111 protein-coding genes, 1 tRNA gene, 1 riboswitch and 2 other annotated features (1 of these 115 running past the window's edge) are annotated in these 115,343 nt (G+C 24.7%); of the genes, 35 read left to right on the forward strand and 77 right to left on the reverse strand.

The window, feature by feature from the left end; genetic code table 11:
* Positions 1 to 70: 70 nt before the first annotated feature.
* Positions 71 to 616 (reverse strand): NADH peroxidase, encoded by a 546-nt coding sequence (locus CHF27_RS00005; RefSeq protein WP_095405021.1) that lies wholly within the window; start codon positions 614 to 616, stop codon positions 71 to 73.
* 240 nt (positions 617 to 856) lie between these two features.
* On the opposite strand from CHF27_RS00005, the gene CHF27_RS00010 reads away from it, so the two are divergent.
* Positions 857 to 1,435, forward strand: a complete 579-nt coding sequence (locus CHF27_RS00010) for a manganese efflux pump MntP (RefSeq protein ID WP_095405020.1) — start codon at positions 857 to 859, stop codon at positions 1,433 to 1,435.
* Positions 1,436 to 1,488: 53 nt separating this feature from the next.
* Here CHF27_RS00010 and CHF27_RS00015 read toward each other — a convergent pair whose 3' ends face one another.
* Positions 1,489 to 5,031 (reverse strand): AAA family ATPase, encoded by a 3,543-nt coding sequence (locus tag CHF27_RS00015; protein WP_095405019.1) that lies wholly within the window; start codon positions 5,029 to 5,031, stop codon positions 1,489 to 1,491.
* A gap of 321 nt (positions 5,032 to 5,352) precedes the next feature.
* Between CHF27_RS00015 and CHF27_RS00020 the strand changes: the two genes are divergently transcribed.
* On the forward strand, positions 5,353 to 7,500 hold the full coding sequence (locus CHF27_RS00020) for a YhgE/Pip domain-containing protein (protein WP_095405018.1): 2,148 nt from the start codon (positions 5,353 to 5,355) through the stop codon (positions 7,498 to 7,500).
* A gap of 209 nt (positions 7,501 to 7,709) precedes the next feature.
* Here the strand turns inward: CHF27_RS00020 and CHF27_RS00025 are convergent, their stop codons facing one another.
* Complete coding sequence (locus tag CHF27_RS00025) at positions 7,710 to 8,138, reverse strand: hypothetical protein (protein WP_095405017.1); 429 nt, start codon at positions 8,136 to 8,138, stop codon at positions 7,710 to 7,712.
* A gap of 121 nt (positions 8,139 to 8,259) precedes the next feature.
* On the opposite strand from CHF27_RS00025, the gene CHF27_RS00030 reads away from it, so the two are divergent.
* The 3 genes from CHF27_RS00030 (at position 8,260) to CHF27_RS00040 (ending at position 10,266) form a co-directional block, all read left to right on the forward strand.
* On the forward strand, positions 8,260 to 8,574 hold the full coding sequence (locus tag CHF27_RS00030) for a phage holin (protein WP_095405016.1): 315 nt from the start codon (positions 8,260 to 8,262) through the stop codon (positions 8,572 to 8,574).
* A gap of 194 nt (positions 8,575 to 8,768) precedes the next feature.
* The gene (locus tag CHF27_RS00035; protein ID WP_095405015.1) at positions 8,769 to 9,158 is read left to right on the forward strand and encodes a GntR family transcriptional regulator; all 390 of its coding nucleotides are present in this window, start codon (positions 8,769 to 8,771) and stop codon (positions 9,156 to 9,158) included.
* Entirely contained in the window at positions 9,151 to 10,266 is a 1,116-nt protein-coding gene (locus CHF27_RS00040; RefSeq protein ID WP_095405014.1) for a DUF5808 domain-containing protein, read from the forward strand. Before CHF27_RS00035 ends, CHF27_RS00040 begins: the two co-directional genes overlap by 8 nt.
* Positions 10,267 to 10,438: 172 nt before the next feature.
* Here CHF27_RS00040 and CHF27_RS00045 read toward each other — a convergent pair whose 3' ends face one another.
* From CHF27_RS00045 to CHF27_RS00165, 25 genes are all read right to left on the reverse strand, one after another.
* Positions 10,439 to 10,993, reverse strand: coding sequence for a tryptophan transporter (locus CHF27_RS00045; protein ID WP_095405013.1), 555 nt, complete (start codon positions 10,991 to 10,993; stop codon positions 10,439 to 10,441).
* A gap of 169 nt (positions 10,994 to 11,162) precedes the next feature.
* Positions 11,163 to 11,431, reverse strand: a binding site (T-box leader).
* 109 nt (positions 11,432 to 11,540) lie between these two features.
* Positions 11,541 to 12,638, reverse strand: coding sequence for a Nif3-like dinuclear metal center hexameric protein (locus CHF27_RS00050; RefSeq protein WP_095405012.1), 1,098 nt, complete (start codon positions 12,636 to 12,638; stop codon positions 11,541 to 11,543).
* Positions 12,639 to 12,660: 22 nt separating this feature from the next.
* Positions 12,661 to 13,350, reverse strand: coding sequence for a tRNA (adenine(22)-N(1))-methyltransferase (locus CHF27_RS00055; protein ID WP_095405011.1), 690 nt, complete (start codon positions 13,348 to 13,350; stop codon positions 12,661 to 12,663).
* Positions 13,351 to 13,449: 99 nt separating this feature from the next.
* The gene (gene rpoD, locus CHF27_RS00060; protein ID WP_199533584.1) at positions 13,450 to 14,613 is read right to left on the reverse strand and encodes an RNA polymerase sigma factor RpoD; all 1,164 of its coding nucleotides are present in this window, start codon (positions 14,611 to 14,613) and stop codon (positions 13,450 to 13,452) included.
* 17 nt (positions 14,614 to 14,630) lie between these two features.
* Positions 14,631 to 16,436 carry a DNA primase gene (gene dnaG, locus CHF27_RS00065; RefSeq protein ID WP_095405009.1) on the reverse strand — a complete coding sequence of 602 codons (1,806 nt, stop codon included), beginning with the start codon at positions 16,434 to 16,436 and terminating at the stop codon, positions 14,631 to 14,633.
* A 387-nt stretch (positions 16,437 to 16,823) separates the two neighbouring features.
* Entirely contained in the window at positions 16,824 to 17,600 is a 777-nt protein-coding gene (aroF, locus tag CHF27_RS00070) for a 3-deoxy-7-phosphoheptulonate synthase (protein WP_095405008.1), read from the reverse strand.
* On the reverse strand, positions 17,581 to 18,087 hold the full coding sequence (folK, locus tag CHF27_RS00075; RefSeq protein WP_095405007.1) for a 2-amino-4-hydroxy-6-hydroxymethyldihydropteridine diphosphokinase: 507 nt from the start codon (positions 18,085 to 18,087) through the stop codon (positions 17,581 to 17,583). The genes aroF and folK overlap by 20 nt, the downstream gene beginning before the upstream one ends.
* Positions 18,080 to 18,448 carry a dihydroneopterin aldolase gene (gene folB / locus CHF27_RS00080; protein WP_095405006.1) on the reverse strand — a complete coding sequence of 123 codons (369 nt, stop codon included), beginning with the start codon at positions 18,446 to 18,448 and terminating at the stop codon, positions 18,080 to 18,082. Before folB ends, folK begins: the two co-directional genes overlap by 8 nt.
* A gap of 11 nt (positions 18,449 to 18,459) precedes the next feature.
* Positions 18,460 to 19,251 (reverse strand): dihydropteroate synthase, encoded by a 792-nt coding sequence (folP, locus tag CHF27_RS00085; protein WP_095405005.1) that lies wholly within the window; start codon positions 19,249 to 19,251, stop codon positions 18,460 to 18,462.
* A 22-nt stretch (positions 19,252 to 19,273) separates the two neighbouring features.
* Positions 19,274 to 19,846, reverse strand: coding sequence for a GTP cyclohydrolase I FolE (gene folE, locus CHF27_RS00090; protein WP_095405004.1), 573 nt, complete (start codon positions 19,844 to 19,846; stop codon positions 19,274 to 19,276).
* A gap of 17 nt (positions 19,847 to 19,863) precedes the next feature.
* The gene (locus CHF27_RS00095; protein WP_095405003.1) at positions 19,864 to 20,565 is read right to left on the reverse strand and encodes a hypothetical protein; all 702 of its coding nucleotides are present in this window, start codon (positions 20,563 to 20,565) and stop codon (positions 19,864 to 19,866) included.
* A gap of 30 nt (positions 20,566 to 20,595) precedes the next feature.
* Positions 20,596 to 21,333 carry an aminotransferase class IV gene (locus CHF27_RS00100; protein WP_095405002.1) on the reverse strand — a complete coding sequence of 246 codons (738 nt, stop codon included), beginning with the start codon at positions 21,331 to 21,333 and terminating at the stop codon, positions 20,596 to 20,598.
* Positions 21,323 to 22,672 carry an aminodeoxychorismate synthase component I gene (pabB, locus tag CHF27_RS00105; RefSeq protein WP_095405001.1) on the reverse strand — a complete coding sequence of 450 codons (1,350 nt, stop codon included), beginning with the start codon at positions 22,670 to 22,672 and terminating at the stop codon, positions 21,323 to 21,325. Before pabB ends, CHF27_RS00100 begins: the two co-directional genes overlap by 11 nt.
* Positions 22,673 to 22,680: 8 nt before the next feature.
* Entirely contained in the window at positions 22,681 to 23,259 is a 579-nt protein-coding gene (locus CHF27_RS00110; RefSeq protein ID WP_095405000.1) for an anthranilate synthase component II, read from the reverse strand.
* Between the two features lie 211 nt (positions 23,260 to 23,470).
* Positions 23,471 to 23,794, reverse strand: coding sequence for a hypothetical protein (locus tag CHF27_RS00115; RefSeq protein ID WP_095404999.1), 324 nt, complete (start codon positions 23,792 to 23,794; stop codon positions 23,471 to 23,473).
* A gap of 220 nt (positions 23,795 to 24,014) precedes the next feature.
* On the reverse strand, positions 24,015 to 24,710 hold the full coding sequence (locus CHF27_RS00120) for a polysaccharide deacetylase family protein (protein WP_095404998.1): 696 nt from the start codon (positions 24,708 to 24,710) through the stop codon (positions 24,015 to 24,017).
* 27 nt (positions 24,711 to 24,737) lie between these two features.
* Positions 24,738 to 25,733 carry a CAP domain-containing protein gene (locus CHF27_RS00125; RefSeq protein WP_095404997.1) on the reverse strand — a complete coding sequence of 332 codons (996 nt, stop codon included), beginning with the start codon at positions 25,731 to 25,733 and terminating at the stop codon, positions 24,738 to 24,740.
* Positions 25,734 to 25,844: 111 nt separating this feature from the next.
* Positions 25,845 to 26,654, reverse strand: a complete 810-nt coding sequence (locus tag CHF27_RS00130) for an MORN repeat-containing protein (RefSeq protein WP_095404996.1) — start codon at positions 26,652 to 26,654, stop codon at positions 25,845 to 25,847.
* Positions 26,655 to 27,070: 416 nt separating this feature from the next.
* On the reverse strand, positions 27,071 to 27,937 hold the full coding sequence (locus CHF27_RS00135; protein ID WP_095404995.1) for a YitT family protein: 867 nt from the start codon (positions 27,935 to 27,937) through the stop codon (positions 27,071 to 27,073).
* 122 nt (positions 27,938 to 28,059) lie between these two features.
* Entirely contained in the window at positions 28,060 to 28,749 is a 690-nt protein-coding gene (locus tag CHF27_RS00140) for an LrgB family protein (RefSeq protein WP_095404994.1), read from the reverse strand.
* Position 28,750: 1 nt separating this feature from the next.
* Complete coding sequence (locus CHF27_RS00145; RefSeq protein ID WP_095404993.1) at positions 28,751 to 29,119, reverse strand: CidA/LrgA family protein; 369 nt, start codon at positions 29,117 to 29,119, stop codon at positions 28,751 to 28,753.
* 122 nt (positions 29,120 to 29,241) lie between these two features.
* Positions 29,242 to 30,213 carry a WG repeat-containing protein gene (locus CHF27_RS00150; RefSeq protein WP_095404992.1) on the reverse strand — a complete coding sequence of 324 codons (972 nt, stop codon included), beginning with the start codon at positions 30,211 to 30,213 and terminating at the stop codon, positions 29,242 to 29,244.
* Positions 30,214 to 30,296: 83 nt separating this feature from the next.
* Positions 30,297 to 31,271 (reverse strand): dipeptidase, encoded by a 975-nt coding sequence (locus CHF27_RS00155; protein ID WP_095404991.1) that lies wholly within the window; start codon positions 31,269 to 31,271, stop codon positions 30,297 to 30,299.
* A 106-nt stretch (positions 31,272 to 31,377) separates the two neighbouring features.
* The gene (locus tag CHF27_RS00160) at positions 31,378 to 32,847 is read right to left on the reverse strand and encodes a tetratricopeptide repeat protein (RefSeq protein ID WP_243444911.1); all 1,470 of its coding nucleotides are present in this window, start codon (positions 32,845 to 32,847) and stop codon (positions 31,378 to 31,380) included.
* Positions 32,848 to 32,880: 33 nt separating this feature from the next.
* A complete protein-coding gene (locus CHF27_RS00165) occupies positions 32,881 to 34,263 on the reverse strand; it encodes an aldehyde dehydrogenase (RefSeq protein WP_095404990.1) in 1,383 nt (460 codons plus the stop codon).
* Positions 34,264 to 34,546: 283 nt separating this feature from the next.
* On the opposite strand from CHF27_RS00165, the gene CHF27_RS00170 reads away from it, so the two are divergent.
* Positions 34,547 to 35,311, forward strand: a complete 765-nt coding sequence (locus CHF27_RS00170; RefSeq protein WP_095404989.1) for a hypothetical protein — start codon at positions 34,547 to 34,549, stop codon at positions 35,309 to 35,311.
* Positions 35,312 to 35,491: 180 nt separating this feature from the next.
* Here the strand turns inward: CHF27_RS00170 and CHF27_RS00175 are convergent, their stop codons facing one another.
* The 5 genes from CHF27_RS00175 to CHF27_RS00195 all read right to left on the reverse strand — a co-directional run bounded on the left by CHF27_RS00175 (position 35,492) and on the right by CHF27_RS00195 (position 40,534).
* Positions 35,492 to 36,085 carry a GAF domain-containing protein gene (locus CHF27_RS00175; RefSeq protein ID WP_095404988.1) on the reverse strand — a complete coding sequence of 198 codons (594 nt, stop codon included), beginning with the start codon at positions 36,083 to 36,085 and terminating at the stop codon, positions 35,492 to 35,494.
* A gap of 38 nt (positions 36,086 to 36,123) precedes the next feature.
* On the reverse strand, positions 36,124 to 37,638 hold the full coding sequence (locus CHF27_RS00180) for a VanW family protein (protein WP_095404987.1): 1,515 nt from the start codon (positions 37,636 to 37,638) through the stop codon (positions 36,124 to 36,126).
* A 171-nt stretch (positions 37,639 to 37,809) separates the two neighbouring features.
* Positions 37,810 to 39,201 carry a UbiD family decarboxylase gene (locus CHF27_RS00185; RefSeq protein WP_095404986.1) on the reverse strand — a complete coding sequence of 464 codons (1,392 nt, stop codon included), beginning with the start codon at positions 39,199 to 39,201 and terminating at the stop codon, positions 37,810 to 37,812.
* A 131-nt stretch (positions 39,202 to 39,332) separates the two neighbouring features.
* Entirely contained in the window at positions 39,333 to 40,094 is a 762-nt protein-coding gene (locus CHF27_RS00190) for a protein phosphatase 2C domain-containing protein (protein ID WP_095404985.1), read from the reverse strand.
* Between the two features lie 146 nt (positions 40,095 to 40,240).
* A complete protein-coding gene (locus CHF27_RS00195) occupies positions 40,241 to 40,534 on the reverse strand; it encodes a hypothetical protein (protein WP_330409715.1) in 294 nt (97 codons plus the stop codon).
* Positions 40,535 to 40,740: 206 nt separating this feature from the next.
* Between CHF27_RS00195 and CHF27_RS00200 the strand changes: the two genes are divergently transcribed.
* The gene (locus tag CHF27_RS00200; RefSeq protein ID WP_095404984.1) at positions 40,741 to 42,528 is read left to right on the forward strand and encodes a peroxiredoxin; all 1,788 of its coding nucleotides are present in this window, start codon (positions 40,741 to 40,743) and stop codon (positions 42,526 to 42,528) included.
* A gap of 41 nt (positions 42,529 to 42,569) precedes the next feature.
* Here the strand turns inward: CHF27_RS00200 and CHF27_RS00205 are convergent, their stop codons facing one another.
* Positions 42,570 to 43,169 (reverse strand): ribonuclease H1 domain-containing protein, encoded by a 600-nt coding sequence (locus tag CHF27_RS00205; protein WP_095404983.1) that lies wholly within the window; start codon positions 43,167 to 43,169, stop codon positions 42,570 to 42,572.
* A 270-nt stretch (positions 43,170 to 43,439) separates the two neighbouring features.
* Positions 43,440 to 43,613, forward strand: a riboswitch (Lysine riboswitch).
* A 126-nt stretch (positions 43,614 to 43,739) separates the two neighbouring features.
* Between CHF27_RS00205 and nhaC the strand changes: the two genes are divergently transcribed.
* Entirely contained in the window at positions 43,740 to 45,185 is a 1,446-nt protein-coding gene (nhaC, locus tag CHF27_RS00210) for a Na+/H+ antiporter NhaC (protein ID WP_095404982.1), read from the forward strand.
* Positions 45,186 to 45,288: 103 nt separating this feature from the next.
* On the opposite strand, the gene CHF27_RS00215 is transcribed toward nhaC, so the two are convergent.
* The 3 genes from CHF27_RS00215 to CHF27_RS00225 all read right to left on the reverse strand — a co-directional run bounded on the left by CHF27_RS00215 (position 45,289) and on the right by CHF27_RS00225 (position 50,238).
* Positions 45,289 to 45,894 (reverse strand): hypothetical protein, encoded by a 606-nt coding sequence (locus tag CHF27_RS00215; protein ID WP_095404981.1) that lies wholly within the window; start codon positions 45,892 to 45,894, stop codon positions 45,289 to 45,291.
* A gap of 127 nt (positions 45,895 to 46,021) precedes the next feature.
* Positions 46,022 to 46,975: a calcium/sodium antiporter gene (locus tag CHF27_RS00220; RefSeq protein ID WP_095404980.1), complete on the reverse strand. Its 954-nt coding sequence runs from the start codon at positions 46,973 to 46,975 to the stop codon at positions 46,022 to 46,024.
* Between the two features lie 149 nt (positions 46,976 to 47,124).
* A complete protein-coding gene (locus CHF27_RS00225; RefSeq protein ID WP_095404979.1) occupies positions 47,125 to 50,238 on the reverse strand; it encodes a helicase C-terminal domain-containing protein in 3,114 nt (1,037 codons plus the stop codon).
* 215 nt (positions 50,239 to 50,453) lie between these two features.
* On the opposite strand from CHF27_RS00225, the gene pdaA reads away from it, so the two are divergent.
* Positions 50,454 to 51,278 carry a delta-lactam-biosynthetic de-N-acetylase gene (pdaA, locus tag CHF27_RS00230; RefSeq protein WP_095404978.1) on the forward strand — a complete coding sequence of 275 codons (825 nt, stop codon included), beginning with the start codon at positions 50,454 to 50,456 and terminating at the stop codon, positions 51,276 to 51,278.
* A 68-nt stretch (positions 51,279 to 51,346) separates the two neighbouring features.
* On the opposite strand, the gene CHF27_RS00235 is transcribed toward pdaA, so the two are convergent.
* Positions 51,347 to 51,850: a hypothetical protein gene (locus tag CHF27_RS00235; protein ID WP_095404977.1), complete on the reverse strand. Its 504-nt coding sequence runs from the start codon at positions 51,848 to 51,850 to the stop codon at positions 51,347 to 51,349.
* 124 nt (positions 51,851 to 51,974) lie between these two features.
* Between CHF27_RS00235 and CHF27_RS00240 the strand changes: the two genes are divergently transcribed.
* Together CHF27_RS00240 and CHF27_RS00245 are read left to right on the forward strand one after the other, a co-directional pair.
* Entirely contained in the window at positions 51,975 to 52,967 is a 993-nt protein-coding gene (locus CHF27_RS00240) for a zinc dependent phospholipase C family protein (protein ID WP_158534708.1), read from the forward strand.
* Positions 52,968 to 53,070: 103 nt separating this feature from the next.
* Positions 53,071 to 54,480: a hypothetical protein gene (locus CHF27_RS00245; protein WP_095404975.1), complete on the forward strand. Its 1,410-nt coding sequence runs from the start codon at positions 53,071 to 53,073 to the stop codon at positions 54,478 to 54,480.
* Between the two features lie 12 nt (positions 54,481 to 54,492).
* Here the strand turns inward: CHF27_RS00245 and CHF27_RS00250 are convergent, their stop codons facing one another.
* From CHF27_RS00250 to CHF27_RS00260, 3 genes are all read right to left on the reverse strand, one after another.
* A complete protein-coding gene (locus CHF27_RS00250) occupies positions 54,493 to 55,506 on the reverse strand; it encodes a SpoIVB peptidase S55 domain-containing protein (protein ID WP_095404974.1) in 1,014 nt (337 codons plus the stop codon).
* 162 nt (positions 55,507 to 55,668) lie between these two features.
* Positions 55,669 to 56,454, reverse strand: a complete 786-nt coding sequence (locus CHF27_RS00255; RefSeq protein WP_095404973.1) for a GNAT family N-acetyltransferase — start codon at positions 56,452 to 56,454, stop codon at positions 55,669 to 55,671.
* Between the two features lie 43 nt (positions 56,455 to 56,497).
* Entirely contained in the window at positions 56,498 to 57,307 is an 810-nt protein-coding gene (locus tag CHF27_RS00260; RefSeq protein WP_095404972.1) for a MerR family transcriptional regulator, read from the reverse strand.
* An 88-nt stretch (positions 57,308 to 57,395) separates the two neighbouring features.
* Here CHF27_RS00260 and CHF27_RS00265 point away from each other — a divergent pair, with 88 nt between their 5' ends.
* The gene (locus CHF27_RS00265) at positions 57,396 to 58,721 is read left to right on the forward strand and encodes an MATE family efflux transporter (protein WP_095404971.1); all 1,326 of its coding nucleotides are present in this window, start codon (positions 57,396 to 57,398) and stop codon (positions 58,719 to 58,721) included.
* Between the two features lie 70 nt (positions 58,722 to 58,791).
* Here CHF27_RS00265 and CHF27_RS00270 read toward each other — a convergent pair whose 3' ends face one another.
* From CHF27_RS00270 to CHF27_RS00280, 3 genes are all read right to left on the reverse strand, one after another.
* Positions 58,792 to 59,442: a Dph6-related ATP pyrophosphatase gene (locus CHF27_RS00270; RefSeq protein WP_095404970.1), complete on the reverse strand. Its 651-nt coding sequence runs from the start codon at positions 59,440 to 59,442 to the stop codon at positions 58,792 to 58,794.
* Positions 59,443 to 59,496: 54 nt separating this feature from the next.
* A complete protein-coding gene (locus tag CHF27_RS00275) occupies positions 59,497 to 59,925 on the reverse strand; it encodes a DMT family transporter (protein ID WP_095404969.1) in 429 nt (142 codons plus the stop codon).
* 192 nt (positions 59,926 to 60,117) lie between these two features.
* The gene (locus tag CHF27_RS00280; RefSeq protein WP_095404968.1) at positions 60,118 to 61,581 is read right to left on the reverse strand and encodes a VanW family protein; all 1,464 of its coding nucleotides are present in this window, start codon (positions 61,579 to 61,581) and stop codon (positions 60,118 to 60,120) included.
* 189 nt (positions 61,582 to 61,770) lie between these two features.
* On the opposite strand from CHF27_RS00280, the gene CHF27_RS00285 reads away from it, so the two are divergent.
* Positions 61,771 to 62,709: a TIGR01212 family radical SAM protein gene (locus CHF27_RS00285; protein WP_095404967.1), complete on the forward strand. Its 939-nt coding sequence runs from the start codon at positions 61,771 to 61,773 to the stop codon at positions 62,707 to 62,709.
* A 125-nt stretch (positions 62,710 to 62,834) separates the two neighbouring features.
* On the opposite strand, the gene CHF27_RS00290 is transcribed toward CHF27_RS00285, so the two are convergent.
* A complete protein-coding gene (locus CHF27_RS00290; RefSeq protein ID WP_095404966.1) occupies positions 62,835 to 63,413 on the reverse strand; it encodes a DJ-1 family glyoxalase III in 579 nt (192 codons plus the stop codon).
* Positions 63,414 to 63,599: 186 nt separating this feature from the next.
* Between CHF27_RS00290 and CHF27_RS00295 the strand changes: the two genes are divergently transcribed.
* Positions 63,600 to 64,187, forward strand: coding sequence for a zinc dependent phospholipase C family protein (locus tag CHF27_RS00295; protein ID WP_095404965.1), 588 nt, complete (start codon positions 63,600 to 63,602; stop codon positions 64,185 to 64,187).
* A 9-nt stretch (positions 64,188 to 64,196) separates the two neighbouring features.
* Here the strand turns inward: CHF27_RS00295 and CHF27_RS00300 are convergent, their stop codons facing one another.
* From CHF27_RS00300 to CHF27_RS00325, 6 genes are all read right to left on the reverse strand, one after another.
* Positions 64,197 to 64,982, reverse strand: coding sequence for a Cof-type HAD-IIB family hydrolase (locus CHF27_RS00300; RefSeq protein ID WP_095404964.1), 786 nt, complete (start codon positions 64,980 to 64,982; stop codon positions 64,197 to 64,199).
* Between the two features lie 27 nt (positions 64,983 to 65,009).
* Positions 65,010 to 66,245 (reverse strand): competence/damage-inducible protein A, encoded by a 1,236-nt coding sequence (locus CHF27_RS00305; protein ID WP_095404963.1) that lies wholly within the window; start codon positions 66,243 to 66,245, stop codon positions 65,010 to 65,012.
* 351 nt (positions 66,246 to 66,596) lie between these two features.
* Positions 66,597 to 69,203 carry an ABC transporter permease gene (locus CHF27_RS00310; RefSeq protein ID WP_095404962.1) on the reverse strand — a complete coding sequence of 869 codons (2,607 nt, stop codon included), beginning with the start codon at positions 69,201 to 69,203 and terminating at the stop codon, positions 66,597 to 66,599.
* Positions 69,204 to 69,881, reverse strand: a complete 678-nt coding sequence (locus tag CHF27_RS00315; protein WP_095404961.1) for an ABC transporter ATP-binding protein — start codon at positions 69,879 to 69,881, stop codon at positions 69,204 to 69,206. It lies immediately after the preceding gene.
* Between the two features lie 109 nt (positions 69,882 to 69,990).
* Positions 69,991 to 71,232 (reverse strand): sensor histidine kinase, encoded by a 1,242-nt coding sequence (locus CHF27_RS00320; RefSeq protein ID WP_095404960.1) that lies wholly within the window; start codon positions 71,230 to 71,232, stop codon positions 69,991 to 69,993.
* Positions 71,219 to 71,920, reverse strand: a complete 702-nt coding sequence (locus CHF27_RS00325) for a response regulator transcription factor (RefSeq protein ID WP_095404959.1) — start codon at positions 71,918 to 71,920, stop codon at positions 71,219 to 71,221. The genes CHF27_RS00320 and CHF27_RS00325 overlap by 14 nt, the downstream gene beginning before the upstream one ends.
* 273 nt (positions 71,921 to 72,193) lie before the next feature.
* Between CHF27_RS00325 and CHF27_RS14095 the strand changes: the two genes are divergently transcribed.
* Both CHF27_RS14095 and CHF27_RS14550 read left to right on the forward strand, forming a co-directional pair.
* The gene (locus CHF27_RS14095; protein ID WP_147294066.1) at positions 72,194 to 72,400 is read left to right on the forward strand and encodes a hypothetical protein; all 207 of its coding nucleotides are present in this window, start codon (positions 72,194 to 72,196) and stop codon (positions 72,398 to 72,400) included.
* A gap of 78 nt (positions 72,401 to 72,478) precedes the next feature.
* Positions 72,479 to 72,715, forward strand: a complete 237-nt coding sequence (locus CHF27_RS14550) for an IS3 family transposase (protein ID WP_115975844.1) — start codon at positions 72,479 to 72,481, stop codon at positions 72,713 to 72,715.
* On the opposite strand, the gene CHF27_RS14355 is transcribed toward CHF27_RS14550, so the two are convergent.
* Positions 72,705 to 72,848: a hypothetical protein gene (locus CHF27_RS14355; protein WP_199533595.1), complete on the reverse strand. Its 144-nt coding sequence runs from the start codon at positions 72,846 to 72,848 to the stop codon at positions 72,705 to 72,707. The genes CHF27_RS14550 and CHF27_RS14355 overlap by 11 nt on opposite strands.
* A 74-nt stretch (positions 72,849 to 72,922) precedes the next feature.
* Positions 72,923 to 72,996: transfer RNA gene (locus CHF27_RS00335), tRNA-Cys, on the reverse strand.
* 250 nt (positions 72,997 to 73,246) lie between these two features.
* Between CHF27_RS00335 and CHF27_RS00340 the strand changes: the two genes are divergently transcribed.
* Positions 73,247 to 74,143: a D-alanine--D-alanine ligase gene (locus CHF27_RS00340; protein ID WP_095404958.1), complete on the forward strand. Its 897-nt coding sequence runs from the start codon at positions 73,247 to 73,249 to the stop codon at positions 74,141 to 74,143.
* A gap of 29 nt (positions 74,144 to 74,172) precedes the next feature.
* Positions 74,173 to 75,624: an aminotransferase-like domain-containing protein gene (locus tag CHF27_RS00345; protein ID WP_095404957.1), complete on the forward strand. Its 1,452-nt coding sequence runs from the start codon at positions 74,173 to 74,175 to the stop codon at positions 75,622 to 75,624.
* A gap of 30 nt (positions 75,625 to 75,654) precedes the next feature.
* On the opposite strand, the gene CHF27_RS00350 is transcribed toward CHF27_RS00345, so the two are convergent.
* On the reverse strand, positions 75,655 to 76,428 hold the full coding sequence (locus CHF27_RS00350; protein ID WP_095404956.1) for a sugar phosphate isomerase/epimerase family protein: 774 nt from the start codon (positions 76,426 to 76,428) through the stop codon (positions 75,655 to 75,657).
* Between the two features lie 138 nt (positions 76,429 to 76,566).
* Between CHF27_RS00350 and CHF27_RS00355 the strand changes: the two genes are divergently transcribed.
* From CHF27_RS00355 to CHF27_RS00365, 3 genes are all read left to right on the forward strand, one after another.
* On the forward strand, positions 76,567 to 77,313 hold the full coding sequence (locus CHF27_RS00355; RefSeq protein ID WP_095404955.1) for a M15 family metallopeptidase: 747 nt from the start codon (positions 76,567 to 76,569) through the stop codon (positions 77,311 to 77,313).
* A gap of 65 nt (positions 77,314 to 77,378) precedes the next feature.
* The gene (locus tag CHF27_RS00360) at positions 77,379 to 79,292 is read left to right on the forward strand and encodes an ABC-F family ATP-binding cassette domain-containing protein (protein WP_095404954.1); all 1,914 of its coding nucleotides are present in this window, start codon (positions 77,379 to 77,381) and stop codon (positions 79,290 to 79,292) included.
* A 192-nt stretch (positions 79,293 to 79,484) separates the two neighbouring features.
* Positions 79,485 to 80,045: a GerMN domain-containing protein gene (locus CHF27_RS00365; RefSeq protein WP_095404953.1), complete on the forward strand. Its 561-nt coding sequence runs from the start codon at positions 79,485 to 79,487 to the stop codon at positions 80,043 to 80,045.
* Between the two features lie 89 nt (positions 80,046 to 80,134).
* Here CHF27_RS00365 and CHF27_RS00370 read toward each other — a convergent pair whose 3' ends face one another.
* Positions 80,135 to 80,947, reverse strand: coding sequence for a tetratricopeptide repeat protein (locus CHF27_RS00370; RefSeq protein WP_095404952.1), 813 nt, complete (start codon positions 80,945 to 80,947; stop codon positions 80,135 to 80,137).
* A gap of 131 nt (positions 80,948 to 81,078) precedes the next feature.
* Here CHF27_RS00370 and CHF27_RS00375 point away from each other — a divergent pair, with 131 nt between their 5' ends.
* From CHF27_RS00375 to CHF27_RS00385, 3 genes are all read left to right on the forward strand, one after another.
* Positions 81,079 to 81,801: a glycerophosphodiester phosphodiesterase gene (locus tag CHF27_RS00375; protein WP_095404951.1), complete on the forward strand. Its 723-nt coding sequence runs from the start codon at positions 81,079 to 81,081 to the stop codon at positions 81,799 to 81,801.
* Between the two features lie 75 nt (positions 81,802 to 81,876).
* Positions 81,877 to 82,089: a binding site (T-box leader), on the forward strand.
* A 54-nt stretch (positions 82,090 to 82,143) separates the two neighbouring features.
* Complete coding sequence (locus CHF27_RS00380; protein WP_243444912.1) at positions 82,144 to 83,523, forward strand: YjiH family protein; 1,380 nt, start codon at positions 82,144 to 82,146, stop codon at positions 83,521 to 83,523.
* A gap of 206 nt (positions 83,524 to 83,729) precedes the next feature.
* Positions 83,730 to 84,371, forward strand: coding sequence for an isochorismatase family protein (locus tag CHF27_RS00385; protein WP_095404950.1), 642 nt, complete (start codon positions 83,730 to 83,732; stop codon positions 84,369 to 84,371).
* Positions 84,372 to 84,435: 64 nt separating this feature from the next.
* Here the strand turns inward: CHF27_RS00385 and CHF27_RS00390 are convergent, their stop codons facing one another.
* Entirely contained in the window at positions 84,436 to 85,026 is a 591-nt protein-coding gene (locus CHF27_RS00390; protein WP_095404949.1) for a DUF3867 domain-containing protein, read from the reverse strand.
* A 114-nt stretch (positions 85,027 to 85,140) separates the two neighbouring features.
* On the reverse strand, positions 85,141 to 86,049 hold the full coding sequence (locus tag CHF27_RS00395; RefSeq protein WP_095404948.1) for a S66 peptidase family protein: 909 nt from the start codon (positions 86,047 to 86,049) through the stop codon (positions 85,141 to 85,143).
* 239 nt (positions 86,050 to 86,288) lie between these two features.
* On the opposite strand from CHF27_RS00395, the gene CHF27_RS14655 reads away from it, so the two are divergent.
* Complete coding sequence (locus CHF27_RS14655) at positions 86,289 to 86,738, forward strand: YrvL family regulatory protein (protein WP_095404947.1); 450 nt, start codon at positions 86,289 to 86,291, stop codon at positions 86,736 to 86,738.
* Between the two features lie 68 nt (positions 86,739 to 86,806).
* Here the strand turns inward: CHF27_RS14655 and CHF27_RS00405 are convergent, their stop codons facing one another.
* Positions 86,807 to 88,081, reverse strand: a complete 1,275-nt coding sequence (locus CHF27_RS00405; protein ID WP_095404946.1) for a Gfo/Idh/MocA family protein — start codon at positions 88,079 to 88,081, stop codon at positions 86,807 to 86,809.
* 82 nt (positions 88,082 to 88,163) lie between these two features.
* Positions 88,164 to 89,045, reverse strand: a complete 882-nt coding sequence (locus CHF27_RS00410; RefSeq protein ID WP_095404945.1) for a DMT family transporter — start codon at positions 89,043 to 89,045, stop codon at positions 88,164 to 88,166.
* 736 nt (positions 89,046 to 89,781) lie between these two features.
* On the opposite strand from CHF27_RS00410, the gene CHF27_RS00420 reads away from it, so the two are divergent.
* Together CHF27_RS00420 and CHF27_RS00425 are read left to right on the forward strand one after the other, a co-directional pair.
* Complete coding sequence (locus tag CHF27_RS00420; RefSeq protein ID WP_095404943.1) at positions 89,782 to 91,416, forward strand: carbon starvation CstA family protein; 1,635 nt, start codon at positions 89,782 to 89,784, stop codon at positions 91,414 to 91,416.
* A 377-nt stretch (positions 91,417 to 91,793) separates the two neighbouring features.
* Entirely contained in the window at positions 91,794 to 92,246 is a 453-nt protein-coding gene (locus CHF27_RS00425) for a hypothetical protein (RefSeq protein ID WP_095404942.1), read from the forward strand.
* 68 nt (positions 92,247 to 92,314) lie between these two features.
* Here the strand turns inward: CHF27_RS00425 and CHF27_RS00430 are convergent, their stop codons facing one another.
* Positions 92,315 to 92,563 (reverse strand): TIGR03905 family TSCPD domain-containing protein, encoded by a 249-nt coding sequence (locus tag CHF27_RS00430; protein ID WP_095404941.1) that lies wholly within the window; start codon positions 92,561 to 92,563, stop codon positions 92,315 to 92,317.
* A gap of 155 nt (positions 92,564 to 92,718) precedes the next feature.
* On the opposite strand from CHF27_RS00430, the gene CHF27_RS00435 reads away from it, so the two are divergent.
* Together CHF27_RS00435 and CHF27_RS00440 are read left to right on the forward strand one after the other, a co-directional pair.
* Positions 92,719 to 93,135 (forward strand): hypothetical protein, encoded by a 417-nt coding sequence (locus CHF27_RS00435; protein WP_243444913.1) that lies wholly within the window; start codon positions 92,719 to 92,721, stop codon positions 93,133 to 93,135.
* A 104-nt stretch (positions 93,136 to 93,239) separates the two neighbouring features.
* Positions 93,240 to 93,995: a peptidylprolyl isomerase gene (locus CHF27_RS00440; protein WP_095404939.1), complete on the forward strand. Its 756-nt coding sequence runs from the start codon at positions 93,240 to 93,242 to the stop codon at positions 93,993 to 93,995.
* Positions 93,996 to 94,060: 65 nt separating this feature from the next.
* Here the strand turns inward: CHF27_RS00440 and CHF27_RS00445 are convergent, their stop codons facing one another.
* A complete protein-coding gene (locus CHF27_RS00445; RefSeq protein WP_095404938.1) occupies positions 94,061 to 94,465 on the reverse strand; it encodes a CBS domain-containing protein in 405 nt (134 codons plus the stop codon).
* A gap of 171 nt (positions 94,466 to 94,636) precedes the next feature.
* On the opposite strand from CHF27_RS00445, the gene CHF27_RS00450 reads away from it, so the two are divergent.
* Entirely contained in the window at positions 94,637 to 95,413 is a 777-nt protein-coding gene (locus tag CHF27_RS00450; RefSeq protein ID WP_095404937.1) for a hypothetical protein, read from the forward strand.
* Between the two features lie 73 nt (positions 95,414 to 95,486).
* On the opposite strand, the gene CHF27_RS00455 is transcribed toward CHF27_RS00450, so the two are convergent.
* Together CHF27_RS00455 and CHF27_RS00460 are read right to left on the reverse strand one after the other, a co-directional pair.
* Positions 95,487 to 95,687, reverse strand: a complete 201-nt coding sequence (locus CHF27_RS00455) for a cold-shock protein (RefSeq protein WP_095404936.1) — start codon at positions 95,685 to 95,687, stop codon at positions 95,487 to 95,489.
* A gap of 181 nt (positions 95,688 to 95,868) precedes the next feature.
* Complete coding sequence (locus CHF27_RS00460; protein WP_095405113.1) at positions 95,869 to 97,014, reverse strand: amidase domain-containing protein; 1,146 nt, start codon at positions 97,012 to 97,014, stop codon at positions 95,869 to 95,871.
* Between the two features lie 249 nt (positions 97,015 to 97,263).
* Here CHF27_RS00460 and CHF27_RS00465 point away from each other — a divergent pair, with 249 nt between their 5' ends.
* Entirely contained in the window at positions 97,264 to 98,085 is an 822-nt protein-coding gene (locus CHF27_RS00465; protein WP_095404935.1) for a pyridoxamine kinase, read from the forward strand.
* 187 nt (positions 98,086 to 98,272) lie between these two features.
* Entirely contained in the window at positions 98,273 to 98,593 is a 321-nt protein-coding gene (locus CHF27_RS00470; protein WP_095404934.1) for a YlbF family regulator, read from the forward strand.
* 47 nt (positions 98,594 to 98,640) lie between these two features.
* On the opposite strand, the gene CHF27_RS00475 is transcribed toward CHF27_RS00470, so the two are convergent.
* On the reverse strand, positions 98,641 to 99,738 hold the full coding sequence (locus CHF27_RS00475; protein ID WP_095404933.1) for a hypothetical protein: 1,098 nt from the start codon (positions 99,736 to 99,738) through the stop codon (positions 98,641 to 98,643).
* A gap of 274 nt (positions 99,739 to 100,012) precedes the next feature.
* Between CHF27_RS00475 and CHF27_RS00480 the strand changes: the two genes are divergently transcribed.
* Entirely contained in the window at positions 100,013 to 100,297 is a 285-nt protein-coding gene (locus CHF27_RS00480) for a hypothetical protein (RefSeq protein ID WP_095404932.1), read from the forward strand.
* A gap of 59 nt (positions 100,298 to 100,356) precedes the next feature.
* On the opposite strand, the gene CHF27_RS00485 is transcribed toward CHF27_RS00480, so the two are convergent.
* The 6 genes from CHF27_RS00485 to CHF27_RS00510 form a co-directional block, all read right to left on the reverse strand.
* Positions 100,357 to 100,896, reverse strand: coding sequence for a hypothetical protein (locus CHF27_RS00485; RefSeq protein ID WP_095404931.1), 540 nt, complete (start codon positions 100,894 to 100,896; stop codon positions 100,357 to 100,359).
* Between the two features lie 140 nt (positions 100,897 to 101,036).
* Positions 101,037 to 102,080, reverse strand: coding sequence for a DUF4097 family beta strand repeat-containing protein (locus tag CHF27_RS00490; RefSeq protein WP_095404930.1), 1,044 nt, complete (start codon positions 102,078 to 102,080; stop codon positions 101,037 to 101,039).
* The gene (locus CHF27_RS00495; RefSeq protein WP_158534710.1) at positions 102,073 to 102,828 is read right to left on the reverse strand and encodes a DUF1700 domain-containing protein; all 756 of its coding nucleotides are present in this window, start codon (positions 102,826 to 102,828) and stop codon (positions 102,073 to 102,075) included. The genes CHF27_RS00490 and CHF27_RS00495 overlap by 8 nt, the downstream gene beginning before the upstream one ends.
* A complete protein-coding gene (locus CHF27_RS00500; protein ID WP_095404928.1) occupies positions 102,821 to 103,153 on the reverse strand; it encodes a PadR family transcriptional regulator in 333 nt (110 codons plus the stop codon). The genes CHF27_RS00495 and CHF27_RS00500 overlap by 8 nt, the downstream gene beginning before the upstream one ends.
* Before the next feature lie 173 nt (positions 103,154 to 103,326).
* A complete protein-coding gene (locus tag CHF27_RS00505) occupies positions 103,327 to 104,361 on the reverse strand; it encodes a M42 family metallopeptidase (protein ID WP_095405112.1) in 1,035 nt (344 codons plus the stop codon).
* Between the two features lie 32 nt (positions 104,362 to 104,393).
* A complete protein-coding gene (locus CHF27_RS00510; RefSeq protein WP_095404927.1) occupies positions 104,394 to 105,749 on the reverse strand; it encodes a hypothetical protein in 1,356 nt (451 codons plus the stop codon).
* A 113-nt stretch (positions 105,750 to 105,862) separates the two neighbouring features.
* Here CHF27_RS00510 and CHF27_RS00515 point away from each other — a divergent pair, with 113 nt between their 5' ends.
* Entirely contained in the window at positions 105,863 to 106,987 is a 1,125-nt protein-coding gene (locus CHF27_RS00515; protein WP_243444914.1) for an MGDG synthase family glycosyltransferase, read from the forward strand.
* A gap of 20 nt (positions 106,988 to 107,007) precedes the next feature.
* On the opposite strand, the gene CHF27_RS00520 is transcribed toward CHF27_RS00515, so the two are convergent.
* The 3 genes from CHF27_RS00520 to CHF27_RS00535 all read right to left on the reverse strand — a co-directional run bounded on the left by CHF27_RS00520 (position 107,008) and on the right by CHF27_RS00535 (position 111,182).
* On the reverse strand, positions 107,008 to 107,697 hold the full coding sequence (locus tag CHF27_RS00520; protein WP_115975847.1) for a hypothetical protein: 690 nt from the start codon (positions 107,695 to 107,697) through the stop codon (positions 107,008 to 107,010).
* A 190-nt stretch (positions 107,698 to 107,887) separates the two neighbouring features.
* Positions 107,888 to 108,679: a M23 family metallopeptidase gene (locus CHF27_RS00525; protein ID WP_095404924.1), complete on the reverse strand. Its 792-nt coding sequence runs from the start codon at positions 108,677 to 108,679 to the stop codon at positions 107,888 to 107,890.
* 607 nt (positions 108,680 to 109,286) lie between these two features.
* Positions 109,287 to 111,182, reverse strand: coding sequence for a type I glutamate--ammonia ligase (locus CHF27_RS00535; RefSeq protein WP_095404922.1), 1,896 nt, complete (start codon positions 111,180 to 111,182; stop codon positions 109,287 to 109,289).
* A 348-nt stretch (positions 111,183 to 111,530) separates the two neighbouring features.
* Here CHF27_RS00535 and CHF27_RS00540 point away from each other — a divergent pair, with 348 nt between their 5' ends.
* Complete coding sequence (locus tag CHF27_RS00540; RefSeq protein WP_095404921.1) at positions 111,531 to 112,304, forward strand: 3'-5' exonuclease; 774 nt, start codon at positions 111,531 to 111,533, stop codon at positions 112,302 to 112,304.
* A 146-nt stretch (positions 112,305 to 112,450) separates the two neighbouring features.
* Here the strand turns inward: CHF27_RS00540 and CHF27_RS00545 are convergent, their stop codons facing one another.
* The 4 genes from CHF27_RS00545 to CHF27_RS00560 all read right to left on the reverse strand — a co-directional run.
* A complete protein-coding gene (locus CHF27_RS00545) occupies positions 112,451 to 112,777 on the reverse strand; it encodes a hypothetical protein (protein WP_095404920.1) in 327 nt (108 codons plus the stop codon).
* 146 nt (positions 112,778 to 112,923) lie between these two features.
* The gene (locus CHF27_RS00550; protein WP_095404919.1) at positions 112,924 to 113,676 is read right to left on the reverse strand and encodes an exodeoxyribonuclease III; all 753 of its coding nucleotides are present in this window, start codon (positions 113,674 to 113,676) and stop codon (positions 112,924 to 112,926) included.
* A gap of 216 nt (positions 113,677 to 113,892) precedes the next feature.
* On the reverse strand, positions 113,893 to 114,843 hold the full coding sequence (locus CHF27_RS00555; protein WP_095404918.1) for a galactose-1-phosphate uridylyltransferase: 951 nt from the start codon (positions 114,841 to 114,843) through the stop codon (positions 113,893 to 113,895).
* A 94-nt stretch (positions 114,844 to 114,937) separates the two neighbouring features.
* On the reverse strand, positions 114,938 to 115,343 hold the 3' end of the coding sequence (locus tag CHF27_RS00560) for a sulfurtransferase (protein WP_158534711.1). The gene runs 437 nt beyond the window's last position; 406 of the gene's 843 nt are visible here — the last part of the coding sequence; its start codon lies off the right edge, out of view — the gene reads right to left on this strand; it ends in the stop codon at positions 114,938 to 114,940.

Raw genomic sequence — 115,343 nt, forward strand, 5'->3', positions numbered from 1 at the left:
AAAATATATGAAAACGATAAACTCGAATTCGAGTTTATCGTTTTCATATATTTTTATTAAATATTTTATTTTATTTTTTGAAGTATCTATTTAATAAACCTAAAAAAGCTTTTCCATGTCTAGCTTCATCTTTACACATTTCATGTACTGTATCATGAACTGCATCTAACCCTAATTCTTTTGCTTTTTTTGCTAACTTTAATTTTCCCTCAGCAGCTCCATACTCAGCTTCTACTCTTGCCTTTAAATTTTGTCTTGTGTCAGGTTCTACTACTTCTCCTAATATTTCTGCAAATTTAGATGCATGTTCTGCTTCTTCATATGCAATTCTCGTATACGCTTCAGCAACCTCTGGATATCCGTCTCTATCTGCTTGACGTGACATAGCTAAATACATTCCCACTTCTGTACATTCACCTATAAAATTAGCTCTTAATCCTTCTACAATCTCCTCATCTAAGCCTTTACCTATTCCTATTCTATGCTCATCTGCCCAAGTCATTTCCCCTTTGACTTCTTCAAATTTTTCAGGTCCAACTTTACAAACTGGGCATTGTTCAGGTGGCTCATCTCCTTCATAAATATATCCACACACTGTACATACAAATTTTTTCATACAAATTCCTCCTAAAATATTTTCATTTTATAATATGTAATATTATTTAATTTAACATATAATTTAAACCAAATATAAGAATACTATATACTAAAACTACATATTTATAGTATACCTGTGCTTATTTTATTTATTCGCACATACTTTTATTGTTTACTATTTTTTTTATTATGTATATTTTAGTATTTATTTTTAAACAATATATTTATCTAATCGTATTACAAAGGAGGATTTATAATAATGGGATTTATTAGTACTTTTTTTACTGCATTTGCACTTTCTATGGATGCTTTTGCTGTTTCTGTAACTAAAGGAATTACACTAAAAAAAATAAATTTAAATGTGTCTACTAAAATAGCTTTCTTTTTTGGATTATTTCAAGGAGTTATGCCTTTAATTGGTTGGGTTATTGGTATAAAATTTGAGTCCTACATAAAATCTGTTGATCATTGGATTGCATTTTTTCTTCTAAGCTTTATTGGTCTAAAAATGATATTTGAAGCCAAAGAAGAAGATAATAATGATGAACGTTCTACAAATCTTAGTAATAAGGAGTTATTTATTTTATCTATCGCTACTAGTATAGATGCTTTGGCAGTTGGCATTAGTTTTGCATTTTTAAATATAAATATTCTACCTGTATCTTTATCTATTGGAATAGTTACCTTTATTGTATGCTTTATTGGTGTTTTTATTGGTAAAAGTATAGGTCCTATTTTTAAAAATTATGCACAAATTATAGGAGGTATTATACTAATTTTGATTGGCATCAATATATTAAATGAACATACAGGTATTATATTTAACATATTTTATTAAAAAAGTACTGATTCAAATTATAAAAATTTCATTTGAATCAGTACTTTTGATTTCTATTTTATAAGTCTATTTTTTAGTATTTCAAATTCTTCTTTATTAATTAAGTTTAAATCTAATAAATTTTTTAATTTAAATAATTCATCTACTATATTAAAATTATATTCTATATTAGAATTTATATTTTTTATATTTAATGTTTTATCTTCTTTTACAAAAGTATTTTTTAGTAAAAATTCACGTTTACTAAACATAATATCTTCACTATTTATTATATTTACTTCTTTTACATGTATTTTTTTATCATATGCTCTTGTACTTTGAGTTCTTATTAATTTATCTAGATAATCTTTTATCATCAATCCATTTTTCAAACTTAAATTTTCATTTTCATAAAATTCATTTATTGTATCTTTTAAAATACGTTCTGCTCCATTATCTAATAAAAATCCTTTTTTTAATATTAAATTTACAGCAATATTAAATAATTCTTCTCTTGTATAATCCTCAAAATCTAACCATATAGGAAATCTATAATTTAAAGATGGATTAGATAAAACTAACTCTTTGACTTTACTTATACTTCCAGATAATACTATAACTATTCTATTTTTATTATTATCTATAAATTTTATTAAAGATGCTATAGTTTCTTTACAATTAATATCATTTAATAATAGATGTACTTTATCAATTAATAAAATCTTTCCGATAGATTTATTTAAAATATCTTCTAACTTTATACCATTATTAAGCAATGTTATAAGTTCCATTGTATCAAGTTCCACCATACTTTTAGCTTTCACGATTCCCATACTATAATACATTTCTGATAATATATTTAAAATAGTTTTTTTACCTGTCCCAATTTCTCCGGTAAATACCATATTCATATATTTATTTATATCACTTCTAATACCTATTTTTTCTCTTTTTTCTTTAGTTTTTATTAATTTATACTGATTTCTTAAGAAATTTTTATTTTTTTCATTTCCTACTAATTTGTTTAATTTATTTTCTAAATTAAACTCATTTCCATACTCATAAACATTTATAGATTCTACATCTGTTGTATTTATTAAATTCATCTCATATACACTTATATCATTTTCTGCAATTCTTATACTTTGGTTTCTAATTAGATTTTCTACATAGTTCCTAACCATTCTTCCATTTCCAGATTGAGAATCAGATTTTTCATAAATATCTATAAAATTCTTTTTTAGTGAAGAATTTGCATTTTTAGATAATCCAAATCCCTTTGACTCAATTAATTTTATTGCCATTTCTAATAATTCATTTGGGTTGTAGTCTTCAAAATTAGTCCATAAAGGAAATCTTGATCTTAACCCAATATTAACATCAAAGAAATCTTCCATTTCATTTTCATATCCTGCAAGTATTACTATAACTTCTTTTGAGTAATCTTCTATTAGTTTAAGTAACGTCTCAACAGCTTCCCTTCCTAATGAATCATTAGCAAGTGTATACGCTTCATCTATAAATAAAATTCCTCCGATTGCTTCTTTAAATTTTATTTCTGTTTTTTTAGCAGTTTCACCTTTTATATCCGATACAAAGCTAGATCTATCAGTTTCTATTAATTGACCAACCTTCAAAAGGCCCATGCTATTTAGCATTTCTCCAACTAATCTAGCTACACTAGTCTTGCCTGTACCTGGATTTCCTGTAAAGACCATATTTAAATTTTGGTCTATCTTAGTTTCTATTCCTACTGCTTTTCTTTTTTCCTGAGCAACTATTAACTTATATTGATTTCTTAGTAGTTTTTTAACTTCTTCTAATCCTATAATTTCACTTAACTTTTCTTCTAAATCAAACTTAGCTTTAACCTTGAAGTTAAAGTTATCTCTTTCTAATAAATCAATTTGTTTATCACTATTTGTAAGATATTTTTTAGAGGCATCCATTATTGCATTTTCAACTATATTTCTTACGAATCTCGCATTTCCTAAGTCATTTTTACCTATAATTTGATTTTTAGCAAACAAATCAATTAAATCTTTTTTTACATTATTAGCAATTCTATACCCTTTTGATTTTGCAATATTTACAGCTATCTCATACATCTCTTCTGGATTATAATCTTCAAAACGTATTATGTTAGGAAATCTTGATTTTAAGCCTGGATTGAAACTTAAAAAATTATTCATATCATTTTCATATCCTGCAAGTATTACTACTAAGTTGTCTCTATTATCCTCGACTCCTTTTAATAGTGCATCTACAATTTCTTTTCCTAATTTATCATCGTCACTTTCACATAACGAATATGCTTCATCTATAAATAAAACTCCTCCTAATGCTGAATTTATTATGTCATTAGTTTTTTTAGCAGTATCATTTGCATTTTCAGATACAAAATCTGCTTTACTAACTTCTCTATAAGCTCCAGTAGATAATACCCCTAAAGCATTTAAATATTCAAATGTTATCCTTGCTGCATTAGTTTTTCCTGTTCCTGCATTTCCTGCAAAAATCATGTTCATAGATATATTAGAAGTTTTTAATCCTAATCGCTCTCTTATCTTCTGAACTTTGTAATTATTTTTTACATTAGATATAAAATTTTTCAAATCTTTCATGCCTATTATTGAATTCAACTTATATTTTGCTTCTTCTAATGTTGGTGTTGAATAATTACTTAGTCCAAATAAACCTTTATCCGTTTTACAATATATTTCATCATTTTCTACATATATAATAATTTTATTTTTAAATTGAACGCCTTCTACTCTTACTAAATTTCTAATTGGTTTATCTAGTTTGTACGATACATATTCATATATTCCAAAGCTACTATCTTCTTTGTAACTAGTTTGTAAAAATTCGCAAATTCCAGAATATTGATTTTCTCCTTCATTTTGGTTTATATCAAGAACAATATCTATATTTAATTCTTGCTTTATTTTCTCAATTACTTCTAATACTGATTTTTTTACTACTAAATTTCTTTCTTCTATATTTAAATTTTTAGTATGTAAAATTTTATCTAATTTATTTTCATTATATATACTAAATACTTCATTTTTATTTATATTTTTATCATTTGATGTAAATACATAAAATTTATTTTTACATATTAAATTATCTATTGAATTCTTATTTTTATCATCTGATTCTAATAAAAATTTATTTTTTATAATATAATTTTTATCTAAATCTAAATGTTTATTTGGAGAAATTTCAGATAATATTTTTAATATTTCATCATTTGCCTCTTCTATATTTTTAAATAACAAACATTCTGATGAACTACCAAGACTATAATATAAATCTGTTAAAAAAGCATTATATCCTAAGTTAAAATTATATGACCCCAAATTTATTTCATCTATTTTACCGCTTTCTATTAAATTATTTTTTTCTAAATTTTCAAAAACTAATCTTACACTTGTTTTTTTAGATGTATCCTTTTCTCCTATTAAGAACAAATTTCCTTTTTCCCCTTTTGAAAATTTATCCTCAAAATATCCACATAAACTACTTATGAATTCACTCTGACCTATTAAGTTTTTATTTAATACCTTTTCTATTAAAGAAAATTTTTCTTTTAGTTCAAAATCTTTAGTATTCATTTTTCGTCACCTCTTTATAAATTAGCCCTTTTTAATAAATCCATTATTTTTATTATCTTTTATTTTTTCTTTTATATTTGAATTTTTTTTAATATATATCCTATTATATCTAAAAGTGTCACCTTAATAAAGATAAGTTTAAATTATATCTTATTATTTTATTTAATATTTTTAATTTATCAACAATTCTTTTTTTTATACTAATTATAAATTTATTATTTATCTATAAAAATTTTTTCAAATGCACAAAATACATATACTATAGTAATTTTAATTAACGTATTTTTGATTCTTTTTGTAAAATCATGGAGGTGTTTCAACTTGAAAAATATATTTAAAATATACAAAAAGGATTTTAAAGACATATTTAGCAATTATACAGTATTGTTAATAATCGGAGGTCTTACCATTTTACCATCTCTTTATGGTTGGTTTAATATTAAAGCTTCTTGGGACCCATATGGAAATACAGGTAATATAAATGTTGCTTTTGTCAATAACGATGAAGGAGCCCAAGTATTCGATAAAAATATCAATATTGGAGATAAATTAGTTGATAAACTCAAGGATAATACTTCATTAGGTTGGAATTTTGTTGATGAAAAGACTGCTCTTAAAGGTGTAGAAAATGGTACATATTATGCTTATATCGAAATACCTAAAACCTTTTCAAAAAATTTAACTTCAATAGCTACAAGTAATATAAAAAAAGGAGAAATAATTTATAAAGTTAATCAAAAAATAAATGCTATAGCTCCTAAAATTACAGATAAAGGTGCTTCTACAATTCAACTACAAATTAATCAGACAGTTTCTAAAACTGTAGGTGAAATATTATCAGAAGTATTCAACGAACTAGGCTTGAAGTTAGAACAAGGTTTGCCTAAATTAGTAAGTATAGAGAATTCTCTTGTTGAAGTACAAGGTAAATTTTCTAAAATAGATGAAACTGTAAATTTAGTATCTGATATTAATACAAGATTAGCAGATATTATCAAAACTATTCAACAAGATATTCCCTCTTTACAAAAAACATTAGCTAACTCTAAAAATTTATCTAGTGATGTTAAATTATTTTTAAAAGATACAAAAAATAGTTTAAATAAAATATCACCTATTATAAAAGAAGATTTACTTATAATATCAAATGTTTCTTCATCTGCACATGATATTACACAAAATTTAATAGATGCAATAAACAAAGGTAGTGATAGTGCTTCTATTCTAGTAGACAGTTTATATTCTAAACTTTCTACTTTATCATCTATGAATAAAACTGTAACTGATTTTTTATATAAATTAGATGAAATTACGATGACACATCCTTTCAAAGGTGTACTTAGTCAGCTTCAAACTATTAATACTAAATTAGACGTTGCACTTAATAAATTAAATGAAATAGCTTCTGATATAGAAAATAACCAAAAACCTTCAATAAATAGTTTAAATAATCTTTTAAAATTATTTAATGATGTAAATATTATTTCCTCAAATATATTAGATAATTTTGACTTAAAAATATCTAATCCAATTAATAATATATTTGAAGAAAGTTTTGTAGTTGTTAATAATATCATTGATGTTTTAAAAAAAGCTGAAGCTAAACTTCCTGAGGTCGAGGATATACTAGCTAAATCTATTGTATTGTCTAAAAAGGCCAATGAAGGTGTCAACTATATAAAGGAAAATTTGCCTATAGCTAAATCTATAATAAATGATTTAGTTAATGCTATATCTAAAGTAAATGATAATAAAGAAGTTAATGATTTAATATCATTACTTAAAAATAATGTAACAAAACAATCTGATTTTCTAGAACAACCTGTTGATTTAGTGACAGAATCATTATATCCAATTGCTAATTATGGATCTGCTATGACACCATTTTATACTGCACTTTCTTTATGGGTAGGTATTCTTTTGTTAATGTCTCTTATTTCTACAGAAGTGCATGGAGAATTTAAACCTTTAGAAGTGTATTTTGGTAGAGGTCTTACTGTATTAAGCTTAGCTTTGTTACAAGCTCTTATAGCGAGTGTTGGATGTATTGTATTACTAGGTGTTTCTCTTAAAAACCCAATTTTATTTGTTTTACTATCATTATTTGCAGGTATAGTATTTACTTCTATTGTTTATTCAGCTGTATCATTACTTGGAAATGTAGGTAAGGCTTTTGGTGTTATCTTGTTAGTAATACAAGTTGCAGGTTCTGGCGGAACTTTTCCTATAGAAATTACCCCAGAATTTTTCCAAAAAATAAATCCATTTTTGCCTTTCACTTATGCTATTGGTGCACTTCGTGAAACTGTAGGTGGAATATATCAACCTAATTTAACAAAAGATATAATTGTTCTTTTAATATTCTTAATCGTATCTATAATTATAGCTACAATATTAAAAGCTCCAATATTAAAAGCTACTGCTAAATTTAGAGCAAAATTTAAAGAAAGTAAACTAATTGGTCATTAATTGTATACAAAAAAGCCATGAAAATTTTATATTTCATGGCTTTTTATTAAATCATTTATATACTTTCTTGATTAATGTTTTTAGTTATGGTTTTTCATTTACTATTTTACATAATATCGTTTGATTATTTTCAATTACTTTATATTTCAGAAAAGGTCAACTTTTATTAGATTTACCTAATTTAAGTTGACCTTTTTATAACTTTTTATTTATTTAAGTTCATTATCTTTATAAAGTTCATATTTATCATAATATCCTTCTTTATACTGCTCTTTATCTATCTCTGCATTTTCTTTATTATCTTGTACATTATTTAAATGCTGTTTCATCTCTTCTTTTTCTACATGTGGACAATTATCCTGATTAATTCTTCTTGAATTAAATTCTTCAACTTTTTCTTCTAATTCATCATCCTCATTATCTTCTTTATAATTTTCTCCATAATTATAATCGTACATATTGTACTCATTATCTAAATAATTATAATCATCTTTATTTTTTTTATGATTTTGTATTGCTTTATACGAGAAATAAATTCCTGCTCCCGCTAAAATTGTTCCTCCGTATATCATTGCTTTTTTTCCTTTTTGTGGAACTACATTTTTTGGAACTTGTTTTTTTATTAGATATTTTAACATAGAACTTCTCCTTCCTAATTGTCATATCTTATATAAATAGTATTTGTATTATTTAAATAAAAATTATACTATTTTGAAATTACATTATTTGCTATTTATAACAATTAAGGAGGTGTCTTTAATGGATGGTAATTTAATAAATATACTTGCTAGTTTAATAACAGCAGTAATAAGTGTTGGCGGTGTATATTTAATAAAATTTCTAGGAAATAAAATAGGAAATGAGAAATTAAAAAATTATTATATACTTGCTAAAACTATAGTAATGTCTATAGAGCAACTAAATCCTCAATTGGATGGTTTGGATAAGAAAGATTTAGCTATAAATAAGATAGTAGAATTAAGTGGAAATAAAATTAAACCAGAAGAAGCTGAAACATTAATAGAAGCTGCAGTTTATGAAGTTAAAAAAATACTTCTAGAAAATATTAAATAATTTAAATTTTATATGTAATCTATGATTGGTATGAAAATATAAACTTATATTTTCATACTTTCTATAGATTACTTTATTTAATTAAAATAGTCGTAAAAAAGATACTTTATAAATAATTATATTAATATTCAATTCATACTGTTATACTATATATATAACACTTATCATTTAAAGTACAATTTGGAGGTGATTTAATGATTTTAAACTTAGACTTTAATAGTGATAAATCTATATATTTACAAATTACAGAAGAAATAACAAAGGCAATAGCTAAAGGAGATTTAAAAATAAACGAATCTCTTCCTTCTGTTAGAAATATGGCCGAGTACATTGGAGTTAACCTTCATACAGTTAATAAAGCTTATAATGAATTAAAAAGTGAAGGTTTTTTAAACATCGATAGAAGAAAAGGTGCTATAGTTGCAAATTTACCATTAAGTGAAGATAATAAAACAAAAAACAAATGTATGGAAGATTTAGAACTTTTAATAGCAAAATGTTACTTATCTGGTATGAATAAAGAAGAATTTATAAAATTAAGTAGTAAATTATTTAAATTATATGGGGTGAATTATTATGAGTAAAACTGCAAGTTTATTGTTATTATTACCTAATCTTATTATTATTTATTTATTATTTTACAATATGCAATTTTTTACTGGTAAAAAACAATTTTATGGTGTTTCTATAAAAAAAGATTATATTGATATAAAAGAATTCAAAAATTTAGATAAGAGATTTAAATCTCTTAATACACTCGGGTTCATAATTATCATTCTTTCTTCTTTAATTTTAATATACAAATTTGAGAAAGTAGCATTTGCATCATCTTTCCCAATACTAATGTACATAACCTATAACTTCTTTATTTATGTAAACACTCATAATAAAGTAAAACTTTTAAAACATAAACTATTATCTACTGAAACTAAAGTAGACTTTGAAATTTCTACTAAATCAGTTGTAGATGTTACTTTTTTAAATGAAAGAAATACTATTTTAAAAAAATTTAAATTTATTTATTTAATACCAAATTTTATACTTTTTATATTTTGTTTATTTGCTATGACAAAATATAATAATATATCTAATAGTATTCCTATACACTGGTCTTTATTTGGTATTGCTGATAATTTTATAGAAAAATCTATTTCTAATGTATCACTAATTATAGGTTCTTTATTTTTAATAAATATAGTAATTTCTGTATTAGGATTTAATTCTATAAAATCTAGAATAAAAATAGATACTGAAAATATAACTGAAAGTAGATTGGAAAGTCTTAAGTATTTAAATAAAATAGGTTTTACTTTTTTAGTTCTATTGATTTCTATATTTATTATGAGTGTAAATATTATAGCTTCTATTATCTTTAATTTAAATTTAAACACTATAGTTTCTATTTTATCGACTTTACTTATGTTTATTTCTTCAATTTATTTAATAATAATTTTTATAAAGTCTCCAAATTTAAAATCAACATCTTCTTTTTCTCCAGATGATGATGAAAAATATTGGATATGGGGAAGTATTTATAATAATCCTAACGATCCATCATTTATGGTTCAAAAAAAATTTGGAATTGGCTGGACAATAAATTTAGCTACTTCCCTAGGTAAAGTTTTCTTTATAATCACTGGTGCTTTACTTATTTGGGCAGTGTTTATAACATTTCAAACTCTATTTATTTAGTTTTAGAGAATATCTTTAACTTATTAAAATGAATTGCCTCAAAATAAAATTTTGTGATTAATATAGCGCTTGGGATGAGTATAAATTCTCATCCCTTCGCTAAGTTATTTTACAAAATCCTTATATTTTTGAGTAAAATACTTGATTATTTTATTTAATTTTATTTGTTAATTTAACTTTGATAATTTAATCTCTTTAAAGAAAGATTTACTACTTTAAAGAGAAATAATCCTGCAATTAAATTTATTAATGTAGCTGGTACTACTGCTGCCATAAATAATGCTATAAATGCCCCTGGAAGTCCTACTAGTAGTTGTGCTGATAATAAGAATACTGTTCCACTTATAATAGTTCCTACTGGGAATATTATTGTAGCTACTATAACATCCTGTCTTTTTTTATTTAACTTTTTAATAACTGGTAACTTATATGTTAAATAAATCATTAAATATATTAAATTAGTTGTAATAATTTTATCAACTACATTAGGTACCTGACCTGCTGGAAATTTTGTAGTTAATGCAGCAAATATTCCTGTAACTAAACCTGCAACTAATGATGTTTTATAATCTCCTTTGTTTAATATCATTATAGTAAATAGCATCAAAATAGCCATATCTGGTTGTATAGGAAGTCCTATCGCTGGTGTGAGCTGATGTAATAGTAATCCCATTGCTAAAAGTAATGAATTTAGAACTAATTTTTTTGTATTTGTTTTCGTTTTCATAATAATTCCTCCGATTTTTTATTAATTTAAAGTACTTTTTATAAATCCAATTTTCTACATTATCTTTTCTAGATTCATACTTTCATAACATTACTAATCACCTCCTAATTACATATATTTTGATTGCTTTTAATTTAAATTTTTGCAATAAAAAAACTCCGCCCTAATTTAATAGGACGGAGATTATCCGCGTTGCCACCTAAATTATATATAGTAAATAAACATATAAAATAAATACTATATATCACTTATATTCAGGTACTATCATACCCTATTCGCTATAACGTGCGACTCACGGTAAAGTCTACTCTCATAATTATGATTTCAATTTACTCCTCTAAGGTCCATTCACTAAACTCTTTCTTGCTAAGATTCCACCATCCTCAGCTCTCTATTTTGAAACTAAACTTAGCTACTCTTCCTTTTCACAGGATTTTAAATTTATTAATTTTATAATATTCTATAATTTATAAAATGTCAACTATTTTAAATGATATATTTTTTATTATTATATTCTTTAAATATAACTTTGTTACAAGTTTTTAATTTATATTGTTTTAAATGGATTTAAGTTTATATTACTTTTTATGACCTCAATTTCATCTATAGTATCTAAAAATCTTTTCATAACGTCTTTGAATATATCCTCTGTATCAAAATGTCCACAATCAATTATATTCATACCTATATCTAAAGCATCTTGGGCATCATGATACTTTACATCTCCCGTTATAATTACCTGTGCACCTTGTCTTTTAGCTTTCTTAACCATATCCGCTCCTGAGCCTGTTACAACAGCCACTTTATTTATTTCATTGTCAAAATTTCCAACAATTCTTATATAATCCATTTTTAATTTTTCTTTTATATTATTTGACAACTTTTCTAATGTAATATTTTGTTTTAACTTGCTAAGTCTACCTAATCCTACACTTTGTCCTTTATTTTCAAGTCTGTATATATCATATGCCACTTCTTCATAAGGATGAGCTTTTAACATACTACTTATAACTCCTCCTAAAATATTTTGAGGAACTATAGTTTCAATTTTAATTTCATTTACTTTTTCAACCTGTCCATTTACACCTATAAATGGACTTGATCCATCTAAAGGCTTAAATGTACCTATCCCTTCACAATTAAATGTACAGTGGCTATAATTACCTATATGACCCGCTCCAGCATTTGCTAAAGCTTTTCTTAGATTCTCAGCATGAGTAGTAGGTACATATACCACTATTTTATATAAAGTTTCTATGTTTGTTATATCTAGAATCTTAGTATCTTCAAATCCCATAATTTCCATGAAATAATCATTAAGTCCATCAAACGCTATGTCAAAATTTGTATGCATAGAATATAAAGCCACATCATTTTTTATAAGTTTATGTATTAATTTGCCTTTTAAATCTGATGTATTTACTTTATTTATTTTTTTAAATATAAATGGATGATGGGTTATAATTAAATCTATATTGTTTTTTATAGCTTCTTCTATTACCTTTTCATTAGCTTCAAGAACAACTAATACCCTTTTTATATCCATTTCATAATCTCCAACTAAAAGTCCTACATTATCCCAATCATATGCAAGACTTAAAGGATATTTTAATTCAATTTTTTTAATAAGACTTTTTAATTTCATTTTTCTCAGCCCCTTAATAAGATTATTTTATTAGATTTTCTAGTTTTTTTATTGAAGAAAGACTTGCTTGTCTTTTTTGTTCTATGACTTCTCCACTTTTACCTTCTATTTTATTTAGTATAGATTTATACATATGTATTTTTTTATTTATAAATTCTTCTAATAAAGGATCTTTATTTTCTATTAATTTTTTTCCTACTTCTAAATAAATTTCATCTTCTATATTAGTAATGTTACCAGTATATTTAGCAATTATTATCTCATATATTCTAAAATCTTCTTTTACTAATACTTCATCTAATATCTCAAATCCATTTTTATATAAATAACGTCTAAGTTCATCTTGTGCTTGCATTGGTTGAAGTATTAACTTATCTACAGTATGTGCAACCTCAAGTTTAGCTTCTAATAACTGGCTTATTAATATACCACCCATACCAGCTATTATAACTTCATCAACTTCACCTTGTTCTAATACTTCTATTCCTGAACCTAATCTCAAGTCTACGTTATCTAATAAATTGTTATATTTAACTTCTTTTTTTGCATTATCAAGTGGTCCCTTATTTACATCCGCCAATATAGCATATGATACGTGAGCTTTATTTAATAAATAAACTGGTATATATCCATGATCTGTTCCTATGTCTGCTATTTTTTTATCTTTAGTTACTAACGATGCTATTTTTAATAATCTGTCTGTTAATTTCAAAATAATTTCATCCTTTCTTTACTTTATAAATAAATATAAATTGTTTAAATTTAAAAAATCGCCTTATATTTTAAGGCGAATTTTTGTATTATATGAACTCTAATCTAAATAATCTCTAAGTTTCTTAGATCTACTTGGATGTCTTAATTTTCTTAAAGCCTTAGCTTCTATTTGTCTTATTCTCTCTCTAGTTACATCAAACTCTTTTCCTACTTCTTCAAGAGTTCTAGCTCTTCCATCTTCAAGACCAAATCTTAATTTAAGTACTTTTTGTTCTCTTTCATTTAATGACCCAAGTACATCTTCTATTTGTTCTTTTAATAAAGAATATGCTGCTGCTTCTGCTGGAGCAGGTGCATCATCATCTGGAATAAAGTCTCCTAAATGACTATCTTCTTCTTCACCTATTGGAGTTTCTAAAGATACAGGATCTTGAGCTATTTTCATAATTTCTCTAACTTTATCTTCCGTCATTTCCATTTCTTTAGCTATTTCCTCTGGCTTTGGATCTCTTCCTAATTCTTGAAGTAATTGTCTTGACACTCTTATTAATTTGTTTATTGTTTCAACCATATGAACAGGTATTCTTATAGTTCTTGCTTGGTCTGCTATAGCACGAGTTATAGCTTGTCTAATCCACCATGTAGCATATGTACTAAATTTGTATCCCTTAGTATAATCAAATTTTTCAACAGCTTTTATCAGACCTAAATTTCCTTCTTGTATTAAGTCTAAGAAAAGCATACCTCTACCTACATATCTTTTAGCAATACTTACAACTAATCTTAGATTTGCCTCTACAAGTCTTTGCTTCGCTATTTCATCGCCCTCATGCATTCTTTTAGCTAATTCAACTTCTTCATGTGGTTTAAGTAGAGGAATTTTTCCTATTTCTTTTAAGTACATTCTAACTGGGTCATCTATACTTATTCCTTTTGGTAAAGATAAATCTATAGCTTCTATTTCTACAGTACCGTCCTTAGATATTTCATCTTCTGTTCCTTCATCAAGGCTATCTACATCTAACTCATCATCACTTGCTGAAAAATCTTCACTTGCTTTATCTTCTTTATTGTCTATTACTTCAATTCCTAGATTACCTAGTGTTTCATAAAGATTTTCAACCTTATCTTTATCTAAATCTGTTTCTGAAAAAGCTTCCATTATTTCAGCAAGGGTAAGAGATCCTTGCTTTTTTCCTTTTTCTATTAAACTCTTAGCCGTTATCCTTTTTGATTCTCTTTTGTTTGTTTTATTTTCCACACTCAAACCTCCCTTCTTTATAAGCTTTGTAACATTTTTCTCATTTCTACTATTTTTAAAGCTATTTCCATAATTTTCACATCTACCTCTTTCGTGTCTGTATTGTTTTTTTTGTTATTTTCAATATTTCTTTGTTCATCTAACAATCTATTAATATTTTCTTGAAGTTTATTCTTTTTTACACTTTTTATTACTTCATCTATACTTTTTATATTCTCAAAATTTATACCCTCTAAAGAAATTTTAGTTAAATCTTTCAAATATTCTTCGGATATGTTTAAACTTTTTATTTTGTCAATAGTTATTTTGTCCAATTCTTGATTTTTAATTATGCAATTTAAAATTTCTTTACTATCATTTGATGAAAAATCTGAATTGTCAACCTTTAATAAAGCTATTTCTCTTAATTTTTTACTTTCTAACATAATTTTTATAAGAGTTTCTTCCACAAACTGTTTTCCTTTTGTTATAGCTTTTGGCTTTTCTATTACTTTCTTTTCGTTATATTTAATTTGTTTATTGCTAGTATAGTCTTTATTATAATGCTTACCATATATTTCCTTTTTTATAGATTCGGTACTAATACCTATTTCTTTACTCAAATATTTAGTATAGTAATCAATTTCCACAGGACTTTTTAGCTTTTTGATTATTTTCGAAGCTTCTTTTGCTAATTTTACTCTATCTTCATCTTTTTCCATACTAAATTTATCTTTAAGTCTATCTATTTTGTATTTTATATAATGTGTAGAAACATCCATTTCTTTCTTGTATTCGCTTAATCCATATTTTCTAACAAATTCATCTGGATCTTTACAGTCTTTTAAATTTAATACTCTTACACTAATATCTAACTTTGTAAGTATTTCTATAGCTCTTAAAGTAGCTTTTATACCTGCTTCATCAGAATCATAAGATATAATAGCAGTATCTACATATCTCTTTATTAAAATTCCTTGTTGCTCTGTCAAGGCTGTCCCTAGAGTAGCTACTACATTTTTTATACCATATTGATGAAGTGATATTAAATCCATATAACCTTCAACTAATACTATAGTCCTATTTTCTATATGTTTTCTTGAAAAATTCAAACCATAAAGATTTTGTCTTTTATTAAAAATTAATGTATCAGGAGAATTTAGATATTTCGGTAAAGAATCATCCAAAACCCTTCCCCCAAATCCAATTACATTTCCTCTATAATCAAAAATAGGAAACATCACTCTGTTTCTAAATCTATCATAAAATTTATTGCTATCAATTTTATGTGTGATTAGTCCAGATTCTACTAAATCTTTTTTTTCATAACCCTTAGATATCAAATAATCCATAAGTGAATTCCAAGAATCTAACGAAAAACCTAGTCCAAATTTTTTAATAGTCTTATCGTCAAGTCCTCTACTTCTAAGATATTCATATCCAAAATTTTTACAGCTAGTTAAATTAGAGAAATAGAATCTAGCAGCTTCTACGTGTATATCTTGAAATTTTTTAGCATTTTCTATTTTTAGCCTAGTTTCTTCATTCATATTAGTATTAATTTCTATACCACATTTATTGGCTAATAACTTTACAGCATCCATAAACTCTAAATTTTCAATTTTCATTACAAAGTTAATTACATCTCCACCTTCACCACATCCAAAACACTTGTATATTTGTTTTGATGTATTAATATAGAAAGAAGGTGTCTTTTCCCCATGAAAAGGACATAATCCCTTATAATTACTTCCTGATGGCTGTATATTTATATATTGTGATATAATACTTGAAATATCACATCTTGATTTAACTTCTTCTATAACATCTTTTATATCATTCATATTATCACCTTCTGGTGTAATTTTTGTCTTAACATTTCTATTTTACATTATATTATAAATTTGTCAAATGCTCATTATACAGAATTCGACTTTTTTTGTTGATATCCTTCTTTAAATTAAAATTTTTTATTGTTTTCATTGTTTTTTTATTCTACAAAAAAATACTATATAATTTATATTTTTCATATTTAATATTTATTGCTAATTTAAGTTTTCCTTTTTTTATTAATTTACCCTTATTTTTTGAAATTTAAATAAATTTCATATTATCATAAAAACTTTCATTCAAATTATATTATGATTACTATATAAAAAATTCATACCTTTTCTTACTTTTTCTTTTATTTCAGATTAAAAAAGAGGCTTTTGGCCTCTTTTTTAATAAGTCTATATTGAATTCATTAAATCTTCAAATTCATCAAAGTGAAGAGATTGTATTCCATCAGATAAAGCATTTTCAGGATCTGGATGTACCTCTACCATTATTCCATCTGATCCACAAGCAAATGATGCTATTGACATCGGTTTTACTAAATATCTAACACCTGTAGCATGACTTGGATCTACTATTACTGGTAAATTTGTTTCTTTTTTTATTATCGGTACTGCTGCTAAATCTAATGTATTTCTAGTATAATCATTATACGTTCTGATTCCTCTTTCACACATTATTATTTTATGATTACCTTCTATTGCTATATATTCAGCAGCTCCAATCCATTCTCCAATAGTTGCACTTATACCCCTTTTTAACATAACAGGCTTGTCTTGCTTTCCTACTTCTGTAAGTAAGGTAAAGTTCTGCATATTTCTAGATCCTATCTGAATTATATCACTAACTTCATATAATTTTTCTAAATCTCTCGCATCCATAAGTTCTGTTATAATAGGCATATTAGTTTCTTTTTTCACTGCCTTTAATATTTCAAGTCCTTCTTCTTTTAATCCCTGAAAAGATTTCGGAGATGTTCTAGGTTTAAAAGCTCCACCTCTTAAAACATTTGCTCCTTTACTTTTTACAAACTTAGCAGTTTCTAAAAGCTGTTCATAACTTTCTATAGCACATGGTCCTGCTATTATAATTTTATCTTCTTTTACTACTATCTGTTTTTTATCTATGTTTAGATTAATTTTAATGTTGTCATTAAATAGGTTTTCTTTCATTACCTATAAGCTCCTTTACTTCTTCTCTTTCTTTATCTGATAGAGAATTTAAATGTTCTTTTATTGTTTTTCCCTCAACACATAATGTATTATTTAAATCTATAAGCGGTATAAGCACAAATGCTCTTTCTTTTATTCTAGGATGAGGAATTAACAAATCATTAGCTTCTAATATTATATCATTAAAAAATAATATATCAACATCTATAGTTCTAGGCCCCCATCTAATGATTCTTTTTCTATCTAGTTTTTGTTCAATTTCTTGACATACTTTTAATAAACTATTAGGATTTAAGTCTGTCTCAATCTCTACACACATATTTAAAAAATCTGCTTGTTCAGTATATCCCCAAGCTTTTGTTTCATAAAGCTTTGACTTTTTAACTTTAAATATATGATTATTTTGTTCTAATATTTCACAGGCTTTTGAGATATATTCTATCCTATCTCCCATATTAGTTCCTAGGCCTAAATAAGCTTTATTCATGATTTTTCTCTCTCCTTATTTCTACTCCAAAATAATCATAAATTCCATTTACAGGTGCCTCAGGTTTTTTTATTCTAACCATTATCTTTTCAACTAAATTGAATTTTTCTAATACTTCAGCTGCTATATTTTCTGCTAAAGCTTCTATAAGATTAAATCTTTTATTTTCAGCAACATCCTTTACTACATCATATACCTCAGCATAACTAACTGATTTATTCATATCATCAGTTTGTCCTGCCTCTTTAGTATCTACATAAAGTTCTATGTCTATAAAAAATTTTTGTCCTAATACACTTTCTTCTTTTAAAACTCCATGATATCCATAAAATCCTAAGTTATTCAATAATATTTTATCCATATATTGTGAACCTACCTTCTATATATAGCATCTGCCATTTTTGCTGCTTGTAAATTTTCATATACATCGTGTACTCTTACTATATCTACTCCATCCTTAACTCCTAAAACAGTTGTAGCTATAGTTCCCTCTAATCTTTCTTTTGGTTCAACATTTAATACATTCCCTATGACAGATTTTCTAGATGTTCCAAGTAATATAGGGTATCCTAAATCATTTAATTCATCTAGCCTTCTTAAAACTTCAAGGTTTTGTTCAAATGTCTTTCCAAATCCAACTCCTGGATCTAAAACAATTTTCTTCTTATCTATTCCTGCTTCTAAACCTATTTTTATACTTTCTTTTAAAAATTCTTTTATAGAATCCATAATATCTATGTCATACTCTGTACCATCTTGGTTATGCATTATACAAACATATGCATCATGTTTTGCTATTACTGAAGCCATATTTTTATCTTTTCTTAGACCCCAGACATCATTTATCATATCAGCACCTAACTCTAAAGCCTTTTGTGCTACATCAGCTTTATATGTATCTACAGATACAGGTACTTTAACTTCTTTTTTTAATCTTTCTACTACAGGTAAAACTCTTTTCATCTCTTCATTTGAATCTACAAATTTATGTCCAGGGCGAGTGGATTCTCCTCCCAAATCTATAATATCTGCACCTTGTTTTACCATTTCTTTTGCATGTTCTATTGCCTTATCTATATTTTTAAAATCTCCTCCATCAGAAAAACTATCTGGAGTTACATTTAAAATTCCCATTATATAAGTTCTTTTTCCATAATCAAACATGTTATCGCTCCTAATTTCAAATTTATCTCATATTTATAAGACTCATAGCCTCCGCTCTAGTTGACATATCAGTCTCAAATACACCTCTAACTGCTGACGTTATAGTTTTTGATCCTGGCTTTTTTACACCTCTCATAGTCATACACATATGTTCTGCTTCAACTACTACTATAACTCCATAAGGTTGTAGCTCTTTCATTATTATATCTGCTGCCTCTTTAGTAATTCTTTCTTGTAATTGAGGTCGTTTTGCCAATGTATCTATTACTCTCGCTAGTTTAGAAAGGCCTGTTAATCTTCCACCTTTAGGTATATATGCAATATGTGCTTTTCCAAAGAATGGAACTAAATGATGTTCACAACATGAATAAAAAGGAATATCTTTTACTAAAACTAATTCTTCATGTTTTTCATCTTGGAAAATAACTTTTAAATGTTCTCTTGGGTCTTTGTGTAATCCAGAATATATTTCCTCATACATTCTAGCTACTCTATCTGGAGTATTTACTAATCCTTCTCTATCTGGGTTTTCTCCTATAGCTTCTAATATATCTCTTACTGCTCTTTTTATCTTGTCTTTATCTACATTACTCATTGGTTTAACCCCCTTAACTAATATGTTATTTTTATACTTTTTCTTATATCTATATTTTTAAAAACATAGTTATAAATATTTAATAAATTTTCATATTTATAATTTTCTTGAACTAATTTTACTAAATTAAATAGTTCTTTATCTTCTTCTTTTAATTCTTTTAAAAGCTTTTTATCTTTTGGTATCCACTTATTATTTATGCTAAAGTATCCCACTATTATATCTTTTAAATATATATTCGTCAAAAACTCATACTCAAATTTTTCAAATTTATCTTTCTTTTCTAATCTAGATATTTTTGATTCGATTTCTGATTTTAATAAATATTTATTATTATCTGAAATAATTTGTGGACCTTCTAAATAAGTGTTTTTGCATAAGGTGATTATATGTGATGCTGTATTATGCTTGTCATATATTACTTTTGCATTTTTCATTTCTTTTAAGAAAAAGTATTCTTTATTTTTAATTAAATTTTTAAATCCATTTCTGGAAAAATAATTAATATCAAATTCTATCCCCTCAACTTCTTTGATTACTCTTACTTGATTTTCCCCTTGATTAACAAATACAAATATATCAATATCATTTATTTGAATGTTAGGTAAGTTAAAATCTATATTTTTACTTGACCCAACCAAGAATACAGATATTGTATTATTGTTATTTATTATTTTATCTATTTCTAATCTGAAAATTTCATTAATCTTGCTTGTCATATCTTTTCTCCACTAACCTTAATTTTTTAATTATATGCAAGTTAGTATTTTATCAAAGATTTCATTTGAGTCATCATATTTTTTTGTTTCTATTTGTGTAACTTTCATAACTCTCATAAGACTATTTGTCACAAAAACAAAATCAAAGTCTTTGATCTCAAATATTTGTATTTTTTTCTGTATTAATTTTATATTTAATTCGCCACAGATATCTAAAATCCTTTTTTTCATAGTACCGTTTAATATTGGTAACTCTTGGTGCGGTGTAAATATAGTGTTATTTTTTATAAAAAATATATTACTCATCGAACATTCTAACACCACACCATTTATATCTATGAATATTCCATCATTAAATCCTTGCTTACTTGCATAATTTTTTGTATAAATATTTTCAAAATAATTTGTCGTTTTGTGTCTATAAAGAATACTATAGCCTCTCTTTATAGGTGAAATATTTAACTTAAATCCACTTTTATAAGATTTTTCATCATATGGTATGTTTCTTACAGAGATATTATATCCTTCATCAAATACTGTTAATCTAAGTGCTTTATTGCATATTTTATTTTTATATACATATTCTACAATTTTATCTTCTATAAATTTCCTATCATAACTTATATCTAAATTTAATTCTGATATAGAATTGTATAATCTATCTATATGTAAATTTAAATCTAAAATATTTTTATCTACTCTAATAGTTTCAAATAATCCAATACCAAACTTACTTAAACTACTGTCAAAAGAAACATCACTCTTCATAATAACCTCTCAATGCTTTCATTATAGACTTTGCTTTATCTAATGTTTCTTGATATTCATCATCTGGATTTGAATCCCAAGTCATTCCTCCTCCTACTTGGAAATATACATTATCGCTTTGCTTTATAATAGTCCTAATAGCTATATTTAAATCTACATTTCCATCAAATCCTATATATCCTATGGACCCAGTATATACATTTCTTTGAGTAGGCTCTAATTCATCTATAATCTCCATAGCTCTAATTTTAGGTGCTCCTGTTATAGAACCGCCTGGAAATGTTGCTTTTATTAAATCTATTGCATCCTTGCCCTCTTCTAACTCCCCAATAACAGTAGATACCAAATGATTTACATTTGTATAAGACTCTATTACAAATAGTTCTGGTACTTTTACACTCCCTATTTTTGATATTCTACCTACATCATTTCTTTCTAAATCTACTATCATAAGCAACTCTGCTCTGTCTTTTTCACTATTTCTTAACTCTTCTTGAAGATTTAAATCTTCTTCTTTATTTTTTCCTCTAGGTCTTGTTCCTTTTATTGGTCTAGTTTCTATTTTTTTATCTATACATTTTATAAAACGTTCTGGTGAATTTGATAGTATACTAGTTTTTTCAAAATTCAAAAATGCTCCAAAAGGTGCTGGACTAAATTTTCTTAAATCTCTATACAACTCATAACTTGATAAACTTGTTTTTCCGCTAAATCTTTGAGTTAAATTAACTTGGTATATATCACCTTTTCTTATATATTCTCTAACCCTCTGAACTGAATTTTTAAATTCTTCCTTTGTAAAATTAGATTTTAACTTTGTAGACTCTACATGCTTTTCTTCATAGCAAATTGTGTTAATACCTTCTTCTTCACTTTTTTTAATTCTATTTTCAATCTCTTCTATTAAAAATATTTCATTTTCTACGTCTAAGTCGGGAGTAGCTATATAAGTCTTATTCTCTAAATGATCTATTACTACAACATAATTATATAATCCAAAATATAAATCATACACATTTGTATCATCAATTGCTGTTCTAGGAAGTCTTTCTAAATAATTCCCTAAGTCATATGATAAATACCCTACTGCTCCGCCTATAAAAGGTAGTTGAGTATTATTTTTAATTTTATATTTATCCAATTCATTTTTTAAATTATCTAATGGATTTATTTCAGTATCTTTATATTTTATTACCTTAAAAGGTTTACTACTTATAAAAGAATATCTTCCTAATTTTTCTTTGTCCATAGCACTATCTAATATAAAACTATTTTCTTCATCTTTAAATATAGTATAAATCTCGAAAGAATTTAGTTTAGTATTTATTTCTTTTATCATAATTAAATTTACATCCTTTCTCTAGCTTCGTTTATAAAGTTTCTAAGTATATCATGACCCTGCTCTGACAAAATAGCTTCTGGATGAAATTGTACTCCTTCTATCAAATAATCTTTATGTCTAATACCCATTATTTCACCTTTATTAGTAAAAGCTGTTATTTCTAATTCATCTGGTAATTTTTTTGAATCAATTATCAATGAATGATATCTTGTAACATTTAAAGGATTTTTTAAATTTTTAAATACACCTTTATTATTATGTTTTATACTATGTACCTTCCCATGAACTGGCTGATATGCTTTTACAATACTCGCACCAAATACTTGTCCTATAGTTTGATGTCCTAAACATATTCCAAGAATAGGTTTTTTTCCCTTAAAGTAATTCACTAGTTCCATACATATTCCAGCTTCTGTTGGTGAACAAGGACCTGGTGATAAAACTATAATCTCTGGGTCTAATTTTTCAATATCTTTTAATGTTATTTCATTATTCCTTTTTATTACGATTTCTTCTCCTAATTCACCTATGTACTGTACTAAATTATAAACAAATGAATCATAATTATCTATCATAAGGATCATAAAAACGCCCTCCCAAAACTTCATTTCACCTTTAATAAGATGCACACTTAAATTTTAATCGTTTATTAATAGCATAAACATAATATAAAAAAAATTTTATATATATTTTTTTTAATATATATTTTTATTATAATATTTTTATGTTTTAATTTGTAGTTTTTTTAAGTACTGTTATTTATTTTGTTGTAAATTTATTCAAATTTAAAAGGAGCTATATGCTCCTTTTTGATAATTTATATCCTACATTATAATATTTTTCTTTTTTTCCCTTTTGTTCTCTAGCTTCTAATAATTCGTTTATCTTTGTAATATAATTATTATCATCACTTAACCTTATAAGACTAGTTAGATAATATCCATCTGTGCTCTTTGGGACTTTCTTATTCATTACTAAATCAATTGCTGTTTTTGCTGCCTCAAAGTGTTTAAGATGAGTATGACCCTCTTGAAAACTTTTTTTAGTATTGTAAACTATATAGCCTTCCTTAACTTGAAATATCATAAATTCTTTTTTTTCATATATTTTATTATACATTTAATCAATCCTTCTCAAGATAGTCTTATTCTATAATATGAATTTTTTGTAAAAATGTTTTACAATAAATAAAACTTTATATTAATCTATAAATTTTATTTGAAGATATATTTATATAATAATATGTTTTTAATATATAAAATATTACTTCTAACAATATTAATTAATAAAAAAAGATACTTAATAAAAATAATAAATTTTTATTAAGTATCTTTTTTTATTAATTATCTATCAATTCTGAAACTGTAACAAATTTAAAACCTTTTTTTATCATCTCTGGAATTAGTATATCTAGTGCTTCAACTGTATTATTAGTTGCATAGTCATGTAACAATAATATATCTCCGTTTTTTGCTTTATTTATTATGGTATCTGCAATCTTAGTAGCAGGAGGATTTTGCCAATCTCTTGCGTCAACAGTCGTCCATAATATAATTTTGTAACCATGATTTTTAGCTATATTTGCTAGTTCATCTTTTTTATAACTACCATATGGTGGTCTAAATAATGTTGGTTTTTTACCAGTTAATTTTATTAGCGTTTCTTCACATTTAATTATTTCATTTTCAAGTTGAGTATTATTTAAATTACTTATATCTGGATGATTAAATGTATGATTTCCTATTTCGTGACCTTCTTCGCTAGCTCGTATTAATGGCTTTGAATACCAATTAGCATGTTTACCTGCTATAAAAAAAGTTGCTTTAACGTTATATTTTTTTAGTACATTTAAAACTTCATTGGTTTCTTTCGGGTGAGGTCCATCATCAAAAGTAAGAGCTATCATCTTTTTGTCTCTTGAACCATTTTTCACAAAAATTTCTTCTTCTACAGCCGATATGTTAAGTGTACTAAAAATAATTAAAGTTACTGTTGCTATAATAGTTAATGTCATGTATTTTTTTCTAAAAATCATATTTTAACTCCCTTTCTATACTTTTAGCTACATATAAAAATTTTGAGTATAGTATGTTTTATAATATCCACCAAAAACTACTCCAACTCCTATATCCTTATATTCCCCTAAAATATTTTTTCTATGTCCTTGAGAGTTCATCCATGCTTCATGTACATATATTGCACTTGTTTGCCCTGCTGCTATATTTTCACCTGCTGACATATATACTATTCCTTCTTTCTTCATTCTATCAAAAGGTGTTTCATTATTTTTATTTATATGATTAAAAAAATTTTTAACTTTCATATCTAAACTATGTTTTTTAGAACTTTCACTAGCTTTTTCACTATAGCTTAATGAATTTAACCTTCTTTTTTGTCTCACGCTATTAGTTAAATCCATAACTTCTAATTCAAAACATCTTTCTAGCGTTTCACTTTCTTTAGGATATATTCCATCAAATTTTTCTTCAATATCAGAACTTATAATTTGATACGAACAAACTATATTATTTTCATATATATCATAAAATATGGTCATATATTTATTATCTTTATTTATTATGTCATACTGATTTTGAGAATTAATTATATATTTAATATTTCCTTTTTTTCTATACTCTATAGGTGAAAATTTTTTTCTTACTAAATCTTGATTACTATTTAGATTTATTCCTAAATTTTCACATGAATCTATAGAGTTGCTATAAAGTGCTGCTACTTTACCATTTTCTATACCAACCATAGCAAATTTTTTAGAATATTGATTATAAACATACCAATTAAATCCATATTCACTTTCATCTATTCTTGCTGGATTACCAATTTTAGAAATAACTAATTCTACACTATCTTGTATTTTTATATTTTTAAAATTATCTATTTCTGGTTTATCATAACTTTTATTATCTCTGTTATTAATTCCTTTAATAAAATCTACATTTTTTTCATCAAATATTCTAATTTCTAATTTTTCATTAAATTTAAAATTCAAAATTACTATAAATACTATAGTAAGCACTACACAAGCTAGTTTTTTCAATATATCACTTCCCCTAATAATATTTAATTATATAAAAAGGGAGTATCTCAAAATGTTATAATTTTATTGAATAATTTATATAGTCAATAAAATTGCACTTTGAGACATTCCCTAAAATTTTAAAGAAAATATTTCTTCTAAGCTCCTATTAAATATTGATGGTTTATCAAACTTCCAAGTCCCTTCATATACAAGTTCATTATTTAAATAAAAAATTCCTTGTCCATGTTTTTTTCCATGCATAAATTCCCCCTCGTATTTTTTACCTTCTTCCCATATATAAGTTCCTTGTCCATGAATTAAATTATTTTTCCATTCTCCATCATATATTAACTTTCCATCTTTATCATAACAAACTCCATAGCCTTCCATTTTGCTATTTTTAAATTCTCCTACGTATATACAACCTTCTTTCCATTTATATATACCCATACCATATTTCTGATTGTCTTGCCAATTTCCAATATATTCATCTTCGTTTTTGTAAATTATTTTACCTATGCCATTCATCATATCCTTTTGGAAATTTCCAGTATATATGTTTCCATTTGCAAAAACACACGTACCATATCCATCTTTCATATTATCCTTAAAATTTCCAGTATATTTTATACTTACTTCATCACTTATTCTAAACTCATATGAACCCTTTCCATTCATTTTACAATCTTCCATCTTACCTATATATACATCACCATTCGAAAAATTATATATCTTATTTCCTGATTTTTTTAATATATTTTTTTCTTCTTCTATTATTTTTTCTTCTTCTATAGCTTTTATTTCTTCTTCTGTTGCTATATGATTTCGTTTTAATACATTTCTTTCTATTTTATTTATTGCTTTTATATCTTTTTCAACCTCATTTATAAATTTCAAATATTCATTATATATATCAACATATTCTTTAGATAAATTCATTTTTATTTCCCCCATTGCTATTGTCAAGTATTATTGCTCTTAAATTTATTATATATTATATTCAACTTACTTTTCTATATATTATATAAATTTTTATAAAACAAAAGCAGATGTTTTAATTATACTTAATATATACATTAAAACATCTACTTTATTTTTTAGCAACTATATTATATTTATTATGCATAAAAAATAGAGTCTCCATTTTTTGGTTACTCTATTTTTTAATCACACATTACCCGATTATATTAATAGCTTTAAAGCTACCCGCACTAATATATTTTTATATTAGATTTTCTCTTATACACCTCATGTATAAAAATTCCCGATAAATAAATTTTATTTACTCTAGAGTTGAGGGATAGTAATCCCTCGGTATATAATATATGAAAAATATCTCTTTTTATACGCATAATTTATAAATACTTTTCTTTAAATCCTCTACCTTTTACTTCATTAACATCATTAACTGATATAAATGATTTTTTATCATATTTTAAAGCTATTTCTTTTATCTTTGGTATTTCTTTTGATAAAACTATACAATATATTATTTTCTTTCTTTCTTTGGTATATGCGCCTTCTGCATCTAAAAAAGTCACTCCCCTTTTTAACTCTCTCATTATATCTTTTGCTATTAATTCATTTTCCTTAGAAATAACCATTACTGATTTTTGATAATTCATTGCATCCTTTACAAAATTCATAGCTGATGCATTTACAAACATTCCTATAAGTGTATACAATCCTAAATCAATACCAAATAATACGCTCCCTATTAATACAATGATAATATTTATACTTAACGTTGTATCTTTTATAGGTATATTTTTTTTAAATTTTAATATAGCTGCTAATATATCGGTTCCACCTTGTGATGACTTTGTTCTAAATACTAATCCTGTTCCTATTCCAGATAATAATCCTCCATATACACTTTGAAGCAAGATATCTTTTATTGGTATAAACTGTCCAATATTTTGAGTTATTCCCAAAAATATTGAGAATATAATCATATTTATCATACTGATAATACAAAATTCTTTTTCAAGATATATAAACCCTAATATGAATATAGGTATATTTATTAAAAAAGTTAGTAACCCTATATTTATATTAGTTAAATAATTTATTATTATTGATGCTCCTGGTACCCCTCCACTTAATAAATAAGCCGGTCTTAAAAAACCATTAATACCTATACTAGCAACAATCATACCCAACATTATTACTGAGTACCTTATAACAAAATTATCTTCTAGGGCTGTATTGACTTTACTCATATTTATCTCCCTTCAAATTATTTTATGTATATTTTTAGTAATTTATAAAAATATATTATTCATATTATTCTATTATTATTTGAATAAATAATAATAAAATAATATGAATCAATTTTTTATATTTATACAAAATTAATTATCACGGGAATTAAAACTACTGTTAGTATTCCACTTATTCCTATAGACAAACCACTCATCGCACCTTCTATCTCACCTAATTCTAATGCTTTACTTGTTCCTAATGCATGTGCTGACGTTCCTAATGCAATTCCCTTTGCAACTGGATGGTTTATTTTTCCTATTTTAAATACTGTAGGTGCAAATATTCCCCCTAATATTCCAGTTAATATTATAGCTACAACTGTAATAGGTTCAATCCCATTTATTGTATTTGTCAAAGATAATCCCATAGGCGTTGTTATTGATTTAGGTATTAATGAATTTATTATATCTAAATTAGCATGAGTGATATTCCCAATTAAAAGTACTGATCCTAATGAAACTAATACTCCACATCCTATCCCTATAATTATCTCTAATATATGTTTTTTAAATAAATCAAATTGTTTGTATAATGGTACTGCTAAAATTACTGTTACAGGTGCTAAGAAAAAGTTTATACTATCTGCCCCTTTTTTATAACTTTCATAAGGTATTTTTGTTAATTCTAAGAATATAATAATTCCTATTATAGCAACTAATAATGGATTAAATACCGGATTTTTAGTTTTCTTTTGTAAATATACACCTACATTAAAAAATAAAACTGTTACTAGTATTCCAAATATAGGTGTATCTATTAAATTATACATATTAATTCTCCTTAACTTTAACTTTATTTTTTATCATTTTTTCTACTACTACTCCAGTAACATACATAACTATAATTGTACTGAATAATATTGTAGCTATAAGAACAAGCATATTGTCTTCTATTAAGTTTAAAGATTTAATAAGGGCAACACCTGCTGGCACAAAGAATATAGCCATACTGTCTAATAACACATCACTTATATCTTGTATCTTTTCTAGTTTAATAACATTAAATTGTAAAAACAAGAATAAAAGAATCATACCTACAATGCTTCCAGGGACTACTATTATATCTTTTATAAATGAACTAATGTACTCTCCTACAGCCCAAATACCCATAATCACTGCTAGCTGATTAAATATTTTCATTTAACTCCTCCTAAATAATGAATTTAATTATATGAGTTATGTCTTGTCCCATATAAATTTAAAGGAGATTTCTCTCCTTTTCCCAACATATATATTACTACTTCAATAAAATTTTTTCAAATTTAAATTTTCAAAATTAAATTTCCACTTACATCTATATAATTACTATTGTTTCCTTGTATTACTTGTGCATAGCCATCCTCAAAGTCTGATACAGATTCGAATATAGGCATGATTTCTATATTTCCTTTTTTGTTTAAAAACCCCCAAACCCCTCCTTTAGGAATACTCAATCCCCTTGTAAGCGAACTCGATCCTATATTAAATCTAGCTAATCCTTCTTTAAAATTACAAGCATAATCAAACATAGGATCTATAACAATATTTCCTATGTTGTCTATATATCCCCATTTATCTTTTATACAAATTGCTGCTAATCCTTCATTAAATAATTTTGCTCTATCAAATAAAAAATCTATCTTCAATCTACCTTCTTTGTCTATATACCCCCACTTTTCTCCTACTCTAACTGCTGCTAATCCTTCTGAAAAATCAGTTGCAATATCAAATTCTGGGTAAATTATAGGTTCTCCTATTTTATTAATATATCCATATTTATTTTTCATTTCTATTAAAGCTCTATTCTCAAAGAATTGATTTACATATGTGTACTTAGGAGATATTACAACTTCTCCAGTTTTATCTATATATCCCCATTTCTTATCTATCTTGATTCCCGCTAAACCTTGCCTAAAATTTGCAGCTGAATCAAATTTCACATTTATAACTTCTTTTAAATCTTCATCTATATATCCATAATTACCATTTACTTTTATTCTTGATAATCCATCATTAAAGTCAGATGCGCTATCTAAGTGTAAAAAAATTTGAACATTTCCTAACTTATCTATATATCCAAATACCCACCGCATAGATTTCCTTATTTTTTTTATATAAGTAACTACACAGTATCCATCTCTAAATCTTTCAGACACATACTTAAACCTCGGTTTTATAATAAATTTTTTATCTTTATTTATAAATCCATATTTACCATCTCTAAGTACAGGAAGAAACAGCTCTTTCTCTAGCATACTTAGCCCCCCTAATAAACAATAAACTAATTTTTTATTATCCTATAGGTTATTTTATGCGTTTTCTCTTTATACTAGAATTGTTATTTACTTATATTTAATTTTATGAATTTTAAAAAATTCTCATTAGAAAGTTTTTTAATGTCACCATCCTTATATCCTCTATTCTTTAATTCAGTTATAATATTTTGTGTTTTTGATGCATCTTCTAATCCTCTTGTTACCTCTTCCCTCTCATATATATTATCTTTTAATTCATCTTCCATATAATCACAATAATCAAACCCAAAACATACTGAATCAATTCCTATTAAATCTACAAGATGATCTATATGATTTACTAAATGATTTACATCTTGATTCTCCTTTTTACTATCAATAAAGTCTCTATACGCATTTACTCCTATAATTCCACCAGTCTCTTTTATCAATTTAATCTGATTATCTAACAAATTTCTTTTAACATTGCATAGTTTTCTACAATTTGAATGAGTCGCAATTATAGGTTTTTGACTAACATTATATATATCATACATTGTTTCATCACTAGCATGTGAAACATCAATTATTATCCCCATATCTTGAGCAATTTTAATAAATTCTTTTCCCCTTAGTTTTAAACCTTCCTTACTGTGAGATTTACATCCATTCGCAAATTTATTTTCTTCATTCCATGTAAGTGATGCAAATCTTATTCCATATTCATATATTTCATCTATTTTACTTAAATCATCTTCTAAACTTTTTATACCTTCTATATGCATCATAGCCGTTATTTTACCATCATCCAAAGATTTAATATATTCTTTATATGTTTTTACCACACTTAAAATATCCTTTGATATTTCAAGTTCTTCTTTCCCATAATCCATCATCAATTTTAACGAATTATAATCACAATATTTTCCGTATGGATTTTGCCAAATAACAAACAATCCTCCATTAATTTTACCTTTTTTTAGCTTATCCAAATGATATTTCCTTATAATATCATTGTCCTTTTGCATTTTTTTATTAAATATATCCGTAAATATATCTGCATGAATATCTAATATCATAAAATCACTCCTGTAATAAAATATAACTTTTATATATTTAATTATTAATTATATAAATAATAAAGAGTATTACATATGTAATACTCTTTATTATAATTATACTCCACTATTCACTTAATATTTCGTTAACTTTAGAGTTGTTATAAACACTATCTGGAACTTCACTTCTTAATCCATAAAATGTTTGTTTCGCACTATCTATATCTCCCATATTATAATATAGCAGTCCAAGTTGATATAATGTATCATCATAATACTTTTCTTGTGGAGTATATATATTTAAATACTTTTCATAATACCTTATAGCTTCTTCCTTATTTCCTGACTTTTCATTAGTTATAGCTAATTCATGTATAGCTTCAGATATGTATTGTTTAGTCTTTCCTGTTGTTCTGACTAATTCAAATTTCTTTAATGCTGCATCATAATCCCCAGATTTTTTCAAATCCATACCTTGATTATATAAAGTTATTTCATCACTTGTATTGTCATCATTACTTGCTTTATCTAGTTCTTTACTAGTTTGTTTTAATTCTTTACTAGTCTTATCTAATTGTTTATTAGCTTTAGTTAAAGTTTGAGATTTTTCATTTAATTCTTTCCCAACTTGGTCTAATTTTTCTTCTTTATTAGTTAACTGAGAATTTAAATTTTGTATTTTATTTTGAGTATAATATACAGCAAGTCCCACTACTAAGCATCCTATAATAGCATATGGAACTATATTTTTTTTCTTTGGTCTTTTAGTGTTTTTACTACTTTCTTTTAGTTGCTTATCTTCTTTATCTTGACTAATTTCTCTTTCAAATATCTCGTTATCTACATCTATATCTTTTAGTCTATCTAAATATGCTTCTCTCTTTTTTACATTTCCTAATTTATCATATAATAAAGTTAAAATAACATATGGTTCTATTAAATCAGGGTCTTCTTCTATCATATTATCTAAAATTTGAATAGATTCATGATTAAGGTCTTCATTTATAAATCTTATAGAGTGATTATATCTAGATAAGAATGTTTTAAAATCTTCTTTAGAAAGAATATCTACATACTTTCTAGATAAGTCATTGTTTCCATAGCATAGTCCTGTATAAAAACTTTCAAAAGCTTTTGAAAAATCACATTTTAAAAGCTTTAATAATCCTTTTAAATTTAATATATCTATGTCTTTTGGATTTAACTCTAATGCACTTTCTACAATTCTTACTGAGCTAGTTATGTAATTTTTATTAGCTAAATCTAATGCTGAATTATATCTTTTATAAGATTCTAATTTTAACTCCTTAGATGTAGTTTCTGAATTATTATTTATTTGATTTTGAAGATTTAATATTGTCTCTTCCTTATAATTTGTTGTAACATAAGTTTGTTTCAATGCCTTTAATGTTTCATTAGTTTCTTCTTCCTCTATATCAAAAAAAGTTAAATCACTTTTTTCATCTGCTATCAAAGATATATCTAAACTTTTTCTAGGCATATTTTGTAAATCTTGTTTTATATTCTTACCTAAAATAACAATCGCCTCCCAAATAATATCTATATCTAAGATAACATATTCAGCATTTTTAGTCAAAACTATACATTTTTTACTAATTATTATATTAAATTATTTTAAAATTATTTTTAAAATTTTATAAGCTTTTTTAGTGTATGGCGGGTATTTAAATTTTATATCTATATTAGCTAAGTTTTTCATAACTGTTTTTTTATGTGAAAAAGTATCAAAACTTTGCTTTCCATGATAATTTCCTATACCACTATTTCCAATCCCTCCAAAAGGTGCATTTGGATTTGTTATATGCATAATCGTATCGTTTATACATCCTCCTCCAAAGGATACTCTACTTAATATTTCATTTTCAAATTTTTTATTTTTTGTAAATAAATATAGTGCTAAAGGATTTGGATTTTGTTTAATAATATACAATAATTTTTCCGTATTATCAAATTTCATAACTGGAATAAGTGGACCAAATATCTCTTCCTTCATAATCTTATCTTCTAAATTCACATTATCCATTATAGTTGGTTCAATTTTAAGATTCTGAGTATCTAAATTACCACCATAAATTACTTTATCATAATCTATAAGAGATACTATTCTTTCAAAATGTCTTTTATTTATTACACTAGTATAATCTTTACTTGTTAATGGATTACTTGTATAAAATTGTTCAATATACTTTATCATTGAATCTATAAGTCTGCTTTTTATATTTTTATGAGCTATAATATAATCTGGAGCTATACAAGTTTGACCTCCATTTAAAAGTTTTCCCCAAACGATTCTTTTTGCAATTAATTCTATATCACAACTTTCATCTACAATACATGGACTTTTCCCACCGAGCTCTAATGTATATGGTATTAAATTATCTGCTGCTGATTTCATAACAATTTTTCCTACCATTGGACTCCCTGTAAAAAATATATAGTCAAATTTTTGTTTTAATAGATATTGATTAATTTGTATATCTCCTTCTATTACACAAATATATTTTTCTTCAAAATACTCTTTTATCATCTCTTTTATTATTTTAGATGTATTTGGAGATAATTCAGAGGGCTTTACTATACAACAATTTCCACCTATTATAGAACCTATTAAAGGGGATATGCATAGTTGAAACGGATAATTCCAAGGTGATATTATTAGTGATACTCCATACGGCTGATTATATATATATGTTTTTGATCCAGGCGTCAATAATGACCCTTTTACTTTTTTAGATTTTGACCATCTTTTTATTTTATTTCTAACATATTTAATTTCAGATAATACAAATCCTATTTCAGTCTCATAAGTTTCAAATTCACATTTATTAAAATCTAATTTAACTGCTTTTATTATTTTATCTTCATAATCTTCTATTGCCATTTTTAAAATATCCAGTTGTCTTATTCTAAAATCAATATTTTTGGTTTTTTGAGATTCAAAGTATATTTTCTGATTTTCTAAAACTTTATCTATATAATTAAATGACTCCATAAAATCTTCCCCTTATTTTCCTATTCTTAATTTTATAACATTATATTATATTATCTACATTTAGTCTTAAATATAATTTTTTAAATATTTAATTCTATACTACTTTTATATAATTGATTCATTTTAATTCCTTCCTATTAAAAAAAATATATATACGATCAATTCTCCAAAATCAATTGCATTTTTTGTATTTATTCGACATTTTTTAACACAATTTAATCTTCTTTGTCATATATATTATTAAAGAGATTAAATCTCTTAATAAATATTTGGAGTGATAATTTTGAATAAAGATAATTATATAAATGAAAGTATAAAGAAATTAGAAATTTTTTCTGATTCATTATCAAAAATCATTAGACACCCCCTAATATTAGATGAAAATTATAACTTAACAACTGATATTAAATCTAATCAAAATTCTTTAGATTATTGTGAACTATGGACATTTATAAAGTATATTTTAATCGGTTGGGACGAAAACGATCCTACTATTTCAATTGAAATTGATTTTATATCTAGCAATGGTTTAATCAATGAACTTTCTGAATTTCTAGAAGAATTATTATGCTCATCTTATATAAAAAATTGTGCAATTAAACATGAAATAAAGAAATTTTTATGTTTATTAAATTGTTTAGAATCAACAATTGAAAATATTAATTGTAACCCTAATTGTAAACATTTAATAGGAAAATTATTCTGTGAATTAGTTAAAATAATCATAAAATTAATAGATATTATTGCAAAATTAATTGTATTATTAATTTTCTGTCATAATAATTCTGAATGTAATTCTAACAAAAACACAGTAAATTCTTCATTTTGTCATTGTTTAATCCATGATTTATCAAAAGAATTGTCAGATTTGCAAAAAATACTAGACGAATTAGGATGTCTGGCTATAGATTTTATTAAATGCAGTATAAAAAAATGTAACTTCTGTAAAGATGACGATTGTTATAATAAAAAATGTACTCCTGAGTACAGAAATCCGTGTGATACACAGTATGATGAACACTGCAATTGCTACAATAAAAGATACTAATTATATTTTACTAAAAAATTTAAAAGCTAATTTATTCTAGACAACTATTCAAGTAAATTTTATCTCTACTTTCTTAAGTAACTTATAAATCATTCTTTTGTAAAAATCAAAAGTAGAGTTATTTCAAAATTTAAATTTTGATACAACTCTACTTTTATTACACAAATTTTATATCCTTTATCAGTATTTGATATTATATCTTTTTACTTTTCTATATAAAGTTGCTATTCCTATATTAAGAGCCTGAGCAACTTTTTTCATTTCTTCAGTAGTTGTTCCATATTTTTTAATTGCATTTTCGATAGCTTCTTTTTCTAAATCATCCATAGTTTTTACTTCTTGTTTATACATTTCGTCTAATTTAAATGATATTAAATCTGACATACTTTTTATAAACTCTATTAATTCTTTATCTTTAGATAAAATATTATCTTTCTGAGACTCATTAAATGCAGCTATTCCTAATACACCTATACTACGATCCCCTAGTTTTACAGGAGTACATATATCTGCTAGTTCCTTACATTTATCTCTATGGCAACATCTACTACAGCTATCTTCAACTTCTTTATTTATAACGTATGATTTTCCTTCTCTTAAAACTGCAGAATAAACAGCTTCTTCAGATATCTTCTCCCCGATTTTTTCGCTAAATATCCCCGTGCCAGCTATTCTAACTAAATCTTTAGTAACTAAGGTAACATCTACATCTAATACATTTGAAATATTTTCACAAATAAATTGAATATATTTAGTTATATCATTTAAGTCCAAATCAATACCTCCTAATCTATATAATGATTTTTCATGTTTTAAGACTTCCCATCCAATATTGGAGGATTATTATTTTCTAGATTTGTTATTTTATGGTTATTTTCTTCTTGTGGCTGATTTTCTGGTTTATTTTCATTAGTATTACTTTGATTTACTTCTGATTTTACTTCCGGTTTTTGTTCTGGTTTTATTTCTTGTTTTGCTTCTGGTTTTTGTTCAACTTTTTCTTCTTTCGTTCCTACTGCTATTACCCCTTGCTTTTTAGGATAATAAGAAGTTGATACTTTTTCTTTTTTTGAAACCTGGCCATTTTTATCTTTATACAATCTATACGTAGATACAGTATATCCTTCTCTACCTCTTTCTAAAACTTTTTCCTTTCCTTTAGGCATACTTGGATCATCTACTTTTTTTATAGGTGCAACAGCTACTTGATCTGTATTTGTAATTATCTGTATATTCTGTATATCTTTTGAACTTCCATATATTTGGCATATTATTGTACTCCCTGATACATAATTATTTACATATATTGGATGTTTCAGGTTGTTTTTAAATACAAAATCTATTCCTTCATCAGTAACAGTAGCATCCCTTCCTTTTGGAACATATCCTGATGGTATTGAATGATTTTTAACATTTACTATTTCTAATCCCGAATATAATACTGAATTATAAAGTGTTGATGATACTTGACAAACTCCACCCCCTAATCCTTCTTGTAAAGTTCCTTCAACTATTACAGGAGCATTTTTATAACCATTCTCTACTGTTCTTAATCCAGTATATTTATTATAAGAAAACTGATCTCCTGGCATTAATAATACATCACTAGTTTTTTTAGTTGCTAATCTTATATTATCATTTCTTCCTAATACGGAGCCTACTATATTAGTAGAATAACTCGCAAGAACTGTATCTATATCCTTTAACTGCTCTTTTTTTACCTTTGGCTCTACTTTTGTTACTATTAGTTTACTCTCAAATTTTCCTTTTGACAGTTCTTTTTCTAAACTTTCTATACTTTTTTGAATATTAACTTCTATTCCTTCTGATTCATCTGATACTTTTACATTAGAACCATCTATACTTAAAGATGCATTTTTAACATCTATATTTATCTCTTTTGAAATCTTATTTATCTCCTCTTTTAACTTTTCATTTTTGTAATTAGTATAAATTTTCAAAGTATCTTTATTTCCAAAATTTAATTTTATTGTTTTTATTAAATTTTCAAAAGCACTTTTATTTCGATTTAAAGAATATGCTTTATCTACAGTTTTAGATATATCATAATTAAGTTCTATTTTTTTGTAATCTACATTCCATGATTTATCTAAGTAATTAACTTTGATATTATTTATTTTATATTTATCTGATAATAATTGCTGTGCTTGCGTTTTACTTAATCCCCCTAAATTCACATCATTAACATAGATGTTTTTTGATATTTTCTTCCCATTGATTTGGATACTCATTATTCCAGTTAATATTGCTATTATTAATAACAATATACTAACTATAATTAGTATGTTTTTTTTGTTGTTACTCATTTGCCTGTTTCTCCTTAGTCTAAAATTGTTTACATATATACAGTTAGATATTATTATAATATATCCCTCTAATATCTATAAAAAAATATTTTTTTCTATATTGTGATAATTATATACATATGTTTTTATCTAAAAACCGTCTAAAAGCTATTAAAAGGTGTTAAACACCTTTTAATAGCTTTTAATTCCATCTTCAAATACAGAATATATATTTTTACTATACATATCAATTATGCAAACTTCTTTTTTCTTAAACCATCCTTTATTCACTATAAAATAGTAATATATATTAGGATTTTTCTTTATAAAATCTTCAAATTTTTCTTTTTCATCAACATACTTATCAACTTTTGTTCTTTGCACAATTTCAATAGATTTATAACTATCACTTTTTTCACTTAACTTGTTTTCTAATAAAAATTTAGCTTCCCCTTCACTAATAGCAAATTGAAAATCACCGTTTTTTAAAATTCTAAAATATCCATCACTATATTCACAATTATAATTTTTATTACTTCCTTTGTATGAATAAATTTTTCTAGTTTTTGCATCAACTAAAATTTCATTAACTAACTTATCATATTCAAATAGCTCCACATAATAATATTTATTCCCATTTATCATCTGTTGAAGTGAATTTATTGATAAGTTTTCTTTATTTTTTTCACTTTTTTTAGAAATCAAATTTATTATATCATCAGATGTTAAAGTATACATAGCTAAATTTTCTTGATATCCTTTTTCTAACTTTAATATCTCTTCATCGTCAGAATAATAAGGCTTAAGATAGTCTATATATTTAATTGCTCCTTCATAATTACCTGAATCATTTTCTTCTTTTGATTTTTCTATATAGTAATCATACATAGCTTCTATACATTCATCTTTTGCTCTTTGTGCTAAATTATAATATTTTTTATCTTCTTCTAAAACTTTATCATAACACTGAATTGCTTCATAATATTTCTTTATCTGATAATTTTTATTAGCAGTCTCATATACTTCTCTTGAGTCATTCAATACCTTTATATCTTGTTTATACATATCAAGTTCATTATCAACTCCATTTAAACTTGATACCGCGTTTAAATAAGATAATGCTAAATCATAATTCAAATTTTCTTCTTTATACATCTCACGAACTCTCTCTGACTGATCGATTATTTTATTTAAATCTAAACTAATTGAATTCAATGAATTTATAGTGCTTATTAAACCAGTATAATGTTCTTTTGTAATTTGGCCATTTACATACATATCGCCACTATTAAGCAATAACTTATTTATCTTTTTAGAAATGGCTTTATTAAATCTTTTCATTTTAGATTCAGAAAAATTTTTTTCTAAACTTTGATAATAGTCAAGTGCAACTGTATACTTTCTTTGTTCTATATTATTTAATAACTGAGTTGATTCTTTGCTAACACTTAATTCATCGCTACTTGCAAAAAAAACTATTATTAATAACATAATTCCTAGCATAGATAATGAAATTGTAGCTATACGTTTTCTTTTATTATCTATAAAATCTACTGATTTATCAAACAACTCTTTAAAACTCATTGCTTTTACCTTCCTATTTTTTCAATATTATACGTATTTTAAAAAATTTTTTAGCTTTTTTGCTTTTTATTATATCATATATATACATTATTAACCATATATTACATAAGTAGTCATATACTTTGTTTCAACTACTTTTTATTTAAAAAAATTATACTAATATCATCCTTACTTCTCTTATCACTTATAAAATTTAAATGTTTTTTATAATTTTTATACAAGTTCATTCTAGAAAATATATTTTTATTATATTTTACTATAGTTTTATCTAAATCTTCAAACATTTCTTTCTCTGAATAAAATCCATTTTCATATCCATCTGTAAATATTACAATATTATTAATTTTATTTGTACCTATATTATCTACAAAATACATCATTTTTTCATGTGCATTTTCTTTTCCCATAGAATCAACTGTTCTATTTTTTTTAGTATCTATTACCTTTGTATATTTATTTTCTTTTTTAACTAATATATTTCCATCACCTAATTTAATATATACAATCTTTTCATCACTTATTAATACTCCAATTAATGTAGTCCCATATTTTATATACTCAGTTTTAAAAACCACTGGATTTAAAGTATAATAATGTTTTTCTACCATATCTTTCCATTCATTATATATTATTTTTTGTATTATATTTTTTTCTAAATCATTTTCTAAATCTTGCATTTTTTCTAAATATTTCTCAAGTACACTAATCATGGATTTACATGCAAATTTCGCCCCTTCATAACTATACTTAAAAAATTCAGTACTATGTCCATCAGCTAAAGCACATATAGTTCCTTTATCAAAAACTTTATATTCCATATAATCTTGAGACTTTTTAGACTTTAGTCTATTTTTATATCCGATTACACCACTTGCAAAAACACTATAATTCATTTTAATATCACTCCTAAAAGTTTAACTATTATTATCCTATTTTATTTTCTATTATTTTAATAATAAAACTATGATAAATAAAATAAAAAAAACACAGTTATTTACTGTGTCTTTTTATTTATTAATAAGATACTTAATATCATCTATTATGATATTTTTCTTTTTCTTACTGAAGTTGTTTGTTGCTTATTTGGTCTTACTACTTTTTTGCTAGCTACTACTTTCTTTGATAACTTTTTAGCTAGTTTCTTAGAGAATATTCTTCTTGAGTTAAATAAAATTAATCCAATTGATAAGCCTATTGTAGATGAACTTGCCATCATAAAATAATAATCTAAGCTAACTAATACGCCCATAATTGCATTTATTATAATCAATGCAAAAGTTACAAAAAAACATATCATACTTGACATAATAATAATCTTTAGGACTTTTTTCAACTTCCTCACCCCATATAATAACAAATGTTTACATATATACTTATAATTAACTATATCAAATTCTTCAAAAAATAGCAATTACCATATATATTTTTATTTTAAATCTTTTATTCACTATTACTTAATTTTTATCTTAGTAACAATCCATAATAACTATTAATATAATGACATAGATGATATTTTATTACATTAAAGGGGTGATTTGAATGCCATGTCTTCCAAGCCTAGGATCTAAAGCTCCTGATTTCAAGGCTAATACAACTCAAGGTCCTATAAATCTATCTGATTATACTGGCAAATGGGTTGTTCTGTTTTCTCATCCTGGTGATTTTACACCAGTATGTACAACTGAATTTTTATGTTTTGCAAAATACTACTGTGAATTCGAAAAAAGAAATACCGAGTTAATCGGTCTTAGCATTGATAGTAATAGTTCACATTTAGCATGGTTGTATAATATTTTCTTATTTTCAGGAGTTGAAATACCATTTCCTGTTATAGAAGATAGAGATATGAGTATAGCTAAACTGTACGGTATGATTTCAGAACCTATGAGTGACACTTCTACTATTCGATCTGTATTTATTATAGATGATAAGCAAATTTTAAGAACTATACTTTATTATCCTTTAAGTACTGGAAGAAATATTCCTGAAATATTGAGAATAATAGATGCTCTACAAACTAGCGATAGAGATAATGTTGTAACACCTGCTAATTGGTTTCCTGGTATGCCTGTAATTTTGCCATATCCTAAAACTTACAAAGAATTAAAAAATCGAGTTAAAAACTGTGATAACAAATATTCTTGTGTAGATTGGTATTTATGCTTTGTTCCTGATAATACAGAAAATGCTAAAACTTTAAATGAATTAAATTGTATGCCTTATAATTTTAACAGTAAAAAATCTAAATCTTGTTCTAAATATAGACCTAAGATTGCTGCCGACACTAAATCCCAACCATTTGATAAAAGTCATTGCCCAAATATAGAACCACTAGTCATGGAATATGTATACGGAAATCCATCAAATTTAGATGCTCAACTTTTAGATGCTGTAATCTACGCTTTTGTAGAAATAAAACCAGACGGAACATTATTTGTTCCTACACCTGATTTTTTAAAACAATTAATTAACTTAAAATCTTTAAAACCAGATTTACAAGTAATTGCAGCTATTGGGGGATGGGGTGTAGATGGTTTTTCTGATGCAGCTTTAACTCCAACATCTAGATATAATTTTGCTAGACAAGCAAACCAATTAATAAAAGACTATAATTTAGATGGTATAGATATCGATTGGGAATATCCTGGAAGTAGTGCTGCTGGAATAAAATCTAGACCTGTTGATAGAGAAAATTTCACTCTTTTACTTACTGCTATTAGAGATGTTATTGGAAATAATAAATGGTTAAGCGTTGCAGGAACTGGAGATAATGCTTATATAAATTCTAGTGCTGAAATAAATAAAATTGCTCCAATTATAAATTATTTCAATCTTATGAGTTATGATTTTACAGCTGGAGAAACTGGAGATTCTGGAAAAAAACATCATTCTAATCTTTTTGATTCAAGTCTTTCTTTACCTGGATATAGTGTAAACTCTATGGTTAGAAATCTTGAAAATGCTGGTATGCCGTCTGAAAAAATTTTATTAGGAGTACCTTTTTACGGTAGGTTAGGAGCTACTATAATTAAGTCATATGATGAACTTAGAAAAGATTTCATAAATAAAAATGGATACGAATTTAAATTTGATAAAGATGCCAAAGTCCCTTATCTTGTTAAAAACGGAGATTTTGCTATGTCTTATGATAATGAATTGTCTATTTTCATAAAATCTCAATATGTACTTGAAAATTGCTTAGGTGGTATATTCTCCTGGACTTCAACTTATGATCAAGCAAATATTTTAGCAAATGCAATGAATCAAGGAATAAATGACCCTAGCAAACTAAAAAATGAAGTAGAAAATATTTATGGAAAATACTAAAAATATACAAAAATCTTGCAATAAATATTTTGCAAGATTTTTTATATTCCTATAGCCCCTTTAGCGAGCTTATCAGCTTCTTCATTGTACTTATCTCCTGAATGAGCTTTTACTTTAACAAACTTTACATTTAAATTATCTTTTATACTATCATAAAACTTCTTATATTCTTTAGTTCCTTCTTTATTAGTTTTCCAATCTCCTGTACACCATTTTTCAATTCCTTCATAGTCAAAATAAATTATTAGATTTTTAATTTTATTATCAATACAATAACTCATAGCTATTTTAGATGCCTCTATTTCTCCTGCAACATTTCTCATCCCAACTAAATGAGTATCATTACCTCTCTTACTATATGTTTTTTCTACTACTTCATCTTTAAGAATAACAACCCCTGAGCCATATTCTTTAATTGAATGCTCATAACTTCCATCTACATATGCGTGTACTATATCATTGAAATCAGATTCAATTGTATCTATTTTTCCATAAACATAATTTTTTGCTTCATCTAAAGTTTTAAAGCTTTTATATTGCGCTCCAGAAAAACCATTAACTTGATTTTTACATTCATCCCAAGTATTATAAATTCCTATATTTTTTCCTTTTTTAACAGCATAAAATTTACTTTTGCTCAAATTAAATTCCTCCTATTATTTAATAAACTCTCTATCATAAATTAATTTTTTTAAATTTATTTAAAGTTACCTATATAACTTACTTTGTTAGTTATCTTTAATTATATGTATTAATTATTTTAACCTAAAAACAACTAATTTAAAAGTTATATTAAATTAGGTTTTTAAATAAATCGATATATGAGTTTTGATTATACGAAATGCTTTACCTATTTTACATTTTTTTAATACATGGTATAATTAATTTGTCGAATTAAAAAATCGAATATAACTAATGGTAGAGGTCGCATTGTTAATTAGTAGTTTTGTGGAGGTAAGCACAATGAAGCAAAATAAAAGGTACCAGTGCCGAAATACATTAAGTAATGCTTTAAGCTTATGTATTGGGGTCATGTAAAATATATATGACACTGTCACATTAATTTGTGAAGTGCTATCTTTAGATTAAGTAATTAAGTTTAAACTATGTTTTATTGAATACTTAAGTCTAGGGTAGGATACTATTCCTAGGCTTTTTTTATCCCTAATTTAGCATAAAGTTATATTCGTAAACAAATTAAGGGGGATTTTATGAATTCAAAAACAAAAAAACAAGCAACATTATTTGACGCTTTATTGTGTATATCATTTTTAGTTGTGGTTTTGGTAACATGCTTAGTTGTTCTAAAAAAATATGAAATTTCTGCACATATTCCATTAGTAATCAGTGGTGTATTTGCTGGTTTTATAGCTATATTTAAACTTGGATTTACATGGAAAGAACTAGAAGAAGGAATTCTAGAAACTATAAATACGACTATGCCGTCTATTCTTATTTTATTAGTTGTAGGAATATTAATTGGGACTTGGATTTTGGGTGGTATAGTTCCCAGCATGATTTATTGGGGTCTTAACATATTATCACCTGGTATATTCTTAATAGCAACAACTTTAATATGTTCTATAGTATCTATATCTACTGGTTCATCTTGGACTACAGCAGGTACAATAGGTATAGCACTACTTGGAATCGGTAGCGCTCTTGGAATACCCTCTCCTATAGTAGCTGGTGCAATAATATCTGGTGCATATTTTGGAGATAAAATGTCTCCTTTATCAGATACTACTAACTTAGCTCCTGCCATGGCTGGTACTACATTATTCGAGCATATAAATCATATGCTTTACACTACTGTTCCAGCATTAGTTATTGCTCTTATTTTATATGGTATATTAGGATTTAAATATTCAGGTAATCAAATAGATACTACTCAAATAACTCAGATACAAAATACTTTAGTTAATAGTTATAATACATTATCTCCACTATTACTTTTAGTTCCTATCGCTGTAATTGCTATGGTAATTTTAAAAATTCCTGCTATTCCTGCTCTTATAATTGGAGCTTTACTTGGAGCTTTTGTTTCTGTAGTATTTCAGGGTGCTTCAATTGCAGATGCTATTGTAGCTGCTAAAAGTGGTTATATTTCTAAGAGTGGAATGATCTTTGTTGATGAATTACTAACTCGAGGTGGCCTTGATAGTATGCTTGGTACTGTTTCTCTTATGCTTTGTGCTCTAGTAACAGGTGGTATATTAGAAAAAACAGGTATGCTTCAAGCATTGGCTGAGTCAATTTTAAAAGTTGCTAAAGGTACTTTTGGATTGATTGCTGCTACTATATTTACAGCTATAGGTACTAACTTAGCTGTAGCAGACCAATATTTAGCCATAGTAATACCTGGTAGTATGTATAAAGACGCATTTAAAAAGCAAGGATTAGCTGCTAAAAATTTATCTCGTGCATTAGAAGATAGTGCTACTATAACTTCTCCTCTTATTCCTTGGAATACTTGTGGAGCTTATATGTCAGCAACTTTAGGTGTTGGTTCTTTAGCATTTTTACCTTTTGCATTTTTCAATTTACTGTGTCCTATTATTTCTTTATTTTATGGAGCTACAGGTATAAGTATTGAAAAAATCACTGAAAAAGAATCTTGTAATAATAATATAGATGAACTAAAAAATATTATATAATTTAAAATAAAAAGAGTTATCTTTAGTTTCAATAAGATAACTCTTTTTTTATATAAAATATTAATTAAATATGTTTTTAATATTTTATTAATATTGTTTTATTTTACTTAAGAGATAAAATTGTACAATATGGAATATAGTAATAAGTGTTTGGTGGAGTATTACTTTTAACTAATGCTCCATTACTACATTTTACAGATACACTATTATAACTAATTGATGAATTCTTATTATTATTAATATCTATATTTTTAACTGTGGATATTTTATCTCCTATTTCACTATTACAACAACATGGTGCATCTTCAGCATTACAGAATTTAGTAGTGTCTATAGTTCCACTAAAATTAAATTTTATATACTGTATATTACAAATAGATACATATTCTAAAGAAACCCCGCTACCGGTATTTGTATCAATTGTAACCAAATCATCTCCTACAGATTGTATAAATCCATCAATAGTAGTATTAAAAGCAATCAAGTTAACTTCTGGCTGTGGAGTTAACTTTGAAATAGCATCTAATGCTGTTTTTAATGCATCCATACAACAGCAACTTCCAACTACTCCTAGGGGTTCTTCTGGACCAGGACAGTAACAATCTTGACTTTTTTTAAATCCATAATTGTAATAATATCCATAATTATCATAACATCCACAATTATCATAACATCCACAATTGTGATTTTCCTCGCATGAGTAATACATATATATGCTCCTTATATCTCAACTTCGTACCTAATTTCTTATAATGGTACCTATTTTATAGTATTCAAAATTCGACATTTCGTTACCGAATTAGAGATTTCAGAGTTATAAAATAAGATATTTTGTCTTATTTTCTAATAATAATATATATCATGTACACTACATAAAGAAATGTTAAAATAACACCTTCAACTTTTTTTACATTTCTTTTAGTTGTTGAAAATGCATATGCTAATATTGTAACCAATATCATTATAATCATATCTATAAATACAATAGGATGTATATTTATATTATTTATCACTGAGGAAATACCTAAAATAAATAATATATTAAATATATTAGAACCTACTACATTACCTATTGCTATATCACTTTCCCCTTTTTTTGCTGCTATAATACTCGTTACAAATTCTGGCAAAGAAGTTCCCACCGCTACAATAGTCAATCCAACTAAATTTTGACTCATTCCCCAGGAAATAGCTATACTACTAGCCGCATCAACTACTATTTTTCCTCCTACTACAATACCTGCAACACCTAGAATGCTCATAATTATACTTTTTTTCATTGACATGGTTTCATCAACTTGATCAACACTCATATCTTCTTTAGAAGTAACCGCCATTTCTATTAAATAATACATAAAAATAGAAAATAATGATAATAACATAAGTCCATCTGCTCTAGTTAATAAATTTTCATTATATCCTTGAAATTTAGTATCTTGAGATAAAATTAATAATACTACTGAAGCTAATAATGCAAATGGAAACTCTTTTAATATTGTACTTTTTTGAACCTTAATTGGATTTATTATAGATGCAACACCTACAACTGCTAACAAATTGAATATATTAGAACCAACTATATTTGCAATAGCTATATCATTTTGACCTTGTAGTGCAGCAGTTATACTTACAGCTGCTTCAGGGGCACTAGTTCCAAATGCAACTATAGTAAGGCCGATAATTAAAGTTGGTACTTTTAGCGTCCTGGCTATAGAAGATGATCCTACTACAAAAGTATCTGCACTTTTTATAAGTAATAAAAAACCTATTATTAATAATATATAATTCATACAAATTCTCCTTTTTAAATTTATATATACTTATTTCATTATATATTTTATGTTTTCTAAAATGCCCTTACGTTATTCAAAAATGATCTATAAGTTGATTTTAAGAAAGCTTTTTTTTATTTATTTTTTTTAAGTTTAACCTAAAAAATTTAGATAAGTTTATCTTTTTGTATTAAATAATTAAGATCAAAATACTTTATTTTTAACTTTTTTTCTTTTCCTCCAATATAACTAACTTTACTTTTTATAGACCTATTCTTTATCTCTATATTAAAATATTCTTCAAGTTTATTAACATCTATATAATCATAATTTTTTAATGGTTTAGCTATATCTATTATTGCTGACTTTATAACCTTTTCTCTGCATCTATTTAAATGATTTTTTATGTAATCACATAAATTTTCTTTTTTAATACTTAACATTTTGCATCCATGTAAATCTTTTTCTAATCGTTTTAATGTATTAATATTTTTACTAGTATTAAACACTATAAAACAACCATAGTCATACTTACTTCTTAAAATTCTTCCCATTGCTTGTTTTATTTTTATAGCCATTTGTGGATAATTTATTTGGTAATAATCCATATTATATTTCTTCATTATAGCAAAATATAATGGGTCTTTTGGATTTAAATTTGGTATCTTATCTAATGTAACGCAAACTAATCCATCTCCTGGAATATCCACACCTTCAAAGCATCCCTTTGATCCAAGTACTACACACTTTTTATCCATATCTTTTAAAAATTTAATACCTTTTTTATTCATATATATTTGAGTATCTATATTATGTAAATACTCTTTCAAAATATCATATGTTTTTTCTTGTCTATCTTTACTTGTAAAAAGTGATAGTATATGCCCCTGTGTTACATTAGCTATTTTAGATATTATATAACTCATCTCTTTTGCGAAATCATTATTCTTATAACTACATATATCTGATATATTTATTACTTCTACTCTGTTTTTATAATCATAAATAGGCTGTATAATTTTTTCTATATTTTCTACTTTATTAATACCCAAAGTTCTTTTAAAATAATTCATATTATTACCAACACTTAATGTCGCAGATAAAAATATTCCACTATTTATTTGATTTAATATATTTTCTTCAAACAAATCTGCTAATTTTAATGGTACTACTCTAAACTCAAAATAAGTAAATAACTTATCAATTTCTACGATTCTAGCAAAATCATCATCAAAACTATATTCCATAAAAATTTGTAATGTATTTTTTATATCTTCTATATCTTTAAATCTAGACTTTCCAAACTTATATACATCTGATTCTTTATCAACACTATCATCATCAATATGCTTATCTATTATAATCAATATTGAAGTTAAGTTTCTTATCATACTTTCACAGCTTAGTTTTATCTTTTCAGTATATTTATCATATAATATTTTACTATACTCTTTATTTTTATAAATTTGACCTGCAATCTCGTTTTGTTGTAAATTTAATTCCCATTTTAAATTATATTTACTTATACCCTTATAATCACTTTGTTGACCAAAAAAAAGAATTGAATTAATTTCTTCTAAAATAAAGTTAATATTTTTACTTATTTTATCTTTTAAAGACTTATCTAATCTTATGTGAGAATAAAATTTATCTATCACTTTGATTTTTCTAAGTTTTGGGTTGTATAAAAATGGACTATTACTTATATTTTCATAAGGATATATTTCTTGTAAAAAATATTTTAATACTTTAGAATCAACTATACTAGAAAAAAATTCATATCCTTTTTCAGTTAAATTATGAGCTTCATCTACTATTATATTTTCAAGCGGTTTTTCCTCTTTATAAGGCCACTTAGCTAATAATGAGTGGTTAATTACCGTTATATCTTCTTCTTTTAACTCTTCTATCCTTTTTTTATATAAACAATTTTTATAACATTTTTTAGGTCTACATAAATTAGGATCACAACTTACTTTTCTAAGATGATTATCTAAATTTTTAAAATAATTAGTTACATAATAATTAATTTCTTCTATATCTCCATATTTTCCATCATCAACTAATCTTTCTAAATATATAATTGATATTATATCTTCTAATTTTGGGTTTTGTGGACTATAATCACTTTTATAAGCTTCTAATTTTTCCACACATATATAATTATTTTTTCCTTTTATATAACCATAACTAACTTTATTATTTAATCCTAATGAATTTAAGACATTCGGTATATCTTTATTTATTAGCTGAATCTGTAATTCTTTCGTATCTGTAGATATAATTATTCGCTTATTATACATTCGAGCTTCTAATACTGCTGGTAATAAATATCCTACACTCTTTCCTATGCCCGTAGGTGCTTCTATACATGCGATGTTGCATTGTTTGCCCATAAAAGTCTCTCTTATTGTTTTAGTAAGTTCATATTGTCCAGGTCTATATTCATATATAAAACCTTCTTTGCTGGTCCAAATATCTTCATCTTTTAGTAACTCTTCATATGATTTATCTTTTAATATAATTCTTTTTAATATATCTTTCTCTTTATTTAAATTATTTGTATCTTTGCTAGAATTACAATCTTCATCCCTAATATCAATATCCAATTTTAATTCATAATTAGCTTCATCTAAATATTTTGTCCAATTCCATTTTGAAAATCCAAATTTATTTAAATAAGAATTTATCTTAAAAGTTAGTGGCTCTAATGTAATCTGATTCTTTTCTCTTTTATAATTTCTAATTAATAATGAATTAACTATATTCAATGTATTCATAGAATCAGATAAAGCCCTATTTTTCTCATTTAAATGATTATTTATTATTTTATTTTTCAAATAATCTAAACTGTACTCCTTATGATAAGGTTCTAAAATCATTGCTAATTCCATCGAATCTATAAATTTATTATTTATTTTTGGAATATACACATCTAAGAATTTTTTTTGAAAATTTACATCGTGACAAATAATTACTTTGTCTTCTATAAATTCTTTAAACTCTTTACTAACATAATCTAATTCTAATGCTTTTAAAAAGTCATTTTCACATAGATCACTATATAAAGAATATATTTCCAATGGTATTTCTCTCTTATTTTTTATTAGTGTATTAAATATACTTACTTTTTCATCTTTAATTTTTATTGCTCCAATTTCTAATATTTCTGATTTAAAAGGGTCATGGCCACTAGTTTTTATATCTAAAAAAATAATATTATCTAATAAACTCATTATCTTATTTGTATGTTTAACTATGGTATTTATAATTTTACTCATTTTATCTATCCTTTCAATATATCCAAATAAATAAAATTTAGACTGATATATAATAACTCTACTATACTACTACAAAAACATAAATTTATAAACTACTCAAGCTAAGTTTGTCCAAAATTTCAAATTATCTTAATGAATAATTTTATGACTAATTATGAAAAATATATTTAAGTCAAAAGATCATTTTAAATTAATACAATTTTAGAGGTGATGTTGTGAATAAAAGTAATTTTAGAAATTATCTTATGATAGGTGTTTTTTTATTAATATTTGGTGTATTAGTTACAACTAATTCTACTATATTAAATAAATCTAAAACACAAATTTTAAATTCCAAATATTCTACACAAGAATATAATTGGTACTTTAATCCTAGAAATGATGGTAAGCAACCTAATCCTATTCAAGAGGCAACTTTCTTCAATAAATATAATGCTTATTATGTAGGTGATCCTAAAGAAAAAGTAATTTATTTATCCTTTGATGCTGGATATGAAAATGGTCATACTAAAAAAATATTAGATACTTTAAAAAAACACAATGTACCTGCTCAATTCTTTGTAGTTGAAAGTTACATAAGAAATAATCCTGAACTAATAAAACGCATGGAAAATGAAGGACATTTAGTTTGTAATCATTCTAAAAATCACCCTTCAATGGCTCAAATAACTGATTTTGAAAAGTTTAAATATGAAATTGAAAGTGTTGAAAAAACTTACAAAGAAGTTACTAAAAAAGATATGCCTAAATATTTTAGACCGCCTATGGGAAAATTTAGTGAACAATCATTAAAATATACTCAAGACCTTGGATATAGTTCTATATTTTGGAGCTTTGCTTATGTAGATTGGTATAATGATAAACAACCTACTGCTGAATATGCAAAAGATAAAATATATTCTAGAACACACCCTGGTGCTATAGTTCTTTTACATCCAAATTCAAAAACTAATGCTGAAATATTAGATGAAGTACTTACGCATTGGGAAAAAGATGGCTATAAATTAAAAACATTAGATTACTTAACGCAAAAAAAATAAATATATATAATAAAAAATAAAGGATATATAAATTAATTTTATGTATCCTTTATTTTTTATTTAACAATTCAAGCATCTATATATATTTTTTTACCATTAAAATCTGATACCCAATAAGGTTTATATATACTCTTAATTTGTATAAGTTTTATATTTTGTATGCCTAATCTATCTAATGATTCATATTTTAAATTATTTCCTAAAAAGTATATTATCTGAGTTTTAACTTCTTCAATTATATACATTTCATCTACTTTTGATTTTTTTATGCAACTCTTAGCTATATACCTTTTTACTGTAGCTGGAATAATATCTATAGATTCAGAGTAACCATTATATGTATTTACAAGCATAGTTATATTTTGTTTTTTTACTTCATGTCTAAATAGTTTCTGACCCTTATGTTTGCTAATTATTTCATAACTTAATACTTTAAACTCAATATATTCTATGTGTATATTTTTAGGTTTTTTATTAAACTGCTCGATTCTACTAACTAATGGTGTTTTTTTTAATATATGTTTCATAGCATCTTTTTTACTAATTTTTATCTCTATTGATTCTACCAGCATATTAATCCTCCTACGGTGAATTTTTATATATTAATAAATTATATTAACAACCTATATGCTTTCATGTATGTACAATAAAAAAATACATATCATAATTACTATATCTTTATATGGAGGTAACAATATGCCACGAGCTATTACACATTATCTTTTTTCTCAAGATTGTTTTGATAAATTAAATAACAATGAAATTAAAAATATTATAGAAAAAAATATGGATGTATATATATTTGGTAGCCAAGGGCCTAATTTTTTTACTTACTATAATAAAATTCCTTTATTTTCTACCAAGAATCTTTCTGTTATTAGTAATCTTATACACATGCAAAATATAAATTTATTTTTTAAAAATATGATTTATTATTCTACCGATATACATTGCCTAAAACAAATTTTTAATAATAGCAATTTTGAAGAGGTTACTATTTCATATTTATGTGGATTTTTTTCTCATTACATTTTAGATAAATTCATACATCCATATATATATAGTCTTCAACTTAAACTAAAAGAAGAATATAAATTTAAAAAACCTTTATCTCTTCATAAAAGTATAGAAACTCATATAGATACTATTCTTTTATATAAATTCAAAAACTTAAAACCTTATCAATGTAAAAATTATACGAACTTTAAATTAAATCAAAACGAACTCCTAATTCTTTGTGATATGTATAAGTTCTTATTAAAAAATGTTTTTAATAAATGTGTTAGCTCCAAGGATATTTCTAAATGTATTAATATGTTCAAAAGAACTGAAAATTTATTAAATTCATCTAGTAAAATATATGCTCAACCATATTTATCTATTAAAAATATAATTTGTGAAAACAGTCAAATAGAAAGCATGATTTATTTAAATTATAAATACTGTATAAATGATTTGCTAAATACATCTAATTCTCTATGGGAAGATCCTTTTACAAAAACAACTTCCAACAAATCATTACTTGATTTATATTCTGAAAGTATTGATTTTTATTTAGATTTAATAAAATCATTTGATTTGTATATTAAAAATAAAGCTACTATGGACGATATCTTATTAAAAATAAATAATAATTCATTTTTCACAAATCAACATTATAAATTAAGTTATAACTATAAATTAAAATAAATATTTTGCAGTTTTTTACAGTAATTTTATAGAGAATTAAGTTAAAAATATTATAAAGCACTTAATTATATTATTAAAATTTATTGATTAAGGAATGATTTATATGAATTTTAAAAAATCAGTATTTTTTATCATTAGTATCTTTATTCTTATATTTTGTAATATATCAAATGGATTAGATAATCAAAGTAAACATAATAATAATGACTTAAATCCACCTATTATTGAAGATATTTGTCCATCGAAGTGTCAAGAATATATAATTGGTAGACCTTGTATTAAAGCTAGTTATAAAGATTTAAATGGTATAGATTTATCATCCATTAAATTATTTTTAAATTATGAAGATATAACAGATAAATGCAAAATAACAAAAAATAGTATATCTTATACCCCTTCTAAAAGGTTAAAAAGAGGAACTCAAATAGCTAAATTAGAAGTTTGTGACTTATCTTTAAATAAAAATAAACAAGTATTAGAATGGTACTTTACAGTTGGAACTCCGATATATAAACATTATAGAGGTCTACTTCATTCTCATATAGATACCTTGCCTAATCCAATAAAATATGATGATGCCTATTATATAGCTAAATATAAGTCAAATTTAGATTTTTTTGCTATTACAGAGCATTCTAACGAGTTAGACAATAGTATTTATTGTAATATAGACAATGCATCTGCCAGTAGCAAATGGAGTGCTTTAATTAAATCTAGGGATAAATTCACTGTAAATGGAAGTTTTATACCTTTAAGCGGATTTGAAATTACGTATGATAATAAACAAAATTCTAGTTTTGGACATATTAATATTTTTAATTCTAACGGACTAGTTTGTTCTAATCAGCCAGATATGAAATTAGATGACTTTTATAAATTAATAAATGAACATGATGACTTAATAGGTCAATTTAATAATCCTTGTATTAATTTTGGTACGTTTTCTAATTTTAAATATTCTTCTTTAGGAGATAAAATAATGTGCTTATTAGAAGTTGGTTCTGGAGATAATGTAGAATTACAAAAAAATTATAGATATGATGATATGTATCAAATAGCTTTAGATAAAGGCTGGCATATAGCTCCAACTTGTAACCAAAATAATCAAAAAACTAACTTTGGTATAGCAAATGAGTTTAGAACAGTTATTTTATCTACAGATTTAAATAAAGATTCATTATTTGATTCTTTAAAAAACAGAAGAGTTTATGCTACTGAAGATAAAAATATTAAAATTGATTATACAATAAATGATTTACCTTTGGGTTCTATTATAACTAACCCATCAAAATTAAGTTTTTCTATAACTGCAATAGATAATGACTTAAATGATAAAATTACAGAAATTCAAGTAATAAGTAATAATGGACAAATTATAAAAAGTACTAAATTTAATTCTAATTTAGCTAAACTTGACTTTAATATAAAGCCTGAAAAAAACAAATTTTATTATATAAAAGTTATCGAAAATAAAAATAAAATTTCTCTTACTGCTCCTATATGGATAAAGTAAAAATGATGGAAGTTATTCTTCCATCATCCATTGTATATATAATCCTACACCTTTTGTAGGATTATTTAATATAACATGAGATAATGCTCCTATTATTTTACCGTTTTGAATTATTGGACATCCACTCATTCCTTGTACAATTCCTCCATAATTTTTTATTAATTCTTTGTCAATAATTTCAAATTCAAATCCTTGAGTGTCAGGTTTTGTTTGCTTATTTATTTTTGTTATTTCAATTTCATAAGATTTTTTATTTTCTTCATTAGGTAATTGTATTAATAATGTTGCAACACCCATTTTAACATCTTTTGCATTTCCTACCTCATATATATCATTATTTTTTAAAATTTTATCTTCTTTTAATTTACCTTTTGCTCCAAATTGATTTATTTTATTAATTTCACCTTGTAAACAACATATTTTTTGACCATGCATATTACCAATTTGATTATTATTTGATTTTTGTACTTCTAAAAATTCACAAAAATAAATATCTCCAGTATTTGATAATATATTATTTTTACCTTCAATATTTATATCATGTCCTACTGCTCCAAAAGTTTTATTATTTGGATTTACATATGTTAATGTAGCTGAAAAAGGAATTTTATTTGTAAAATATGAATTTTTCAATTCTGATTTAGTTAAATCTACAGTTTTATATTCATTATTTCTTAATATAGTAAGTTTAACTTTTTCATTTTCGTTCATTGATAAAATAATAGACATAATTTTTTTCTTATCTATATTCTTTATACTATCATTTTTAAAAGCTTTTTTAACACATTCTCCTTGTATTTCGCATAATAAATCATAATTTTTTAATTGAGTTTGTTTATCGTCTTGACTATAATACATAAGTTTATTTGTATCCATATCAATGTGTAAAAGTTCTCCTCCAACTATAACTTCAGAGGGTAATTTTTCATTTTTATGCATTGAATAAATATTATTTGGAAATAATATTAATAATAAAAAAATAATTAAGGAAACTACTTTTATATTAATCCTTTTGGATTTTACCATATAATGTCTCCTTTCTTTTGTTTTTAATTTTATTTTGTCTTATTATTATATGTAAATATAGATTTGTTATAATGGTAAGTGTTTAATTAGACTTTAGTATTTTCATATCTTGCATTAATTTTACTTATATAATATATTCCTTTTTTATACATTAAATTTAATTTATTTAATTAAAGTACTCCATATATTATCTTTTTTATATCCTATATTTTTATATACTTTACCTGCAATTTCATTGCTATAAAATAAACATGGAGTTTTCCCTTCAGATAATAACTCTTTACTTAAAGTATATACAATATAACTAGCTAATTTTTTATTTCTATATTTTTTATGTGTAAAAACATCAGAAATCATTGCTAAAAAACTAGTTTCTATTCCTGTAGAAACTGTAGCTATAATTTCTTTATCTTGTCTTATTATATATATTCTTCCACTATCAGTTTTTAATTGCATTGTTTTAGCTTTTATATAATCACTCATTACAAATTCTTCTAAAGAATTTAAAAGTTTAAATATTTTTTCTAAATCTTCTAGTTTAGCTTTTTCAATTTTATAATCTTTTATATTTGAAAAATCTAAATTATTTATTTTTTTTAAACTACAAAAATCAGATTCTTTTTTTATTTTAAATTCAGTATATACTGATAATAATCTATCTATCACTTCTTTCTTACCACTTATATTATCTATTTCTAAACTATTTATGTGATTTATTAATTCTAATATGTTAAAATTGTTTTTATAACTATAAATTATCAAAGAGGTATAATATCTTAATATTACTGAAGTTACTTTTTCTTCATTTAATTGTATCCATACATTTTGAAACTTAGTATTAAATCCATAATTTTCAACATCACCTAATATGAATAAATTTATTCCTTCTTCATAAGAAATATACTCCCAAAATTTATTTTCTAAATTTTCATTCACTTCTACAATCAAAATTTTACCTCCCTTATCTTTTTAAATTTATAGTATTATTTTTTTAAATTTTTACAGGAATTTGTATCTCTGTAATAAATTCATTTATTATTCCAGTCTCGTGTATATCAATTTTATATATTTCTATAGGATCATTCTTTATTTCATAATTTTTTGCTTTTATAAAATTAAACATCTCATTAATATATGTTTTATTATTTTTATATTTTCCTTTATATGTTAAAGTTACGTAATACCCTTTTTCAAATGTAATATTATAAACTGTTTCATTTTTATCCAAAAAGCAAAATACTGATTTAAATTCGTTAAATATATCTTCATTTATGGACTCTAAGCGAAATACAGCTCCTATATTATTATTTCCTAATATATTAAATCTATCTTCATACTCTTTTTGTAGCTTTTGAATTAGAAAGTCTACATCTTCATCTCTTTTTATATCCGCATTTAATTTAAGCGCTTTTCTCGTATCTATATATACTACTTCTATCTTATTCAATTTAGTTGTATTTATTACGTCATTTATTGAGTTTAGTCTTTTATTTATATTTTCTTTATGTTTAATTAATTCCTCTATTTTACTATCAATTAATTTTATCTCTTCATTAAGCATCTTATTAGTTGACTCTATACTTCTATCATCTAAATATGCTTTTATCTTTTTCATAGGAAAATCTAGGCTTCTTAATTCTTTAATTAAATTTAATTTCCATATATCACTTATGCTATACATCCTATATCCATTTACATCTCTAAAAGGCTTTAATATCCCAAGTTCTTCATAATACATTAGTGAATCCCTTCCTATTCCATAAATTTTAGAGATCTCTCCAATTTTATAATAATCTTTCATAATATCCTCCAAATAATTAATTTTTAAAAAAACATTTGACCTTAGTATTATACCATGGTTTATTATTAGTACTAAAGGAGTGATATTAATGGATACTAAAATATGTATCAATGAAGATTTAAGTTTAAGCAAAAGGTTTTTAAAATATTTAGTTCCATCGGTGATTGCAATGTGGGTATTTTCATTATACACAATGATTGATGGTATATTTGTTAGTCGTGGTGCTGGTGAATTAGCTCTAGCTTCAGTTAATATATCTATGCCTTTTATTAACTTTATATTTGCTATATCAATATTATTTTCAACAGGCGCATCAACTATAATAGCTATATATTTGGGTAAAAATGATTTAAAAAATGCAAACGAAACATTTTCTCTAAATATAGTTACTATAGCTATTTTATCAATATTTATATCTATAATTTCATTTTTAAATCTTGATAAAATAGCTATGTTTTTAGGAGCAACTGATTCTACAATTTCTATGGTAAAAGATTATTTAAGTATAATAATACTTTTTAATGGATTTTTTACTGTTTCTTATTCATTTGAGGTAATAATAAAAACAGACGGATTTCCTTTTTTAGCAACTATTGGAGTTGTAATTTCTGCTATAAGTAATATTGTTTTAGATTATTTATTTGTTATTAAATGGGGATATGGTGTAAAAGGTGCAGCAATTGCCACAGGACTTTCTCAAATTTTTTCAACGTTATTTTTCTTGACACATTTTCTAAGAAAAAATTCAACATTAAAATTTACAAAGTTTAAATGGAATTTTAATACTATAAAAAGAATTTTATCAATTGGCTTTCCAGATTGTACTACTGAATTAAGTGGTGGTATTGTAATTATGCTTTTTAACCAAAGTCTTTTAAAATTTATAGGTGAAAATGCACTTGTTTCATATAGTGTTATCTGCTATGTAAATACATTAGTTCTTATGACTATGGTAGGTATAACTCAAGGTATGCAACCTTTATCAAGTTTTTATTATGGGAAAGAAGATTCAGATACTGTAAAAAAACTTTTGAAAATGAGTTTAAAAGCTATATCTATAGCCTCTATAGTAACTTTTTCAGTTTGTATGATTTTTACTAAGCCAATAGTTTCATTATTTATTAGTCCAAAAGAAATAGCATTATTTAATACTTCCATGACTGTTTTTAGAATTTTTTCAATTTCTTTCTTATTTGTTGGATATAATGTAGTTATTTCAGGATTCTTTGCTTCAATAGAAAATCCATTTGTTTCAACTTTAATATCTTTATCAAGAGGACTTATAATAATTATTTTAAGTTTATTTATAATGATTTTAATATTTGATGGACAAGGAATTTGGATGAGTACTATTTTATCTGAAATACTTTGTTTATTTATATCTTTATTTATGTTAAAGAAAAAATTTACTTAAATAATATAAAAATAATAAAGCTGTCTTAATATAAAATTATACATTTAAGACAGCTTCTTTATTTTTATTTTCATATTATATCTAAATGTCCATATCCATTTACTAATACAACCCCATTATTTGTGAATTTTATTTCTTTTTTAAATAATGGACCATTGATAACAAAAGTATGATATTCACCATTTTCACCACAAGCATCTGATCCTGTGGCTTTTATTTCTTGTATTACTGATTTTGTAAGCTTTTTACCTAAAAATTGTTCTCCCATGTATTTTAAATTTACTGTTTTTATAATAGTAATAAATCCACTATCTATAAATTCATAAACTAAATCTTCTCTGCTTTCTTGCCATAAAGGAAACTCTGCCTTTAAATTAGTAGCATCACATCTATCCTTTCCCCATTGAAGATGTTGTTGTATATCTATATCTCCATATGCACATATAGATGCCCCCATTTTTTTAGCTTCTTGAAGTTTTTCTTCAAATTTTTTTTCATATTCACCAACACTACATTCTACCAATAATAATGGTATATCTAAGCTTTCACTAACATTTTTAAGTAAATTTTCACTTAATCCATGTGTCCATGATTTCTCTTCATTTTCTTTTATGGTAGTTAAAAGAGCAACTGGTTTATATCCTCTTTTAACCATTCTGTATAAAGCAAGTATACTATCTTTTCCTCCACTAAATGACATTACAAATTTCTTATTTTCCATGTTTTCCTCCTATATATATTATCTTTTGTAAAATTTAAATATGTACTAATTTTATTAATTGAGTATAAAAAAAGTTCCCAATACTAATAACATAGCACCTATATATTTGTATAAGTGCATAGTCTGTGTTCCTAATAACATACTATCAATAAAAAATCCTATTAATATCTGAGATATAACTATAAGCGTCAATGTATTAGATACGCCAAGACTTGGTATTGCCCTTACTGTAAAATATATTATAAGACCTCCAAATATCCCCCCTAGTAACAATTTGGGATTTATATCGTTAATACCTATTAATGACTTAAAATCTCCTGATATTAAAATACTTATTAGAAAAAATACAGCTCCTACAACTAAACTTATAAATGTTGCTATTAGTGCGCCTGTATTTTTACCAAGTTCTCCATTTAAAAAGGCTTCCAATGCAGTAGCTCCTCCTGCTAAAATAGCAAATATTATAGCTCCTATATTTGACACGTACAAACCTCCTTTTTATAACACTTAATAAATTTTATGAAACAACCTATTTATTAAGTACTTATATAAGCAAGTTTATAAATCAAATGTATCACATCGCTTAAATCCTTTCAATAAATTTAAAAATTGATTTTAATTAAAACTTCAAAACAAATCTAAAAAATACATAATTATATTTTTAGACTTAAAATATTATTTATATACACTTGTATCTATATGTTTTTCATATACTTTTTTCCCATTTTTATCATATCCATATAAATATGTATTAGCCACTCTTCCACTAACATAACTAACAGGTTTATATTCAATTCCATTTAAAGCTTCTTTATTTGACCAAAACTCTATATATATATTTCCATTAGATGTATAGCTATTTATAATTATTGGGTAATTATATGTATTCCTAAATTTATAATCTATACTTCCTGTAGCTAAAGTCGCATCTAATCCTCTTGGTACGTAATTTGAAGGTATTGTATGGTTTCTTCTTTCAGTTGGAAGAATACCTGCTTTTAACTGTGCATTATATACAGTTGATGAAACTTGACATACTCCCCCACCTACTCCACTTTGTAGAGTTTTATTAATAATTACAGGTGCATATGTATATCCATTTTCTATGGTTACAGGACCAATAGCCTTTTCATAAGAAAATTCTTCTCCAGGCATAACAATAGTATCATCTAATTTTTTTACAGAAACCTCTATGTTTTTTCCTCTTCCTCCACCTCCTCCATAATTAGTTGAATAACTAGATATTTTTGAATCTACCTTTTTTAAATCCAACATGTTTATTTTAGGAATATCTTTTTTATAGTCAGCATCTATTTTAATACTAGTAGTTATATTTTTATTTTTTATAGCTCCTACTAAATTTTTATATAAAGAATTTTCATCTAACTTTAAACCTTCTTTTCCTTCATTGTATTTTATAATATCTCTTTCTATTATAGCTTTTGGTTCTTCACACTTTTTATTAGTTTGTTTTGCTATTTTTTGTATAATTTCTTTAATGCCATCTTCATTTAAATCACAATTGAATTTAAATATTTTTTTGCCTCCCATAATAATATCTGCAAATTGTTTTACCTTGTTTTGTTTTTTTCCATATTTAAAAACTTTGTCTTTTATATACTTATTTTTATAATCTTTTATAAAATCTTTTATATCCACTACATATTCTGTATCAGTAGTTTTTATATAAATCTTACTTTTTCTAATTTTATTTTCTATATTTAGCAACTCTTTATCTAGTTGACTTTCATTTAGTTTAGCCATACTTTCATCATATATAAATATATTTGGATATACTTTATTTTCATATTTAGATGAAGTTACAAATATAGATATTATTAAAATTATTAATGCTATAAAAATACATATAAAAAATTTTTTTCTATTTTTATTTTTTATTTCATCATCTACAATATTTTCTTCTTCATCCTGTTTATCCTCTATATTTGCTTCTTCATGTTTTTCAAATTCCTTATTTTTATCTTGTTCGTTATTAAAATCAACTTCTTCATTATTATTTTCTTTAGTATCACATTTCTCATTATCTACATTTTGTTCATTAATTTTATCATCTTTAATTTCTTCATTAGTTTTTTTTATGTCATTTTCTTTACTAACTTCATCTTTTTCATTATCCAATCTTTGCACCCCCTATTTTCTTAATTACTAAATACTATTAAAGTAAAAATTTCTTTATTCAAGAAAATAGGTAACAGTATTGTAATAATGTTCCTCATCATTCTGCAATTTGTATATATAAATCATTTATGGTAATATATCTTTAATGTAAAATTAACATTCAATAACTATTAGAAAAAGGTGATTATATTGACAGGTTTTAAATATGCCTTTGACAATAAAAGATATCATACATGGAATTACTATCTTAGAAATACATTTGGTGAAAAAGTGTTTAAAGTTTCTATAAATGCTGGGTTTACTTGCCCAAATATAGACGGTAAAATTTCCCATGGCGGATGTACTTATTGTAGTAAGGAAGGTTCTGGAGATTTCGCAGGAAATCCTAAAGATAATCTTATAAAACAATTTCATGATATAAAACAAATGATGTTAAAAAAATGGGCTCATGCAAAATATATAGGTTACTTTCAAGCTTATACTAACACTTATGCTCCTCTTGAAGTTTTAAAAGAAAAATACGAAACAATACTTGAAATGGATGATGTTATAGGCCTTTCTATATCTACAAGACCAGACTGTCTTCCTGATGATGTAGTTGACTATCTAGCACAACTAAATGAAAGAACTAATTTATGGGTTGAATTAGGGCTTCAAACAATTCATGATTCTACTTCTAAATTAATAAATAGAGGTCATGATTATAAATCATTTTTAGATGGTTTAGAAAAGTTAAAAGCTAGAAATATTAAAGTCGTTGTTCATATTATAAATGGACTTCCTGGAGAAGATTATGATATGATGATGGATACAGCAAAAGCCGTAAGTCAAATGGGTGTAGACGGTATTAAAATTCATTTATTACATGTTATAAAAGATACTCCTATGGAAAAAATGCTTGAAAAAGAAATGTTAAATTTAATGACTCAAGACGAGTATGTAAATTTAGTATGTGACCAACTTGAAATTTTACCTGAAACTATGATAGTTCATAGACTTACAGGAGATGGTAAAAGAGATGAACTTGTCGGACCTTTATGGAGTTTAAAAAAATGGGAAGTTTTAAATCAAATAGATGATACATTAAAACAACGTAATTCTTATCAAGGATGTAAATATAATAAATAGAAAACTATTTTAAAATTAAATTTAAATTTTGTATATAATCTATATAAAAATTAATATTTTTAGTTTTTATATAGATTATTTTTTAATTTTAATATATCTAGAATATATAGATATATTTATATGTTTTATTTCTGTTGTATGTTAATTTTTTTATTGTAAAAATTAACCATCATACTTTCTTTTATTTCTTTATATTCTTCTTCATATCCTAATTGTTTTAAAATTTCAAGACCAAATTCTATTGCTGTTGCAGGACCCCTACTAGTTATTATGTTGTCGTCTACAACAACAATTTCATTTTCTTTATAATCTACACTAATCCTGTCTTGTACAAATCCAGGATATGATGTACACTTTTTATTTTTTAATACTCCAAATACTTCTAATGTTTCTGGTGCTGCACATATAGCTGCTATTAACTTATTGTCTTTATTAAATTCTTTAACTATATTCTTAACTCTCTCATCTTTTAAATTATCTGCCCCTGGCAAACCCCCAGGTAGAACTACTCCATCATATTCTCTAGAATCAATATCATTTATATTACAGTCTGATTTTATCAATATTTTATGTGTCCCCTCTACATATTCTTTATCTATAGAACACATATGGCAAGTTACACTCGCTCTTCTTAATATATCAACAACTGATATTGCTTCAATTTCTTCAAATCCTTCTGCTAAAATAACTAATACTTTTTTCATATATTCCTCCTAATTAACACTAATTTGATATTTATATTTGCTTACTTACAAAATTTATTAGTTGTAAATTTTAAAATAAATTGTTATCATTAAACTGATTTAAATTTATTTTAAATATTTTAAAATTTATGAGAGATTATAATAATATAACTTATTATTTTCAATTAAAATTTACGAGGTGTAAATATGTTAATGAATACTCATTTTATGATTGCTAATTCTGTTATTGATAATATTGATGAAAATAAATCTTTTTTTATTAGTAAGAAAAACTTTATTTATGGAAATCTAAAACCTGATATATCATCTCGATATGTGTTGAAAAAACATTACCTTGATGAATCACTTAATATGATTATTAATAAAATAAAGCACTTAAGTAATCTTACTTTAGATTATTTAAATAAATACTTTTCAATAAGTAAGTTAAGCCAAGAAATAGGAGTAGTATGCCATTTTTTATGTGACTTTTTCTGTGTTCCTCATAGCCAACGTTGGGAGCTTTCTCATAGTATGAATAAACACATTGTTTATGAACGAGAATTGGCTATAATAGCTAAAAATACAGACTTATCTTCTATAAAAGGTGATTCTATAAAAAATAATAATATTGAAGAATTTTTCCATAATCTTTATGAAGAATATACTAAAAAGTTAGATTATAAAAATGACTTATTATTTTCAACTTATATTTGTAATAGCATTGTAAATTATATATTAGATTGTATTTTAAATAATACCGCAAATTATTATAGTATAAAAAATTGCTGCTAGGTGTTGAAATTAATTTTCAACACCATTTATTTTATTTATAATATCTAAAGCTTCCTTTACATTTTTAGCTTTATAATTTGCTACTTTTTTTACTGAATCCCTTGCATCATTCATAACAAAACTATATTTAAACCCTTCTAACATACATATATCATTTGGTGAATCTCCTATAGTTGCAATTTCATCCATCTTAGTTCCTAAAATTTCACTTACATATTCAATTGATGCTTTTTTTGATACACCTTTAGGTACTATATTTAATGTATATGGCCCAGATAAATATATATCTAACAATTCACCAAATTCACTTTTAAAATAAAGTTCTATACGTCCTAATTCATCTAAGTTATCACATACTATACCTATATTTCCTACTAAATTATCAAAATTATCTTTTTTTATAAAATTTGGATCAACTATAAAGTCACTAGTATAATGCTTAAAAATATGCTCTCCTCCTATAAGAACTACATCTCCATCATATTTAAAATATAAATGAGCAGTATCTGACTCAAATCTATTTATTACTTTTTTTACTAAATTATCATCTATTGTTCCCTTAAAAATTAACTGATGATCTTTATCATGTATGAAAGATCCATTTTCACATATATAATATCCATTTAATTTTATATTATCTTTAGTCATATTATAAGCTTGTTTAAATATTCTACCTGTAGCTATATGAAACTTTACACCTTTTTTCTCTATTTCTTTAATTGCGTTTGAATCCTCATCACTTATACCATCATGATAAAGTGTTCCATCTAAATCACAAAATATATGTTTTATCATATTTTTTCCTCCTAAATGCTAATCAGATTACATATTTATTAATTTTAATCTTAATTCATTTAATATATCTTTTGTTGCTCGTTGTCTTATTAATTGTCTGTTTCCATTAAGATTAAGCTTTTTAACAATAGTTTGTCCATTTATATAAATTCCTATATAAACAAGTCCCACAGGTTTATCTTTTGTTCCACCTTCTGGACCTGCAATACCAGTAGTTGATAAACCTATATTAGTATTAAATGTTTTAGATACTCCTTGTGCCATTTCAATAGCTGTTTCTTCACTTACTGCTCCAAATTTATTTAAAGTTTCTCTTTTAACTCCTAATCTTTCCATTTTTGCTTCATTAGAATAAGTAACGCACCCTTCCATAAAAATAGAAGATATACCTGGATAATTTATAAGTTGTGATGAAACCATTCCTCCTGTACAAGATTCTGCTACTGCTATTTTTAAATTTTTATCTACTAATATTTTAGCCACACTATCTTCTAATGTCTCATCATCTTCCCCATAAATACTATTTTTTAATATAGATTTAATATTCTCTATTACAGGTTTTATTAAACTTAATGCTTTATCTTCATTTTCTGCTTTTGCTGTTACTCTTATATCAACTGCCATTTCTTTTGCATATAAAGCAACGGTTGGATTACTTTGTTTTTTCAATATATCTTGTAATTTTATTTCTAGACGTGATTCTCCTATTCCATAAACTTTTATAGTTTTTGATATAATTACATCTTCTGTTAAATTTATTAAATATGGCTTCACACTTTCATTAAACATTGCAACCATTTCTCTTGGTGGTCCCGGTAAAATTATTATTGTTTTGTTATCTTTTTTTAAAATTGCTCCTGGAGCGGTTCCATTATTATTTTCAAGTATTATAGCATCTTTCGGAAAATATGCTTGTTTTTTATTATTTTCAGTTGGTACTTTATTAATTTTATTAAAATATAAATTTATTTTATCCCAAGAAGGATTATGAAGTTCTAATTTTTGATTAAAATACTTAGCTGCTACTTCCTTAGTCATATCATCATCTGTGGGACCTAATCCTCCTGTAGTTATTACTATATCACTTCTTTTTAAGCTTTCTTCAAAGCATTTTATTAATCTATCTTCATTATCTCCTACTGTTTGTTGATAATAAACCTCTACTCCAATTGACGCTAATTCTTTTGCTAAAAATTGTGAATTTGTATTTACTATATCTCCTAAAAGAATTTCTGTTCCTACACTTATTATTTCTGCTTTCATACTTTTCACCCCTTTAGATATAATTTTAAACTATTTTGGTTAAATTGATGTAATAAATTTCTAATTTTTTATTAATAAAATGTACGTAATCTCGGTGTCTCACCATGACCACCAGCTTAAGAACTCATTTTATAGCCTTATGTTTTATGAAAATCTTCACCTAAAATTTCATTGTTATCAAATATTTTTTATCTTAACAATATCATTTTTACTATTAGCTTTTTACAATTCTTTCCTAAGAGTAAATAATTATAAAGGTATTAATGGATTTGTGTTTCTTTTAATAAGTTATCCATAACTAAACTCCTAATGTTTATAAAAACCTAAATCATTACTTCTTCTTATTTTTGACTATACACTCTCTTGTCTAATATTTTCTATTATATTTTCTTTATTTATCTTCTTCATAGGTATATATGATGAAATAAATGTAATCATAAATATTCCTACAACAGATATTAAAACTGCATTCCATGGTAATACTATACCTAATTGTATAACATCGCCAAGCACCTTATTTATAAGTACATCTATTGCAAGTCCTATAGGAACTCCATAAACTAAAGCTAAAACTCCATACAGCAAACTTTCAAGATATATCATCTTATTAAATCCACTTTGCGTTACACCTATTGACTTAATTACAGCAAGTTCTCTCTTTCTTAAATTTATATTTGTACTTATAGTATTTACTATATTAGTTATACTCACTAATGATATAACTGTTACAAAACCATATATAAATATCTTTATTACCATAGTAGACTGTTCTATTTTTAATGCAGCCTCTGCTTCGTCATATACATCATATCCATACTTTTTTGCTACTTCTTTTATATCTTTTCTAGTATTTTCTTCTTTATCAGAATTTATATAAATATTCCCACTATTAATCTCATATCCTAATTTTAATCCTACCTCGTCATAAGTTATAAAATCTATTCCCATATAAGTAGAATTATTATTTCCTGGAAGTAAATCCTCAGTAGTAGCTAATACTTTTAATTTAATTGATTCTCTTACTTCATTACTATCTTTGTCGTGAGAAATCTTATAAGCATTTATTGTATCTCCTACTTTATAATTAGTTAAAGATATATCACCTTTTTTACCTGGCTCCTTATAGTAACTTTTATTTCTAAGTATTATACCATTTTCTTTTATAGCAATTTTTTTATCAAAACTACCATCTTTTAACTTTAAGTCATCTATCTCTCTATCTCCTGTAAAGTAAAATATGTTATTTATAAAATCATATACTTCTTCACCATTTTTATTTGCTTTAGAAAAATTACTATCTATTAAATCTTTATATTTCTTATTTATATTCCTTTCACTAACATTTGCATAAGCACTATAATTATTAGTAACACTAAGTTTTTCTATTCCATTTATTTTATTTAAATCATCTATTATATTAGTCTCTTCTACAGTACCATTTTTACCTAACCCTACATCATAATTCATTGTCCCACTATTAACTTTATTTGCTTTTACAAATAACTCTACAAATCCACTAAATGATATAAATATTACTACACTAATTATTAGTGAGAATAAAGTTATTCTAAATTTCTTTTTATTTCGTCTCAAGTTCTTATATGCAAGAACTCCTTCAGTTTTAAATAATAACCTAACTAATTTAGAATCTTTTACTTTTCCTAATTTAAAATTATCACTATTTTTTATAGCATCTAAAGGTGAAGTTTTTGCTGCATTAAGTGCTGGTAATATTGCTGATACTATTATTGTTAGTAATACTATTGCAACACTTCCTATAATTACATAAGGATTGTAAACTACCCTTAATCCCATTTCAGCAACAAGTGAACTACTAAATAGAGTTTTTGTTAATTTAAATACTAAATCTATAGCAAAAGTTCCAGTTAATAGACCTAAAGGTATACCTACTACACTTACTATAATTGCTTCTATAAATACTAACTTCATAACCTGAGATTTTGTTGCACCTATGGAATTTAATATCCCAAATTGTTTTTTACGATCATTTATAGAAATACTAAAAGCATTGTATACTGTCGCTATTGTACATGTAACTACTAAAGTTGTTACAATAAGTAGTATTAAATTAATTGTTTCATTTATATTAGCGTAAGCACTTGCATCTTCTAATCTTAGTAAATGCTCATTAAATGATAAGTTTTCATAAGCTACACCCATATCATTATTATAAATCATAGAATCGCTATCATCCTCAGTACTTTCTACTTTCAACCCTAAATTTTTAGATATAGTTGATGCAATTTCATAAATTTCATTAGGCTTTTTAGCCGATATAGCTACATTTACTACATCATCTTTAGGTTGTTTTTTTATATCTAAATATGTGATTGAACTTACAACATCATCTCCAATCTCGTATATTGGCTTATTCATAACACCAACTATCTTAAAATCTTTACTTTTTTTATCTACTATAGTTTCATTTTCATCTAATGCTATACTGTTTCTATCTTGTCCTTCTTTACCTACTCTACTTCCAATGTTAAGATTTATAGTGTCCCCTATTTTTTTATCAATTAAAATTATAGCTCTTTCACTTAATATAATTTCATTTTTATTGGTAGGAAGTTTACCTTCTTTTAAGTTCACTTGGTATCCTTCAAAACCAATATTATCATAAGCTTTAACTTGAATTAAGTTTCTTTTTTCATTACTTAACTTTGCATACCCTAAATTATCACTAAGAGAACTTTTTGATATACCAGCACTCTTTGTTATAATATCTAAGTCATCTTTTTTTATATCATAAAAAGTTGCATGGAAATCACCCTTGCTAGCTATAGTTTCTCTAATTTGATAGTCCATAAAACTTTCAAATATATTACCTATTCCACAAATTAATGATGTAGATAATATTATTCCTATTATAGTAACTATTGTTCTTTTCTTATTTTCTTTTAAATATCTTAAAGTTAAAGACGTATATAAATTCATTTATATCACCTCGTTAACTTTAATAATTCCATCTTCTATAGTTATAACTCTATCCGCTTGCAGAGCAATATTGTTATCATGAGTTATCATTATTAAGGTTTGGTTGTATTTCTTCACTGATAACTTTAATAACTTTAATACCTCTTTTGAGTTTTTACTATCTAAGTTTCCTGTTGGTTCATCTGCAAGAACTATAGCTGGTCTATTTATAAGTGCTCTACCTATGGAAGTTCTTTGTTGTTGACCTCCACTTAACTCATTTGGAAAATGATTCTCTCTTTCTTTTAATCCTAATGTTTTTAATAAATCATCTAAATATTCTTTTTCTATTTTTCTATTATCAAGTTCTGCTGGTAATAATATATTTTCCTTTGCACTAAGTACAGGTATTAAATTGTAAAACTGATATATAAGTCCTACATTCCTTCTTCTAAATATAGATAAATCTTTTTCTTTTAAAGTATATATATCTACATCATTTATAAATACTTTTCCGCTAGTTGGTTTATCAACTCCACCTAGTAAGTGTAGTAAAGTGCTTTTACCACTACCACTCGGTCCTACTATTGCAACAAATTCACCTTTATTTATTGATAAATTTATATTTTTTAAGGCATCTACCTTTACCTCACCTTTACCATAACTTTTTGTTAAATTTTCAACCTTTAAAATCTCCATATTATCCTCCGTATATTCCTTTTTTATAAAAGGCTAACTTTATTTTCTTAACTTATATTTTATAGTTTACAGATTCATCCTTACATTAAGGTGAATTAAATATTGCAGATTAGTCACTATAAGTTTTATAGAATATAATATGGAACTCTGCACCTTTATTTTTCTCACTTTTAACATATACCTCGCCATTTTGGCTTTCTATTATAGACTTTGCCATAGCGAGTCCAATTCCTACACTGTCTTCTTTTGAACTACTTTTTCCTTTATAGAATCTTTTAAATATATGAGGTAAATCCTTCTTATCTATTCCTTCTCCACTATCTTTTATAATTATTTCACTATATAGTGGATTTTCTTCATAATTAATTTTTAAACTTCCATTTTTCGGAGTATGCTCTATGCAATTTTTAATTATATTAACTAAAGCTTCACTAGACCAATCCATATCTCCATTATAAGTAATAATATCATCACCACTTATGCTAAGTTCTATATTTTTAAGCTCTATTGGAATTAAACTTGGTTGAAGTGATCTTATTACTAATTCTTTAATATTTACTTTTTCAGATTTAAAATCTATAACTTTAGCTTCTACTTTAGAAAGCTTTAGCATACTTTTTATTAACCATTCCATCCTATTTAATTGCGATTTTATTTTATCTAAGAATTCTATTTTAGTCTCCTTTGATATATCTCCATACATTAAATCATTAAGTATTATAAGTGAGGTCATAGGAGTTTTTAATTGATGCGAAATATCTGAAATAGTATCATTTAAAAAAATTTTCTCATTGTTTAATAATTCTACTTTTTCTTTAAGTATATTGGTCATTTTTAAAAGTTCAGTTTTAAGAAGTCCAATTTGACCTTCTTGATTTTTATTTTTCATTTCAAATTTTTTACCTTCTGAGATATTATATATATAATTAGTCATATCTTTTATATCACTATATATACTATTAAAATAATACATAACTAAAATCATAATCAAAATAAATATAAAAGTTATAAATAATGAATTTATACTAAATATTTCTTTTATACTTTTGATTATAATTGGTTCATTTCTAAGACTTATATTTTCATTATAGTTATATTTATTTAATACTTTTTTTCCTAAATTTATATTTTCCTTTGATTGTGCTTGAGTTATTATATCTATTATTTCACTTTCTAAATTAGGATTTTTAGAAACTATAGTTCCTACTATAGCTTGATTAATTTCTACTACTTTATCTTTTATTATATTTACACTTATAAAACTAATTCCTAGAGAAATTATCATAGTAATTATAAATAAACCTATATAATTTCTTATAAAACTTTTTATCTCAACATTAGACAGAAACATGGTTTTCACTTCCATTCCACTTATATCCAAATCCTCTTACTGTAAGTATGTATTTTGGATTAGTTGAATCATCTTCTATTTTTTCTCTAAGTCTTTTTATATAAACAGTAAGAGTATTATCGTTTACAAAGTCATACGTAACATCCCATATTTTTTCTAAAATTGTAGTCCTACTTAAAGCCACATTCTTGTTTTGCATAAATATTAGTAATAACTTGTATTCAACAGAAGTTAAGAAAATTTCTTCGCCATCTTTATAAACCCTTGCTTCTAAAGTGTGTATACTCAAATCTCCAAATTTAACTACCTTTTTATTTTCTTTACCATTACCTTTTCTTCTAATTACAGCATTTATTCTAGAAATAAGTTCTCTAACTCTAAAAGGCTTGGTCATATAATCGTCTCCACCAATATCTAATCCCATAACTACATTTACTTCTTCATCACAAGCAGTTAAGAATATTATAGGAGTATCTTGAATTTCCCTGAGTTCTTTACAAAAATCATATCCACTTCCATCTGGCAACATTACATCTAAAAGAATAATGTTGTATGTATTCTCATTAATGCTTTTTCTACTACTTTCTAAATCCTTGCATATATCAATCTTAAAGCCTTCTTGCTCTAAGGCATACTTTACACCGAATGCTATTGTACTATCATCTTCTATCATAAGAACTTTTATCATAGTTCCCTCCTATTTTACGTTTATTTTCTTTATAATTATTATACAATATCTAAATTAAAATAATAGAGTGAGAGTCCATTGATATGCTCCCTTTATAAAGGAGTATATTTTTAATGTCAAAAAATATAAAAACTGATTATAAAATTAAATTAAAGGCAGTAATTAATCATAGATAAGGTAAAAAATCTTTTAGATATTAGTAAAGATCTTAGTGTATTTAGAGAACATATTCGAAGATGGGTACATAAATATGAATCATTAGGCTAAGAAGGCTTGAAAAATCAAATTAAAGCAATAAAAGACTATTTATCAAGTGAATACTCTCAATTTGATATATGTATAAAATATGAAATATCTAGTGTATTAATTCTTCAACACTGGATTATGCTGTATAATAATCATCATAATATAACTAAGTCTTATCCAGATAAAGGAAGTACACTTATAAATTATATCCAATATTTCTCAAATTACAGTTGAAAATATTTTAAAGCATATTTAGCAAACGAAAAATGGTTAACTGATGTAACTGAGTTTAAATTAGTTAATGGAAGTAAGGTGTATTTAAGTACAATTTTAGACTTAGGTGATAATATTATAGTTTTACATGTTATTTCAACGTCAAATAATAATAAGTTAGTATTTGATACATTTAAGGAGTTAAAGTTGGCAATAAATAATTATATAAAATTTTATAATGAAAAAAATCGCAAAAAAATTAAACAGACGGGCTCTATTGGACTATCGAAGTCAGACCTTAATTGCCTAAGTTTGATTATTTCCGCTATCCACTAGGCATCTCTTTATTTCTTAATCTTGATAACTTCAATTTTTTGAATTCATTGAAGTGATATTTTAAAATTATATTTATATTTATAATTTTGTCACTTTCATACTTTCTACACTTACTCATATTACTATTATGCATAATTTTTCCACAGTTTGAAAACTAAAATAATATTCTTGTAAGAAAAAAAGCTTAGTATACACTAAGCTAATTATTGGAGGCGACACCCAGATTCGAACTGAGGATCAAGGAGTTGCAGTCCACTGCCTTACCACTTGGCTACGTCGCCTTAACAATTTAATTATATTACATATTGTAAGTTTTTATAACTGTTTTTATGAAATTTAATTTATAAGTTTTTTTTAAGTTTTATTTTATTTTCAATTTATTTATATATACAATCCACTCATATCATAAACTACTTATGTAGTGGTACTTTCATATAATAATAAATTCTCATATAATTTAAGTATAAACACAAGTTTCATATTAGAAAATTCATTTTTAAATAAAAAATTTAAATATATAGGAGTGGTAACATGAAAATAGCAGTTATAATGGGTGGTATATCATCAGAAAGAGAAGTTTCTTTAAACTCTGGAAGAGAAGTATATAATAATTTAGATAGAAATAAATATGATGTTATAAAAATAGTAATAGATGATAAAAAAGATATTTTCACAAAATTAACAGATGATATTGATTTTGCATTTTTAGCTCTTCACGGAAAATTTGGTGAAGATGGATGTATTCAATCAGTACTAGAAACCATGGATATTCCTTATTCAGGATGCGGTCCCCTTTCAAGCGGCTTATGTATGGATAAAAATATAACTAAGACTATTTTAAGACACTCTAATTTACCTACTGCAGATTGGCTAGTTGTAAAATCAGCTAATGAAATTAATTTTAATAAAATTAATGAAATTGGATATCCTCTTTTTATAAAACCAAATTGTGGTGGTTCAAGTGTTGCTACATTTTTAATAAAATCTGAAAAAGAAGTATTAGATGCAGTAACTAAGGTTTTAGAAGTTGATGAATGTGCTATGATAGAAAAATATATCCCAGGTGAAGAATATACTTCATTTATACTTAACGGAGAGGTATTCCCTACTATATCTATAAAGTCAACTTCAGAATTCTTCGATTACACTTCTAAATATGGCGAAAATGGAGCTAAAGAAGAAGTTGTCTATCTTGAAAAAAACATTCAAAGTAAAATAAACGAAATTTCAAAGACTTGTTGGAATATTTTCAATTGCAAAGCATACGTAAGAGTTGATATTATTATAAGTGATAATACACCTTATGTTCTTGAACTTAATACCCTTCCTGGTTTAACTAAAACTAGTTTAATACCTAGAAGTGCAGCATCAAGAAATATAAGCTTTAGTGAATTATTAGATAAAATAATAGAATATTCTATGAAATAAATATTCTATTTAAAGTTTGAGGTGATAAATTGATATTTTCAAATCTAAAAATAAATGATAATGAACAAATTTACATTCAAATAAAAAATTATATAAGTGATATGATATCTAAAGGATTACTTCCAGATAATAGCAAGCTCCCTTCTACAAGGGAGCTTAGCCAAATTTTAGATGTAAGTAGAAACTCAATAGTTCTTGCTTATGAAGAATTAAAATCTGATGGTCTTATCTATTCTATTTCAGGTAAAGGAACATTTGCTAGTTCTAAAAATTCTCATAGTACTACATCTTGGTCTATTGATTGGAATATAATGGAGAATAAATATTCTAAGATTGCTAATGAACTAGACATTATTAAAAGCGAAGTTCCTTGGAGATCTGATTTAATTTCATTTAAAAGTATTTCTCCAAATGGTGAGTTATTTGATATGGAAGAATTAAAAAAATCCTTTTTAAATAGAATATCTCTAGAAGGTCATAAACTTCTTAACTACGGCTATGCACAAGGTTATAAACCACTTATAGATTATCTTTTAACTTATATGAATAAAAAAAGTGTAGATACTTCAAATAAAGATATTTTAATTACTAATGGATTTACAGAAGGTCTTGATATCATACTTTCTTCTTTTACTAATCCTGGAGATTATATAATTTGTGAAAATCCAACTCATAATACAGCTATAAAAATTATGAAAGCTCTTGGACTTAATATAATCGGCGTTGATATTAACAAAAATGGACTTGATTTTAATATGCTAGAAGATAAATTAAAAATTCATAAAAATAAAATTAAGTTTTCTTATGTTACACCTTCTTATCATAATCCTACTGGAGTTGTAATGTCACCCGAAAATAGATATAAATTTTATAATTTAATGAAAAAATTTAATATTGCTATTATTGAAGATGGTTTTAACGAAGAACTTCTTTATTCAAGTTCTCATATATTCCCTATATGCTCTTTAGACAAATCAAGTAATGGCGTTATATATATAGGTAGCTTTTCAAAGATTTTATTTCCTGGGCTTAGAATAGGATGGATTTTAGGTGATAAAAATGTAGTTGATAGACTTGAAAGTGTTAAAAGATGTAAAAATATACATGTATCATTTCTAGACCAAGGTATACTTTATGATTACTTATATAATGGCGGCTTTGAAAAATATGTAAAAAAAATACGCAAATTTTATGGTGATAAATTTAACTTTGCTATGGAATGTGTAGATAAATATATTCCTACAGAATACATTTTAGGAGATGGTGGTCTTCATATATTTTTAAAATTAAAAAATATAAATACTAGAGAATTATTAAATAAATGCCTCGAAAAAAAAGTAATTTTTATGCCTGGAGATATATTTTATTTAGATAGTAAAGGTTATGATACTTTAAGATTAGGATTTTCTAGGCTATCATTTAATGATATAGAAAAAGGTATTAAAATAATTGGCGAAAGTATAAAAGAGTTAGTTTATTAGTTTTTAATTTTCTAACTCTTTTATTTTTCATTATCTTTTTTTAACTAATCCATGTTCATATAATATTTCCAATGATTCTTCTAATTCTTTAGTATTTACGATTTCTAAAGATATACTAGTATCATTATATTTTTCTTTTACTAAATTTAATATTTCTATAATATTCATATTCCCTTTTATTATTGATGAATGACTATCTTTATCTCCATAATTATTATGTATATGCATATGCTTTATTTTATCACCTAATTCATAAATCCATTTATTTACACCTAAATGAGAATATACATTTACATGACCAATATCTAAACATACTGAAAAATTCGGATTATTTACTTCTGTAATCGCTTTATTTATTAAAAAATAGTCATCTTCTAATGTATTCTCTATATGAATTTGTATATCATCTAGTTTATTTTTTAAAAAATTATTCCAAAATTTATTAGAATTATTTAACCATTCTGTATTACTATATGTCTTTGGTGTATACCCATGATGGTATACAATTTTCTTTGCATTTAATGCTTTTGCAACATAATAAGATTGCTCAAATCTATAATCAGTAATTTTCCTTATCATATTATCTCTACTTCCTGGAATTAAATCAGCAAAAGGTCCATGTATTGATATATCTATATAATTCAAAATGTCACCCAATTCTTTTTTATATGATTCTATATATGTCTTTTTATCATCTAGTATAAATGGACTTGCAAATTGAACAACTTCTAATCCTACATCATACTTTTCTATTATGGGAAGTACTTTTTTAGTTTCATCTAATTGTGATATGTATATATCCATATGTCTATCGCCCCCTTAAATATATTATAGCTTATAAAAACATTTTATCTTGTTTGTTTTATGAGTTATAATATATTTAGTTTTTAGCTTTTATTAGCTAATATAAAAATAATTTTTTTAAAATATAAGGGGACTATTATGTTAAAAATAATAAAATTTTTATCAATTATATTGATAATACTATCTACATCATCTTATTTTTTATATACTACTATTTTTGATACTTCTGATAAAAATCAAACTTTAGTAGCACAAAAAAATATTATTAATGAAGATAGTGATAATATCCAAAATAAAAATTTAAAAGAAGACAATAAAAATGAATCTGTTTTTTCATTTTCTCCTATTCCTAATAATGTAAAAAATAGAATGATAGGAAAATCTATGCCCTCAAATGAGCCTATAAGCTTTGATAACCTTTCATATTTAAATTTAACATATTATGGTTTTGATGATAAAACTCATTTAGGTGAAATGATTGTAAACAAAAACGTAGCATCTGATGTAGTAGATATTTTTAAAGAATTATATGAAAAAAAATATCCAATTGAAAAAATCAAATTAATTGATGAATACAATGCAATTGATGAAAAATCAATGGCAGATAATAATTCTTCTGCTTTTTGTTATAGAACTATAGCAGGAACAAATGTAGTTTCAAATCATGGTAAAGGTTTAGCTATTGATATAAATACCTTACAAAATCCTCATGTTATAGGCAATAGTACAAGCCCTAAAAAGGGTTATATTTATGCCAATAGAGATAATATAAAAAAAGGTATGATTCAAGAAGGAGATGATTGTTACAATGCCTTTATAAAAAGAGGCTGGAGTTGGGGTGGATACTGGAAAAATCCAGATTACCAGCATTTTGAATTTAAATAAATTACATATTTTTAAAAGCAATTTAAAAGTTCTAAAATCAAATATGAATAAAAGGTGATAATATAATGAATTTAATGACATTAGAAAATATAAATAAAAGTTATTCTGAGAAAATGTTACTAGAGAATATTTCTGTTGGAATCAACGAAGGCGAAAAAATAGGTCTTATTGGAGTTAATGGTACTGGTAAATCTACTTTACTTAAAATAATTGCTGGAGTTGAAGAATGTGATTCTGGTAATATAACAAAAGCCAACAGGGTAAGGGTTGAATATCTTCCTCAAAACCCATATTATGATGAAGATGCTACTGTTCTAGAGCAAGTTTTTAAAGGAACTTCAGATGAAATGAACTTACTAGGTCAATATCAAGAAGTTTTAGAAAAACTTACAATCTCTTATGATGATAATTTAAACAAAAAATTACTATCATTACAAGAAAAAATAGATGCTCTTAATTTATGGGATTTAGAAAGTGAAGCTAAGTCTGTTCTTACTAAACTTGGTATAAATAACTTTAATAAAAAAATAAAAGAACTATCTGGTGGACAAAGAAAAAGAATCTCCTTGGCATCTGCTCTTATTACTCCTTGTGAATTATTAATATTAGATGAACCTACAAACCACCTAGATAATGATACTATTGATTGGTTAGAAGATTATCTTAATTCTAGAAAAGGTTCTTTACTTATGATAACTCACGATAGATATTTCTTAGATCGTGTTACAAACAGAATTATCGAATTAGATAAAGGTCGACTATTTAGCTATGAAGGAAACTACTCTATTTTCCTAGAAAAAAAGATGGAGCGTTTATCTATAGAATCTAGTATGGAAGATAAACGTCAAAACCTTATCAGAACTGAATTAGCATGGGTAAGACGAGGAGCTAAAGCTCGTACTACAAAGCAAAAAGCTAGACTTCAAAGATTTGACGATCTTGTAAATCAAAAAACTAATACTTTAGATGATAAACTGGATATATCTGTGGGATCTAGTAGACTTGGTAAAAAAATTATAGAAATGCATAATATTTCTAAGTCATTTGATAATAAAATACTTATAGACAAGCTTGATTATACTTTAGCCCGTACAGATAGAATTGGTATAATTGGGAAAAATGGTATTGGTAAATCTACACTTATTAAAATGTTAGATGGAAAGCTTCAACCTGACAGTGGTAATATATCTATAGGTGAAACTGTAAAGATAGGTTGCTTTTCTCAAGATGATTCTCATATGCATCCTGATATGAGAGCTATAGATTACGTAAAGGAAGCAAGTGATTATATAGAAACATCTGACGGAACTAAAATCACTGCATCTCAGATGTGCGAAAGATTTTTATTTAATGGTACTATGCAATATACTTTAATTGGTAAATTGTCTGGTGGAGAAAGACGTAGACTTCATCTACTTAGAACACTTATGATGGCTCCTAACGTTCTTTTATTAGATGAGCCTACTAATGACTTAGATATTGAAACACTTAATATTTTAGAAGATTATTTAGATGAATTTAAAGGTGTTGTTATAACAGTTTCTCATGATAGATATTTCTTAGATAGAATTTGTAACAAAATTTTTGCATATGAAGGTAATGGTAAAATTCATATATACACAGGTAACTACAGTGATTATATTATTTATAAAGAAATTCAAGGTATTGAATTTGAAGAAGAAAAAAAAGAAATAAAAACTGATAAACCAGTAAAAAAAGAAAAACCAAAATCTGATAAAAAGCTTAAATTTACTTATAATGAACAGCGTGAATTTGAAGCTATTGATAACGACATTGAAAAACTTGAACAAAAAATTGAAGCTTTAGGAGAATCAACTTCAAAATATGCTACTGATTTTACTAAACTCCAAGATATTCTTAACGAAAAAGAATCTCTTGAAAAAGAATTAGAACATAAATACGAAAGATGGGAATATTTAAATAATCTTGCAGATGAAATTTCAAATTCTAAAAATTAACTAAATTTTAAATTTGTTTAAAAGGGATATATCAACATTTTTATTGGTAATCCCTTTTATTTATTTTATAATGAATATTTTTATAAACAACCAAAATATTCATTATAAAATAAATGTAAACGTACTATTTATTATTTATCTTTCATATTGTTTATTAAGTCTAATAAATAATATTTTTAAAGGAGATGTATTATGCTAAAAAAAATTATAGTTATTTTTACTTTTATAATACCTTTTTTAGCTCTATGTTCAGGATGCTCTAATATCCCTGACTCTGCTAAAGAAGCCTCAATAACATCTAAAATTCCAATCTCATCTAATGTATCTAATAATAAAAAAGATACTTCTAAAAACAATGAATCTAATAATATCATAGCTACTATTTATACTTCTGATATAGACTCAGAAAACTTAATAAATAAAAAAGTTACTTTAAAAGAATTGACTGCGGAGTCTATATTTGAAGAACTTAAAAATTGTGATGTCGTTACTAAAGGTACTAAATTAAATAAATTTGAATCTTATATAGATTCAAGTAATAATTCTGTTGGAGTAATAAATTTTTCTAAAGAATTCTATGATTTTAATTTAGGATCTTCTTTTGAAGTTATGATGCTTGATTCAATTGCTAAAACATACATAGAAAATTTTAACTTAGATAAATTAAAAATATTAGTTGATGGACAGGAATACGAAAGTGGTCATATTTTATTTCAAAAAGATGATTATTTTATGAAAGAGTCTTTTAATTAATTTTAATTTTAAAAAAATATAAGTTTGACTTAAATTTGCAATACTACAAGCAAATTTATTCAAACTTATATTTTCTATTTTCTATTTTTTTAATCATCCTCTATATTAAAGCTGTATACTATATGATCTATAATATCTTCATAAGCTGAATCTAAATACTTGTCTACCACTATTCTTAAATCATATATTCCCCTCTTACCTTTGGCTATAAATATATAGTTACAAGTTCCATCTAACCCTTCTGAACATATTAATCTTCCTTCACAATTTCCATTATTAAAAATCACCGATTCTATACATCCCATATTATTAGCTACTCTATCTAATGATACACAATCAGTCATATTATAAGGTATTTCTATTAAAAACACTTGCATTTTTATATTAAAAATAACATCTCCATCAAATTTATCTATTGCTATAGTGTCAAAACATTTTTTATTTTTTGATTTCAATTCCGTCCAATTTTTAGGAACATCTATGCTATATCCTAAATCACTTTTCCTATTTTCAAAATCAATATCAATTATTTTTAAATTTTCACCTTTCTCTTTATGTCTTATTTCTCTAAGTATTTCTCCCGATTTTTTAAATCCATTTTTATATGATTTCATTAAATACTTCTTAGCATCCTTTAAATTTTTTTCTACACCTAGGCCGTCTTTAAACATTCTTCCAATTTCATATTGTGCCTGTGTATTATTTTTATCTGCATATTTTTTTAAATATATAAATGCCTCACTATAATTTTCATCTTCTAAAAGCCCCATTCCATTTTCAAAATCATTTAAATAGTTATACTCTGTTTCCACTACTTTTTTCAATATTTCCTTTTGATATTCTAATTCCTTTTCCCTTTTTTGCTCATTAAACATTTCTTTAAACATATCATTTATAGCCATTTTGTATACCTCCATAGCAAACATTTACTCTTATAATTATTTTATTGTTATAATTTATTTATGTTACTAAATTATGATGTATAATGATATTAGGCTTTTTATAACCCATTTTAGAGAGGAGTTAATTATTAATGAATATTTATGCACATAGAGGTTTTAGTGGTTATTATCCTGAAAATACTATGCTTTCATTTAAAAAATGCTTAGACTTGAATATTTGTGGAATTGAATTTGATGTTCATAAAACTAAAGATGAAAAACTCGTAGTTATACATGATGAAACTATAGATAGAACATTTAATGGTTGTGGACTTGTACAAGATTATACATTAAAAGAACTAAAAAATTTCAAGTCGTCAATTGAAGGTTTCGAAGATAATGATGACTGTAAAATACCTACTCTTGAAGAAGTTCTTGAACTTTTTTTACCTACAAATTTTATACTAAATATAGAGCTAAAAACTGATAATATACACTATAAAAATATAGAAAAAGATGTCATTGATTTAATAAATAAATATAATATTAAAAATAGAATTATACTATCTAGCTTTAATCCTAATAGTTTAAAAATTTGTAATGAAATTGATTCTACTATAAATACAGGTTTATTGTTTGAAATTTACAATAATCAAATACTTGACTTAGCTAAAAACTTAAATGCTAATTATATACATCCGCCTGTTAATTTAGTAACAGAACACTTATTAAATACATTTTATAAAAATAATTTTGAAGTTAATGTATATACTGCAAATTCTACTGAAGATATGATAAAATTAATTAATTTTAAAGTTAACGGTATATTTACTAACTATCCAGATAAACTTAATAATATTAAAAAAAAGTTTTAATTAATATGTTTTTTTTAAAAAAAGATTGACTTTTTAAAAAAACTACTCTAAGATTATATAAAACAACTTAAAACGACAAATTCTATGATTAAGAAAGTAAATTAAATTAAATTTATAGAGAGCCAAGGTTGGTGGAAACTTGGTAATGAAGTTTAATTGAAAAGAGCTTATGAGAATATTATCTGAACTTAAGTACGATAATAGGTTATCTCGCCTTAAGAGATTTGAGTGGATAAAAATTTATTTTTTATCAACGAGAGTGGTAACGCGGAAATATTCGTCTCTTGGTCTTTTGACCAAGGGACTTTTTTAATTTAATTAAATTTTAGGAGGATATGAATAATGGAAAATCCCATACAACCTAATTTAGGTTCAAGTAACAAAAACTTTTTTAAATTTTTTATACCGTCGCTATTTGGTCTATTTTTATTTGTTATTCCAATGCCTTACGGTAATATTATTTCTTTAGAGGGACTCTCACCTTTTAATATCGGTATCGGCTTTTTAGCTGAGCTTATAAAAATTTTAGCTGCCGATTACCTTAATAACATTGCCTTAGCTGTTATAGTTTCATCTGCAATACTATCTGTACTGAGCAAATTTATAAATATTAAAAATGAATTTTTAAGAAATTTACTAAATGTATCACCATTTTGGTTAGCATTTAGAATACTAGGTGCTATATTTATAGTTATGACTATATTTAAAGTTGGTCCTAAATTTATTCATTCAGAAATAACAGGACAAACTATGCTTGGTCTTTTACCTAGCTTACTTGCCATATTCTTAGTATCTGGATTTTTATTACCTTTCATTGTAGACTTTGGATTAATGGACTTCTTTGGTGCTATGATATCTAAATCTATGTACAAATTATTTAAAGTTCCTGGTCGTTCTGCTGTAGATGCAGTTTCTTCTTGGTTAGGAGATGGTACTCTTGGTATTATGATTACGAATACTCAATATAAACAAGGTTTCTATACTGCAAAAGAAGCATGTATAATATCAGTTTGTTTCTCATTAGTATCGCTTCCATTTTCAACTGTTATAGCTGACCAACTTGGATTTATGCCACTATTCGTTCCATTTTATGCTACTGTTTGTATAGCATCATTAGCCTGTGCTTTAATAATGCCTCGCATATATCCATTAAAAAATTTTACTAACAATACATTTAACAACATTCCTCATTTAAAAGAAGATTTAGTACCTGAAGGAGTTAATTTGTTTAAATTTGGTCTAGAAAAAGCTATAGATAGATCTGAAACTGCACCATCTTTAAAAACTATAATTATTAATGGATTTAAAACAGTTGTAGATATGTATTTAGGATTATTGCCACTAGTTATGGCCTGGGGTACTTTAGCCTTAATGGTTGCAGAATTTACACCATTTTTCAATATAATATCTGTACCGGTTATATTTGTACTAAATCTTTTAAATATACCAGATGCCGCTCAAGCTGCACCTGCTGTACTTGTAGGATTTACAGATATGTTTTTACCATCTATCATGGTATCTGCAGATGGTATAAGTGAAGTTACTCGTTTTATAGTAGGTACATTGTCTATAACTCAATTAGTATACTTAACAGAAACCGGAGCCGTTATATTAAAATCAGATATTCCACTTAATCTAAAAGATTTATTTTTAATATTTCTAACTCGTACAGTAATATCTTTACCAATTATAACTTTAATTGCAAAATTTATTTTTATATAAATAAATTTTAATATATGTATCAATTTACAAATTTAAAACATAATATTTATAGAAAGAAGTATTCGACACTTGCGGATAACTTAATCTTTCAAAAGCTATCTTTGAATTTTCTATTTAAAGATAGCTTTTTTTCTGTCTTTACATCAGTCTTGACTTTTGTAAATTTAATACGTACAATTTTATTAAATCTAATAAGGAGGCATTATATGAATAATTTATTAAAAGAACTCAATTCTTTAAACAACAATTTAAATAATCTAGATGTAGAGTATATTTCTAATTTAAATTTAGATAAAACTAAACTTTTCATAATTGATATGAATAATGGATTTGCAAAATGTGGAGCTTTATACTCCCCTCGAATAGAAAATCTTATAAATCCTATTTCTTCATTTACAAAAAATTTATCTTCGACTATAAAAGAAATAATAGCATTTACAGACTCTCATACTAAAGAATCTATTGAACTATTAAGTTATCCTTCTCATTGCCTTTTTGATAACATTGAAAGCGATGTTGTAGAAGAAATTAAAAATATTGATAATATTAGAATTCTACCCAAAAATTCTACTAATGGATTTTTTGCTTTAAAAGAAATTTCTTTTGATGATGTTGATAATATAATTATAGTTGGTGATTGTACTGATATATGTATTTATCAATTTGCAATAACATTAAAATCTTATTTTAATCAAAACAATATGAATAAAAATATTTTAGTTCCTATGAACTTAGTTGATACATATGATATTCCTAATACTCATCCTGCTGAGCTTTTAAATATTGTGTTTTTTAATAGTATGATTCAAAATGGAATTAATGTTGTCAAAGAAATTATTTTAGATTAATGATTCTAAAAAAATAGCTATATCAAATTAAAATTATTTTATTTTGATATAGCTTATTTTTTATTTAATAATCATATTGTGTACTATTTTCGCACATAACTACTCTTATTTTTTTATTAAACATGTTTTTATATGATAGTAAAAATTCGTTTAATTCAGCATCCATAAGATTTATTTTTTTATCACTATACAACATTATTTTTTCTTGGTCTATTATTACAGTTACGTCATTTATATCATTTTTAACAAATGTAGTTATACAACTTTTAGGTTGTATCTTTTGTCCATATTTTTCATAAAAACCAGTGCTTTTTCTAATAGCTTCTATTTCTTCATTTGTAATATTTTCTGGATTTAAATTTTCAAAACCTGATACAGAGGGATTTATTCCAAAGCTTTTAAGCTGTTTTTCAATTTCCTCAGAATCCATTCCATACCTTTCCATAAATTTCTTTTGTATATTCATAAATTTCTCTTGAGATATATTATTATCGTTCATATAATCAAATATTTTCCTAGAAAATTCTGCCATAGTCATACTTCCATCCATAACTGAAAAATATAAATTATATATATATTGTTCAAATTTATCTACATCAGTATCTTTTACTTTATTTTTTAATTCATTAAAATCAATTATTCTATCGTCAGACATATCTACTCCTCCTAGCTAAAGTTTTACTTGTATAAGATTATATCATATTTTATAACAAATATTTATATCACATTTACTTTGTATATATTAAGCTTTTTTAGTATATTTATATACTTATCTCCTAAATTTAATTGTTTTTTCTGATGCATTTAATATGCATTCACCTCCTAATGGAATGGTTATCATTGGCATACAATGCCCTGATTTAATATTATATACCGAAGGCTTATTATACTTTAATGATATTTCCTTTAAAATTTCAATTATTTCACAATCATCAGGACTGCTCTTTATACAATCTTTAAAGTCTCCATATATAATACCACTACAATCTTTAAATTTTCCTGCTAAGTCAAGATGCGTTAACATTCTATCTATTCTATAAATATATTCTCCTATTTCCTCTATAAATAAAATTTTGTTTTTCGTATTTATTTCATATTCAGTTCCAAGCGTAGATGCTAAAAGTGATAAGTTACCACCTACTAAAATTCCTTGTGATATTCCCCTACAAAATGTTTTAATTTCTTCTCCTTTAGGATTTCTTATATTCAATTCTCTTTTGAAATTTATAGTTTCTATCAAAGATTTGTAAGTAAAATCATCCCATTCAATTGATGTAGATGCCATTATTCCATGGTAAGTTGTTAAATTGCATTTTTGGTTAAATGCTATATGAAGAGCAGTTATATCCGAAAATCCAATAAATATTTTAGGATTCTCACTTATAATTTTATAATTTATCATATTTAAAATTCTAGTTGAACCATATCCACCTCTCAAACACATAATTGCATTAATACTGTCGTCTAAAAACATCTTCTCTATATCCTTAGCTCTTATATAATCTTCTCCTGCTAAGTAACCTTTATAATTTAAATAACAACTTTTACCTATATTAACCTTGTATCCATATGACTCTATTTTTGATTTTATTTCTTCTAAATTACCTTTCTTCAAAGGTCCTGATGGAGCTACTATTCCTATAGTATCACCTATTTTCAATCCCCTTTCATTTATCATATTAATTCCCCCTGGCAATAAATATTTTTTATAATTTTATAAATATTTACTCATTTTATTACACTATCTATATATACCCTAACATCATATTTTGATACTATAACTAAATACTATATTATTTAAATATTGTACTATATACTTTTTTGTATTATTTATAATCAATTAGTTGGAATTTTTTTCAATTTTAATGTAAAATCTTTATGTGACTATAATAAAATATTAATATATGTCTTTAAGGAGTGATTAATATAAAAAATAAAAATCGCATTTTAGAATTTATTTCTTTATTTTTATTCTTTGCTTTCTTTTTAATAATAGAATTTTTTATATTTACACTTGTAGGAATTGGTTTCTTATCTTTTCTAGGATTTGATTATAATTCATTCTGGTCTGTAATCTTGTTTTTCGTAATATATTTTTGTGCTGCTATTCCAACAGACTTCTTATGTATAGCAATACTTGATATATTCAAGTATATAAATAAATTTTCATATTTTAATTATAAAATTTTAGAATTTATAACGGAGATTACTTTAACATTTATTACAATTAATTTTATAGATTTTTTGATGAATTGTATAAATATTCCATTATATACAGAGGTACTATTTTCAATACTTAACTATCTTTTATCTCAGTGTATAGATTTTTTAGACAAAGACAAAAATAAAGATTCTATCTCAAAATAAAATTTTGAGTGTAATATAACGAAGGTCTGAATTTAAATTTCAGACCTTCGTTATATTACTAAAAACATTTATATCAATACACTTTCTATTTGCTTAGTCATTTCAACCGCATTATCAAAAAATTCATCTATAGTAACTACTTCTGAGCTTACTCTTGAATACTCTCCTGCAAAAGATACTATATGACTTTGTATATTATCAAGTATAGTATTTTTATTTATTTGTTTATTAATTAAGCCTATAAAATCACTTATTAATTCAGTATTTAACATTTCATCTTTTATATCCTCATTTATATTTATTTCTATAAAATTTTCTTGCGAAAATTTCTCAATTTTTATTTTACCATCTATAAAATTACCACTAACTTCCCCAAAACTAAACATCATATTTATAAGTTTATTAGGTTCCTTAGTAAATGCTGAAGAATTTAATGTAACATTTACACCATTTTCAAATTCTAATATGCTAACCATATTGTCACAAACATTATTATCACACATATATACGCATCTTCCATAAGGTCCTTTTTCTAAAATTTCTTTTAAGTTACTTTCACTGGGATTTATATGTACAGAATATTTTATATTTCTATCTTTTTCTAAGTATATTTTTTTTGCAGAGTATGGGCATTTATTTTCTATACTACATCTCAAGCAACTTTCACTCATGTTTAAATTCATATTCTCATTATTTAAATGTTTTAATCTCCCAAATGACGATATTTTTTTACAGTTACTTTCTATTAAGTATATTAAAACATCAATATCATTGCAGTTTCTAGATACTATTATCGGACTTGAATCACTACTATTTCTCCAATTTCCTCTTATATAATTATGTGCATAATTCCAATGACCTATATTATCTTTATACTGTATATTAACTAATTGACCTAGTTCTTGAGATTGTATTATTTCTTTTAATTTGTTAAAAAATTTTGTATATCTTAGCTCATTACATGACATAAAAACTCTATCATTAAATTTATTAGCTAACTCTTTTATATGTACTAATTTGTCTAAACTATTTGTCATAGGATTTTCTAAAAGAACATGATATCCTATTTCTAATGATTTATTTAGATAATCATAATGTCTTTCATCACTATTACATATTATAACTGCATCAGCTATTTTACCTTTTTCAAAAAAATCTTCAAAATTATCAAATACATTATCTTTATTTATATTGTATTTCTTTACAAAAGTGTCTCTTCTTCCCTTCTTAGGTTCTACAATTGCTACAACTTCACATAAGCTTAAATTTTTTTGAATATATTCCCCATATTTATATGTTCCTCTAAGGCCTGCTCCTATTATAGCTACTTTTACTTTTCCCATATTTATACCCCCATTTTTACTTATATACTCTTATATTTTAACCTTATAAAATAATTATAGTATATATTAACAAATGTCTAGTTTAGTTTTTGTTTATTTTATCTAATTTTTTGTTATATAAAAACATATAAAAAGCAGCTGTAAAAATTATTAAATACCCTATAATACTTACTGTATCTGGATAGACATTAAATAAAAATATACTAAATATTGCTGAAAAAATTATATTACTATAATCAAATATAGATATCTCTTTAGCTGGTGAATACTTATATGCTAAAGTAATTCCAAATTGACCTAAGCTTGCAAATATTCCACCTAAAAGAAGATATATAAGTTGTAATAATGACATAGGCTCATAAACCATTATGAATAAAGGTAAAATAACAAGTAATGAAAACATTGAAAAGAAAAACACAATTGTATAATATTCTTCTTTATTTCCAAGTACCCTTAGACAAGTATATGCCATTGCAGCAAATACAGCTCCCATGAATCCTGATAAATACGGAATTGTATCAACACTAAAAGTAGGTTTTATAATAAATAAAGCTCCTATAAATGCTATGATAATCATAGAAATTTGTTTTAAATTAATTTTTTCCTGTAATACGATTGCACAAAATATAACAACCAAAAAAGGACTCATTTTATTTAACATATTTGCATCAGATAAAACCAATTTATCTATTGCATAAAAATTTAATACCATGCCTAATGTTCCAAATATAGATCTATATATTAAAATTTTTCTATTTTCTCTTTTTCCAGTTAAACTTCCTTTATGTTTTAAAATTAGCCAAAGTGCTATTATACTCGATACTAAATTCCTAAAAAATACTTTTTGAAAACTAGGTAAATCCCCTGCTAACTTAACAAATGCTGACATAGCTGCAAATCCAAAAGCCGATCCAATTATACATAATATTCCTTTTATTCTATTTGATTTTATTGCATTATCCATTTTAATTCCTTCCTTCTATAACTATTTTGACTTATTTTATATAAGCTATTGTTTTGTAACAATTAACAAATTATCTATATAATTTTATATTTTTAAAAATATATAGTCAATTATTTTATATTTATCATATACATTTAGAGTAATATAAAATAATTTATTTTACTCTTTTTTAATTTCCAAAAATTATAAATATATTTTAGAAAGGAGGCATAATTATTATTAGTACTCAAAATAATATAAGTTTATTATCTGTTATTGACAATTTAAAGTCTAGCTTGTCCAGTTATTTTAATATTTACAATAACTTTTCATTAAATGACTATTCATTTGACTTTATGGGGGAATTTATTTTATCTAATTCAAAATACTTTTTAAGTAGACAGAAAGTTATATGGTCTTATGATAATAAAGAATATATCTTTGTTAAATCTTTACAAAACATCTCTTTAAATGATTTCGATAACTTTATATTTCCTTTTTCAAATTTTGCATTAAATAATGTTGTAAATATAAACGAAAATCATATGTCTACATACGTAACTTTATTTTTAACTTCTCCAAATATTGATTTAGAATTATCTAGTTTAATAAAAAAATTCAAAAAAAGGAGAAGCTATAAGTTTGGTCTTAGAGGATATTCTAATTTTAGAATTATTCTTTTTAATACATTAACTAAAGAATTTTTCTACAATAAAGACTCTAAAGATATTATTAATTTTTATAAGGAGGTATTGTTATGAATACTTTTACATTATTAATATTTAGTGCACTTATACTAATTATAGCTTATATTTTATACGGAGGTTATTTAGCTAAAAAATGGGGTATTGATGACTCCAGAAAAACTCCAGCTCATACAAAATATGATGGTATCGACTATGTTCCATCTAAAACTCCAATCCTTATGGGCCATCATTTTGCATCAATAGCTGGTGCAGGTCCTATAGTAGGTCCTATACAAGCAGCTATATTTGGCTGGATCCCTGTAACTTTATGGGTTCTAATCGGTAGTATATTTTTCGGAGGACTACAAGATTTCGGTTCTTTATTTGCTTCTATAAGACATGATGGAAAATCTATTGGTGAAATAATAGAAGTTAACATGGGTAAAAAAGGTAAAAGACTTTTTTCTTTATTCGCATGGCTTACTTTAATATTGGTAGTAGCTGCATTTTCTAACATTGTAGCTGATAGTTTCGTAAGTACACCTGCAGCTGGTAGTGCTTCTATTTTATTTATATTTTTAGCTATATTATTCGGTATGGCTGTTTATAGATTTAAAATGCCTTTAAGTATAGCTACTGTAATAGGTGTTATATTGTTATTTGGTTGTATTTATTTAGGTTTTTTATTTCCTCTAGTTCTTCCTAAATACATTTGGATTCTTCTTCTTTTAGTTTATATTTTCATAGCATCTGTAACTCCTGTTTGGATTCTTCTACAACCTAGGGACTATTTAAATTCTTTCTTGTTATATTCAATGATTGCTGGCTCTTTAATTGGTATATGCATATTGAGACCCGAAATACAAATGAGTGGATTTACAGGATTTACTGTAAATAACCAATATTTGTTCCCTGTTTTATTTGTAACCGTTGCTTGTGGTGCTATATCTGGATTCCACTCTTTAGTAGGTTCTGGTACTTCGGCTAAACAACTATATAAAGAAAGTGATGCTCAAAAGATAGGTTATGGATCAATGCTTATAGAAGGTTTACTTGCTATAGTTGCTCTTATAACCGTAGCTTATATATCTCATGGTGATTTTACTAATCTTCTTAAAAATGGTGGACCTGTTAATGTATTCTCTGAAGGTATTGCAAACTTTATGCTATCATTTGGTATCCCTTTTAGTATAGGAAAAACTTTTACATCTCTTGCAATTTCTGCTTTTGCTCTTACTTCCTTAGATACCTCAACTCGACTTGCAAGATTTATCTTCCAAGAGTTTTTTGATGAAGATAAAAAAGAAAATAATAATGATAAAACTAATAAAAATAACCCTCTATCTAATATGTATCTATCAACAGGTATCACAGTTGTATTTTCAGGACTTCTTGCAATTATGGGATACGAAAAAATATGGCCAATATTTGGTTCTGCAAATCAACTTCTAGCTGCAATAGCTTTACTTGCTATAGCCTTATGGCTTGCTAACTCTAAACGAAGTTTTAAAGAATTCATAATCCCTATAATATTTATGTTTATTGTAACTATATTTTCTTTAATGTTAAATATAAAAGCAAATATTGGTGTAAATTATACTTTAGTAATTATAGCATCATTACTTTTAATTCTTGCGGGAATCTTAATCTATGAAGCTATATGCTTAATCTATAAAAATAAACATTCTCTAAAAAATTCAAAGTAAATAATTAATTACTAAAGGAGCTGTATCAAAAATATAAAAATTTTGATATAGCTCCTTTTTATCGAAAATCCACATACTTTTTACTTATCATTTATACTTTGTATATATAGACATATTAAAAAAATAACTTATGCAATAATTATGTAAATTAATTTGTAATATTCAAAAACTTTTAAATAAAATTGTATTTATTAAGTTTTATAATTTCATTTATTTTCTTTTTTATAATTTTATGATAAAATAATTAGTATATTTTGATTTGCTTGGATATAAATTTAAATGCAAAACTTGAACATAATATATATGTAATAAATTTTTAGTTTCAAGCGCAATATCGTTATCATAACTAAATGTTTATAAAAATTAGGAGGATTAATATGGGCTTAAAAGACAAATTTGCAGAGTCATTCGCTAGATCAAAAACTATGAGTGCATCTGAACAAAAGGCTAATGAAATAATGGGGAAATTACTTCTAAGAAAAGCAATCGTACCTATGGTTTTAATGTTCGTCGTAATAATAGCTGGATTTATGCTAAAGATAAATTCTTGGGCTATACTAGGAGTAAATTTAGTTATAGCGGCGGGAACTTACTTCTACATAAAAAAAGCTAGTGAAAAATATCAAAATTTCAAACCTTATGCAGGTAATTTAATTAGTTTAGAGAAAAAAGGCAAAAAGGATTATGTTGCTATTATAAAACAAGGTAAATTACCTATAAAATTACAAATAGCTTATGGTGGGGAAGATCTTGAACATATCAAGAAAAATCAACAAGTTCAAATATACTATAATCCAGAAGCTAAAATATCTATATTAATTAGTAAATAATTATAAAAATAAAGCTGCTCTAAAATTTATATTTTAGAGCAGCCTATTTTTTATTTTTTTAGTAACTTTTAAGCATATTCTTTATATATTTTCAAAGCTTTTGCTAATTGATCTGGGCAAGATGTACCTTTATTTTTACATGGAATGTCCTCTAACATGCTTATTATATCATCTATTGTTTTACCTTCTATTAAATGTTTTATAGCTATTAAACTGCCTGCACAGCCACCTTCAAAAACAACATCTACTAAAACATCATCTTCTATATCTAGTAAAATAGATTTTGAACAAACTCCTTTTGTATAATATCTATACATGCAAACACCTCCTACTTTAATAAAATATGTTTTTTACAGTTTATTAATAACCTTTATTTCAATTTCAAAAATAATAACTCTAGCATTTAACATATATGTATGCTTTAATTTATTTATAGATAATTTAATTAATATTTATGAAAGGATGTTTAAAATTGGACAAAAATAATTTTTTTGATAATTACTTTAAACTTTTAACTTTATTATTTTGGCCTATTATTTTATATAAATGGCTATTTATAGCTAATGAATCTGTAGAATATAAATTATTTATAATTTTTGCTATTTTATCTATAATTTATATAATCTCATTTTTATTTATTTTCTATAAAGATAAAAATATAAAACTTATAACAATACTTTATCGTATAAGTACTTTGTTAGCATTTTTATTTACACTTGGAAGTTTCTTATTATTTCCTAAGAATTTATTCTGGTTATATTTGAAAATGTTATTCCTTATTCTCTATTTTTATTTTTCTTGTGTTAAAGTGTCTAAGTATAAAATAGATGAAGGTGTTGTTGGAATTATTGGTTCTATTTTATTATTAGTAATAACTATATTCTATTAAATTATATATATAAGGAAATATTAGACATATATAATTTTTTCTGATATTATTTAAACTAAAGGTTAATATTAATAATTAAATAGAATATAAAGGAGTTAACTATTATGGAAAAAAAAGTTTTAGCTACAATTGGTCAAAAAGAAATAACTAATTTAGACATCGAAAGTGCTTTAAGTAGTCTTGATCCATATCAAGCTATGCATTTTAATACAGAAGAAGGAAAAAAACAATTATTAGAAGATTTAGTTAATCAAGAATTATTCTTCATAGAAGCTCAAGAAGAAGAATTACATAATGATGAAGGCTTTAAAGCTGAAATGAAAAAAATAGAAGAAAATATGTTAAAACAATATGCTATAAATAAAGTTCTAAGCAGTGTTAAATTAACTGAAGATGAAAAGAAAGCTTTCTTTGAAGCTAACAAAAGTAAATTTAATAAATCAGAAACAGCTTCTGCTAAACACATATTAGTAGACAATGAAGATACAGCTAAAGATATTCTTAATAAAATAAATGCTGGTGAAGTATCTTTCGAAGACGCTGCTGCTGCACATTCTACTTGCCCATCTAAAGATGCTGGTGGAGATTTAGGTTCATTCCCTAGAGGTCAAATGGTTCCTGAATTTGAAGAAGCAGTATTCTCTATGAATAAAGGTGAAGTAAGAGGGCCTGTTCAGACTCAATTTGGATATCATTTAATAAAATTAGAAGATATGCAACCTGGTGGGGAATCTGAATATGAAGAAGTTCAAAGTGAAATAGAAAAAACTTTAATGTACCAAAAACAAAGTCAAGTTTATGGTCAAAAATTAAATGATCTTAAAACTAAATACCAAAATACTATTAAATTTAATGATTAATAAAAATAAAAGCGTGGTGAATTTCACCCGCTTCTATTTTTTTATTTAATTTTTTATTTAATTTTCTATGCACGCATTTTTTCGTAGCAATACCCTATTATATCCCTTCTCTTTATTATTCCTATAAAAATTTCTTGATCATCTATTACAGGAACAAAATTTTGATTCATAGACTTAGATATTAAATCTTCTATATTAGCATCTATAGATACAGGAGTATTGTCCATTCTTCTTTTTATACTCATTATAGGTATATCTTCTATGCTTCTTAGGTCTAAAGAAAGATCATTTTTTAACGTCCATAATAAATCCCCTTCGGTTATTGTTCCAACGTATTTTCCTTCTTTATTAATTATAGGGATTGCAGAATATCTGTGATATTCCATCTTCTCTAAAGCTTGCCTCATAGTGTAGTCTTCATATATATACGCAACTTCACTTTTAGGTGTTAGAAAAAACAATATGTTCACAATACTACACCTCCATATACTTTTGTAATAACTTCTATCTTTTACAAAAGCAGTATAGTTGTTTTTTTCTACATTATTAATTCTAACATATTTAGAGTTGTATTTAAATTTTTATTTTAAAATATTTTTTTTGGGTATATACTTACTAGATTCAATTTAGGAGGCATCTACATGATATTTGATTATAATAAAGAAGTTGAAAATATATTAAATAAAATTTATGAAAAAAAAATACATGATATAGTTATAAAAACTAATACTAAATCCATTGATAAAAAAAACATATATAGTTTATCAAATACCATAATATCTACTAACGTATATTTAGGAAGTGATTTTGATGAATTTATTATCAGTTTAATTCCTTCTGGTAAAGATGGTTATTTCTTTAGATGTGAAATTGCTAGAAACAAAAATTACTCTTTTCCAAAACTTTACGATTACCTTGGTAACCCATTAAAAAATCCTAGCTATAATAAATTTGCATATCAGCTTTGGGAAAGCAACATGAACGATATGTTAATATCTGATATTCAATATAAATTTAATCAAAAGGATTTTAATAAATTTGTTAAAAACAATTTAAAATATATTATAGATGATTTAGTTTATACTATTAATAAAAATAAAAAATTAGAAAATATAATCTTACCTATAAAAAGTAAAAATGATTTAATTCCTGTTATTAAATCCATGCTAATTAATAAAGAGCTTGACTTCTCATGGATTGAACTTATTGTAGATATTGATATGATTAGAGATTATATGTCTAAATTTTCAGTTGCACTTAATATGTATGATGAATTTGATATGATAGACGATAAATTAGAGTTTTGTATTGATAATTTTTGTAAATACAATTCAAATGAACTCTTTGACTTATTAGTAAATGAAAAAAACTTTGTATTTAAAAAAGGTATTGGACTAATAAAAAATAATAATAATTAGAATAATAAAAAGCCGCTATTAAGCGGCTTGAATTTCACATATTACTAGACTTACTAATATATATGAATTTTAATTATAATCTAACTACGTTAGCAGCTTGAGGACCTTTAGCTCCTTCAACTACTTCGAATTCAACGTTTTGTCCTTCTTCTAAAGACTTGTATCCATCACCAGTTATAGCTGAGAAATGTACGAAAACATCTCCTTCACCTTCTACAGATATAAATCCAAATCCTTTTTCATTGTTAAACCATTTAACTACACCAGTTTTCATTTAATAAATCCTCCTAAAAAAACACAAATATTTAGCTACTTTGCTTTGTAACTTTACTTTCACTTTAGCATATATATTTGTTTTTGTCAAACATAATTAAGTTTATACTTTTTTTATAGTTATATTGTTTAAATAATAATTTTTTATAGTTTAAAAACTTAATTTATTAATAAAACAAAAGTTAATAATTAACTTTTATTATATGAAATCTTATATCTTTGTCACTCCATCCTAAATCCCAAGGAACTAATAATCTATCCGTATTATGACATGTTACTAAAGGATAACCTTTTGAATCTATTCCTGTTACAGTAGATACATGAGTTATTCTTCCTCCCTTTTCATATCCCACAAAATCACCTGGTCTTAAACTATAAGCTTGTTTGTATACATCTTGATAAGAACCTTTTGCAACTAATGTTGCTCTTCCACTGTATATCATATAGTTTTTAAATGCTTGAGCATTCACCCATGCTTTTGTTCCATCTCCATTATTATAATTCCAAGTCCCATTCTTTTTAAATCTTCCACTTTCAAACATTATTTGTGAAGCAAAATTCGCACAATCTCCACCTTCTGGATTATAATCTCTATACTTAGAATTAAACTTTAGTCCATATTCTTCATCGGCTGCTGCTCCACAATACTGATGTGCATAATTTACAGCATTTTGTTGCTCTGCACTTAATTGTAATTTTTCTTGTTCTTTAGACATTATATAATTTTTTATGTCTTCAGATTTTATATTTTCTAGATTTAAAGAATCTGCAAATGGATCTGTATACCATTCCTTAGTTATTACATACTGATTATCTCTTATTTTAACATTTAAATAATGATATGTACCTATTCTAAACATATTCTCATTATCTAGTTGATTTTCATATGAATATTTATACTCTGTAGATACTGTACATATAATTCCATAAAGGTCTTCTTCTTTTTCCTTTATTTTTTTAACCTTTACTTTTGTTTTTATATCTTTAAATTTAACACCTTGTTTACTAGACCAATTCTCTAAATATCTCATTTTTTTTACTTCATGTTCATAAGCCCATAATCCAAATTTCTTATGAGTTTCATATAATTCTTTTAAACTATCTTCATTTTTCTCTAATAAAGCTTTGTTTCTATAATCAAATAAATTTTCTAATAATAATTTGTACTGATCATTCATTTCATCATTTTCAATAGTACTTGTTTCTATTACCTCATCTCTAATTTTCTGCTCTAGATTAACTTTTACACATAATGCTAAAGTAAAAATTAAAAATGCTGATAATATAGTGTATTTGATGTACTTATTTTTTCTTATGAGTTTTTTCAACTTTATACCTCCCATTAAATATAACACCCTATATTTTTCAAATATATACTTTCCTATATTAAATAGAATTTAGTTATTTTTTATTTATTATATCCAATTAGAGTTAAATAATTTTATTTATTTCTTATTATTAAATTAATCATTTATTAATATATTTTTTATTTTATTTTGTTGTAGATACTACTTTTTTATAACCTTTAGTAGTAATATATATTTATAACAACATGTATTTAATTATGGAGGATTACTATGTTAAAAAAAGTAGCAGCTATAAATGATTTATCTGGGGTGGGAAAATGTTCTCTGAGTGTAGCTATTCCTATTCTTTCGGCTTTAAAAGTTCAATGTTGTCCTTTCCCAACTGCAATACTTTCAAGCCAGACTGGATATCCTGAGTATTCATTTTTTGATTTTACAAATGAAATGATTACATATTCTAATGTATGGAAAAATCTAAATCTTAATTTTGATTGTATATATACTGGCTTTTTAGGATCAAAGTATCAAATTGAAATAGTCTCTAAATTTATAAAAGAAAATAAGACTTCTCTTATAGTTGTTGATCCCGTAATGGGCGATGATGGTCTTGTTTATCCTGTATTTGATACTGAAATGTGCAATAAGATTAAAAATTTAGTTAAAGTTTCTGACCTAACTACACCAAATCTAACGGAAGCATGTATATTAACAGGAAGAAATTATTCTAAAAAGAACTTTACTAGAGATGAACTTATTAACTTAGCTAAAGATGTTTGTAGTATTGGACCTAGTAAAGTAGTCATTACAGGCATATTAGAAGGAGATAATATACTTAATCTAGCTTATGATAAAGCTATTGATAAATACTTTTTTACATCTGTAAAATATAATAATTGCTCTTATAGTGGTACTGGTGATATATTTACATCTATTATTTCTGGATTATTAACTAATGGTTATGATTTAAATTTTGCAGTTATTACAGCAACCAACTTCATTTCAAAAACTATTGATTATACATCTAAATTTAATATTGATAGAAATGATGGCGTAATGTTTGAAAAATTTTTATGCGATTTAACATGTATATAAATAAGAGGCTAATTATAATATTATAACTAGCCTCTATTTCCACGTTGTCTAAACTCATATATGTCCTTTTTTATATAATATTAATATTTAGTTAATTTTGATACAATTTTATTTTAAATAATTAGTCTATATATTATTTAACTTTTATAAAATGTATTATATATGTTTTTTAAATGGAGGTATATTTATGGATATAAATCAAAGATCTAAAGAATTTGCTCGTTATATTAAAAATACAAATGAGTTTAAGCTTATGAATAAAGCCAAATTTGAAATTGAAAAAAATAAATCCTTAAAAAAACAATTAGACAATTATATAAATACAAAAAATAATATATATTCTAGATACAAATTAGAAGAAGCTTCTAAAAAAATTAGTCAATTGAATAGAGATTATACTAATTTTTTTAATGTTCCTATTGTATCTAATTATATGAATGCTACTAGAAATTTTAATTCTATGATGGATAAAATTTATAAAGCTATAGAAAATGAGTTATTAAAATAAAAAGAATGCCTAGGCATTCTTTTTATTTTAAGCAGTACTGTTAATTTTTACATATCATCTAAAGACATCATATTTTGCATCATCATATAATAATTCATCCACATATCATTCATATCTTGACATTTACACATATATGGATTCATATATGGCATATCTAATGATGGATATTTATTACACATATTTCCCATATATTGCATTGGTGCCATATTATACATAGGATTTACATAACTTGAACATAAATTACCTGTACATAAATCACTTTCTTCTACATAAATTATTTCATCATCTTCATTTTCATTTTCTAAACAATAATTTTTAGTATTACACATTGCATCACAATTTAAATATTCATTATTACAAACTTTCTTCTTTGGCATTTGACAACCACAGTTTGCATTTTTATCACATATAATATCTTCTTGACACATAGTTTGTTTATCACAAATTCCTTTTACATTTTTATCGCATTTATCTAGTTTTACATTACACTTAGAAATCATATCTTCACATTTTTTAGAATTCATTTGGTACGCTTTTATCTTTTCCCCTTCTACCTTAAAACACTCTAATGCCTTTTCATTACATTTCATAGCTTGAGCGTATAAATTTTTAGCATTTTTATTAAGTTCTTGAGCTTTTTCATATAAACATTTAGCTTTTTCACAATTAATGTCAGCTTGATTTTGTGCCTTTTCAGCTTCTTTAAATAAACATTTAGCATCTTGGGAAAGTTGATCTGATTTTTCCATTAATTCCTTAGCTTTGCATTCAGCTGCTTTAGATTCCTTTTCATTGCATTTAGCTTTTTGTAATAAATTATTAGCCTTTGCTGATAATACCTGTGCTGATTTTTCGCATTCTTTAGCTTGATCATAAGTTTGTGTAGCTTGACATTCAGATTCTGAAGCTTTATCAAATAATTCTTGAGCTTTTTTTGCTAAATTTTCACATTTTTCTACACATGTAGATTCATAATCTTCACAAGAACAATCTACATATTTTTTAGTTGGCTTTTTACAAGATTTGCAATTATTTGTTAGCTTGCATGTGCTTGCAGGTTTCCATGTATCTACTGATTTCTCACATGGATTACAACTCTCATATTGAGGAGTGCATGAACACCATTGTTTTTTTTTCTTTCTCATAATATGTCAAAACCCCTTTGCAGTAATTTTTTAATTCCATAAACAAAACTTATGTTGTTTATTATAATTATATGATAGGTATCTAATCTGGTTACTAGTTATTTAGTATTTATCCCTTAATTGCCAAAATGAAAAAATTTTAAATCTATTTTACATCTATAGTTACTAAAAATTTATTATACTTTTCCAATTATATTTTTATGTTTATTACATATCATATATACAAGCGTTATATAAATAAACTTGTGAAATTTTTTTAGAACGGAGTGATTAAATGACTTCAAATGAAAATACTAATGATTATTGCTGTAAAAATGCTTCAAACATAAAATTTTTTATGTCCAGTCATCCTATAATATCTACTGGTGCAGTTACTGGTTCTATTTTAACAACCGCAAGTATAATTAGTCCTAATGTTAGAAAATTTACAGTTCCTTTATTTAAATCTTTAACTAAGCATCAATTAAAATTATTTGCTGGCTTAGGACTATTATCTATAGCTAATTATATTGCTAATAACCCAGAATTTTCGGATGATACAGAAGAAATAATATTATAATTTTATTTAATTAAAAAAGGCAGTCTAGAAATTAATATATAATTTCTAATTCTGCCTTTTTAATCTAATGTTATCAATTTTTCATTATAATATAATTGAACTTCTTTTATCCAAGTTCCCTTATATTCTTCTTGAAGAATATTTTTAACTATATTATTTATAGTATATTCTTTTACATTATCATTTAAATAGTCATCTTTCCAAGAATACCTATTTTTATCATTATCTTTAATTTCTAATAACTCTAATTTAGCTATATCATTACCATAAACGGTGGCCTTTATAGGTAATCCATTAAAACACTCTTTTGATATTGCATTTAAAATCACATTTATTTTTTCTTCTAATGTACTACTATCACTAATTGATAAATACTTAGTTTCTTTCAAATCCTTTATACTTATTTGTATAGGTAGATTAATTATATCTCCTGACTTTATTTGACTATTTTTGTTAGATTCTAAGTTATTTTCACTTTTTATAAGAGATTCGTCCGATTCTATAACACTAATATTTGATAATTTATAATCATTATTTGTACATGCCGTATTTAATAAAGTGGTAGTAACTAAAAATAAAATCACTGCTAATTTATTCATAGGTATCCCTCTTTTTTATATGTATTTAAAGTTTATTATATCATAGGAATCCTATTTTTTTAGCTTTTTATTATATTTCTTTTAATTTATTTTTAGTTTTTGTTTAAAAAAACACTTAAATCCTTAAAAAACTATATTTATTAATAAATATTTATGTTCTGTGATTTTACATTTACGTTATATTGTTTCTCTAGATTTTCCAATTGTTTATTTAAAATACCTTTAATTTCTCTTATATTTTCATTTATAGTAGTTTTATCAGATACTATATTTTTATTTACTAATCCTTGTAATAATATATTTTCTGATGATTTAATATCAAAATTAATCTTATATTTTTGTATTGGTAAATCTAATGTAACATCTGAATTATATCCATTTATATTAATATTATTTGCAACAGGTATATTTGTATTAATATTTACATTTCCATAATTAGGATTATTTATTCTTTGATTAATTGCAATATTTTCTGGAATATATGATTCTATATCATTAATAAATATATCTTTATCATCTGAATAAATATTTATATCTCTAGCTTCTATATTTACATCTTTTATTCCTAACAATTCAGACATAGCTAATTGAACACTCCCATTTGACTTTATGTCTAATTTAGATAATTTTAAAATATCTTTAGGTAGACTTACATATCCTAATGATGTTTTAAATGTCAAATTATCTAAAAATATATCATCTTCTATTTTTAAATTTCCAGATTCAGTTATAACCTCTATATCTGCATCTTTCGGTATATATACAACTATACTATGATTTGTATTTTTGTATATATTTTCTACAACTATATTTAATAAATCATTTAAGTTTTTTATATTATAAAAATCATTTACTTTGCTCCTACTATTTTCTAGCTGCTTTATTTCTAATAAGTTTTCATTAGAGTTAACTTCAAATTTAGCATATTTATCTTTACCTTTTTCATTTATAACAATATTATTTTTATTATGTTTTTTTATTACTATATTACTATCAATCGTTGAAATATATAATTTATTTATATCAACATCTTTATTATATATATTAGTTTCTCTGTTTATCTCTTTTTCTGCATTTGACATAACCTTCATAAAATATGGCATTGATTTTATTCCCGAAAATATTGTGCCTATAATTCCTATTATTATTAATACAACAGCAAATATGGAAAGTTTTTTATTCATTTTTGTCCTCTCCTTCCCTATCAATTATTTCATCATTTTTATAAAACTTTTCTTTTTTTAGCTTTTCTTTTTTTTCACTTGCATTTATATATATATTTCTAGTCTTTAACCAATTTATATAATTTTTAATTAAATCTTTACAAAATCTAAGAATAAATATATAAATTTCCCACGCAAGTATTTGTACTCCTATGAATCCAATAGAAATAAATATAAGCAAAGATGCTACTTCAGGTGTAGTCCATATAAATTTAAGTATAAACGGAACCCCTACAATAAAAGCTATTAGGGATGTTACTAATCCTGCCCCTGTAGATATTAACATTATAGCTAAACTAAAGGATGGAATTATTAAAAATAATGATAGCGCTATTAGAATTATTTTTATTAAATCTCTAGATATACTTTTTCCCTCATTATATAAATCAGGTGTAAGCTTATCACTTATATATCTTTTAATTTTAATATATTTTTCTTTAGTTCTAACTTTTATTTTTTCAAATTTATCACTTATTATATCTCGTCTAGACAGTTCTTTCTCATTATTTTCTTTCATTTGACCTAAAAGTTCTCTTGATATAGTTTTAGGTGATCCTAATGCAGATATTATTTCCATGTCACTTTTTCCTTCTATAAGTCCATTCACAAAATACTCTTCATAATCTCTCAATATATCATTAACTTCATCTTGTGAAAAATTGTTCTTTAAATAATCCTTTAAAATTTCTAAAAATTCAGTTTTATTCAAAATTAGTTCCTCCTTCATCATCATTTATTAAAATATTTACAGCTTTTACAAAATCTTTCCATTCCTTTAATAATTTACTCAAATTTTCCATTCCTAATTTAGTTATCTTATAATATTTTCTAGCTGGGCCTTCGTTTGATTCTAATATATATGTTTCGAAATATTCTTCTTTTGTAAGCCGTCTCAAAATAGGATATATAGTTCCTTCATTTACATCTATTACTTTAGAAATATTTTGTACTATCTCATATCCATACATATTTTTCTTAGAAATAAGAGCTAATACACATATTTCTAACACGCCTTTTCTAAACTGTGTATTCATTTAATTTCTCCTTTCTTAAAATGCACAGTATTATGTTTTACACAGTACTATGTTCTACCTTTATACATTTATAATAACACAGTACTGTGCGATACACAATAGATGATTTTTATTTAATCAAAAAACCTTCTATGAAATTCATTTATATAAATCCCATAGAAGGCTTTTATTTTTTAATTATTTATATAACTTATTATAAGTTTAGTAGTTTCAATAATTGATTTTATATGGGTTCTTTCATATCCATGAGATGCAAACACTCCTGGACCTATTAATGCAAATTTTGCATCTAACCCAGATTTTAGTGCTGCTGTAGCATCTGATCCATAATTAGGATATATGTCTAATTTATAATTTATGTTGTTTGCTTTACATATCTTTATTAAATAATCTATAAATTCATAATCATAAGGTCCATTTGAATCTTTAGTGCAAATACATACATCAAATTCAGTCGAATTTTGCCCATCTCCAGGACATCCCATATCAACTGCAATAAAATTTTTTGTATCCTTTGGTATAAATGTTGAAGATCCATGCCCTACTTCCTCATAATTGCTAAATAAAAAGTTTATATTATGATTAGGCTTTATATTGTTTAACGTTATAAACTTCATTACATATAACATTGCAGCTACAGATGCTTTGTCATCTAAATATCTAGATTTTATAAATTCTGAATTTGTTATTTTAACTCTAGTATCAAATGATATTATGTCGCCAACTTCAATTCCTATATTTTTAACATCTTCTTTTGAAAATACTTCTTCATCTATGATAATTTCATAATTCTTGCAATCCCTAGGTAAATCTTTAGCTTCATTCCCATGTATATGAATCGAAGGTTTTATTGTCTGTACAGTTCCTTCATAAGACTTTTTATCTCTAGTGTGTATAATACAATTTTCACCTTCAATTGAATTCATCATATATCCACCTATTTGATTTATTCCTAATCTTCCAGTAGACTTTATTTCTTTTACTATAGCCCCTAATGTATCTATATGTGCTGAAAATGTAGTTGAATACGTATTATCGTTTCCTTCTATTGAAGCTACTATTATACCTTTGTTACTTACTTTGTGTTTAATATCCATATCTTCTAATTCTTTTATTATATAATTTGAAATTTTAGAAGTATACCCTGTTGGACTTGGAATTTGTAGTAAATCTATTAAATATTTTTTTATTATCTCTTTATTGTACATAGTTACCTCTCCTATTTCTATTTTATATATAATTACATTATGTAACCTATATAAAAATAATGCATTATTAAATATATACACATTATAATTAGTATTTTCTCTATATATATAATAAAAATTTGTTTCATATTAATTGATATTTGTGATTCTTTTATATATAAAATTTGGCTACTTAAAGATGTGCATTTTAAAATCATTATTAACCCTATTAATAATCTTGTTGAATATTCTATACTTTTATCTACCATATCAATAGCTATAATATCATTAAAAAATCCATAAACAATTATACTTGAAACTTGGTTTATTCCTGATAATTTTAAAACTTTTATTGCATTACTTAATAATTGAACTAAATTAGGTATTAATAATTTACTATTTATAATCATATCTCCTAAAAATAATACTATAACTATATCTGGTATTATGTACATAATTATCTTTACAGATTCCTCAAAACTTTGTATCATATGATTAAATATATTTTTATCACATCTATTTTTAAGATATTTATTTATTGCATTGTTAAATTTATTTTTTCTAAATCTTGTTTCTTTATATGATGTTTTTATAAAGTATGATTTTTTAACTTTACTTAATGGTCTAATCCTACATAGTATTATGTTAGATAACACCAAAATTAATGCACCTATTATAACCAATTGTAGTTTATTTAAATTTAATTCATTAGATATATAGTTAATCATAGAAAATGACATTATAGAAAAATTAAGTGACAATATACTAGCTTCATTTGCTCTTATTTTACCATCTTTGTATAATTTATTAGTCATAAAAATACCACAAAAACAATCTGTAAAAATATATATTAATATATTAATTATTGTTTTACCACTTAACTTAAATATTTTCTTCATTTTAACTTGAAAATAAGCTTCTACTATATCCATTAAACCATATTCTAGTAAAAACGGCATAAATATAGCACTTATTGGCAATACAGTAGCTAAATCTAATATAACCGTTTTAATTAAGAGTGCAGTATTATCTTTAATAAAAAAACATGACTGCTTTCCAAAAAATAAATTTATTAAAATTAATATACTAAAAAATCGTATATACACATATAATTTATTAGTATTTTGTCTTTTATATTCTAAAATAGATTTAAAACAACCCATAGCAGTAAAACATATTATACATATTTGCAATAATACCATTAGTTGATTTTGAACTTTATTTGCAATATGATATATTAATGTTTTAGTTTCTCCATCTAATCTTATTGGAATAAAGAATACAATTATACCTATAAATGAATATATAAAAATTTTTATAATTTGAATGAATTCGATTTCGTAGTTGTACTCAGATATTTTTTTACCTTCTAATTCTTCCATACCACCACCTCTCTTATAATTTTTCAACTTTATTTATGTATCTCCTCCTAAAAAAGAATAACTTTATTGTCATTGATTAAATTTATATATATATGTATAATACTATAAATAATATACTTTTTATTAATAGAGGTGATATCTTGATTGACACAAATAAATGTAAAACTATTTTGATTTTAACTGCTCAGTTCGGAGCTGGACATATAAGTGCTGCAAAAGCTATAAAAGATTATATTTTAGAACAAGATAATAGTTACAATGTAATTATACAAAATTTTATAAATGCTAGTATCCCTAAGATGAATAAACCAATGGTTAAGCTTTATGAAAATAATACAAAATATACTCCAGAATTATATAACTACTATTATTACTTAAAAAAATCTTTTGATCCAAGATATGATATTTTTCATAGAATATATACACCTAAGTTATCTGAATATATACTTGAAATAAAGCCAGACTTGATTATTTCAACATTTCCATTAGCTGCAGCGTGTGTTCATAACTTTAAAGAAAAACATACTGAAATTAAAATACCAAATTTAACAGTTATAACTGATGTTGTTGATAGTCTTGAATGGGTATATTCTAACACTGATATGTACTTCGTTGCTTCTTCTGAAATAAAAAATAGATTTGTCCAAAAAGGAATAAATCCTGATAACATAAAGGTTACTGGTGTTCCTGTTAATAAAAATTTTTATACTACTACTAAAGTTACTAATCCTGATAAATATAGGCTACTTCTTTTAGGTGGTGGACGAGGTTTATTTGATGTAGATGAAGACTTTATGTATTGGATTGATGAATTTTTAGAAAATTATAAGAATATTATAGATGTTACAATAGTTACTGGAAAAAACTATAAACTATATGAACATCTAACAGAAAAAAAACCTTTATCAAATATAAAGGTTCTTGGTTTTGTAAATGACATGCATAATTTAATTAAAGATTACGACTTAATGATAACTAAGCCTGGTGGTGCTACATTATTTGAAGCCATTCTTTCACAAACCCCTGTTATAGTCAAAGTGCCTAAAGTAGGTCAAGAAATTGAAAATGCTCGATTTATAATAGATAAAGGTGTGGGAATCATTTATAGCGACGATAATGATTTGAAAAATATTTTTAATTCTTTAGCTTCTGGTGAATTTGATACATTTATAAGCTTTATGCAAAATAATATATCTCAATTCAAATCGCTTATAAATACAGATAAAATCGGAGAATATATATTAGAATTAATAAATAGCAAATAAATAACAAGATATAACTCTTGTTATTTATTTACATTTTTATATTGATTCAAATTTATTACTTTTTTTTCATTTTGTTTATAATTAGATTTATTCTTCTTTTTATTTATTCGTACTTTATTTTTAGGTTTAGATATTATTTTGGAAATTAAATATATTTCACCCATGATTAATAATATAGATGTTAGATTTTCCAAATCAGAAGTTTTTAAATAATTATCAACTCCATAAGCCACAATAGAATACACTCTTATAAAAATTAGTGCTAACATATGAATCATTACTAACGATGATAATTTATTAAATTCTTTTTCTAATTCATTCTTTTTTACAATAATGGCTACATTTAAATCATTATATCCAATTACATTTAAAATATCTTTATATATATAATTACATATATTTTTTCCAAACATTCCTATTAGTGATATTAATACTGAACCTAAAATTAAAAAGAATGTATTATATACATACATATCAAATCCTAAATTAACTTTACTCTTAAAAATAAATAATACTATGCTTAATGCCATGAAGACTAAACCCGATACATTTATTCTATCTTGCTTAAATTTAGTTATTGTTGTATAAAATAACCCTATACTTGCTAAAGACATAATAAAATAGGTTAAGTAATTAACATTTATCATACTACCTAACAATACAGGCGCCATGATATAAATCATTATATCAAATATTATTCTGTACTTCATAGACAATCACATCCCTCATTCTTAATAATTTTCTAAATTTTCAGTCTTTTCAAAACGTACACAATTTATTAATTTCTATATAAATCATATAAGTCCTTTTGCATTTATTATAAATAAAGTGAAAATAATTATATCACATATTTTATTATATTATATTCTCAATAGAAGGGTGTAGAACCCCTCTATTTTTTTATTTATTAATTGAATATATAGGGTTGATATTTTTATCATTTACTATTGATTCAAAATGAACATGATTTCCAGTCGAATCCCCAGTTGATCCAACTTTTCCAATAACTTGTCCTTTTTTCACTACATCTCCTTCACTAACTAAATTTAATGTATTATGAGCATAAACAGTTTTTTTACCATCAAAATGTTTTATTTTCACTACATTTCCATATCCATTTTGCATCCCTGAAAATACTACTATTCCATCATCGCTAGATAATATTTCTGTATTTTTAGGTGCGGGTATGTCTATTCCTCTATGAAAATCTTTAACTTTACTTATTGGGTGAATTCTATATCCATATGGTGAGCTTATGTCTTTATATGATTCAAGAGGCCAACATCCTTTTACAAATTCTATATTATTTTCTTCTAATACGCTGACTTTTTCTTCTTCAATAGATTTCTCTAGTCTTACGCTATCTATAATCGAATCCTCAAGTTCTTTGTTTAAATTCTTAATTCTGTCTTCTATTTGAATAACTTCTGCTTTTTCGTTATCTATCTTAGACATATAATTATTTTCCACAAAGCTAACACTAACAATTTCAGAATCTTTATTCTTTTTAATTTCTAGTATATTACTTAATTCTTTTATATTAGACTGTAATTTTTTTTGTATATTTTTATTAAAAATCAACTTATCTAATTTATCTTCTTCGTTTAAAGCATAACATTTAACATTAAAATAACTTAAAAAACTTAATGATAATATAATACTCATTATAATTTTTTTTCTATTCTTTATCATATTTTACCACTCCTTTTCCCACTATCTATTACTATTAACTATTGTTTCTAATTTTATTACTTTTTTATTTTGATTTATAAAAATTTTATTATTTTATTCACATATTTTGATTATTTAAAATACTATATATTAATAAAGTAAAGGAGGATTTATATGATTAAAAATATCGGTATTTTATCAGGTATCATATCCTCAATGTTTATATTGTTATATACATTTTTATATGTTCTCAGAGATTTATATTCTATTTGCAATAATAAAAAATTAAAATTAATTATCAATAAATCTTTACCTATTTTTACAAAATATAACACTTCTTTTTTATTAATTGCTACTTTATCAGCATTATTTCATATAGCTAGTATTTATAATGTAAGTTCTATTTTTTATTCTGGATACTTTGTTTTATTTATAATGTTTTTTATTCTTAAAATAACTTTTTTACCTTCAAAAAAATCGACTACTAATTATAATTTAAATTCATTTGCATATCTTTTGTGCATAAGTTTGATATTTCATTTAGTTTTTAAGTAGTCATTTATTGAAATAAATTTTTATCCAAAAAATAAAGAAGGAATTTGAAACTTCAAATTCCTTCTTTATTTTACTAATATATATTTTTTTTATATTGTCTATATAGCTTTTCTATCTTTTCCATTTCATTACTTAACTCTAATTGTAATCTTGATGCATCTTCATACTTTCCTTCTTCTATAACTTCTCTTATTTGTGTGAAAAGTGATTTTCTAGTTAAAGTGTCTTTCATTACATTATATTTTATATCAGAAATAGTATTCCACATAACTTCATCTAATGCATCCATATTTTCTTTAGAATGAATTTTTATACAAGCTCTTATAATATTTATATTTTCTTCTATTATTCTATTTTTCAATTCTTTTTTCCACTTTTCAATTGCGCCTGTTTTAAAAGAATCTATTATTTTATCTGTAAAAACATCACCTTGTTTAAGTGATTTTAACTTGCAATCATATATTTCTAAATTTTTCATATTTTCATATACAGTTGCTGGAGGTATTCCAAATCTATCATTTCTCTCTTCAAGATTATAGTGTTCAAACACATCATTTTCATCTCTATAAACTCTGTTTTTATCTAAATAGAAACCTTCTTCTCCTAGACCTTTAGATAATTCTTTTTCAAGTGCTTTAGTATCTAATTTACTTTTCGCCGCTGCTTTTATACCATCTAACATTACTTGATAACATCCAGCTAATACTAAATAAGTATTAGATAAAGGGTTTGGAGATCTTAACTCGAATCTTACAGTCTTTGGATTTTTTATATCTCTTATTAAACCTACAAGAACAGATCTATTTCTAGATGGAACTTCATAGCTATGACCTAAAGATGTTACAATACATACTGGAGCTTCAAATCCCGGAACCAATCTATTAAAACCATCATTTGTAGCTGTTACAAAAGGATTTAATACTTCGTAGTTATGAAGCATTCCCATAAGCGCTCCATATCCTATCTCACTTAGATAATCTTGTGTCATATCTCTAGGTGCAAATAAATTAATTAATTTATTATTTTTCAATTTAGCACTTACACCAACATGTGTATGCCCTCCACTTCCTGCTACACCATGTATCGGTTTTGCTTTAAATGTAACTTCAAGCCCATTACTAGTAAATACATCTTCAATAACTTCCCTTACTAATAACTCACTATCTGCTGCTTGTAGTGGATGTGAAAATTTCCAAGAAACTTCTAATTGTTCCATAGCATGATTAGTTTTTCCTTCTATACTTATAGAACTATTTATTCCGCCTACCTCTTTATGAGCCATTTCTGGATTAACACCTAATTCTTGAAGAATTATTAAACTTCTCTCTAAACAAGTTCTTATAACCCCATGTGTTCTCTTCCAATATTGTTCTTTTAAACTTTGAGATACATATAATTTTTCTAAATCTACTTTATCTTCTGGTGTGTTTACCCAAAATTCTAATTCCGTTGCAGCTGTTAAAATTATACTTTCTATCTCATCTATACTTTCTATTCCAACATTATTCATCATATGTGGATATTCTTTTAATATATCTAAAATTGATTTTTTAAAGTATTTTTCTGATTTTTGTAATATCCCTCTAGAACAAACTTTTTTATTTTCATGTATTAAAAATGCAGGAATTTTAAGAGTTCCTATTGGTAGATTATTTTCATCAAAATGTTCAAAATTATAATCAATATACCATTTAGAATTTACATCTGGCATTAAATCAACCTTAGCATTGTTCAATGTAGCTATGTTATAAAGTTCAACACTTGAACCATCAGTTTGTATTGCTGATTTTAAAAAATCATTTATATCTTCTAAAAATAATTCTATTGGTATTTTTTCATCTATTGAGTTTCCTCCTAAGTCCACTCCCATTAAAGATACAAATTTTATATTTTTATTTTTCATTAATAATTCTCTTAAATCATTTTCATTATGATGTTCTTTTTCTATAGTGTATAACAGTTTACTCATAACACTGACCCCCTTAACATGTAGTTAAATTTCATTGGAATTTAATGTATTTTTAATTTTTTTCTAAAATTTATTCGTTTAATTATTTATATTATTATATATCATGTGTTTAAAGTTCGCAATATTTTTATACCTTAACAATATCTAAATGCTAATATGTACATATCATTGCATATATATTCTATGATTATACTACAGTTTAACATTTTTTTTATATGGGTTATACTAAAGATATGAATTTTTATTTTTTTCAATAAATAAATATAAGTATATTGAACTTTTTTACTTTCAAATTCTTATAAAATAAATTATGATATTAGAAGATAACAAATTTAGGAGATAAATATTATGGAATATATAGTTTTTGATTTAGAATTTAATCAAGGATTTGATAAAACTCTCAATAAGACAGTATCTAATGAAAGGTGCCCTTTTGAAATTATCCAAATAGGTGCAATTAAATTAGATTCTCACTTTAACGTATTAGACACTTTTAATGCGTACATAAAACCTGATATATATAAAGATATCCATCCATTTATAGGTAAAATGACAGGCATAAGTAATTCAGATGTAAAAGATGCTTATAATTTCACTCAAGTATTTAAAGACTTTAAAAAGTTTATTTCATCTAAAGATTCTGTATTATGTGTATGGGGTACAGGTGATTTAAAAGAATTGTATAGAAATATAAATTATTATAATTTACCTTCAAAAAATTTACCTAAACTATACATTAATATACAGCAGTATGCATCTTTATATTTTAATAATCCTGCTGGTAAAAGCATTGGTTTACAAAATGCTATTTCTATGCTTAATTTAGACCAAGATAAATCATATCATGATGCTCTAAATGATGCGTATTATACAGCTCAAGTTTTTATGAGAATAAAAAATCCTGATATAGTTCCTGATGTATATATATATACTTCAGTAACACCTTCATCAGTAAAACGTAATACAAAGAAACAAGTTGACTACGACAAACTTTTTAATGAATTTAGAAAAATTTTAAAAAGGGACTTAACTAAGGAAGAGAAAAAAATTATTAACCTTGCATATAAAATGGGTAAAACTAATCAATTTTTAATCGACAATTTTGATTATAAAAAAAAATGAGAATCTCTTTTTTTATAAAAATTCATATGTAATCTGCGCTCGCTCTGTAAATATAAATATATTATATTTACAGACCTTCGCTAGGTTAATTCACAAAATTTTTATATTTTAAGAAATCCTCATTTTCATATTAAATTTACAATAATTTAAATATTTAAAAATAACATCTTCATAAGTTCATATTGAGCAAACTCTACAGATTTTATTTCTTCTACTAAAGTTCTATTAAATTTTTCACTACAAACAACAACCTCTACATCACCAAGGTTAGCATATAATTCTTCAAGTATCTTTATTAAATAATCTACTTTTATACTTTCTTCCTTTGATTTCAAAAGTGTTACATTTTTATTTTCTTGATTCTTATATACAGATTCTATTCCACATATAAGATTATCCTCTTTTATATATACAACCTCTCCTTGAAGAGATTTTCCTTTTTCCAATTTACTCTTTAGCTCTAATAGATTCATATATATCCCCCTTGTTATAAATATTACATTTCTTCTTACAATAATTATTATTTTAATTTTGTTAAGAATTAGTATATTACTATATATTTTATTCAACTCATTAAGTCTTTATGAATAAATTTAGAATATATATGATTTATTTTATTTTAATTAATTACTAATTCAACTGGACAATGATCAGAGCCTAATATTTCTGAATGTATATCTGCACTAACTAATTTACTTTCTAGTTTTTTAGATGTACAGAAATAATCAATTCTCCAACCTGCATTTTTTGCTCTTGCATTAAATCTATATGACCACCAAGAATAAGCACCTTCTTTATCTGGATTAAAATATCTATATGTATCTATAAATCCACTGTCTACTAATTTTGTAAACTTTTCTCTTTCTTCTTCAGTAAACCCTGCATTTTTTTTATTAGTTTTTGGATTTTTTAAATCTATTTCCTTATGTGCTACATTTAAATCTCCACATAAAATTACAGGCTTTAGTTCATCTAATTTTAATAAATAGTTCCTAAAATCATCTTCCCACTTCATTCTATATTCTAATCTCTTTAATTCACTTTGAGAATTTGGAGTATAAACTGTTACAAAGTAAAATTTATCAAATTCTAAAGTTATAACTCTACCTTCTGTATCATGCTCCTCGATACCTAGCCCATAATAAACATTAAGTGGCTTCTCTTTAGTAAATATAGCCGTTCCTGAATATCCTTTCTTCTGAGCATAATTCCAATACTGATTATACCCCTTTAAATCTAAATCTATTTGACCTTCTTGAAGCTTTGTTTCCTGTAAACAAAATATATCCGCATCTATATTTTCAAAAAATTCTAAGAACCCTTTTCCAACACAAGCTCTTAATCCATTAACATTCCATGATATAAATTTCATATTTTCCTCCTTATTTTTAATATAATTACAAATATATTACCCATTTCATATTGTATTTTAACATAAATTGCTTTGAATTTTATTAGTATATTTATTAACATGAAGTATTAATTTAGAATTTTTAAATATATTCTATTATCTAAATTCCAAAATCTATAGTTTTTATACAAAAAATGGACATTTCAAAAATATAAAAATTTTGAAATATCCATTTTATTATTTAAATTTTAATTTTTTTGCTAATTCTTCTGGATTAGTTGATGAAACATATACACCTGTTCCTAACTCAAATCCACCAAAACTATATTTTCTTGGTATTATATGCATATGAACATTAAAATAATTTTCTTGTTCTATATTTTTAGGATGAGTGTGTATACATAAATTAAAAGGTGTGTAACCTTTATCACGATATAAATTTTTAAATAACTTCATAAAAATATATGATAATTCATATATATCTTCATCTTTAATGTTTTCAAACTTTATTTTTTCTTTAAATAATATCCTAACTTCACCACTATATTTACTGGCATATGGAACAATAACTAAAAATCTTTTTCCATTATAAATCACTCTTTTTTTATGTTGAATTTCATCTTTTATAATATCATCATACAAAGATTTATGTTTATCCATGTAATATTTTTTAGAGATAGCTATTTCATTCTCTATATCCGGTGGAATAATTGATAACGATATGATTTGAGAATGAGGGTGCTCTAAAGATGCCCCCGATTTTCTTAAAAAATTTTTAAAAATACTTACATATTCAACATTATTATCATTTATTAAATTCTTATATCTATTTTTATACATTACAAATAAATTTTTAAATTCTTCTTCTGTCATATTATAAAAATTTCCATTATGCCTGTACGTATCTATCATAACTTCATGTATTCCATAAATTTCTTTTCCTACACCATCAAGTATTGGAAATTTATTATATATAGACTTAACTACCCAATCATTTTTTTCTTGAATTTTAAAAGTTTCTTTTGTACTCAGCTCTTCATTTCCTCTACAAAAAGGACATTTTTTTTCATACTCTTTTGAAACTTCTTTTTCAGTTTGTGTTATAACCACATCAATAGGTCTTTTAGACCTGTCTTTAGCAAACACAATCATATCATTGTTAACAGAATCTATTCTTATCTCTTTCATAGTTAACACCTCTTAGTTTATTACCATATTAATATAATTATAGATCTTTTTATGTACATGTTAAATAATTATCTATTAAATGTACATAATTTCTCTAAAAAGTTTCAACCTCATTTTCATCATATGATATCCAGTCGCTAAAGCTTCCTGCATAAATTTTATATTTTATATTTAAAATACTTAAAGCTAATGCATTCGGAGTTGCCGTTATACCTGAACCACAGTAAACTATAATTTCACTGAATCCAGCTAACTCCTTAAAATGCATTTGTAAATTTTTTTTATCTTTTATAACTTTATTTCCATACTCATTAACTTTTAGTATTTCCATCCAAAAATAATTTTTAGCACTAGGAATATGACCTGCCTTTATGTCTATTGGCTCAAACTCACCTTTATATCTTTTAAATTCCCTAGAATCTATTATTAATGAACTTTTATTACTTATATTTTGTTTTACATATTCCATAGAACAAATCATATCTTTATTTAGTTTAATA

Origin of the sequence: Romboutsia maritimum, assembly GCF_002251085.2 — a bacterium.
In the GTDB taxonomy this organism is placed as follows: Bacteria; Bacillota; Clostridia; order Peptostreptococcales; family Peptostreptococcaceae; genus Romboutsia_B; species Romboutsia_B maritimum.

Excerpts from the sequence above, each read along its gene's own strand:
- CHF27_RS00120 (WP_095404998.1), bottom strand. The coding sequence starts at position 24,710 with ATGATTTTTAGAAAAAAATACATGACATTAACTATTATAGCAACAGTA.
- CHF27_RS00095 (WP_095405003.1), bottom strand. The coding sequence starts at position 20,565 with ATGACAAGCAAGATTAATGAAATTTTCAGATTAGAAATAGATAAAATA.
- CHF27_RS00405 (WP_095404946.1), bottom strand. The coding sequence starts at position 88,081 with ATGGGAAAAGTAAAAGTAGCTATAATAGGAGCAGGCCTTAGAGGAACA.
- CHF27_RS00130 (WP_095404996.1), bottom strand. The coding sequence starts at position 26,654 with ATGAATTTATCTAAAGAATATGTTGATATATATAATGAATATTTGAAA.
- folB (WP_095405006.1), bottom strand. The coding sequence starts at position 18,448 with ATGGATAAAATATTATTGAATAACTTAGGATTTTATGGATATCATGGA.
- CHF27_RS00555 (WP_095404918.1), bottom strand. The coding sequence starts at position 114,843 with ATGAAAGAGATAAGAATAGATTCTGTTAACAATGATATGATTGTGTTT.
- CHF27_RS00350 (WP_095404956.1), bottom strand. The coding sequence starts at position 76,428 with ATGGATATATACATATCACAATTAGATGAAACTAAAAAAGTACTTCCC.
- CHF27_RS00370 (WP_095404952.1), bottom strand. The coding sequence starts at position 80,947 with ATGGCTATAAATGATATGTTTAAAGAAATGTTTAATGAGCAAAAAAGG.
- CHF27_RS00155 (WP_095404991.1), bottom strand. The coding sequence starts at position 31,271 with ATGATATTAGATATTCATGCAGATATATTTACGGATATATTTAATAAA.
- CHF27_RS00355 (WP_095404955.1), top strand. The coding sequence starts at position 76,567 with ATGTTAAAAATAATAAAATTTTTATCAATTATATTGATAATACTATCT.
- CHF27_RS00545 (WP_095404920.1), bottom strand. The coding sequence starts at position 112,777 with ATGAATCTATTAGAGCTAAAGAGTAAATTGGAAAAAGGAAAATCTCTT.
- CHF27_RS00485 (WP_095404931.1), bottom strand. The coding sequence starts at position 100,896 with ATGAATAAATTAGCAGTGATTTTATTTTTAGTTACTACCACTTTATTA.
- CHF27_RS00315 (WP_095404961.1), bottom strand. The coding sequence starts at position 69,881 with ATGGAGATTTTAAAGGTTGAAAATTTAACAAAAAGTTATGGTAAAGGT.
- CHF27_RS00050 (WP_095405012.1), bottom strand. The coding sequence starts at position 12,638 with ATGAAATTAAAAAGTCTTATTAAAAAAATTGAATTAAAATATCCTTTA.
- CHF27_RS00190 (WP_095404985.1), bottom strand. The coding sequence starts at position 40,094 with ATGAATTATAGTGTTTTTGCAAGTGGTGTAATCGGATATAAAAATAGA.
- CHF27_RS00310 (WP_095404962.1), bottom strand. The coding sequence starts at position 69,203 with ATGAATTTATATACGTCTTTAACTTTAAGATATTTAAAAGAAAATAAG.
- CHF27_RS00245 (WP_095404975.1), top strand. The coding sequence starts at position 53,071 with ATGAATTTTAAAAAATCAGTATTTTTTATCATTAGTATCTTTATTCTT.
- CHF27_RS00480 (WP_095404932.1), top strand. The coding sequence starts at position 100,013 with ATGACTTCAAATGAAAATACTAATGATTATTGCTGTAAAAATGCTTCA.
- CHF27_RS00440 (WP_095404939.1), top strand. The coding sequence starts at position 93,240 with ATGGAAAAAAAAGTTTTAGCTACAATTGGTCAAAAAGAAATAACTAAT.
- CHF27_RS00490 (WP_095404930.1), bottom strand. The coding sequence starts at position 102,080 with ATGAATAAAAAACTTTCCATATTTGCTGTTGTATTAATAATAATAGGA.
- CHF27_RS00470 (WP_095404934.1), top strand. The coding sequence starts at position 98,273 with ATGGATATAAATCAAAGATCTAAAGAATTTGCTCGTTATATTAAAAAT.
- CHF27_RS00235 (WP_095404977.1), bottom strand. The coding sequence starts at position 51,850 with ATGCTGGTAGAATCAATAGAGATAAAAATTAGTAAAAAAGATGCTATG.
- CHF27_RS00110 (WP_095405000.1), bottom strand. The coding sequence starts at position 23,259 with ATGATCCTTATGATAGATAATTATGATTCATTTGTTTATAATTTAGTA.
- CHF27_RS00295 (WP_095404965.1), top strand. The coding sequence starts at position 63,600 with ATGTTAATGAATACTCATTTTATGATTGCTAATTCTGTTATTGATAAT.
- CHF27_RS00045 (WP_095405013.1), bottom strand. The coding sequence starts at position 10,993 with ATGAAAACGAAAACAAATACAAAAAAATTAGTTCTAAATTCATTACTT.
- CHF27_RS00455 (WP_095404936.1), bottom strand. The coding sequence starts at position 95,687 with ATGAAAACTGGTGTAGTTAAATGGTTTAACAATGAAAAAGGATTTGGA.
- CHF27_RS00240 (WP_158534708.1), top strand. The coding sequence starts at position 51,975 with ATGCCACGAGCTATTACACATTATCTTTTTTCTCAAGATTGTTTTGAT.
- CHF27_RS00365 (WP_095404953.1), top strand. The coding sequence starts at position 79,485 with ATGCTAAAAAAAATTATAGTTATTTTTACTTTTATAATACCTTTTTTA.
- pabB (WP_095405001.1), bottom strand. The coding sequence starts at position 22,672 with ATGATAAAAGAAATAAATACTAAACTAAATTCTTTCGAGATTTATACT.
- CHF27_RS00420 (WP_095404943.1), top strand. The coding sequence starts at position 89,782 with ATGAATACTTTTACATTATTAATATTTAGTGCACTTATACTAATTATA.
- CHF27_RS00185 (WP_095404986.1), bottom strand. The coding sequence starts at position 39,201 with ATGAGTTTTAAAGAGTTGTTTGATAAATCAGTAGATTTTATAGATAAT.
- nhaC (WP_095404982.1), top strand. The coding sequence starts at position 43,740 with ATGAATTCAAAAACAAAAAAACAAGCAACATTATTTGACGCTTTATTG.
- CHF27_RS00425 (WP_095404942.1), top strand. The coding sequence starts at position 91,794 with ATGGGCTTAAAAGACAAATTTGCAGAGTCATTCGCTAGATCAAAAACT.
- CHF27_RS00135 (WP_095404995.1), bottom strand. The coding sequence starts at position 27,937 with ATGAGTAAAGTCAATACAGCCCTAGAAGATAATTTTGTTATAAGGTAC.
- CHF27_RS00305 (WP_095404963.1), bottom strand. The coding sequence starts at position 66,245 with ATGAAAGCAGAAATAATAAGTGTAGGAACAGAAATTCTTTTAGGAGAT.
- CHF27_RS00375 (WP_095404951.1), top strand. The coding sequence starts at position 81,079 with ATGAATATTTATGCACATAGAGGTTTTAGTGGTTATTATCCTGAAAAT.
- CHF27_RS00535 (WP_095404922.1), bottom strand. The coding sequence starts at position 111,182 with ATGAGTAAACTGTTATACACTATAGAAAAAGAACATCATAATGAAAAT.
- folK (WP_095405007.1), bottom strand. The coding sequence starts at position 18,087 with ATGAATAAAGCTTATTTAGGCCTAGGAACTAATATGGGAGATAGGATA.
- CHF27_RS00290 (WP_095404966.1), bottom strand. The coding sequence starts at position 63,413 with ATGAAAAAAGTATTAGTTATTTTAGCAGAAGGATTTGAAGAAATTGAA.
- CHF27_RS00225 (WP_095404979.1), bottom strand. The coding sequence starts at position 50,238 with ATGAGTAAAATTATAAATACCATAGTTAAACATACAAATAAGATAATG.
- CHF27_RS00180 (WP_095404987.1), bottom strand. The coding sequence starts at position 37,638 with ATGAGTAACAACAAAAAAAACATACTAATTATAGTTAGTATATTGTTA.
- folE (WP_095405004.1), bottom strand. The coding sequence starts at position 19,846 with ATGAGTAATGTAGATAAAGACAAGATAAAAAGAGCAGTAAGAGATATA.
- CHF27_RS00265 (WP_095404971.1), top strand. The coding sequence starts at position 57,396 with ATGGATACTAAAATATGTATCAATGAAGATTTAAGTTTAAGCAAAAGG.
- CHF27_RS00340 (WP_095404958.1), top strand. The coding sequence starts at position 73,247 with ATGAAAATAGCAGTTATAATGGGTGGTATATCATCAGAAAGAGAAGTT.
- CHF27_RS00385 (WP_095404950.1), top strand. The coding sequence starts at position 83,730 with ATGAATAATTTATTAAAAGAACTCAATTCTTTAAACAACAATTTAAAT.
- CHF27_RS00430 (WP_095404941.1), bottom strand. The coding sequence starts at position 92,563 with ATGTATAGATATTATACAAAAGGAGTTTGTTCAAAATCTATTTTACTA.
- CHF27_RS14355 (WP_199533595.1), bottom strand. The coding sequence starts at position 72,848 with ATGCATAATAGTAATATGAGTAAGTGTAGAAAGTATGAAAGTGACAAA.
- CHF27_RS00325 (WP_095404959.1), bottom strand. The coding sequence starts at position 71,920 with ATGATAAAAGTTCTTATGATAGAAGATGATAGTACAATAGCATTCGGT.
- CHF27_RS00165 (WP_095404990.1), bottom strand. The coding sequence starts at position 34,263 with ATGGAGTCATTTAATTATATAGATAAAGTTTTAGAAAATCAGAAAATA.
- CHF27_RS00300 (WP_095404964.1), bottom strand. The coding sequence starts at position 64,982 with ATGATAAAACATATATTTTGTGATTTAGATGGAACACTTTATCATGAT.
- CHF27_RS00100 (WP_095405002.1), bottom strand. The coding sequence starts at position 21,333 with ATGAAGAGTGATGTTTCTTTTGACAGTAGTTTAAGTAAGTTTGGTATT.
- CHF27_RS00200 (WP_095404984.1), top strand. The coding sequence starts at position 40,741 with ATGCCATGTCTTCCAAGCCTAGGATCTAAAGCTCCTGATTTCAAGGCT.
- CHF27_RS00520 (WP_115975847.1), bottom strand. The coding sequence starts at position 107,697 with ATGAAGTACAGAATAATATTTGATATAATGATTTATATCATGGCGCCT.
- CHF27_RS00380 (WP_243444912.1), top strand. The coding sequence starts at position 82,144 with ATGGAAAATCCCATACAACCTAATTTAGGTTCAAGTAACAAAAACTTT.
- CHF27_RS00140 (WP_095404994.1), bottom strand. The coding sequence starts at position 28,749 with ATGTATAATTTAATAGATACACCTATATTTGGAATACTAGTAACAGTT.
- CHF27_RS00040 (WP_095405014.1), top strand. The coding sequence starts at position 9,151 with ATGAGTAAAACTGCAAGTTTATTGTTATTATTACCTAATCTTATTATT.
- CHF27_RS00410 (WP_095404945.1), bottom strand. The coding sequence starts at position 89,045 with ATGGATAATGCAATAAAATCAAATAGAATAAAAGGAATATTATGTATA.
- CHF27_RS00475 (WP_095404933.1), bottom strand. The coding sequence starts at position 99,738 with ATGAGAAAGAAAAAAAAACAATGGTGTTCATGCACTCCTCAATATGAG.
- aroF (WP_095405008.1), bottom strand. The coding sequence starts at position 17,600 with ATGAAAGAAAACCTATTTAATGACAACATTAAAATTAATCTAAACATA.
- CHF27_RS00360 (WP_095404954.1), top strand. The coding sequence starts at position 77,379 with ATGAATTTAATGACATTAGAAAATATAAATAAAAGTTATTCTGAGAAA.
- CHF27_RS00115 (WP_095404999.1), bottom strand. The coding sequence starts at position 23,794 with ATGTATAATAAAATATATGAAAAAAAAGAATTTATGATATTTCAAGTT.
- folP (WP_095405005.1), bottom strand. The coding sequence starts at position 19,251 with ATGTTTGATTATGGAAAAAGAACTTATATAATGGGAATTTTAAATGTA.
- CHF27_RS00030 (WP_095405016.1), top strand. The coding sequence starts at position 8,260 with ATGGATGGTAATTTAATAAATATACTTGCTAGTTTAATAACAGCAGTA.
- CHF27_RS00010 (WP_095405020.1), top strand. The coding sequence starts at position 857 with ATGGGATTTATTAGTACTTTTTTTACTGCATTTGCACTTTCTATGGAT.
- CHF27_RS00005 (WP_095405021.1), bottom strand. The coding sequence starts at position 616 with ATGAAAAAATTTGTATGTACAGTGTGTGGATATATTTATGAAGGAGAT.
- CHF27_RS00500 (WP_095404928.1), bottom strand. The coding sequence starts at position 103,153 with ATGAATACACAGTTTAGAAAAGGCGTGTTAGAAATATGTGTATTAGCT.
- CHF27_RS00550 (WP_095404919.1), bottom strand. The coding sequence starts at position 113,676 with ATGAAATTTATATCATGGAATGTTAATGGATTAAGAGCTTGTGTTGGA.
- CHF27_RS00270 (WP_095404970.1), bottom strand. The coding sequence starts at position 59,442 with ATGGAAAATAAGAAATTTGTAATGTCATTTAGTGGAGGAAAAGATAGT.
- CHF27_RS00390 (WP_095404949.1), bottom strand. The coding sequence starts at position 85,026 with ATGTCTGACGATAGAATAATTGATTTTAATGAATTAAAAAATAAAGTA.
- CHF27_RS00025 (WP_095405017.1), bottom strand. The coding sequence starts at position 8,138 with ATGTTAAAATATCTAATAAAAAAACAAGTTCCAAAAAATGTAGTTCCA.
- CHF27_RS00505 (WP_095405112.1), bottom strand. The coding sequence starts at position 104,361 with ATGTACAATAAAGAGATAATAAAAAAATATTTAATAGATTTACTACAA.
- CHF27_RS00220 (WP_095404980.1), bottom strand. The coding sequence starts at position 46,975 with ATGAATTATATATTATTAATAATAGGTTTTTTATTACTTATAAAAAGT.
- CHF27_RS00150 (WP_095404992.1), bottom strand. The coding sequence starts at position 30,213 with ATGCTAGAGAAAGAGCTGTTTCTTCCTGTACTTAGAGATGGTAAATAT.
- CHF27_RS00250 (WP_095404974.1), bottom strand. The coding sequence starts at position 55,506 with ATGGTAAAATCCAAAAGGATTAATATAAAAGTAGTTTCCTTAATTATT.
- dnaG (WP_095405009.1), bottom strand. The coding sequence starts at position 16,436 with ATGAATGATATAAAAGATGTTATAGAAGAAGTTAAATCAAGATGTGAT.
- CHF27_RS00035 (WP_095405015.1), top strand. The coding sequence starts at position 8,769 with ATGATTTTAAACTTAGACTTTAATAGTGATAAATCTATATATTTACAA.
- CHF27_RS00450 (WP_095404937.1), top strand. The coding sequence starts at position 94,637 with ATGATATTTGATTATAATAAAGAAGTTGAAAATATATTAAATAAAATT.
- CHF27_RS00215 (WP_095404981.1), bottom strand. The coding sequence starts at position 45,894 with ATGTATTACTCATGCGAGGAAAATCACAATTGTGGATGTTATGATAAT.
- CHF27_RS00540 (WP_095404921.1), top strand. The coding sequence starts at position 111,531 with ATGGAATATATAGTTTTTGATTTAGAATTTAATCAAGGATTTGATAAA.
- CHF27_RS00525 (WP_095404924.1), bottom strand. The coding sequence starts at position 108,679 with ATGATAAAGAATAGAAAAAAAATTATAATGAGTATTATATTATCATTA.
- CHF27_RS00145 (WP_095404993.1), bottom strand. The coding sequence starts at position 29,119 with ATGAAAATATTTAATCAGCTAGCAGTGATTATGGGTATTTGGGCTGTA.
- CHF27_RS00320 (WP_095404960.1), bottom strand. The coding sequence starts at position 71,232 with ATGTTTCTGTCTAATGTTGAGATAAAAAGTTTTATAAGAAATTATATA.
- CHF27_RS00395 (WP_095404948.1), bottom strand. The coding sequence starts at position 86,049 with ATGATAAATGAAAGGGGATTGAAAATAGGTGATACTATAGGAATAGTA.
- CHF27_RS00465 (WP_095404935.1), top strand. The coding sequence starts at position 97,264 with ATGTTAAAAAAAGTAGCAGCTATAAATGATTTATCTGGGGTGGGAAAA.
- CHF27_RS00015 (WP_095405019.1), bottom strand. The coding sequence starts at position 5,031 with ATGAATACTAAAGATTTTGAACTAAAAGAAAAATTTTCTTTAATAGAA.
- CHF27_RS00260 (WP_095404972.1), bottom strand. The coding sequence starts at position 57,307 with ATGAAAGATTATTATAAAATTGGAGAGATCTCTAAAATTTATGGAATA.